The following is a 113,250-nucleotide window of genomic DNA, read 5'->3' on the forward strand; positions in this document are numbered from 1 at the left end:
TGGCGCGCACAATACCCGAGGGCCAAACGGGTATCGAGATGACTCTGCCGACGACGTTGGCTGGGGTAGTGACCTCCAAAATTGGAGTGCTCGATGACGGACTTCGCGAAATACTCCTTGCCGCAGCATGTCTGGCTGAACCGACGGTAGATGTCGTGTCGAAGGCGACGGGGTGGGCCGTCGATGAGTGCGTTCAGCGACTGCTCGTTGCAGAGGAGCGCGGCATCGTCACGATCGACCGTAACCGGCTGAGGTTCACGCACCCGCTGCTCACCGCCGCGGTTTACACCGCTGCCCCGCCCGCGCAACGGCGCGACATGCACAGGCGCCTGGCGGCGCTGGTTGACCACCCGGAATTGCGCGCTCGCCACCTGGCACTGGCCGCCACCCACGGTGACGCGGCGACGTTGGAGGCCCTCGATGCGGCGGCTGAGTTGGCGAGCCGGCGTGGGGCGCCAGCGGCCGCCGCCGAGTTCATGGAATTAGCCAATGAGCTCGGTGCCGGCAGCCCAGAACGTCAGATCCGGTGCGGCGAATTTCATTTCAGTGCTGGCGATGCCGCGCGCGCACGCGAAGTCCTCGATGAAGTGCTCAGGAATTCAGCACCGGTGGAGGTGCATGCTGAGGCCCTCAGCTTGCTGGGATTGTGGGCGTTGCTTGACGGCAGTTCCCGGGACGCCGCCAGGTTGCTGCAGCGAGCGGCGGACGCGGCCGCCGGGGATAACGGGTTGCTTGGTCGGATACTCGTGTCGTTGTCCTTCGCACGGATCAACATCTACGAGTTCGACGCCGCAGTTCATGCGGCCAACGAGGCGGTCAACAGAGCGGTCCGTCTAGACGACCGCCAGGTGCTCAGCCAAGCGCTGAGCATGCAAGTGCTGGTGCACTTCTTGGTCGGTGAGGGGTTCGACGAGACAACTTTGCGAACCGCGATGCTGCTCGACGACGGCCAAGAGCCGTCGTCAGCCATGTTGTGGCCCACGCTCCAGCGCGCCGCACTGCTCGTCGGGACGGGAAAACTTGACGATGGGCGGCGAGAACTCAGGGTCATCAGACAGCGCTACATCGAACGTGGTGCGGACAGCGAAATGATGGTCGATGCTTTCCACGGCGCACTCAACGAGATATGGCGCGGCAACTTCGCGGAAGCATCGCTCATCGGTGAAGATGCCCTGCAGCGTGCGCGTCTTCTCGATGAGGACCTCCCGTTGGCGGTGGCACTGATGATCCAGGCCATGGTGGCCGCCTATGCGGGCGACGAGCCCATCGCTCGCCGTGACGCCACCGACGCGCTGATGGCGGCTCGGCGGTGCGACTCACCTGCACTAGTTACCGTGTGGCCGACGACCACACTTGGCTTTCTTGAAGTTTCCCTCGGCAACTACGAGGCTGCGCTGCAGGTACTGTCACCGCTGGTAGCCGCATTCGAGGAGCACCCGCGGGCCACGGAGATCTTCGTCACCCCTTTCCTGCCCGACGCCGCTGAAGCCCTCATTCACCTCGGCCGGTTTGACGAGGCCGACAGCCTGATCGAGGTCCTGGAGGCGAACGGCCGCCGGTTGGATCGGCCCTGGATGCTGGCGTCGGGTGCGCGTTGTCGGGCGATGCTCCTGGCCGGGAGACGAGATCTGGGAGCGGCGCTGGTGGCTGCTCAAGGTGCCATGGCCGAGCATGAGCGGCTACCGATGCCGTTCGAGCGGGCCCGGACGCAATTGCTGCTCGGTGAAATCTTGCGGAGACAGCGTAGCCGCGAGAAGGCCGCCGCGGCGATGCGCGCGGCCGCGGCGACATTCGAAGAACTCGGCACACCCCTTTGGGAGCGACGTGCGCGAACCTCTCTGGAACGCATCAACTTCGGTCGAGCTGATTCGAAGGTGCTGACGTCAGCGGAGCAGCGGATCGCCGACTTAGCGGCAGCCGGGAAGACGAACCACGACATCGCCGCTGCACTGTTCATCAGCCCCAAGACCGTCGAGGTGCACCTCTCGAGGATTTATCGCAAGCTCGGCATCCGGTCCCGCGCAGAGCTCGGCCGTCGCCTGGACCGACTGGAAAGCGACGCGTGAACAACGGCTCTGGTTCACCAAATATGTCCTGACAGTGTATGTTTGGCGCGACATATAAAGTTCGGCCGCCAGCCGCTGCCCGGTGCGTTACCCGCACATCGCTAAGACGGACTTAGGGAATTTGGTAGGCACAGCGTCCCGGTTTGTGCTCCGTGAGGTGAACGGCTTGGCCGTCTACCAGGATCGCGCAGTCGTGAGTACCGTTGTGGTCCGTGTAATTCAAGGCCAGAAACTTGGTTCCGGTAACCCGCACCGTCTGCGACCACGGCGTCGACACCCATGTCGTGGTGCTGGCTGGATACACCGGCGTGCCGGGATCGGGAATGGCCGAGAAGACATCACCCGCTCCCAGGACCTGGTAGGTCACCGTGTGCTCCCCGGACGCGGTCGAGTTCGTCTGTGGCTTCAGTCCGCCAGTGGCACCGATACCGGCGTTGGCGTTCTCCTGCCAGGTTTCGGCGCGCCTCTGCGGGCTGACACACACCGCATCGCCGTCGTACGCTTCCCGCCAGACCAAGCCGGAAACGCATGTCTTCGGCCCGCTTGCGCCTCCACCTGCGTAGCCTTGGCCGGCGGCTGCGGCCGCATTCTCGGTTTGGACTTCCGAGGCGACCGCTGGTGATACGCAAACGTTGTCACCGGGTCGTGCTTGACGTGGAACCTGTCCGTTGGCGTCACCGGGAATGCATCCGCCATTCGCAGAAGCGACGGGGATCGTGAAGCCGAAAAGGACAACGGCCGCAGCGAGCAACGGCACGGATATTCCGACCGCGCGCCGGTCCTTACGTCGTGCGGCTCGCTCCGGCCCGCGGCCGGGTTCGTCTACGGACTTGGTCTCTGGTGCCGAATCACAAGACATCAGAACAACTCCTGTCGCCGCCTACGCTCTGTTCGCGCCTCAAAGCTAAAGCCGGCGGGGTCCGCGATGGAATACGGAGTTTCCCTATAAGTTCGATGGCCGAACGCCGAAGTGATAGTGCTTTCCCTGATGTGTGGCCGGCCAGTGCACCGCTAGCGTGGGATGGTCTCCTTCAAATTTTCAAGCGACAGGAGTTCCATGCGAAGCAGAGCCTGCGCCAAGGCAAACCGGATGTCGACCGTCGCGGCGATCATGGTTCTCGCTAGCGTCCCGACGACGCCGGTCGCCACGACGTCAACAACGGGACTTGTGGTGCCGCGGACGTACCGGTTGATCTCGACCTCGACGCCGCCGACACCACCCACTCCGTTGATCGCCAACGACCAGGGCTATGTGCGTGTGATCACGGTCTCGCAGGCGATCGGTTGTTCGATCAGCCCCGAACTGGTCGCTTGCGAGACCTCCTCAGACGATTGGCCTCCTCGCGGCAACGGTCGCCCCTTTCATACCGTGAGTGTCAGCGCGGACGGCAATTTCCAATTCGTCGACGCGGACCTCGGCGCGCTTGCCGGCAAGGTTGAGCTGAAACCCGGGACATACGAGGCGCAAGGGTGGTCCGTCGTGGCGACCGGGGACAGCTTCGTCTTCACCAATGACCGCACTGGCCACGGCATGCAGGTGAGTACCCAAGTCGCGCGACCTCTCTAGGGCCCGCCTTTCCGCTGGGCGCCGAAAATCATAGGGAAATTACCGATACCGCCCTGTTTCTCGTCGCACCTAGCGTGAGAGACGCGTTTGCAACCCGCGAGTAGTCGAAAGGAACGCGATGTCAACAAGATCCATGCGGCGGGCAGCGATGTGCGCGGTTCCTCTTGCGGCTGCGGCCGCCCTCGCAGGTGCACCGGCCGCAATTTCCGACCCGCCCGCCCCGGCGTGCAAATCTGGATTCGTCTGGCGCGCTGCTCGTCCAGGGGACGCCGTCTGCGTCACCCCAGAGACCAGGGACAAGACCGCACAGCAGAACGCCGCTGCCGCGAACAACGTGCAACCCGGCGACGGCAACGTCTGTAAACCGGGTTTCGTTTGGCGCAATGCCTATTCCGGCGATGCGGTCTGCGTGACCCCGGATGTCCGCGATCAGGCGGCTGCTGACAACGCGGCTGCTGCCTCCCGCACGGTCACCGCTGGGGGACCGTGCCAGAAGTGGCGTGGCGTGACGGACGAACTGATCCTGGCCGAAGACAACGGTTACAAGGTGTTCGCCTACCCGTCGCTGACGGGCCAGGCCAGTTTCGAGGGCCACGGAGGACCAGAGGTCAAAGGAAACATCATCACGCCCGGCGGCATGAAGGGCGACTCATTCGGTTTCACTGTCAACTGGAGCAACGGTTGGCAGAGCATGTATACGGGCCATATCTACCCCGATGGCAGCGCCCGCGGAAGTTACGAGGACTTCGGTCCCCCAGACGCGGGTGTCCACCGTGGCAATTGGGACTCGGTCGGCAAGTTCGTCTGCGACCAGTGAGCGGCTGAAACGCAACTTGTGCAGCCCGCAATCCGCGCGATGGCCACCGGGTCCGGCTCAAATGAACTGTAGGTGACTTTGCTCGACGAACCCATAGCCACGCTGGATCTGATTTGAGTTGACTTGGCACCAGCCGTCTTTGCATGGCACGCCTATGTAGACCTGGGACCCGTTCGTCAACTTGCCGACCTTGGCCGCGACCACGCCAGTCTTGGGATCGGGGACGTCGTTGTGTGCGATGTCGAACACATCGGCATCCCCGCCGATCACCTTGGCAAATTGCTGGTACGGCACAGGTGCCGGAGCCGGTGCGGCTTTCGGGGGCGCCGGCTTACCCAGGACGACGGCGACAATGCTCTTGTCCGCACCCCCGTCCCGAAACATGCCAACGCCAAAATCCTTGTTGGCGCAGTCATGGATGGGAATCCGTTCCTGTGCAACTAGTTCGGATGTAGCCCTGGCAGTGGGATCATCGCGCACGAGATTGCCGCTGGTGGCGCCCTGGTAGCCGTGAGGGTTGATGCGCTCATAGGCGTCGTTCGGGAGTCTGGCGAGTTCCTGTGCCGCGGCTTCGAGTTGACCGGAGTACGCCAGGGGCGGGCAGGTCGATTCGGCGCGGGCGCCATTAACAGCGCCCCGAATTGCGTCGAGAGAATCGGCGTGCGCGAGTGGAGTCGCGGCGATGCCCGCCAAGGCGACCAAGCTGGCTGTCGTGGCGGAGAGGACAACCCCTACGTCTGGTCGTGTCTTGGTCATGACGCCTCCTCGCTACGTCACTCCGGTGCAGTTCCCGCCACGCTATGCCGAGCGTGGCTCGGCACCAATAGGGCGTTTCCCTATGACTCTGGCTCTCAGACGAGTGATGCGGTGCGGCGGATGGTCACCGGCACCGTTTGATCGCGTTCGACGCGGGTGTAGGGGAACTCCCTATTGATACCCGCAATCTGGCGCTCCTAATGTCGAAAGTCGTTGGGCTGTCGAATCACCGGCGCGTCGGAGGTACCTGTTCATGAGCTCGCTAGGCAATAGTGGTGTCGCGCCCCGACGGCGACGTCGCCCGCAAGTGTTGACCATCGTTGCGTTGTGCTGCGTAGCAGCCGGTTGCGGATCGCACGGCCCGACGGCCGGCGGCGGTGGGGCGACGGCGCCACAATCCGCGGTCGCTTCGAAGCCATCCGCTGCCGCACGCATCGATGCCTGCGCCATGATCGCGCCGGAAGAGATTTCGTCGTTGCTCGGCGTCTCGGTGGCAGGTGTGTCGACGGGCAAGGATCCCGAACAGGGTGATTGCACATGGCAGAACACAGCGACCGAGGAATCGCTGTCGCTCACCATCAGCAATCCCGGCACTGCCCTCAACAATAAGTTGCCCGCCCCCGGCTTCCCCGACGTCACCAAGCCGGGGCCGGACGGCATGCGTTACATGGGTGGCGGCGAGGTGGAATTCGCCGCCGGCAACCGCGTCAATACGGTGCAGGTGGCCGTCTTGCGACTGTCGCCCGACGAGGCGAATGCCGCCGCAGTGAAACTGGCTCGCGAAATCGCACCGCAAGTGCCCCGTTAGCCCTGGATGGCGGCTGCGGAAGTGGATGACGTGACGCGTGACGATGTCGGCCCGTCATCGTGCTATCTGGCGGAGTGGTACACCCGTCAAAACAACGATCGACCAATTACGGACATTGCACAGTGCTTACGCGGATCATTGGCGGCCATCGCCTCCGAAGCCGATCCACCTCAGCTGCTCTACGCGGTCGCGGTCCCGCAGGACGCCTACATGTTCGGCGTATTCGCCGCCAACTCCGCCGAGCTTGTTGTCCTCGCATGCCTGCGGGCGGGACTTCCGGCGGACCGGGTGTCCGCGGCCACCCAGGTGCCACCGATCGGTCCCAGGCGGGGATAGTGGTCGGCCACAACGTATGGCGCAGTAGCACGACGGAGCGTAAGCAACCCCAGATGTGTATGGGTGCCGGCTTTCTCGCCCATTCGACGCCGGAGTTGGCATCGTCACCACGTCTGCGACAGTTTCACCGTTCCGATCGGCTCCTTTTGTTGGCCGCTCGCATCCGGGCCGGCCTGCTCCGTTGAGGGTAATGAGCCGCAGCCCAAAGACTTTTGGGCGCGAGCAACCCGCCGCATGTTGGTGGCAGGTCGGATGACACAGCTACGTGTCGAGCGGTCCGATAGCTGCACGCGCATGCTCAATGCTTCGCCAGCACAACCGTGACGACGTCGACGCTGCGATCTTCATGCCGGATGAAGCCCACTCCGTACACAGTGTTGCTGCAATCGGCAATGGCGCCATGCGCCTTGGAGGTCAGGATGTCGATGGCTCTTGCCGCCGGATCGCCGGATGCCAGAAATCCGACTTGCCCAGACGCGAACGCGGGAGTCTCAGTCCTGGCGTACTGCTGAGCCACGCCCTCGAGTGCAGTTTGATAAGCCAAGCCGGGGCAGCCGGTGTCGCTGCGGGCCTGAACTACCGCACTCGCCTCCAGGTCGAGTCCCGGGCCGTGCGCCTGGTTGACGGGTGGAGGGGTCGTGGGCGTCGTGGAGGACTGGCCGAGCACGATGGTGACGACATCGACGCTGCGATCTTCATGTCGGATGAAGCCCACGCCGAAGTCGTTGTACTTGCAATCGTGGACCGCGCCTTTTGCTTTTCCCATCGCGCTGTCAGCAGCCTTGGCATAGGGGTCACCGGAGCCCAGGAAGGCGACGACGCTACCCGCGTATCCGGCCAGCTGCACCGGGGCCTTTTCCGTGGTGGCGTACTGCTGAGCGGCATTGTCGAGGTCGCCACGCTCGGTCAGCGGGGGACATGCGGTGGAGCGGCGTTCGTTGTTGACGTATTGCTTTGTGTCCTGTTGGTCGGCATGAGCGAGCACGGCCGGCCCCGCACCGGAGAACAGGGCGACACCCGTCGCGGCTGTCATCGCGAAGGCGAGCGTTGAATTCATCCTTCGTGCCATGCCGTTCTCCTCTTTCCCTATCAGGTCACCAATGCCGCGGACGACGCGCACGGCCAGTGGTTCACTTCATTCCCTCGACTCTCACCCGTCGGGAGGTGGGAAAAAATAAGGAGTTTCCCTATCGATCGACTGCGGTCGGCTACCGGATGAACTGCGTCGGGCGTAATGCGAGCGGCGCCCCGCGCTGCATAGCGGTTCGGCGGACCAACAGGCGCTCACTTATGCGGCGGCTTCGGTAACTTAGCGGGGCGCCGACATCGCGGTACGGGTTGGCGTCGGCCACCGGAAGCATGCTCGGCCCGCACACGCAATTGCTGCCGTTGATGGGCCAGCGACCAACGCGTAGTCCGGCTGACACCAAGCCGGCGGTCGTGTTGCGACGCGTCGCTTCCGACACCATCCTCGGCTGAAGATGCGCTGCGGCACAGATCTCATCCGGCAGTGTCCGCGCGCCGAACCCGGGATGCATCGCCACGAAGGGCGGCGCACTCGGCGTCCTCGTCTACCGGGTCGGCGAGGGAGTGCTCCATCGCGCGCTGTTGCGCACCGGCGCCTGGTTGGTGGCGTCGGCGTGGGTGGGGGAGCACCGTCGGGGCGATGACGCCGGTGACCGCGCCGGCGTCATCGCGCAACGGGGCTACGGGCCGGGAGGGGTGCCGACGCAGACGCCACCGGCGCAGGCGCCCGCTCCGCCGGGGCCGGCGGAGGCTCCCGCGCCCGGCACGCCCGCACTGGCCCCGCCGGGTCCGGCGCCGGCGCCGGAGCCACCCGGTCCGGCGGTCGTGGCACCTCCGGGTCCGGTCGCGGGACCGCCACCACCGGGGGCGGCAGGGGTGGTCGCGGCCGGGGCGGTCGTGGTGACGCTGACGCTGGCCGGCGTCGTGACCGTGGTGGTGACGCTCGACGTCGTCGGGTTCTTGTTGTTGTTGCTCGAGCCGCATCCCGCTGTCAGCGAGCTCAGGGCGATCGCCGCGGCGATGCCCGCGGCGACGGAAACACGGCGGGCAGTTGCACTACCGGTCATGTCAACACCAATCTCTTGAGGGGCGATATCCCTAGTTCCGTTACCCACTCGGCTCGGAAATCAATCGCGTCACGCGGGCGAGTCGGCGGGCGAAGCCAGCCGGGTGGGGCGCTCGTGTCCGCGCAGGGTCACGGTCTCGCCCAAACGCCAACGGGCGCGTTCGTTCTCGCTCGCGCCGCCCAGCGCCCCGGCCGTCGCAAGCAGCTTGCCCGGGTACGACTTGGCCAGCTCGCAGAGGCGGGCCGCCTCGTTGACCGGCCCGCCGATGACGGTGTATTCGAAGCGTTCCCTGGCGCCGACGTTGCCGGCGACCACTTGCCCCGCCGCCACGCCGATACCGGCCTGGCACGCCGGCATCTCGTCGTCGAGCCGCTCGGCGATGGCGCGCGCGGTGGCCAGCGCCTCGTCTTCCGGACGGTCCAGATGATTGGGGGCCCCGAAGATGGCCAGCGTCGCGTCGCCCTCGAACTTGTTGACCAGGCCGCAGTGTCGGTCCACTTCCTCGACGACGATGCCGAAGAATTGATTGAGCACCGAGACGACTTCGGCCGGAGGCCGGCTGGTCACCAATTGGGTAGACCCGACTATGTCGATGAATACGACTGCGACATGGCGTTCTTCGCCGCCCAGCTTCGGCCGTTCGCGTTCCGCGGCGAGGGCGACTTCGCGCCCGACGTGCCGGCCGAAGAGGTCGCGAACGCGTTCGCGCTCGCGCAGCCCGTCGACCATCGCGTTGAAACCCCGTTGCAGTTCGCCGAGTTCGGTGCCGTCGAAGACCACGAGGTCGCCCCGCAGATCGCCCCGCTCGACGCGCCGCAGCGCCGTGCGGACCACGCGGACCGGAGTTGCGGTGAGCCAGGCGAGGATCCACATCAACAGGCACCCGAAGATCACCGTGGCGATCGACACGATCAGCACACCGACCGCGAACTGGGTTTCGGTCAAATTCCGCATCAGGGCCTGAAATCCCGCCAGAAAACCGATGCCGAGAACGGGCAGCCCCGAACCGAGGAACCAGACCACCATGGTCCGGCCCATGATGCCCGAGGCGAATCGCCGCGGCGGTGGCCCGGCTTCGAGCGCCTGAGCCGCCGCCGGGCGCAGCGCGAACTCGGCGAGCAGATAACTGCCGGTGGCCACCAGGATGCCGCAGATGCCCACCGCGATGAGGAAGCGCGGGATGAACAGCGTGTTGACCAGGCCGTAGAGCGTCGTCAACACCACCGCTCCGATTCCCCACAGGATGAGGTCGAAGCGGGCGATGCGCCATGGGGCGAGGAAGGTGTTGCGCTCGTCTTCCCGGTTCGGCGCCCGCTCCTCGATCGCCCAGCGCAGCGACATGACGGTCCTGCGGGTGATCCAGTAGGTGCCCACCGCCAGCGCCAGCGCGATATAGGCCGGTGATGCCGCGAAGGTCATCCACCACGGCGCGTCGTCGAACACGCTCGGCTGCGGGATGGCGACGGTGACCAGGAGCAGCGCGACCGCGATGCCGATCAGGTTGGCGCCCAGGACCAGCACGGTCAGGATGACCTGGATGCGGACGCGGCGGCGTTGCTGGCTCTCGGTGACCCGTCCCAACAGCAGGGAGCCGTACGCCGGGGTCTCCGGTAGCCGGCCGCTCTGACGGGTGACCGCCTCGAGCACCCGGCCGATGCGTTTTGCCAAGCTCTGGTTGGCCGACATGGTGGCGTCAGCCTAATTAGTCGGCCACGCTCTAAGGTGAGTCGGGTGCGTCTAGTGATCGCCCAGTGCACTGTGGACTACGTCGGCCGGCTCACCGCGCATCTTCCGTCGGCGCGCCGGTTGCTGTTGTTCAAGGCCGACGGCTCGGTCAGCGTGCATGCCGACGACCGCGCCTACAAGCCGCTCAACTGGATGAGTCCGCCGTGCTGGCTGACCGAGGAGCCCGGTGACCAGGCGCCCGTATGGGTCGTGCAGAACAAGACCGGCGAGCAGTTGCGCATCACCGTCGAGGCGGTCGAACACGACTCCAGCCACGATCTCGGCGTGGACCCCGGCTTGGTCAAGGACGGCGTCGAAGCCCACCTGCAGGCGTTGCTCGCCGAGCACGTGCAACTGCTCGGCGAGGGCTACACGCTGGTTCGCCGCGAATACATGACCGCGATCGGGCCGGTCGACCTGCTCTGCCGTGACGAGCAAGGCGGTTCCGTCGCGGTGGAGATCAAGCGGCGGGGGGAGATCGACGGCGTCGAGCAGCTCACCCGCTACCTCGAGTTGCTCAACCGCGACAGCGTGCTGGCACCGGTGCGGGGGGTGTTCGCGGCCCAGCAGATCAAGCCGCAAGCGCGCACGCTCGCCACCGACCGCGGAATCCGTTGCATCACGCTGGACTACGACAAGATGCGTGGGATGGACAGCGACGAGTACCGGCTTTTCTAAGCCTCGTGACTAGGCTGGCGGTATGGTCCGGCGTCGTACACCGCCACGTCGGCCGTCGCCGCCGCCACCGATGCTGCGCCGAGTGGAGACCGGGCCCGACGGCCACGAGTACGAGGTCCGTCCCGTCGCGGGGTCCCGAGCGGTCAAGACCTATCGCTGTCCCGGTTGCGATCACGAAATACGCGCGGGCACAGCACATCTGGTGGCGTGGACGACGGATCCGACCCTCGGCGGCGCCGACGATCGACGGCATTGGCATGCAACTTGCTGGACGCACCGCGCCACGCGCGGCCCTACCCGGAAGTGGTCCTGATCGCCGAGCCTCAGGCGGCCGGTTCGACAAGCTCGATGAGAACGCCGCCGGCGTCCTTGGGGTGGATGAAATTGATCCGTGAGTTTGCCGTACCGCGGCGGGGCACCTCGTAGAGGAGCCGGATGTCCTGAGAGCGCAGGTGCTCGACCACGCTGTCGAGGTCGCTCACCCGGACCGCCATCTGTTGGATGCCGGGCCCCCGTTTGTCGATGAACTTGGCGATGGTCGAGGAGTCGTCGATCGGGGCCATCAGCTGGATCTGCGTGGTACCGGTTGGGGCACCCCGCACGGCCAGCATGGCCTCGCGGATTCCCTGCTCCTCGTTGACTTCCTCGTGCACCAGGATCATGCCGAGGTGGTCGCGATACCACGCGATGGCCGCATCCAGGTCGGCGACTGCGATGCCGACGTGATCGATCGCCGTCACCAGCGCGGTGGCCAGGATCTGACGGGCGTCAACTTGATCGGTCGTCATCACATAAAGGTAACCTGGCGGCAAAGATCGCGCTTCTCCGGGAGGCCAAATCGGCCGTCCAGGGGCGCCTTAGTAGGCCTTAGGAGATAGTCATGACGACGTCGGTGATCGTTGCTGGAGCGCGTACGCCGATCGGTAAGTTGATGGGTTCGCTGAAGGATTTCTCGGCCAGCGATCTGGGTGCCATCGCGATCGCCGGCGCGCTGGAGAAGGCCAACGTGCCCGCCTCGGCGGTCGAGTACGTCATCATGGGCCAGGTGCTGACGGCCGGGGCGGGGCAGATGCCCGCGCGCCAGGCGGCCGTCGCGGCCGGCATCGGATGGGACGTTCCGGCGCTGACCATCAACAAGATGTGCCTGTCGGGCATCGACGCCATCGCGCTCGCCGACCAGCTCATTCGTGCCGGGGAGTTCGATGTGGTGGTGGCCGGCGGGCAGGAGTCCATGACCAAGGCGCCCCATTTGCTGATGGACAGCCGCGCCGGCTACAAGTACGGCGATGTCACGGTCCTCGACCACATGGCCTACGACGGCCTGCACGACGTCTTCACCGACCAGCCGATGGGCGCCCTGACCGAGCAGCGCAACGACGCGGACAAGTTCACCCGCGAGGAGCAGGACGAGTTCGCTTCGCGTTCGCATCAGAAGGCGGCCGCGGCGTGGAAGGACGGCGTGTTCGCCGACGAAGTCGTGCCCGTCAACATCCCGCAGCGCAAGGGCGATCCGCTGCAGTTCACCGAGGACGAGGGGATCCGCGCCAACACCACCGTCGAGTCCCTGTCCGGGCTCAAGCCGGCATTCCGGCGCGACGGGACCATCACCGCCGGTTCGGCGTCCCAGATCTCCGACGGGGCGGCGGCCGTGGTGGTGATGAACAAGGCCAAGGCGGAGGATCTCGGGCTGACCTGGCTGGTGGAAATCGGCGCGCACGGCGTTGTGGCCGGACCGGACTCCACCCTGCAGTCGCAACCCGCCAACGCGATCAAGAAGGCGCTCAGCCGTGAGGGCATCTCCGTGGACCAGCTCGACGTGGTGGAGATCAACGAGGCGTTCGCGGCGGTCGCGTTGGCTTCGACCCGCGAACTCGGCCTGGATCCCGACATCGTCAACGTCAACGGCGGGGCGATCGCCGTCGGGCATCCCATCGGCATGTCGGGCGCGCGGATCACGCTGCACGTGGCGCTGGAGCTGGCCCGCCGCGGCTCCGGCTACGGTGTCGCCGCGCTGTGCGGCGCGGGCGGTCAGGGCGACGCCCTGATCCTGCGGGCAAACGCAAAGTAGCGGCCTCGTCGGCGTGGGCCGGCGCAGGTCGATGTTGCTGACACGAGGCGCACGGGAAGCGGTGTGATTTTCGTCATAGTTCCCGGTGCAGGGTCGCTCCGGCGCGATTTCCGGTGCGGCCAGGCCGCGCCGAGCGCCCGCGCCACCGGGTGGATCGGTCGCCGATGCGCATGACAAACTTGACGTCGTGACGCGTCCGCGACCCTCGATTGGCCCCGCGCTTGCCGGTGCGGTCGACTTGTCCGGCCTCAAGCAGCGGGCCCAGCAGCCGCCGCCGCCCGGCGGCGCGACGGCGCCCGGCGATGGCGGCCCTGGAGTCGCCGCGATCACGGAGGCCAATTTCGAGAGCGAAGTCCTGCTGCGGTCCGAGGAAGTGCCCGTTGTGGTGGTGTTGTGGTCACCGCGCAGCGACGCGTGCGTCCAACTGGTCGACATCCTGTCCGGGCTGGCCGCCGAGGACCGCGGCAAATGGTCGCTGGCGACGGTGAACGTCGACGTGGCGCCCAGGGTGGCGCAGATATTCGGCGTCGACGCGGTGCCGACCGTCGTGGCGCTGGCCGCCGGGCAGCCGCTGTCCAGTTTTCAGGGCATGCAGCCACCCGACCAGCTGCGGGGGTGGCTCGACTCGCTTCTCTCGGCGACGGCCGGGAAGCTCAGGGGCCCAAGCGACTCCGCGGCTTCCGACGAGGTTGATCCCGAGCTGGCCGCGGCGCGGGAACAACTCGAGGCCGGAAATTTCGAGGCGGCCCGCGGCTTGTATCAGGCGCTGTTGGATGCCAATCCGGGCAGCGCCGAAGCCAAGGGCGCGATCCGTCAGATCGACTTTCTGATGCGTGCGACCGCACACCCGCCGGACGCCCTCGCCACGGCCGATGCGGCACCGGGCGACATCGACGCGGCCTTCGCGGCCGCCGACGTCCAGATCCTCAACCAGGACGTCGGCGCGGCGTTCGAGCGGCTGATCGCGTTGGTGCGCAGCACATCCGGAGACGAGCGCACCCGTGTCCGCACCCGGCTGATCGAGCTCTTCGAACTCTTCGATCCCGCCGACCCCGAGGTCGTCGCCGGCCGTCGCAACCTCGCGAACGCGCTCTACTGAGCTTCGGGTCGAAGCCGTTTACGCGGGCTCGAACCACAGGGCCGAGTTCGGCGGCAGCACCAGCACCGCCGAGGCCGGCCGGCCATGCCAGGGATCCTCGGTGGCGTCCACCCCGCCCATGTTGCCGATCCCGGAGCCGTTGTAGTCGGTGGCGTCGGTGTTGAGCACCTCGCGCCAGCGGCCGGCGGACGGCAGGCCCAGCCGGTAGCCGCTGTGCTCGCTGCCGGCGAAGTTGAACACACAGGCCATGACCGAGCCGTCGCTGCCATACCGCAAGAAGCTCAACACGTTGTTGGCCGAGTCGTTGGCGTCGATCCAGGAGTAGCCGTCGGGGATGGTGTCCTGGCTCCACAGGGCCGGATGGCTCCGGTAGATGTCGTTGATGTCGCGCACCATCCGCAGGATGCCGTTCGAGAACCCTTGCTCGTCGAGTTGCCACCAGTCCAGGCCGCGTTCCTCGGACCACTCGGCGTGCTGGCCGAATTCCTGTCCCATGAACAGCAGCTGCTTGCCGGGATGCGCCCACTGGTAGGCGAGCAGGCTGCGCAGCCCGGCAGCCTTGACGTGGTTGTTGCCCGGCATCCGCCCCCACAGTGTGCCCTTGCCGTGCACCACCTCGTCGTGGCTGATCGGCAGCACGTAGTTCTCGCTGAATGCGTAGAGCATCGAGAACGTCATCTCGTGGTGGTGGTAATTGCGGTAGATCGGGTCGCGGCTGATGTAGTCGAGCGTGTCGTGCATCCAGCCCATGTTCCACTTCATCGAAAAGCCCAGGCCACCAAGGTTTGTCGGGCGCGTGACGCCCGGCCACGACGTCGACTCCTCGGCGATGGTGACGATTCCTGGGGCCGACTTGTGCACCGTGGCGTTCATCTCCTGCAGGAATTGCACGGCCTCCAGGTTTTCCCGGCCGCCGTAGATGTTCGGCGTCCAGCCGCCCTCGGGGCGCGAGTAGTCCAGATACAGCATGGAGGCGACCGCGTCCACACGTAAGCCGTCGACGTGGTACTCCTCAAGCCAATACAGGGCGTTGGCCACGAGGAAGTTACGCACCTCGGCCCGGCCAAAGTCGAAAACGTAAGTGCCCCAGTCCAATTGCTCGCCGCGCTTGGGATCGGCGTGCTCGTAGAGCGGTGTGCCGTCGAACCGTCCCAGCGCCCAGGCGTCCTTCGGGAAGTGTGCCGGCACCCAGTCGACGATGACGCCGATGCCGGCCTGGTGCAGGGAGTCGACCAGCAGCCGGAAATCGTCGGGCGTGCCGAACCGCGACGTCGGCGCGTAGTACGACGTCACCTGGTAGCCCCACGATCCGGCGAACGGGTGCTCGGCGACGGGCAGCAGCTCGACGTGGGTGAACCCGTGCTCGAGAACGTACGCCGTGAGCTGGTGGGCCAGCTCGCGGTAGCTCAGACCGGGCCGCCACGAGCCCAGGTGCACCTCATAGGTGCTCATCGGCTCGAACACCGGGTTGCGCTGGGCGCGCTGTTCCATCCATCCGGCGTCCCGCCAGGTGTATTCGCTGCGCGTCACGCGGGAGGCGGTATGCGGCGGCACCTCGGTGGCGAAGGCCATGGGATCGGCCCGCTCGGTCACCACCCCGTCGGCGCCGTGCAGGCGGAACTTGTACAGGCCCTCCGCGGGAAAGTCCGGCCAGAACAGCTCCCATACCCCCGACGAACCCAGCGACCGCATCGGCGCATCACTGCCCGTCCAGCCGTTGAACTCGCCGATCAGGTTGACACCCTTGGCGTTGGGCGCCCACACCGCGAACGAAACCCCGTTGACGACACCGTCGGCCGTGGTGAAGGAGCGCGGATGAGCGCCGAGCACTTCCCAGAGTCGTTCGTGGCGGCCCTCGCCGAACAGGAAGAGGTCGACCTCGCCCAGGGTGGGCAGAAAGCGGTAGGCGTCGGCGACCGTGTACGGGTCCGACCCCTCGTATTTGATTTCCAGCCGGTAGTCGATCAGGTTGACGAAGGGCAAAGCCACGGCGAACAGGCCAGACTCGATGTGCTCCAACGGAAATCGGTCGTCTCCGATGAGCGCGACCACCTCGACCGCGTGCGGACGGAACGCCCGGATGACGGTGTGGTCGCTGTATTCGTGGGCGCCCAGGATGCCGTGCGGGTTGTGATGGGTGCCGGCCAGCAGGCGCGACAGGTCCGCGGGGTCGGGCGCCAGGTGCGTCCTGGCGAGTTGGTCGGCTTGGCTCATGTCACAGTCCCTCCGGTCCGTTTGGTGGCCTACGGAGCAGCTTCATCCGGGACTCCTGCGGAATGAGTGGCATGTTGATGACATGCGCCACCGCTCGCGCAGGGTCGATGCGAACGTAGTTTGCCTGACCCCATTGGAATTCCTGGCCGGTGATTTCGTCGCGCACCCAAAACCGCTCGTAGGGCTCCATACCCAATGCCGCCATATCCAAAAACAGGGTGGCTTCTTCGGCGCCGAACGCGTTGAGCGTCACCACCACCAACACACAGTCGCCGGTCGCAGGGTCGAACTTGCTGTAGGCCAGCAGCGCGTCGTTGTCCACGCTGTGGAAGTGGATGGTGCGCAGCTGCTGCAGCGCGGGATGCAGGCGGCGAATCTCGTTGAGCCGGGCGATGAACGGCTCCAGCGAGCGTCCCTCGGCGAGCGCGCCGGCGAAATCGCGGGGCCGCAGTTCGTATTTCTCCGAGTCCAGGTACTCCTCGCTGCCCTCCCGCACCGCGCGGTGTTCGAACAGCTCGTAACCCGAATACACGCCCCACGCCGGACCCATGGTCGCGGCCAGCACCGCCCGGATCGCGAACATGCCGGGCCCGTTGTGCTGCAGGATGGCGTGCAGGATGTCGGGGGTGTTCACGAACAGGTTCGGCCGCCGGAAGTCCGCGGAGGCGGCGATGGCGTCGCCGAACTCGGTGAGTTCCTGCTTGGCCGTGCGCCAGGTGAAGTAGCTGTAGGACTGTGTGAACCCGAGCTTGGCCAGACCGTATTGCCGGGCCGGCGGCGTGAAAGCCTCGGACAGGAAAAGGACGTCGGGGTCGATGCTCTTCGCCTGGGCGATCAGCCACGCCCAGAAGTTCGGCGGCTTGGTGTGCGGGTTGTCCACCCGAAAGAACTTGACGCCGTGGTCCATCCAGTGCCGAACGACGCGCAGGACCTCGTCGTAGAGACCCGCCGGGTCCTTGTCGAAGTTGAGCGGATAGATGTCCTGGTACTTCTTGGGCGGGTTCTCCGCGTAGGCGATGGTGCCGTCGGGCAGTTCGGTGAACCACTCGCGGTGATCGCGTGCCCACGGATGGTCCGGCGCGCACTGCAACGCCAGGTCGAGCGCCACCTCCATGCCCAGTTCGCGGGCCGCGGCGACGAAGGCGTCGAAGTCCTCGATGGTGCCCAGGTCGGGGTGGACGGCGTCATGGCCGCCCTCGTCACTGCCAATCGCCCACGGGGAACCGACATCTCCGGGGGCGGCGGTGGGAGAGTTGTTGCGTCCCTTACGGTGCACCTTGCCGATCGGGTGGATGGGCGGCAGGTACACCACGTCGAAGCCCATCGCCGCGATCCGCGGGAGCTGGGCCGCCGCCGTCGCGAAGGTGCCGTGTACGGGTTTGCCGTCGGCGTCCCACCCACCGGTCGAGCGGGGGAACATCTCATACCACGAGCCGAAGCGGGCCAGCGGACGATCCACCCAGACGCCGTACTGTTCGCCGCGGGTGACCAGATCGCGCAGCGGATACTCGGCCAGAATCTCCTCGGTCTCCGGCGCCAGGGCCAGCGCCGAACGGGTGACCGGGTCCCCGGGGTCGCGCAGCGCCGCGGCGGCCGCCATGAGCGGCTCGCGCCGCGCGCGGGGTACCCCCGTCGCGGCGCGCTCGAACAGCGCGGCCCCGACGAGGAGGTCGTTGGACAGTTCCGTCTCGCCCTGGCCGGCCTCCAGCTTGGCCACCACGCCGTGCCGCCAGGAGTCGATGGGATCACCCCAGCCGTCCACCCGGAACGTCCACAAGCCGACCCGGTCGGGCGTGAATTGCCCGTGGAAGACGTAGGGCTCGAGGCCGATCGTCATCGGCAGCTGTAGCGGTTTGACCCGCTGCTGGTCCACCCCGCCGTCGACTTCGGTCGGGGGCTTGACGGGCGCCTCAACCGCTTTGATCCGGCGGGTTTCCGTCACCTGCGGATAGCGCGGCCCGAGGTAGCGCACCACCAGGGTGGCGGCGACGGCCTCGTGGCCTTCCCGCCACACCGCCGCGCTGACCGGGACGGTCTCGCCGACCACCGCCTTGGCGGGATACGCGCCGCAGGAAACGACGGGTTGGACGTCATCGATCTCGACACGACCAGGCACCACAGCTCCGTTCCGAATGTGTGCGGCCAAACCGCGGTGTGCTCGTCGCGGAATGCCTCTCGTCTGGCGAAACTTCCTGTCGTGGGGAACTTCCTCTGCGGGGAAGCGCCGTTGCGGCCCCAATAACTACCCGATACCCACCCTAGTGTCCGGTCACACCCTCGGTGGGAAAAGCGGTCGCTGCCGCCGTGCGCGGGGCGAAATCCTCAGTAAGGTAAGGACGCGTGAAAGCCCTCCGCCGCTTTACCGTCCGTGCCCACCTTCCCGAACGGCTGGCCGCGCTGAACCAGCTGTCGACCAACTTGCGATGGTCGTGGGACAAGCCGACCCAGGACCTGTTCGCGACCGTCGACGTCGACCTGTGGCAGCGGTGCGGCTCCGACCCGGTGGCGTTGTTGGGCGCGGTGAATCCGGCACGGCTCGACGAGCTGGCGCTCGACGAGGCGTTCCTGGGCCGGCTCGATCAGCTGGCCGCCGACCTGAACGACTATCTGAGCCGTCCGCTGTGGTACCAGCAGCAGCAGGCCGACGGTGTGGCGATGCCGGCGGCCATCGCCTATTTCTCGATGGAGTTCGGCGTCGCCGAGGTGCTGCCCAATTACTCGGGCGGCCTGGGCATCCTCGCCGGGGACCATCTGAAGTCGGCCTCCGACCTCGGGGTGCCGCTGGTGGCGGTGGGCCTGTACTACCGGTCCGGGTATTTCCGCCAGTCGCTGACCGCGGACGGCTGGCAGAACGAGACCTACCCCGCACTGGACCCGCAAGGGCTGCCGTTGCGGCTCCTCACCGATGCCGTCGGCGATCCCGTCCTGGTCGAGCTGACGCTTCCCGATTCCGTCCAGCTGCGCGCGCGGATCTGGGTCGCGCAGGTGGGCCGGGTCCCGCTGCTGCTGCTCGATTCCGACGTCCCCGAGAACGAGCACGAGCTGCGCGGCATCACCGACCGGCTGTACGGCGGTGACCAGGAACACCGGATGCGTCAAGAACTGCTGGCCGGCATCGGCGGCGTGCGGGCGATCCGCGCGTTCACCGCCATCGAGGGCCGGCCCGCACCCGAGGTGTTCCACATGAACGAGGGGCACGCCGGGTTCCTCGGGGCCGAACGCATCCGCGAGCTGATGACCGACGCCGGGCTGGACTTCGACACGGCGCTGGCCGTCGTGCGATCCAGCACCGTGTTCACCACCCACACCCCGGTCCCCGCCGGCATCGACCGCTTCCCGATCGACATGGTGCGGCTTTATTTCGACGGGCATGCCGGAGACGGCCCCGATGGCAAGGCCGAGAAAGCCGGCGGTAAGGGTGCGCCCACGTTGTTGCCGGGCGTGCCGACGGCCCGCATCCTCGCGCTGGGCGCCGAGGACGATCCGACCAAATTCAACATGGCGCACATGGGTCTGCGGCTGGCGCAGCGGGCCAACGGCGTCTCGCTGCTGCACGGCGAGGTGAGCCGCGCCATGTTCAACGAGCTGTGGCCCGGCTTCGACGCGGACGAGGTGCCGATCGGCTCGATCACCAACGGGGTTCACGCGCGCACCTGGGCGGCGCCGCAATGGTTGCAGTTGGGGCGCGAGCTGGCCGGGTCGGATTCGTTCGGCGATCCCGGCGTGTGGCTGCGACTGAACCAGGTCGACGCCGGTCATCTCTGGTGGATCCGCTCGCAACTGCGCGCGTTGCTGGTCGAGGACGTCAGGCGCCGGCTGCGCAAATCCTGGCTCGAACGCGGCGCCTCCGACGCTGAATTGGGTTGGATAGCAACTGCTTTCGATCCGAACGTGCTCACCATCGGTTTCGCCCGGCGGGTGCCCACGTACAAGCGGCTGACGCTGATGCTGCGCGACCCGGAGCGGCTCGAACGCCTGCTGCTCGATGAGGACAGGCCGATCCAGCTGATCGTCGCGGGCAAGTCGCACCCGGCCGACGACGGAGGCAAGGCGCTGATCCAGCAGGTCGTGCGCTTCGCCGACCGGCCGGAGGTGCGCGACCGCATCGCCTTCCTGCCCGACTACGACATGTCCATGGCGCGGCTGTTGTACTGGGGTTGCGACGTCTGGTTGAACAACCCGCTGCGGCCGCTGGAGGCCTGTGGCACCTCGGGGATGAAGAGCGCGCTCAACGGCGGGCTGAACCTGTCCATCCGCGATGGCTGGTGGGACGAATGGTACGACGGCGAAAACGGTTGGGAGATACCGTCCGCCGACGGCCTGGCCGACGAGGCCCGCCGCGACGACCTGGAGGCCAGCGCGCTCTATGACCTGCTGGAGCAGGCGGTGGCGCCGAAGTTCTACGAGCGTGACGAACACGGTGTGCCGCCGCGGTGGATCGAGATGGTGCGGCACACACTGCAGACGCTCGGGCCCAAGGTGCTCGCCTCGCGCATGGTGCGCGACTACGTCGAGCAGTACTACACGCACGCGGCGCAGTCCCTGCGCAGGACGGTGGGGCCTGCCGAAGACGGCGAGGACGCCGGCCAGTTCGGCGCCGCCCGCGAGCTGGCCGCGTACCGTCGGCGCGCCCAGGAGGCATGGCCCAAGATCACCATCACCGACGTCGACAGCACCGGCCTGCCGGACACCCCGGTGCTCGGGTCCAAGCTGACCCTGACCGCGACCGTGGCGCTGGACGGGCTCGCCCCCGACGAGGTCACGGTCCAGGCGGTGGTGGGCCGGGTGGACGCCAGCGACGCGCTCCTGGACCCGATCACCGTCGAGATGTCGTACACCGGCACCGCCGAGGGCGGCAACCAGGTGTTTTCGACGACGCTGTCCTTACCGCTGGCGGGGGCCGTCGGGTACACGGTGCGCGTGCTGCCCCATCACCCGATGCTCGCCGGCAGCACCGAGCTCGGTCTGGTCACCCTGGCCCGCTGAGCTCAAGCGGGCAGGCCCTCCGACGCCGTGCGCAGCCGCTCCAGCGCGGCGCGGACCTGCGCGGGGTCGGTGGTCGGCCAGAACGGCGGCAGCGAGGCGCGCAGGTAGCCGCCGTAGCCGGCGGTGACCATCCGCGAGTCCAGCACCGCAACCACTCCACGGTCGGTGACCCGGCGCAACAGCCGGCCCGAACCCTGGGCCAGCAGCAGTGCGGCATGGCTGGCGGCGACCGCCATGAACCCGTTGCCGCCGTGCGCCGCGACCGCGCGCTGCCGCGCGCCCAGCAGCGGGTCGTCGGGGCGCGGGAACGGGATGCGGTCGATGAGCACCAGGGACAGTGACGGCCCCGGCACATCGACGCCCTGCCACAGCGACAAGGTCCCGAACAGCGACGTCTGCGGGTCGGCGCTGAACTGCTCGACCAGCGCGGACGTGCTGTCGTCGCCTTGGCACAGGACCGGCGTCGACAACCGTTGGCGCATGGCCTCCGCGGCGGCCCGGGCTGCCCGCATCGACGAGAACAATCCCAGGGTGCGTCCGCCCGCCGCGGTGATGAGCTCGGCGATCTCGGTCAGCTGCTCGGCCGACCCGGTGGCGTCCCGGCCCGGTGGGGGCAGATGAGCGGCGACGTAGAGGATTCCCGCCTTGGCGTGCTGGAACGGCGAGCCCACGTCGACGCCGCGCCAGCGGGCATCCTCAGTGTCCGCGGCGGTCAGTCCCCACGCCGCGGCCATCGCGTCGAAGGACCCGCCGATGGTCAATGTCGCCGACGTCAGCACCGTCGTGGAACGGGAGAACACCCGGCCGCGCAGCAGGCCCGCGACCGACAGTGGCGCCACCCGCAACACCGGGCGCATCGAGCCCCTGTTGTCCTCGTGGTCGACCCAGACCACCTCGGTGCGATCGGGAATCGCCGGACCGAACGACGTGAGGGCCCGCGACGCGGTGTCCGAGATCTCGCTCAGCGCCGCGACCGCTTCGGCACGGGCCGCGGCCGCCTTCGCGTCGCTCGTGGTGTCGATCGCCGAGCGCGCGGCGGTCGCCGCGTCGCGCAGCGCGGTCAGGTAGGTCGCCAGCTCTTCGTCGAGGCGGTCGATGCGGCCCGGCGTAGCCTCGTGGATCGCCGCCGCGAAGTTGGCCGTCGCCGCCTCCAGGCGTTGCGTCAGTTCGGGATTCACCAACCGGGCGATGCGGCGGGCCGCGACGCCCAGGGCGGCCGGGGTCAGCTCCGCGGTGGCCACCGAGGTCACCCGGTCGACCAGCTCGTGGGCCTCGTCGACGACCAGCAGCGCGTGTTCGGGCAGCACCGCGGAGTCGGCGACGGCGTCGATGGCCAGCAGCGCGTGGTTGGTGACCACGATGTCGGCGCCGCCGGCCCGGCCGCGCGCCCGTTCGGAGAAGCACTCCGAGCCGAACGGGCACCGGGCCACGCCCAGGCACTCCCGCGCCGAAACGCTGACCTGGGACCAGGACCGATCTGGCACACCGGGTTTCAGGTCGTCGCGGTCACCGGACTCGGTCGTCGACGCCCAGGCGGTGAGCCGTTGGACGTCGCGCCCCAGTGCGGTGGCCGCCATGGGATCGAAAAGCTCCTCCTGCGGCCGGTCGCCCGCATCCTCCTCGGCTTCGGCACCGCCGTTGTGAACCTTGTTCAGGCACAGATAGTTTCGGCGGCCCTTGAGGAGCGCGAACTGCGGGCGGCGGGGGAGCGCGTCGGTGATCGAATCGATCAGCCTGGGCAGGTCGCGGTCGACGAGCTGGCGTTGCAGCGCGATGGTGGCCGTGGAGACGACGACCGGCGAGTCGTCGTCGATGGCGCGGACGATCGCGGGTACCAGGTAGGCCAGTGACTTTCCGGTGCCCGTGCCCGCCTGCACGACGAGATGCTCGCCGGTTTCGAACGCCCGTGCCACCGCGTTGGCCATCTCGAGTTGGCCGCTGCGCTCACTGCCGCCGAGGGCGGCCACGGCGATGGCCAGCAACTCGGGCACGGACACCTCGGACGTGGTCAGCCTCTTCTGCTCTGCGGTGTTACCGAGCCGGCGGGGATCAGCGTCGTGGGGATCGCGGGCTCCCCGGGCGACAGGTTCAGACCCTCCCACGGCAGACTGCGCAGTCCGGAAGCTACCAGCTCGCGCGCCGCGGCCATATTCGGTTCGGACACCGCGGCGCCGCCGCGGACCAGCGGCACCGTCAACACCCGATACGGCTCGGTCACCGGGGGCCGATGGCCCGCCGGATACACCACCTCCTCGGTGACGGTGCCGGACGAGCGCGTCAGGCGCAGCGCCTCTTTGCGGCCGCCCCGGGATTCCTTGTGGCTGCTGCGCTTTTGCACCGGCATCCCGTCGACTTCGACGAGTTTGTAGACCATGTTCGCCGTCGGTGCGCCCGAACCCGTCACCAGGGAGGTACCGACGCCGTAACTGTCGACCGGCTCGGCGCCCAGGGCGGCGATGGAGAACTCGTCGAGGTCACCGGAGACCACGATGCGGGTCCGGGTGGCCCCCAACCGGTCGAGCTGCTCGCGGACCTGGCGCGCCAGCACACCCAGTTCGCCCGAGTCGATGCGGACCGCGCCGAGCGACTCCCCGGCGGCGGCGACGGCATTGGCCACACCGGTCGTCACGTCGTACGTGTCCACCAGCAGCGTGGTGCCGACACCCAGCGCATCGACCTGGGCGCGGAACGCCGCGAGTTCGGTGACTTCGGCGGGTTCCCCGCTCGCGTGCAGCATGGTGAACGCGTGCGCCGAGGTGCCCACTGCGGGGATCCCGTATCGGCGCTGAGCCTCCAGGTTGGAGGACGCGGCGAAGCCGGCGATATAGGCGGCCCGCGCCGCGGCGACCGCGGCGTGTTCGTGGGTTCTCCGCGATCCCATCTCGATCAGCGGACGGTCCCTGCCCGCACTCACCATTCGCGCCGCCGCCGACGCGACCGCCGAGTCGTGGTTGAAGATCGACAACGCCAGCGTCTCGAGCACGACGCATTCGGCGAACGTGCCGGTCACCGACAGCACGGGAGAGCCGGGGAAATACAGCTCGCCTTCGGCATAGCCGTCGATGTCGCCGGTGAACCGGAAATCGCGCAAGTACCGCAACGTGTCCGGATCGAGAAATCGCGCCAGCAGCTGGCACGCCTCGTCGTCGAAGCCGAACCGCGGCAACGCTTCGAGGAGGCGGCCCGTCCCGCAGACCACGCCGTAGCGGCGGCCTTCCGGGAGTCGGCGGGCGAACAATTCGAAGGTCGTCAGGCGAGCGGCGGTGCCGTCGCGCAATGCGGCGTCCAGCATCGTCAACTCGTATTTGTCGGTAAGCAGCCCAGTTACGACCGGGTCGTTCATTCCATAACGGTATCGGCTGGCGTCGGGGGCTCGGAAACGTCACCGGTCGCTCGCTATCCTGTAAGCCATGGTTGTAATGTCAGCGCCCGCTAAGCCGGGCACTACAGGACAACGAGAGTCCGCTCCGGTAGACGTCACGGCGAGCCCGTGGGTCACGATCGTGTGGGATGACCCGGTCAACCTGATGACCTACGTGACGTATGTGTTCCAGAAGTTGTTCGGCTACAGCGAGCCGCACGCCACCAAGCTGATGTTGCAGGTGCACAACGAAGGCAAGGCGGTGGTGTCTGCGGGCAGCCGGGAGTCCATGGAAGTCGACGTGTCCAAGCTGCATGCCGCCGGGTTGTGGGCGACACTGCAGCAGGACCGGTGATCCTCGAGGGCTTCGGCGATTACCCGTGCGCAAGTGGAAGCGCGTCGAGACCGCAGACGGTCCCCGTTTTCGGTCCGCCCTGGCGTCTCACGAGGCGGCCCTGCTGAAAAACCTGGCCACGGCCATGGTCGGGTTGCTCGACGAGCGTGAATCTTCGGCGCCCGCAGACGAACTCGAGGAGATCACCGGCATAAAGACCGGCAACAGCGATCCGCCGAAGGATCCGACTCTGCGCCGGCTGCTGCCCGATTTCTTCCGTCAAGACGACGATGACCCGCTGGCTCCCGACGAAGCCGACAGCCTCAACGCCGCGCTGCGCAGTCTGCACGAGCCTGAGATCATCCACGCCAAACGCCTTGCCGCACAACGGTTGCTGGACACCATTCCGAACGACGGCGGCCGCTTCGACCTCACCGAGGAGGACGCGAACGCCTGGATCGCGGCGGTCAACGACATTCGGCTGACGCTGGGCGTCATGCTCGAGGTCGGCCCGGAGGGGCCCGAGCGCCTGCCCGACGACCACCCGCTGGCAGTGCACTTCGACGTTTACCAGTGGTTGACCGTTCTACAGGAATACCTCGTCCTGGTGCTCATGGGGAACAGATGACCCCGCTGGGCGCCGGATGACCGCCATCACCGACGTCGGGGGCATCCGCGTCGGCCACCATCACCGGCTCGACCCCGACGCGTCCCTCGGCGAAGGGTGGGCCCGCGGCGTCACCGTCGTGCTGACCCCGCCCGGGACCGTGGGCGCGGTCGACTGCCGCGGCGGTGCGCCCGGCACCCGGGAGACCGACCTGCTGGACCCGGCCAACACCGTCCGGTACGTCGACGCGGTGTTGCTCGCCGGCGGCAGCGCCTACGGTCTGGCCGCCGCCGACGGCGTCATGCGCTGGCTGGAGGAACGAGAACGCGGCGTGGCGATGGACGGCGGGGTGGTGCCCATCGTGCCCGGCGCGGTGATCTTCGACCTGCCCGTCGGTGGCTGGGGTCGACGCCCGACGGCCGAGTTCGGCTACCTGGCCTGTGAAGCCGCCGTGGGCCCCGAGGATGCGCTGGCCGTGGGCAGCGTCGGCGCCGGCGTCGGGGCGCGCGCCGGGGTGCTCAAGGGCGGCGTCGGGACGGCCTCGACGACGCTGCCGTGCGGTGTGACCGTCGGCGCGGTGGTCGTGGTGAACTCCGCCGGCGACGTCGCCGACCGCGCCACCGGCCTGCCGTGGATGGCGGACCTGATCCGGGAGTTCGCCCTGCGTCCACCGCCGGCCGAGCAGGTCGACGCCTTCGCCCAACTGCCGACCGCGTCCGGCCCGCTGGAGAACCCGCTCAACACCGTCATCGGGGTGGTGGCGACCGACGCGTCGCTGAGCCCGGCCGCGTGCCGGCGGGTCGCCGTCGCCGCCCAGGACGGGCTGGCCCGCACCGTTCGGCCCGCACACACCCCATACGACGGCGACACGGTGTTCGCACTGGCCACCGGGGCGGTGGAAGTGCCGGCCCCGCCCGACGCGCCCGCGGCCTTCTCGCCGGAGATGCGGCTGGCCGCGGAAGTGGGTGCCGCTGCGGCCGACTGCGTCGCGCGTGCGGTGCTGTCCGGCGTCTTCGCCGCCGATTCGGTCGCGGGCATACCGACCTACCGCGACACCTTGCCCGGGGCGTTCGCCCCATGAGGGGTTCACCGCCGCCCGCGCCGGTAACCTGCAGCTATGGGTAAGACCACCCGCAAGGGGCGCGCCGGCGCACCGGCGACCCAGCCGAAGCGGCCGGCGTGGGTGGTGGGCGGGACGACGATCCTCACCTTCGTCGCGCTGCTCTACCTGATCGAGCTCGTCGACCAGCTGACGGGGCATTCCCTGGACGAGAACGGCATCCGGCCGCTGGAAGCCGACGGCCTGTGGGGAATCGTCTTCGCCCCGGTCCTGCACGCCAACTGGCAGCATCTGATGGCCAACACCATCCCGCTCTTGGTGCTGGGTTTCCTGATGACGCTGGCCGGTCTGAGCCGGTTCGTCTGGGCCACCGCGATCGTGTGGATCGTGGGCGGGTTCGGCACCTGGCTCATCGGCAACGTGGGCAGCTCCTGCGGGCCGACCGACCACATCGGGGCCTCCGGCCTGATCTTCGGCTGGCTGGCCTTCCTGCTCGTGTTCGGCATCTTCGTGCGCAGGTTCGCCGACATCGCGATCGGGCTGGTGGTGTTGTTCGCCTACGGCGGTGTGCTGTTGGGTGCCATGCCGGTGCTGGGCAGATGCGGCGGGGTGTCGTGGCAGGGGCACCTGTGCGGCGCTTTGGCCGGCGTCGTCGCCGCGTACTGGTTGTCCGCACCGGAACGTAAGGCGCGCGCGAAGAGAAAAGCCGGCAGCGCGGTGCCGCGCCCCAAGACATGAGCTCGCCGATGGCACCCGTCGGGATCTTCGATTCCGGCGTCGGGGGGCTGACCGTCGCACGGGCGATCATCGACCAATTGCCCGACGAGGACATCGTCTACGTCGGCGACACCGGCCACGGGCCGTACGGTCCGCTCACCATCCCCGAGGTCCGCGCGCACGCGCTGGCCATCGGGGACGACCTCGTCGAGCGCGGGGTCAAGGCGTTGGTGATCGCCTGCAACACGGCGTCGGCGGCCTGCCTGCGGGACGCTCGCGAGCGTTACGACGTGCCGGTCGTCGAGGTGATCCTGCCGGCGGTGCGCCGCGCGGTCGCCACCACCCGGAACGGGCGCATCGGCGTCATCGGCACGTGCGCGACGATCAACTCGCACGCCTACCAGGACGCGTTTGCCGCCGCCCGCGACACCGAGATCACCGCGGTGGCCTGCCCGCGGTTCGTCGACTTCGTGGAGCGGGGCGTGACCAGTGGGCGTCAGGTGCTCGGGCTGGCCGAGGGTTACCTCGAACCGCTACAGCGCGCGCAGGTGGACACGCTGGTGCTCGGCTGCACGCACTATCCGCTGCTGTCGGGGCTGATTCAGCTGGCGATGGGCGACCACGTGACGCTGGTGTCCAGCGCCGAGGAAACCGCCAAGGAGGTCCTTCGGGTGCTCACCGAACGTGAGCTGCTGCGTCCTCACGACGCGCCACCCGCGACCCGGGTCTTCGAGGCCACCGGCGACCCCGAGGCATTCACCGCGTTGGCGGCGCGGTTCCTGGGCCCGGCGGTCACCGGTGTGCAGCCCGTCCACCACGTGCGAATCGACTAGTGCTGATGACGAGATTCTCATCACACGAATGCGGCGATGTTTTCGTCACGGTCCTATCGGGCATGGCACAGTAGTGTCCGTGCGAATAACCGTGCTCGGCTGCTCGGGCAGCGTGGTGGGGCCGGATTCGCCCGCGTCGGGTTATCTGCTCCGGGCACCGGACACCCCGCCATTGGTCCTCGACTTCGGCGGCGGCGTGTTGGGCGCGCTCCAGCGCTACGCCGATCCCGCCTCCGTGCACGTGCTCCTGACTCACCTGCATGCCGACCACTGCCTGGATCTGCCCGGATTGTTCGTGTGGCGCCGCTACCACCCGTCGCGCCCGGGCGGCAAGGCGCTGTTGTACGGCCCCGGCGACACCTGGTCGCGGTTGGGTGCGGCGTCGTCGCCGTACGGCGGCGAAATCGACGACTGCTCAGACATTTTCGACGTTCGGCACTGGGTCGACGGCGAACCGGTGACGTTCGGATCGCTCACGGTGACGCCCCGCGTGGTGGCCCACCCGACGGAGTCCTACGGCATGCGGATCACCGACTCCACCGGCGCCTCGCTCGTCTACAGCGGTGACACCGGCGTGTGTGACCAACTGGTCGAGCTGGCCCGGGACGCCGACGTCTTCCTGTGCGAGGCCTCCTGGACGCATTCGCCGGACCGCCCGCCCGCTCTGCATCTGTCGGGCACCGAGGCCGGCCGGACGGCGGCGGAGGCCGGCGTCCGCGAACTGTTGCTGACGCACATCCCGCCGTGGACGTCGCGGGAGGACGTGATCAGCGAGGCCAAGGCGGAGTTCGACGGCCCCGTGCATGCGGTGGTGTGCGGCGAAACGTTCGACATCCGCCGCTCCGAAAGGGTCTGAGCACCCCGGGTTAGGGTTGGCGTCGTGACGAGACGAGAAGACGGCCGCCTTGACGACGAGCTGCGCCCCGTAGTCATCACTCGCGGATTCACCGATCACCCCGCGGGGTCGGTGCTGATCGAGTTCGGGCACACCAAGGTGATGTGCACCGCCAGCGTCACCGAGGGAGTGCCCCGCTGGCGTAAGGGATCGGGTCTCGGCTGGCTGACCGCCGAGTACGCGATGCTGCCGTCGGCCACCCACTCGCGCTCCGACCGCGAATCCGTGAAGGGACGCCTGTCCGGGCGCACCCAGGAGATCAGCAGGCTGATCGGCCGGTCGCTGCGGGCCTGCATCGATTTGGCGGCGTTGGGGGAGAACACGATCGCCGTCGACTGCGATGTGCTGCAGGCCGACGGCGGCACCAGGACCGCCGCCATCACGGGTGCCTTCGTGGCGCTGGCCGACGCCGTGACCTACCTGGCGGCGGCGGGCAAGCTGTCCGATCCCCGACCGTTGTCGTGCGCCATCGCGGCCGTCAGCGTCGGGGTGGTCGACGGCAGGATCCGGGTGGACCTGCCCTACGAGGAGGACGCGCGGGCCGAGGTCGACATGAATGTCGTCGCCACCGACACCGGCACACTCGTCGAGGTGCAGGGGACCGGCGAGGGGGCGACCTTCCCGCGCTCGACACTGGACAAGCTGCTCGACGTGGCGCTCGCCGCCTGCGACAAGTTGTTCGCCGCCCAGCGCGAGGCGCTGGCCCTGCCTTACCCGGGTGAACTGCCCGAGGGGGCCTCGGCGCCGAAGGCGTTCGGCAGCTGACCGCCCCGCCCCCGCGGCGGAGCCGTGTGGGGGCCTCGCGGAAAGGGTCGAACCATTCGACTCCGCCGGCCTGTCGCCTTGGTCACAGGGTGGCCTGCGGCCGGTCGTAGCGTTGCCTTTGTCGTCGAATGAAAGCTTCCGGCCGGGGCTGCCCACAATAGCGTCATGGTAAACTGGCCGACGTCTAATTGAATTTAGGCAAGCCAATGTTTCCCCCGTTTTTAGGATCAATTGATGGGCAGTCGGCCAGTCCCACTTGAACATGCTTTTCTCAATACGCCCTGGTGGGCCATGGGGCAGATGACGCATGAACATGCGGAACCGCGGATCAATGAAGTGGCGACCCGCGCAAGGGCGGGTTTGCTGAACATCATCTCGGCAATCACGATCGCGTTATTGCTCATGCGACCGGAAACCGATCCGGTGATCATCGTTGGTCCGCTGGTGCTTTTCGACATGCTGGTCGCGGCGTTTACCGGGCTAACTCCGTTCAGCCCCACGGGAATTCTCGGCACGGCGTTGACAATGGGCATTCGTCCGGTGTGGAAGCCAACGCGGCCGAAACGGTTCGCATGGTTGCTCGGTGCCGGTTTGGCAGCGACGTGCCTCGGCATGCGCCTGTTGGGGGCGTCGCCCGTGGCGATGGCGGCTGTTGTTGCGGTCTGTTTTGTCCTCACGTGGTCGGAGGCCACGCTGGGATTTTGTGTCGGCTGTTACATGCACAAAATGTTTTGGGGTTGTCAGGACTGCGAAGTCCCTTACGTCAGGGGAATAGCAACCCAACCCGCAATAAACCAGGAACGTCCCGCAATCAACTTGGAAAGTCGCGCGTAGGCCCGAGGCGAAATGCGGGCGGCTCAGGATCGCCCGATCGTCAAACCGGACTGGATCAGCTCGCGCCCGCCGCGATCACCTGGTCCACCTCGAGGGCCCGGTCGGCCATTTCGGCGTGTGCCTTGTCCAGAGCTTCGGCTTGGTCTTCGTCGGCCTTCATCAGCGCCTCGATGTCGAAGCCGGCCATGTCGTGGACGCCCATGTCCCGGAAAGCCTTCTGCACCTTGTCGCCCCACAGGCCGATGTCCTTGACGATCGGCACGATGCGGCTGAACAGGTGCGAGCGGAACTGGATCATCAGCGGTGACGTGTCGACCCACTCTGCGCACGCTTTGACGTCCAGGCCCAGGGTCTCGAAGACCTCCTCGCCGCGGAACCGGTCGCGCATCAGGTAGCAGGCGTCCACGACGAACTCTTCACGCTCGTCCCGCTCCGCCTCGGTCAGCGCGGAGTAGTAGTCCTTCAGCGAGATTCGGCCGAAGGCGACGTGCCGGGCCTCGTCCTGCATGACGTAAGCCAGCACCTGCTTGGCCAGCGAGTCGGGCGCCGCCATGTCGCGCAGCACACCGAAGGCGGCGAGTGCGAGACCTTCGATCAGGACCTGCATGCCGAGGTAGGGCATGTCCCAGCGCGAGTCGCGCAGGGTGTCGTCCAGCAGTGCGGTCAGGTGCTTGTTGATCGGGTAGACCAAGCCGGCCTTCTCCTGCAGGAGCCGGGAGAACGCCTCGACGTGCCGGGCCTCGTCCATGGTCTGGGTGGCCGCGTAGAACTTCGCGTCCAGGTCCGGGACGACCTCGACGATCTTGGCCGCGCACACCATCGCACCCTGCTCGCCGTGCAGGAACTGCGAGAGCTGCCAGGCCTGGAAGTGCTGGCGCATCTCGGCGCGGCGCGCGTCGTCGGCGGCGTCCCACATCGGGCTGCCGAACAGCGGGTGGAATTCGTCGGGCAGTCCGACCGGGTTCATCGGGTCGACGTCTTGTGCCCAGTCGATGCGCAACTGCGCATCCCACTGCTTGTCCTTGCCCTTTTGGTACAGCGAGAGAAGTCGCGCGCGCCCCTCGTCGTATTCCCAGGTGAAGCGCGCGTTGCCGGCGCTGGGGACCTCCCACGAGTACGGGGAGGGCACGTCCGTGTACTTGTCCCTGGTGGTCATCGGCTGCCCCTCTCTACCTGGTATGACCAGTGGTCATATGACGAGTATCACAGTGCGCGCCTCGGGCGGGGCTGTCAAGCCTTTCGAGGTTGGGGTCCTCGTCGGGCCGGACGGCAGCGCGGGCATTCCGGCTAATTTGTTGTCGTACGCGCGGGTAGCTCTTGCGGAGGTGATGGCATGGATGGGATCAACCGTTGACCGAGTTGCTGGTCGCCAGCCGCAACCCCAAGAAGCTGGCCGAATTGCGCCGGGTGCTCGACGCGGCCGGCTTGACGGGGCTGAAGTTGGTGTCTCTGCGCGACGTACCCCCCTTCGACGAAGCGCCCGAAGACGGCGCGACCTTCGAGCAGAACGCGTTGGCCAAGGCGCGGGATGCCTTCGCGGCGACGGGCCTTGCTTCAGTGGCCGACGACTCCGGCCTCGAGGTGGCCGCGCTGAACGGCATGCCCGGCGTGCTGTCGGCACGCTGGTCGGGTAAGCACGGCGACGACGCGGCGAACACCGCGCTGCTGCTGGCGCAGTTGCGTGACGTGCCCGACGAACGGCGCGGTGCCGCGTTCGTGTCCGCGTGCGCCCTGGCCGGGCCGTCCGGCGAGGTCGTCGTCCGCGGCGAGTGGCCCGGCAGCATCGCCCGAGAACCACGGGGCGGGGGCGGTTTCGGATACGACCCGGTCTTCGTCCCGGACGGCTCCGACCGCACCGCGGCGGAGCTCACCCCCGAGGAGAAGGACGCGGTTTCCCATCGCGGTCGCGCGCTCGCGCTCCTGGTACCGGCGTTGCGTGAGCTGGCCTAGGTGTATGGACGAGTGTGAAGCTGGCCGCACGTTCGGCCCCTCGAGTGTGCAGCTAGGCGTGCACTCGGGGGCTTTACAGGCCGAAGCGCGCCTTGACGTCCCTGGTCTGGAAGTGCTCGACGATGATGCCCAGCAGCGGGATGGTCCCGGCGAGCAGCACACCGATCGTCTTGGCGATCGGCCACCGCACCTTGACCGCCAGGTTGAACGCGGTCAGGACATAGATGAAGTACACCCAGCCGTGGACCACCTCGATCCAGCGGATCTCGTGGTGCATGACAAGGTGCGAGACGATCTCGTAGCACAGCGCGATCAGCCACAGACCCGTCGCCCACGCCATGACCCGGTAGGCGAGCAGCGCGGTGCGGATCTTCTCGACGGGAAATGCCGAAGCCGACGCCTCGGGCGTCTCCGGTGTGGTCATGCGGTGGTCCTGTTCTCTTTCTCGGTGTCTTGTTTGGCAAGCTCGGCCAGGTAGGCGTTGTACTCCGCCAGCGCGGGATCGTCGGACGGCGGTTGCATCGGCCCGGGGCGCTCGGGCAGCAGGCCGGCGGGTATCTCGGTGAGCTCGGGGCCGCGCCGGGGTTCCGGCGGCATCTCTTCGTAGCGCACATATTTGCGGTATGCGTAGACGCAGAACCAGGCGAACAGCGGCCACTGCAGCGCGTAGCCGAGGTTTTGGAACGTGCCCGAAACCGACTGGAACCGGGTCCACTGCCACCAGCCCAGCGCCAGGCAGCCGCAGGCCGCGACGATCACCAAGGCGATCAGCGCGGGCCTGCGACGACGGGTAGTGGACACCCCTTGACGGTACCGCTCACGATTTGGGTCCGACGAATTCGTCGAGGCGTGCCACCGCCGCCTTGCGGTACACGGCGATGACGTACTTGCTCGGCCGGGTCCACGGGATGTCGAGGTGGTCGAGCGCCGCCGTGAACAAGCCGCGGATGTCGTCCGACCGGTTCGAAAAGTGGTAACGGACGCTGCGGACCCCTCGGTCGTTCGCCACCACCCGGCACCCGTCGCTGTCGATGAGGCCGCGGATGAACTCTTCGGTGGCCTGGGTGACGAGCACCTCCTGCCACGGCTGCAGTCGAATTGGCCGCAGGTGCTTCTTGCCGGGCCCGTGTTGGGGCAGCAGGCACGGCCAGTGCTTGGAGTACAGCGAGACTTCGGTGCAGTTGCTGGCACGGCGCAGAACTGCGGCGCGCTGTCGCGGCATCAGCACGTCGATCGCTCTTCGGCAGCGATCGATGATCTGTGGATATCTGTCGTCAAGGGTGATTCTCAACCGCCAGACGCGACGGCTCTTCGAGATGCACCCGTCGCCGAGGTACAGCCCCAACACATAGCAGTACGCGGCCGGGGGAAGGGCGGCGAACTCGTGCTGAACGTTGCAAGGGGAAGATCCGCTCGGACTCCGTAACCGGATTGGTGACTCGCAATACCGCCAACCCCATATAGTCCGTCGCGGTACTCCTGTCTGACGCGCGATCGCGCAATCGTTCAGGCCCTGTGCGACCAGCTTTCGCACGGCTTCGAACTCTTCAGCGGACCGCATCTCCGCGCCTCCTTTGCCGCCGTGTTGAACTCACGTTAGGAGCGAACGCCGACAGGTCCGTCCGTGCACCGAGCGGTAGGATCAGCACGCTGCGGGCGTGATGAAATTGGCAAACATGCCGGCTTTAGGTGCCGGTGCTCGTGAGAGCTTGAGGGTTCGAGTCCCTCCGCCCGCACCTCCGCCCGCACTGTGTCTGGCGATCGCGAGGCGTTAAACGCTCTGTGCCGGGTACCTGTGACTGCACGGGATACGAGGAGACACCATGGGCACCGGAAACAAGACAGGCGAGCAAGCGTTTACCGCGGAGGATGCGGAACTTGCCGAGCGCAGGGCCGCGGCGGCCCGCGAACGGGCGGCGCATGCCGGCCTCTCGGCCGCGCGCAGCCTCGAAGAATCGGCCCTCAAGCACGAAGAAGTGGCGCGGGTGCAAGACCAGGCCGTCGAACAGGGCGTGTCGCATGTGGGCGTGCACCGCGAATCGGCGGCGCACCATCGCGAATTCGCGGCCGAGGACCGCAAGCTGGCCGAGCTGAAGCGCAAGGAGTCCGAGGCCGACCTCGCCGTGGACTAAGCCTCCAGGAAGCGCGCGCGAACCTCCGGTGGCGGCAACGGGCAGGTGTCGTGCTTGCCGAAGATGCGATAGCGGACGCGGGCGAACTTGTCGTAGAGCCAGTCGCGCAGGGGGGTGGGGATGACGCGGGCCACGTCGAGGAGCTTCCACGGGCCGCCAAGGTAGTCGACCACGCGCAACGCGGCGGCGGACCGGATGGCGACGCGCTCGGTGGGCTGGCCGGGCTCGTCGACGAACACCATCGAGTCCACCTGCCCGATAGCCGGATGCCGAGCGAAGACACCCCGGGCGAAGTCGCTGTCGAGCGCCGCGAACCGCAGCGGTCCGTTCGGATCGAACCGAAGGATCGTCTGCACCGCCGAGTTGCAGACACCGCAGACTCCGTCGTAGAGCAAGACGGGCGACGCCGGTTCACCGCTCACACCACCAGGCTACTTGCCGCTCGGCGACCACCACGGTTTGACCTTTGGTAAGGCAACCCTTAGTTTTGCGGTAACTTATCGAGCGGAAGGTCCGCCGGGCCGTTCTTTCGGTGAAGTCGTCGCGGCCCTGCGCGCCGCGGGGAAGGACCGCTGATGGCACGCGGGTTCCAGGGCGTGATGTTGCGGAGCTTCGGCGCCCGCGACCATATCGCGACGGTGCTCGAAACCGTCCGCATCGCACCACATTTCGTGCGGGTGCGGATGACGTCACCGACGTTGTTCGAAGACGTCGACGCCGAACCCGCCGCGTGGCTGCGGTTCTGGTTCCCGGACCCGGACGGATCCAACACCGAGTTCCAGCGCGCGTACACCATCTCCGAGGCGGACGTCCCCAGCGGCCGCTTCGCCGTCGACATCGTGCTACACGAGCCCGCCGGCCCCGCGTCGAAGTGGGCGCGCACCGTCCAACCCGGCGCCACGATCGCCGTCATGGCGCTGATGGGATCGTCGCGCTTCGACGTGCCCGACGAGCAACCGGCAGGCTATCTCCTGATCGGCGATTCCGCGTCGATCCCGGGCATGAACGGGATCATCGGAGTCGTTCCCGACGACGTGCCGATCGAGATGTATCTCGAGCAGCACGACGAGAATGACCTCCTGATCCCGATCGCCCCGCATCCCCGGCTGCGAGTGCGCTGGATCGCCCGCCGTGACGAGACATCGCTTGCGGCGGCGATCGACAACCGGGACTGGTCCAACTGGTACGCCTGGGCCACGCCCGAGGCGACAGTCCTCAAGCACGTCCGGGCGCGGCTGCGCGACGAATTCGGCTTTCCCAAGTCCGAGATACACGCCCAGGCCTACTGGAGCGCCGGGCGTGCGATGGGCACCCGCCGCGGCGACGAGCCGGCGCCCGCGGATGACGTTGCACCGGAGCAGGTTTCGGCTCCAGAGCCCGCCGACCGGGCGCCCGCCCCGGCGGAGCGCGGCAGGTGGCGCGCCCAGGGCGCCGGCCGATTGCTCGCGCCGCTGCGTTGGCCGTTGATCCTGTCCGGCGTGCTGCAGGCCGTCGTCACGGTGGTACAGCTGGCGCCGTTCGTGCTGCTGGTCGAGCTGGCCCGGCTGCTGGTGGCCGGGGCGCCCGCGGCGCGCCTCCGGGATCTCGGGATCGCGGCCATCGTCCTGCTGGGAACGGGCTCGGTGCTCGGTGCGGCTCTCACGCTGTGGCTGCACGTCGTCGACGCGCGGTTCGCCGCGCACCTGCGTTCCCGGTTGCTGCGCAAGCTCTCTCGGCTGCCGCTGGGCTGGTTCACCGCGCGCGGATCGGGCTCGATCAAGCAGCTGCTGCACGACGACACGCTGTCGTTGCACTATCTGGTCACCCACGCCATCCCCGATGCCGTCGCGGCGATCATCGCGCCCGTGGCGGTGCTGATCTACCTGTTCGCCGTCGACTGGCGGGTGGCGCTGGTGCTCTTCCTGCCCGTCCTCGGGTACCTGGTGTTGACGTCGTCGCTCACGATCCAGTCGGGCCCGCGCATCCCGCAGTCGCAGCGCTGGGCCGAGAAGATGAGCGGCGAGGCCGGCGCCTACCTGGAGGGCCAGCCGGTGATCCGCGTCTTCGGTGGCGCGGCCGCATCCAGCTTCCGGCGCCAGCTGGACTCCTACGTCGAATTCCTGGTCTCGTGGCAGCGCCCCCTGGCCGGCAAGAAGACACTCATGGACCTGGTTACCCGACCCTCGACCTTTCTGTGGCTCATCGTGCTCACGGGTACGCTGCTCGCCGTCACCGGACGGATGAATCCGGTGAACCTCGTCCCATTCCTGTTGCTGGGCACCACCTTCGGTGCGCGGCTGCTCGGCATCGCCTACGGCGTAGGTGGCATCAGCGCGGGCATGCTGGCCGCCCGGCGCCTGCAGAACGCCCTCGACGAGCCCGAACTGGCCGTACGGCAGCCGGACCGGTCCGCGGATCCGTCGGCGACGGTGGTGTTCGACGACGTCAGCTTCGGCTATCGACCGGGTGTCCCGGTGATCCGGGGCGTGTCGCTGACGCTGCGCCCGGGCAGCGTGACCGCCCTCGTCGGCCCGTCCGGGTCCGGCAAGTCGACGCTGGCCGCCCTGCTCGCCCGGTTCCATGACGTCGACACTGGCGCGATACGCATTGGGGGACAGGACATCCGGTCGATGACCGCCGATGAGCTCTACGCGAAGGTGGGGTTCGTTCTGCAGGAAACCCAGTTGGTGCACGGCACCGTCGCGGACAACATCGCGCTGGCCGTCCCGGGCGCCACCGCCGCGCAAGTCGAGGAGGCCGCGCGCCAGGCGCAGGTCCACGACCGGATCATGCGGTTGCCGGACGGCTACGACACCGTGCTGGGCGCGGGAGCCGGCCTGTCGGGCGGTGAACGGCAGCGGCTCACCATTGCCCGTGCGATCCTGGCGGACACCCCGGTGCTGATCCTCGACGAGGCCACCGCGTTCGCCGACCCGGAGTCGGAATACCTTGTGCAGCAAGCGCTCAACCGGCTGACCCGGGACCGCACCGTGCTGGTGATCGCCCATCGTCTGCACACCATCACCGGCGCCGATCAGATCGTCGTGCTCGACCACGGCCGGGTCGCCGAAAGCGGCGACCATGACCAGCTGCTGGCCGCCGACGGCCGCTATCGACGGCTGTGGGAAAGCGGCCGGCGGGATCGGGTGGTCGCGACGGCGCAGGAGAGGGCGCAATGATTCGCACGTGGTTGGGCCTGGTTCCGGCGGATCGCCGCGGCCGGGTGATCGCCTACACCGTGCTCGCCTTGGCCTCCGTGGCGGTGCGGGCGGTGGCCACCGTATTGCTGGTGCCACTGGTGGGCGCCCTGTTCGGCGACACCCCGGAGCACGCATTGGTGTGGCTGGGGTGGCTCACCGCCGCCACCGCGATCGGCTGGGTCATCGACACCGCGACCGCGCGCATCGGCTTCGAACTGGGTTTTGCCGTGCTCGACCACAGCCAGCACCACGTGGCGGACCGGTTGCCCCGGGTGCGTCTGGAGTGGTTCACCGCCGAGCGCACCGCGACCGCGCGGCAGGCGATCGCCGCCACCGGGCCGGAACTGGTCGGTCTGGTCGTCAACCTGCTGACGCCGCTGACCTCCGCCATCCTGCTGCCCGCGGCCATCGGGCTGGCCCTACTCCCGATCTCGTGGCAGCTCGGGGTGGCCGCGCTGGGCGGTGTGCCGCTGCTGCTGGGTGCGCTGTGGGCGTCGGCGCGGCTGGCGCGGCGCGCGGATGCCGCGGCTGACGAGGCCAACAGCGCTCTCACCGAACGGATCATCGAATTCGCCCGCACCCAGCAGGCGTTGCGCGCCGCCCGACGGGTCGAGCCGGCGCGCAGTCTGGTCGGCGACGCGCTGGCCGCCCAGCACGGCGCGACCATGCGGTTGCTGTCCATGCAGGTTCCCGGCCAGCTGCTGTTCAGCCTCGCCAGCCAGCTGTCGCTGATCCTGCTCGCCGGGGCGACCGCGGTGATGACCGTCAACAAGACCGTCACCGTTCCCGAAGCCATCGCCTTCATCGTCGTGATCGTGCGGTACCTGGAGCCGTTCACCACGATCAGCGAGCTGGCGCCGGCGTTGGAGAGCACCCGCGCCACGCTCGACCGCATTCGCGCGGTCCTCACCGCGCCGCTGATGGACGCCGGCACCGCTACGTTGCCCGCCGCCACGGCCCCCCGCATCGAGTTCGACGACGTCATGTTCCGCTATGACGGCGCGACCGCACCGGTGCTCGACGGCGTGAGCTTCAGCTTGGAGCCCGGCAGCACGACGGCGATCGTCGGCCCGTCGGGATCGGGCAAGAGCACCATCCTGGGCCTGATCGCCGGCCTGCACGAACCCGGTCGCGGCCGCGTCCTGATCGACGGAGTCGACGCTGCGACGCTGGACGCCGACGCCCGGCGGGCGGCGAGCACCGTCGTCTTCCAGCACCCGTACCTGTTTCACGGGTCCGTCCGTGACAACGTGTTCGCCGGTGATCCCGGCGCCGGCGAGGAGCGGTTCGCCCGGGCCGTCGCGCTCGCCCGCGTCGATGAACTCATCGCGCGGCTGCCCGACGGCGCTGGCACGGTCGTCGGCGAGGCCGGCTCGGCGCTGTCCGGTGGCGAACGCCAGCGGGTCAGCATCGCGCGGGCACTGCTCAAGCCGGCGCCGATACTGTTGGTCGACGAGGCGACCAGCGCTTTGGACACCGAGAACGAGGCCGCGGTGGTCGACGCGCTGACGCTCGACCCGCGGTCGCGCACCCAGGTGATCGTCGCGCATCGCTTGGCCAGTATCGCCCACGCCGACCGCGTCCTGTTCCTCGACGAGGGCCGGGTGATCGAGGACGGAACTGTCGGCGAATTGCTGGCGGCGGGTGGGCGTTTCGACGAGTTCTGGCGCCAGCAGCACGAGGCCGCCGAATGGCGGATTCTCGCCGACTAGCTCACCATTGCCCACCGGCGCTCTTGCGGTATGCCTTACAGTTTGTCAGTCGGACGGGGCCGTCCGGGTACAGGAGGCGTGCTGTTCATGAGTGCTGTGGTGTCGATTCCGCGGTATCCCGGCGACGTGACACCGGAGTGGTTGTCCGCAGCGCTCAGTGGGCGCGGCACACCCGTCGCGGTCGCCGACGTCGACGTGGTCGCCATCGGAACCGGGCAGACCGGCGCAACCTACCGGGTGTCCGCGCGATACGCGACGGATCCCGGCGACCTGCCGCACACGTTCGTCATCAAGCTGCCGGCGCAGGACGACACGGTGCGCGACCGGGTGGTCATCGGATATCGCAGCGAATGCGCGTTCTATTCGTCGGTCGCGGACCGGGTGCAGGTGCCGACGCCACGGTGCTTCTACTCCGAGATCAGCGAGGATGCAATGGATTTCGCGTTGCTGCTCGCCGATCAGGCGCCCGCGGTGCAGGGCGATCAGCTCGCGGGGTGCGGGGAGACCGAAGCGCGTCTCGCGGTCACCGCCCTGGCCGGCCTGCACGCGCCGAGCTGGTGCGATCCGGTCTGGCTGGATTTCCCGGGCATCGCGTTCGGTAGGCCGGATGAAGCGGGCGCGGGCGGCATGGGTGAGGTGGCGAAGATGAGCGCCGACATCACCCTGGACAAGCTGGGCGATCGGATGAGCGCTCAAGACCGCGATACCTTCAGCGCGGCAATGGGTTTGATCACGCCGTGGTTGCTATCCGAGTATGAGAGGTTCGCCCTGCTGCATGGCGATTATCGCCTCGACAACCTGCTGTTCGATCCGGACCGAACCCGGGTCAGCGTCGTCGACTGGCAGACGCTCGGCGTCGGATTGCCGGCCAGGGACCTCGCCTACTTCACCGCGACCAGCCTCCATCCCGAGCTGCGCGCGCGAATCGAAGAACAGCTGGTCGCCGACTACCACCGGGCGCTGACGGCCGGTGGCGTCACCGGTTACGACGCCGAAACGTGTTGGCGCGACTACCGACTCGGGGTGCTGCAGGCACCGCTGATCTCGGCGCTGGGGTTTGCGTTCGCCGCGGCGACCGAACGCGGCGACGACATGGTGCTGGCCATGCTCAGCCGCGGCTGCCAAGCGATCCGCGAACTGGGGACGCTGGAGCTGATCGGCTGAGGCCTCAGAGGTCGCCGGTGAAGTCCGCGCTCATCCAGCGATCGGGGCGGATGGTGTACATCACCTCTTCGACGCCCTCCATGCTGCGAATGAACGCCCGCCCGCCCTCCTCGCCGAGATAGCGGATGGCGACGGCCTCCTGCACGTCGGTCGGGGCGGGGTTGGCGGTGTCGACGATGGTGCCTTCGACCACCACGTACTGGTAGGGGGGCTCCTCGCGCTGGACCACCAGCGTCACCTTGCCGGCCCGATCGATCAGCCGCGCCTTGCGGCTGGCCGCCCCGGTCATGATCCGGATGTTCCCGCCCGGGGTGTAGTCGTACCAGATGGGAACGCTGGCCGGCGGTCGGCCGTCGGCGGCGTCGACGGACAGCACCGCCACGTGCGTGTCGGCCAAGAACTCCTGACGTTCGCTCTCGGTGAAGGCTTTCATGTGGCCTGCAATCGCCGATCCCGCGAATCTATTCCCGGGCAGCGGGTCAGTACTGCGTCGACCCCTGATCGACCGGGATCCGGGCGGCGGTGACCTTACGTGACTCGTCGCTGGCCAGCCAGCACACGGTGTCGGCGATCTCCTCGGGCTCGGCGACCCAGTCCGGCAGGAACGGCGTGAGGACGTGCGACAGCTGCGGATTGGTCTCCATCGTCTTCGCCACCGCCGCGACCATGTCGCCCGTTCCCATCGGCGTGTTCACCGGCCCGGGGTGGACGCTGTTGACCCGGATCGAGTGCTTGCCCAGTTCGGCGGCGAAAGCCCGCGCCATCCCGGTGACGGCGTGCTTGCTGGCGGTGTAGTGAACCATGAACGGCTGCATCTTCATGCCGGCCGCGGAACTGATCAGGATGATGGAACCGCCGCGACCGCCCTCGATGATCTTGTCCGCGCCGGCCATGACGGTATTCCAGGTGCCGGTGACGTTGATGTCGATGACATCGCGGAAGTTCTCCGGCGTGATGTCGTTCCAGGCCTGCGGAGCCGCGACTCCGGCGTTGGCGACGATGATGTCCAGCCGCCCGAGCGCGGCGACGCCGTCCTCGACGGCCCGGCGAAGTCCCTCGAAGTCACGGGTGTCCACGACCGAGGCGACGATCCGGCGATTCGTCTGCTCGACGAGGCGAACGGTCTCGCTCAGGTCGTCGGGAGTCGCCGGGTCGTAGGGGACGCAGGACGGGAGCTTGCCGGCGATGTCGACGGCGATGATGTCGGCGCCCTCACGGGCCAGCCGAACCGCGTGCGCCCGACCCTGCCCGCGCGCCGCTCCGGTGATCAATGCGACTCTGCCTGCAAGCTTTCCGTTCATACCTGCTCCTCTACTGGGATTGGCCGCGCCGTCAGCGCTGCGCCGCCTTGACGAGATTGGACCCGATGATCAATCGCTGAATCTCGCTCGTGCCCTCGTACAGCCGCAGCAGCCGGACGTCGCGGTAGATGCGTTCGACCGGGACACCGTGCATGTAGCCGCTTCCGCCGTGGATCTGCACCGCGAGATCGGCGACCTTGCCGGCCATTTCGGTGCAGAACAGTTTGGCGGCCGAGGGCGCGACCCTGCGGTCTTCGCCCGAGACCCAGAGGCGTGCGGCGTCGCGGACGAGCGCGCGGCCGGCCAGCACCCCGGTCTGCTGGTCGGCGATCATCGCCTGCACCAGCTGAAAGTGCCCGATCGGCGTGCCGCCCTGCGTCGCGGTGGCGGCGTAGGAGACCGACTCGTCGAGCGCGCGCTGGGCGGCGCCCACCGCCAGGGCGGCGATGTGGACGCGGCCACGGGCCAGTGAGGTCATCGCCGCTCGGTAGCCGATGTCCTCGCTCCCGCCGATCAGAGCGCCGCCCTCGACGCGGACATCGTTGAAGCTGACGTCGGCGGTCCACGCGCCCTCCTGGCCCATCTTCGCGTCCTTGGCGGCGACTTCGACGCCCGGCGACCCTGCCGGAACCAGGAATACCGCGATCCCGGGCCCTTGGTCATCCGCGGGGCGGGTGCGCGCGAACACCACGAACAGATCGGCGACGGGCGCGTTGGTGATGAACCGCTTCTGCCCGGAGATCACCCAATCGGCTTCGTCACGAACGGCTTTGGTACGCAGGCCGGCCGGGTTCGATCCGGCGCCGGGCTCGGTCAGGGCGAAGGAGGCGACGACGTCGCCGGACGCCATCGACTCCAGCCAGCGGGCCTTCTGCTCGTCGGTGCCGAAGCCGACCAGAACCTGCCCGGCGATGCCGTTGTTGGTGCCGAACATCGAGCGCAGCGCCAGCGAGGTGTAGCCCAATTCCATTGCCAGCTCGACATCTTGCATCAAGTTCAGGCCGAGGCCGCCCCACCGCTGCGGGATCGCGTACCCGAACAGCCCCATCTTCTTGGCCTGGTCGCGCAGATCATCGGGCACCCGGTCCTCGGTCAGGATCTCCTGTTCGCGCGGGACCACGGCGGTGCGGACGAAGTGGCGGGTCTGGGCGAGGATCTCCCGAAAGTCATCCTCGGAGACCTCGGGTCGTTCGGCGGTGGTCATAGGCGGACGCTCCCTCTTCGGCACCTCATTGGTTGCGAGTCGCGCGGCCGCGGCGGGCCGGCCGGCTCAGCGGTCGGGTCGGAACCCGGCATCGGGGCAGATCCTATATGAAATATGATATTCGACTGCCGGGGGCGTCCCCCGGGGATCAAAAGCAGAGGGAGGCGGAATCAGGTGTCGATGTTGACGGGCCAGACCGCAGTAATCACCGGCGGTGCGCAAGGGCTGGGTCTGGCCATCGCGGAGCGCTTTGTCGCCGAGGGGGCGCGAGTTGTGCTCGGCGACGTCAATCTCGAGGAGACCCAGGTCGTGGCCAAGCAGTTGGGCGGCGATGACGTCGCGGTCGCGGTCCGGTGCGACGTCACGCAGGCGTCCGATGTCGAAACTCTGATCCAGACCGCCGTCGAGCGTTTCGGCGGCCTCGACATCATGGTCAACAATGCCGGGATCACCCGGGACGCGACCATGCGCAAGATGACCGAGGAGCAGTTCGATCAGGTCATCGCGGTGCATCTGAAGGGGACCTGGAACGGCACCCGGCTGGCCGCCGCCATCATGCGGGAGAACAAGCGGGGCGTCATCATCAACATGTCGTCCGTGTCGGGGAAGGTCGGTATGGTCGGCCAGACCAACTACTCGGCCGCCAAGGCCGGCATCGTCGGCATGACCAAGGCGGCCGCCAAAGAGTTGGCGTACCTGGGCGTGCGGGTGAACGCGATTGCCCCCGGATTGATTCGCTCCGCCATGACGGAGGCTATGCCGCAGCGCATCTGGGATTCAAAGGTTGCCGAGGTGCCGATGGGCCGGGCCGGCGAACCCAGCGAAGTCGCCAGCGTGGCGCTGTTCCTGGCTTCCGACCTGTCCTCGTACATGACCGGCACCGTCATGGAAATCACCGGCGGCCGGCATCTATGAGCGCGATGCGCGACACGGTCATTTGTGAGCCCGTACGGACCCCGATCGGGCGCTACGGCGGGATGTTCAAGTCGCTGACCGCCGTCGACCTGGGGGTCGCCGCGCTCAAGGGTCTCCTCGAGCGAACCGGACTCGCGCCCGAGGCGGTGCAGGACGTCATCCTCGGCCACTGCTATCCCAACAGCGAGGCCCCGGCGATCGGGCGGGTGGTGGCCCTGGATGCCGGCCTGCCGGTGACGGTTCCCGGGATGCAGGTGGACCGCCGCTGCGGGTCGGGCCTGCAGGCGGTGATCCAGGCGTGCCTGCAGGTGGGCAACGGCGATCACGATCTCGTCGTCGCCGGCGGCTGCGAGAGCATGAGCAACGTCGCGTTCTATTCCACCGACATGCGCTGGGGCGGTGCGCGGACCGGCGTCCGGGTGCATGACGGGCTGGCGCGGGGGCGCACCACCGCCGGCGGGCGCCACCACCCCGTACCCGGCGGCATGCTGGAGACGGCCGAGAACCTGCGCCGCCAGTACGGCATCTCCCGTCTGGAGCAGGACGAGCTGGCCGTGCGGTCGCACCAGCGGGCGGTGGCCGCGCAAAAGGACGGCGTCCTGGCCGAGGAGATCATCCCGGTGGCGGTGCGCACCCGCCAGGGCGAGGAGCTGATCGACACCGACGAGCATCCACGCGCCGACACCTCGGTCGAGTCGCTGAGCAAGCTCAAACCGGTGCTGGTTAGCGAGGATTCGGAGGCGACGGTCACCGCCGGCAATGCCAGCGGTCAGAACGACGCGGCGTCGATGTGCATCGTGACCACACCCGAGAAGGCCGACGAATACGGTCTGAGGCCGTTGGTCCGCCTGGTGTCATGGGGGCTGGCGGGGGTGGCGCCCCACCTCATGGGCATCGGACCGGTGCCGGCAACCGAGGCGGCGCTGGGCAAGGCGGGCCTGCGGCTGTCCGACATCGACCTCATCGAACTCAACGAAGCCTTCGCCGCACAAGCGCTCGCCGTCATGCGGGAATGGAACTTCGGCGTCGCCGACCACGAGCGGACCAACGTGCACGGATCGGGCATCTCCCTGGGGCACCCGGTCGGCGCGACGGGCGGGCGAATGCTGGCCACTCTGGCCCGCGAGCTCACCCGGCGCGAGGCCCGCTACGGGCTGGAGACCATGTGCATCGGCGGCGGCCAGGGCCTGGCGGCGGTGTTCGAGCGGGTCGCCCCGCGGTGACCGGACCCCTGCGCGGTCTCACCGTCGTCGAGGTGTCCAGCTTCGTCGCCGCCCCGCTGTGCGGCATGACGTTGAGTCAGCTTGGCGCGGAAGTGATTCGGGTCGATCCGATCGGTGGCGCGTCCGACGTGCAGCGGTGGCCGCTGGCGGCGGACGGCACGTCGATCTACTGGACCGGGCTGAACAAGGGAAAACGATCGGCCACCATCGACTTGCGGTCCCCGGAGGGGCAAGAGCTGGTCCAGCGGCTCATCGTCGAGGGCGACGGTGTGGTGGTGACCAACGCCGCCGGCTTGCCCTGGCTCGGCTACGACGTCCTGGCGAGCGGGCGTCCCGACGTCATCCACGTGCAGCTGCTCGGGCGCGGCGACGGGTCCACCGGGGTGGACTACACGGTCAACGCCGGCGTCGGGTTCCCGCTCGTCACCGGCCCGGCCGATCATGCCGGCCCGATCAACCACGTGTTGCCGGCCTGGGACGTCTGCTGCGGCCTGTACGCCGCGCTGGCCGTCGTCACCGCCCTCCGCCGCCGTGACGAGTCCGGCGCGGGCGCGCGGATCAGCCTGGCGCTCGAGGATGTCGCGCTCGCCACCGCCGGAAACCTGGGGCTGTTGACCGAGCCGCAAGTCACCGGCACCGAGCGCCAGCGACTGGGCAACGCCATCTACGGCCAGTACGGGCAGGACTTCGCCAGCCGCGACGGCGTCAGATTCATGGTTGTCACCCTGACCCGCAGGCACTTTCGCGACCTGGTCGACGTGACGGGCACCGGCGCCGCGGTCGGCGCGCTCGCCGACGCGCTGGGCGTCGACTTCGGGTCCGAGGGCGATCGCTATAAGTACCGCGACGTGCTGTCCGGGCTGTTCGCCAGCTGGTTCGCCGACCACACCGCCGAGGAGATCATCGCCGCCCTGTCGGGAACGACGGTCTTGTTCGAGCGGTATCGCACCTTCGCCGAGGTCGCGGCCGGCCCGCAGGTGACCGGGAACCCGCTGTTCTCCCGATTGCGCCAGGAGGGCCTGGGCGAGTACCTCGCCCCCGGCCTGCCGGTCGCGTTCGACGGCGCCCACCCCGCCGGCGCACCGGCGCCCGCGCTGGGGCAGGACACCGCCGACGTTCTGCAGCGGTGCCTGGGCCTGACGGCCGGCGACATCGAACGCCTGACGGACGCGAAGACAATCGCTTGCTGAGCAAGCCGAAACGGAAAGACGACGCATGACCAAACTCGCCCAGACCCTCGGCCTCACCGAGTTCCAGACCGAGATCATCGACACGGTACGGCAATTCGTCGAAAAGGAAGTCATCCCCAACGCCGCGGAGCTGGAACGCGGCGACACCTACCCGCAAAACATCGTCGACCGGATGCGCGACATGGGCCTGTTCGGGCTGATGATTCCCCAGGAGTATGGCGGCCTGGGGGAGTCGCTGCTGACGTACGCGCTGTGCGTCGAGGAGCTGGCGCGCGGCTGGATGAGCGTGTCGGGGGTGCTCAACACCCACTTCATCGTGGCGTACATGCTGCGCCAGCACGGCACCGACGCGCAGAAGCAGCGGTTCCTGCCGCGGATGGCGACCGGCGAGACGCGCGGCTCCTTCTCGATGTCGGAGCCTGAGCTGGGCTCCGATGTCGCCGCGATCCGGACGCGGGCCCGGCGCCAGCCCGATGGCGACTACGTCATCGACGGGCAAAAGATGTGGCTGACCAACGGGGGCAGCTCGACGCTGATCGCCGTGCTGGTCCGCACCGACGAAGGCGCCGACAAGCCGCACCGGAACCTGACCGCGTTCCTGGTCGAGAAGCCAACGGGTTTCGGCGAAGTCGTGCCCGGGCTGGTGATACCCGGCAAGATCGACAAGCTGGGTTACAAGGGGATCGACACCACCGAACTCATCTTCGACGGCTACCGGGCCGGCGCCGACGACGTTCTGGGCGGCACTCCCGGGCAGGGGTTCTTCCAGATGATGGACGGCATCGAAGTCGGCAGGGTCAACGTGTCGGCCCGGGCGTGTGGTGTCGGCATCCGCGCCTTCGAGCTCGCCGTGCGCTACGCCCAGCAGCGCCACACCTTCGGCAAGCCCATCGCCGAGCACCAGGCCATCGCGTTCCAGCTGGCCGAGATGGCCACCAAGATCGAAGCGGCACACCTGATGATGGTCAACGCGGCGCGGCTGAAGGATTCGGGAGAGCGCAACGATGTCGCCGCCGGGATGGCGAAGTACCTCGCCAGCGAATACTGCACCGAGGTCACGCAGCAGAGCTTCCGGATCCACGGTGGCTACGGCTATTCCAAGGAATACGAGATCGAGCGGCTGATGCGTGACGCGCCGTTCCTGCTCATCGGAGAGGGAACCAGCGAAATCCAGAAGTCCATCATCAGCAAGCGGCTGCTCGCCGAGTATCAGGTGTAGCGGTGACGGTTCCGGATTTCGCGGCGCGACCGCAGCTTTCCGACGACGTCGCGGGCTTGATCCGCCGGCGGATCTTCGATGGCACCTACCTCGCGGGGTCCTACGTCCGTTTGGACCAGGTGGCCGCCGAGCTGGGAATCAGCGTCACACCGGTGCGGGAAGCGCTCTTCGCCCTGCGTGCGGAGGGCCTGATCGCCCAGCAGCCGCGGCGGGGCTTCATGGTGTTGCCGGTGACCGGTCGCGACGTCACCGACGTGGCGAACGTGCAGGCTCATGTCGGTGGCGAACTCGCGGCGCGGGCCGCGAGCAACATCACCGACGACCAACTGCGCGAGCTGAAACAGATTCAGACGGAACTCGAAGACGCCTACGCCGGTGACGAGGACGAGCGCACGGTGCGCCTCAACCATCAATTCCATCGCGCCATCAACGTCGCGGCGGACTCGCCGAAGCTCGCGCAGCTGATGTCGCAGATCACCCGCTACGCACCGGAATCGGTGTTTCCCGCCATCCAAGGCTGGCCCGAACAGTCGATGAGGGACCACCGCCGCATCTTGTCCGCGCTCAAAAAGCGCGACGAGAAGCTCGCGCGCGCGGCGATGGAGCAACACCTCGCCGCGGGCGCCGTTCCGTTGATCGAGCACCTCACCGCGCGTGGCGTCGTCGTCGAGGGGAGCCCTGAGCGGTCCGGCTAACTGTTGTTTTGCGCGCCCGGGTCGGCATAGGCTGCCCTCCAAGGGGGCGACAACACAGAGCGAGGAAAAGTGCCCCGAAGGATTCGCGCATCGGCCTTGTTCGCGTCGGCTGTGACAGTCCTCGCCCTCGCGCCGCCGGCCGTCGCCGAGCCGCTCGACCCGATTCCCGGCAATGGCGTGTTCATCGTGGGGCCCGACATCGCCCCGGGCCTTTACCACACGGGTGGGTCGGCATCGGTCTTCGGTGTCTGGATAAACAATGTGCCCACCCAGGACTCGATGTGCTCGTGGTTCACCTACAGCACGCCCGATGCGAACAAGGACCATGTGCTGCAGACGAATACGTCGATCGGTCCGATGTACGCGAACATCAACACCTCGGTCAAGGCCTTCGAGTCGCAGAACTGTCAGCCTTGGACGCGGGTCTCCTGAGCCCGGTTCGCGTCGCTGAGGATCGCCCGCAGTCGAGCTAGATCGACCTTGCCGGTTCCTCCGCGCGGGATGTCGTCGTCGGATTCCAGCAGCAGCCAGACCGTGGGGACCTTGAAGGTGCTCAGCAGCTTTCGCGCGTCTCCGGTCAGCCGGTCGGCCGTCAGCGGTCCATCGCACACCACGGCCGCGCCCACCCTTTCGCCCACCGTTCCGGGAACGTTGGTGACGAAGGCGCTCTGGACGCCGTCGATGGTGCGCAGCGCACGTTCGACCTCGCCGGGATAGACGGTGGCGCCGCTGACCTTGAACATGTCGTCGCAGCGTCCGTGGTAGAACAGGAACCCCTCCCCGTCGAGGCGGCCCAGGTCGCCGGTGGGGTAGAAGCCGTCGGCGGTGAACACGTCCTCTCGGCCGCGCCCGCAGATGCCGCGCAGCGTGTGCGGTCCCCGAATCTGGATCATGCCCACCGTTTCGGCCGGGACGGGCTCGCCGCCGTCGGGGTCGACGATGCGAACCTCCATGCCGGGGAAGGGCTTTCCGCAGCTGCCCCACGCCGTCTCGGGCATGTCGGTGTCGGCCTGATAGCCGCAGTACGGTCCGAACGCCTCGGTCATGCCGAACAGCGTGGCGCGGGCGCCGGGCTGGGCCCGTTCGCCGGGCGGCAGCAGGGCCTGCAGGCTCCCGGGCCGCAGGGCCGACAGATCGGCGCCGACCGTGGCGGCGTGGCGCGCGAGCGTCTCGGCTTGGTCGGGCCAGCCGCGAAACAGCGTCACCCGCTCGGATTCCAGCAGTCGCAGCGTCGTCTCGGGCCGCGGGATCTGCTCGGTCACCAGGGTGGCGCCGGCCAACAGCGTGGACAGGATTCCACTGCCGAAGCCGCCCACCCAGAAGAACGGCATCGGAAGATACAGACGGGTGTCGGGGGTGATGCAGCGCGCGGCCAGGCCCGAGAAGACCGCGCCGAGCGCGCTGCCGTGAGAGTGCACGACTCCCTTCGGCGGCCCACTGCTGCCGGAGGTGAACATGATGACCAACGGGTCAGCGGCCCTGACCCTTTCCGTCAGGGCGTCGACGAGTCGGCGGGCCCGACCGCCGGCGGTCGCGCCGACGAGCCGGTCGGCCGTCCAGACCTGACGCAGGGCGGGAAGCTCGGTCCGCGGCGCGAGGTCGTCGAGGTAGCGGTGCCCGCGGAACTCCTCGACGCTGACCAGGAATTGCACCGCGGCGGCCCGCAGTTGGGCGCCCAGCTCCCGCGAAGTCAGGAGCGTGCTCAGCGGAACCAGCACGGCGCCCATCCGCGCGAGGGCGATGGCTACCTCCACCCAGCGAGCTCCGTTGGGCATGATCAGACCGACCCGCGTGCCCTTGCCGACGCCGGCGTCGACGAACACCGCGGCGAGTTCCTTTGTCACCGTGTCGAGTTGGCGGTAGCTGGTTCGCGACGTCGGGTCGACCACCATCGCTTTGTCCCCATGGCTGGCGGCGCGGGCACGCACGAGCTCGTCGACGGTGCCCGGGGCGGTCGGCTCAGGCATCGAGGAGATACCTCAGACGTCGCATGTCCACTTTGCCGCTGGACAGCAACGGGAGCTGGGAGCGCGGCACGGCGACGAGGCGCCGGGGGATCTTGTAGGAGGACAGTTCCGCCTTCAGCCGGTCGCGTAACGCCGCCGCGTCGAAGGCGGCGCCGTCCGGAACCACCACGGCCGCCGCGACGAGCTGGCCGCGCCGGGCATCGGGGACGCCCACGACGTGGGCCGTCAGCCCGCCGGTGACCCTGGCGATGGCCCGTTCGACTTCGGCCGCCGAGACGTTGGCGCCGGCCGTCTTGATCATCGTGCCGAGCCGGCCGAGGTAGTAGAAGAATCCGTCGGCGTCGACCCGCACCAAATCGCCGCTGTGGAACCAGCCGTCGGCATCGAAGCACTGCTCGCGGCTGCGTCCGTAGTAGCGCTGCATCAGATACGGTCCGCGGATGCACAGTTCGCCGGCGTCGCCTGCCGCCACCGGTTCCCCGGTTTCGGTGTCGATGACCTTGGTGTCGAAGCCGGGTGCCGGCTTGCCGAACGACCCGCGCCGAATCTCGGGTTGATCGGTTTCGTCGCCGCTGAGCAGGACGACGCTGCCGGCTTCGGTCATGCCCAGCATGTTGTGCCGCAGCTCCGGGTCGGCCGGTCGAACTCCGTGCGCCATGATCGGGTACAGGTTGCCCCGCCGCATCGATGACAGGTCGCGTTGCGGGAAGCTTCGGTGATCGGTCAGGTGAGCGATCCCGGCGCTGAACCCGTTGGTCATGGTGGGTCGTTCGGCTTCCAGCACGTCGAGCGTCTCACCGGCATCGCTCGCGTTGGAGCACACCAGCGTCGAACCGGCGACCAACGTGGCGAGCAGCCCGAACGCGAAGCCGCCGATCCAGAAGAAGGGGGAATTGCAGAACAGCTTGTCGTCCGGAGTGAGACCGCGAATCTCGTTGAGATTGCGCTGATGTCCCAGTAGCCCGGCGTGGGTGTGCACCGCACCCTTGGGGGAGCTGGTGGAGCCCGACGTGTAGACGATGGCCAGGGGATCGCAACCGCGGACGTCGTCCTGGGTCGCCGCCAGCAGCTCGCGGTCCACGGTGGCGGCCAGCCGGTAGAACCGGCCGATGTCGCGGACGCGCCGCACCGCATCGGGGCGGTAGCTGATGCCGACCTGCCGCAGTTGTGGTGTGGCCGGCGAGAACAACCGGCGGTCGGATTCGAAGTCGGGATCCGACAGCAGCTGCTCGAGCCGTTGCACGTAGTCATGCGTGCGGAAAGACGGCGCGCTCAGCAGGATTTCGACGTCGCTGTCGAGCAGTTGCTCGCGCAATTCGCGGGCGGTGACGAACGTGGAGAACGGGACCACCACGGCGCCGACCCGGGCCGCGGCCAGCATCGCGACAACGAACTCCGGGCCGTTGGGATAGAGCAGGCCCACGTGGGTGCCCTTACCCGCGCCGGCGGCGATCAGGCCGCGGGCCAGCTCGCCCGAGCGGGCCTCGGCGTCGCTGTAACTGATCCGGTCCTCGTCGCAGACGAGCAGAGGGTGGTCGCCCCGCGAACGGGCCTGATGTTTCAGGACCTCGCCGACGGTCGCGCTGTCACCGGGCATGATCGCCGTGGGATGCGCTGAAGAAACGCTGGACCGCGCCCAGGTCGGCTTTGCCCGACGGTGTCCGGGGGATGGCGTCGACGACAGCGATCTCGGTGGGAATCTCGTAGCGCGCCAGCCGCGTTCGCAGGTATTCCACGAGCGCCACGGGTTCGGTGGAGCCGGGCTCGCGCAGCTCCACCACGGCGACCGGCGTCGCGCCCAGGCGCTCGTCGGCTCGCCCGACGACGGCGGCGCCGGCCACCGCGGGGTGGCTCTCCAGGGCGGAGCGGACATCGTCGGGCATCACCTTGAACCCTCCGCGGATGATCGCCTGGTCGCCGCGCCCGACGATCCAGAGGAAGCCGTCCGCGTCGATGCGCGCCATATCCGTGGTCCGCATCCACCGGGCCGACGGCCCCAGCTGGCTCGGCTTGACTTCGAGCAGACCGACCTGGTCGGGTCCGAGCGGCGCGCCATCCTCAGTCACCACCCGCAGCTGTGCCCCGGGGTTGGCGCGACCGACGCTGCCCCGTTTGGCGGCCCAGTACCGCTCGTAATCGGGCAGGGTCCAGCCGGCGACCCCCCCGCCGAATTCCGTTGCCGCGTAGGAGGTCAGCACCGGAATGCCGTACTTGTCGGTGAAGGCGTCGGCGTCGTCGGCCGTCAGCGGGGCGGTACCGCAGGTGACGGCGCGGATGCTCGCCAGATCGGCCCGCGGCACGTCGGAGTGCAACACCGTCCGCAGGGCCGCCGGTACCAGCGAGACCGTGCGCGGCCGGTGCCTGCGTACCGCGTCGGCCCATGCATCCAGCTCGAATCGCTCGAGGAGTGCAAACGGCCTTGCCTCGGCGATGCACTGCAGCACGCGGAACACGCCGCCGATGTGCACCAGCGGCGAGCTGACGATCGCGACTCCACGCCGCAGTTCCGTGGGCGCCGGGGAGCGATCGGCCTCGGCGCCCATCACACTGCGCGCGAGCATGTCGTAGCCGAGGTCGATTCGTTTGGGCGGTCCCGTGGTACCGCTGGTGAGCATGCGCACCGCGACGCCGGGCCGCGGGTTGGCCGGCGCCACGAGCGGATTCGTCACGCGGTCACCCTCGGAATCGTCTAACGGGCCCGGGACCGGCACGGCGGTCATCCCCGTCGTCGGGGGCACCAGCGCCGTCAGGTCGTCGTGCTCCCCGATGATCAGCGGCATCCGCAACCCGGCGATGTCCGCGCGGGTGCGCTCATCACCACGGGCGGGGTTGATGACGACCACGGTGCCGCCGCCCAACAACACCCCGAGGAAGGCCGCCACCTGACCCGGGCGGTTGCGCAGCAGCATCCCGACCTCGGCGCCGGCGGTCAGGTCGGCGATGCGCCGTGCCGACGCGCTGACGCGAGCCCAGGGGATCCATTGCCGCTCATACTCGATGGCGTGCGCGTCTGGCCGCAGATCCAGGACATCGGCGATGCGTTGGCTGAGGGGGTGCGGGGCCATCAGCGCGTCTTCGGACCGCCCTCGGCGCCTTCGCCGCCGGAGTTCCTCTGGGCGGCGAGCTCCGCCGTGCCGAGCGGATTGCCCAGGCGGGTGTAGATCAGCCCTTGCTCCATGGCCGCGCGATACGGTTTGTCGAGCGATTCCCAAATCGCCTTCACCGTGCCTTGCGTTGCGGTCGGCGGCTTCGCGGCGATGGTCGCGGCGATTTCGTGCGCGCGATCCCAGAGCCGCTCGGCGGGGACGACCTCCGAAACCAATCCGATCCGTAGCGCGGTGCCGGCGCTGACCCGCTCGTCGTTGCCCATCAGGGCGATGCGCAGCGTCTCGCCCAGGCCGATGCGCCTCATCAGGCCGATCGGCTCCAATGCGCACACCAGGCCGGCGGAGACGTGTGAGTCGAAAAACGTCGCATCCTCCGAGCAGATGACGACATCGGATTCGTTGACGAAGTAGAACGCGCCCGCGGTGCACATACCCCGAACGGCGCACACGACCGGTTTCCACATCTTCTGCCACTTGGGGCTGAGCGCCTCGCCGGGATCCTCGTGGTTCCAGATGTTTTCGGGCTGCCCGTAGGCCGTCTTGACGTCCAGGCCGGCGCTGAACGCGCGGTCACCGGCCGCCCGCAATACCACCGCGTTGACCGAATCGTCGAGTTTGACCATGCGCCAGGCGCGGGCCATCTCCTCGCACATGGTGCGGTTGAACGCGTTGAGCTGTCTGGGCCGGTTCAGCGTGATGGTCGCGACCCGGTCGGTCTCGTCCACCTCGAGGATGATGGTTTCGAACGTCATCGGCATTGCCAATCCGGCTTGCGCTTCTCCACGAAGGCCTTCGGCCCCTCGGCCGCGTCCTCGGTGCGCAATACCCGCTCGCGGAACGTCTCGGCCATGATCTCGGCTTCGTGCAGCGGCACATTGAGGCCCTTGACGATGGCCAGCCGAGTTCCCCGAACCGCCAGCGGCGCATTGGAGTTGACGATGCCGGCTATCTCGTGCGCCCGCTCCAGGAGCCGGTCGTGCTCGACGATTTCGCTGATCAATCCGAGTTCGTAGGCGCGCTGTGCGCTCATCCGCTCGTGCTTGCCCATCAGCGCCATCCGCAGGGCAATGGACCGGGGCAGCACGCGCGACACCCGCACCATCTCCCGTCCCGCTACCAGGCCGATGCTCACGTGCGGATCGAAGAAAGTGGCTTGCTCCGAGGCGATCACGATGTCCGATGTGGTGACCCAGTCCATGCCGGCGCCACAGCACAGACCATTGACCGCGGTGAGTACGGGCTTGGCGGCCGTGCGAAACGGTGGAGTGCCCTCCTGCGGCGCCTCCCATTGGTCGTAGGTCGACAGGTACGGGCGCTCGTAGATCACCTTGCCGTCTTCGGGGATGGCCTTCACGTCGGCGCCCGTGCAGAACGCGCGTCCGGTGCCGGTCACGATGGTCAGCCACACCCGGTCGTCGTTCTCGGCCTCCTCATAGGCGGCCCGCAGTTCGGTGATCATGTGCGGGCTGAGCGCGTTGAGGGCGTCCGGGCGATTCAGGGTGATGGTGGCGGTATGCCCGTCGACGTCGTAGTCGATGGTGTCGAACGAGTCAGTAGGCATCCTGCTCCCTCACCGGCCCTGGAATTTCGGGCCGCGTCGTTGCCGGAAGGCTTCCAGACCTTCTTTGAAATCCGCTGTCCGGCAGGCCAGTTCCAGATTGAACAGCTCCTGGGTCATGGTCTGACTCAGCGTTGCGTCGTGGCCGAAGCCCAGTGCCTGCTTGGTCAGCCCGATCGCCACCGTCGGCCCGGAGGCGAGCCGCTCGAGTAAGTCCTCGGCCGCGTCGTCGAGCTGGGAGGGGCCGACCGCTTGGTGGATCAATCCCCAATCGGCCGCATCCTGCGCGCTGACCTTCTCGCCCAGCAGCAGCATTCGCCTGGCCCGCGCCAGTCCCACCAGCCGGGGCAGCAGCCAGGTGGCGCCCGAATCGGGGCTGAAGCCCCGGTCCACGAAGGGCTCCCAGAACACCGCGTCGGTGGCGGCCACGGTGAAGTCGGCTGCCAGCGCGAGGTTGCAGCCGAAGCCGGCGGCCCATCCCCGCACACTGCAGAGCACCGGCAACTGGATGCCGGCGACGAGCTCGATCACGCGATGAGCGGCATGGGGGATCCGCCGGACCAGGTCGCCGGCGCGGGGACGCTGCCGGTCGTTGGTGGCGACCCAGTCCACTCCGGCGCAGAAGTCCTCGCCGCCACGGATGTGCACGGCGCGCAGCGAATCATCGGCGGCGGCAGCGGCGAGCGCCTCGACCAACGCGCTGATCATGCTCTGGCTCAACGAGTTACGCCGGGATGGGCGATCGAGCGCTATCCGCAGCACCGCGCCGTCCCGGCGCACTGTCACCGAACCGTCGGCGCCGGCCGCGTCGGCCTCCTGACTCACCGTCGAATCCGGCCTTTCTGCCGTTACGGTTACCCATACAGTAGGCAATACGATTGATACGCTGTATAAGTTAGCAGGGTACGCCGCCGCCGGAAATAGCCGGGCCGGAACCCGATCGAAAAGGGAGATGCATGGCCGTGCAGGAGGGGCGAGCGGAGGGCTGGACCGGACCGGAGTCGACGCGCCAAGGTGCCGCCAGATTCGGCGAGCGGCCACTCTCCCAGACCATGGCCGCCGCCGGCGCCATGCGGCGGCTGAGCTCATTGCTGCTGGCGCTCGAAAATCCCCATCCCACGGTCGACACCATGGTGGCGAAGTTCGCGGAATGGGAGAGCGAACTGTCTGCCGCGGCCCCGGTGGACAACGCGCCGCGAATCGGCGACGTCCCCGACGATCCGCGGCGCGTCTATCTCGACCACGCCACCGACATCGGCGCCTACAACCCGTGCTTTCCGGAGTATCGGTTCGACCGCCTCGATGCCGACCGGGCAACCGGGCGAGTCAACTTCCCGCTGGTCTACGAGGGCCCGCCGGGATCGGTGCACGGCGGTTTCCTGGGCGTCTTCTTCGACTGCGTGATCCAGCACCACAATTGCGGGACGGGGCTTTCCGGCAAGACGCGGTCGCTGGTCGTGACGTTCCGCCGGCCGACACCGGTGTTGACCGAGCTACGGTTCGACATCAACCGCTCGCAGGTCGAACGCGGCATCGCATCGACGGCACGGCTGCTATCCGACGGTGAAGTGCTGTGCACCGGCGAGGTGAACACCCTGGCGTCACCGCCGGAAAGGCTGGCCGGATTCCAATTCGGCAGGCGGCGAAGGGAGTCCGACACATGACAGTCCCGAGCGCCTCGGACGATCGCGTGCTGTTCGAGGTGGACCCCGACCGCCGCATCGCCACGATCACGCTGAACAATCCGGCGCAACGCAACTCCTACGACGCCGCCATGCGCGACGCTATCGCCCGCTGTCTGGATCGGGTGGCCGAAGACGACGACCTCACGGTGGTGCTGTTGCGCGGCGCCGGCGGCGTCTTCTCCACCGGGGCCGACATGAACAACGCCTATGGCTGGTACGGCGACAAGACCACGCCCGGCGACGCGTCGGGCCGGCGCCGTCCCAGTCAGCGCCGGCGACTTACCGTCGACCGCAAATCTTTTGGCTTCTACCACAACTTCATGGGCTTTCCCAAGGTCACGGTGGGCGAGATCACCGGCTATGCGCTCGGCGGCGGCTTCGAGATGGCGCTGATGACCGACATCTCCGTGATCGCGCGCGACACGAAGGTCGGCATGCCGGCGACCCGCTTCCTCGGCCCCGCGCTCGGCAGCCTGCACATGTTCTTCCACCGGCTGGGTCCGGTGCTGGCGCGGCGCCTGCTGCTGACCGGCGACATCGTCGAGGCCGGCGAGCTCGAACACCTCGGAATCTTCACCGACACCTGCGATTCCGCCGCCGTCCCGGCGCGGGCGCGGTACTGGGCCGAGAAGGCAGCGAAGATGCCCGCCGACGGGGTGGTCATCGCCAAGGAGGCTTTCCGCCTCGTCGAACAGAACCAGGCATACCAGGGTGAGGAAGTCGCGAGCTATCTCTTCCACGCCTTTGGCACCAACCTGCAATTCGGGCCGGGGGAGTTCAACTTCGTCAAGACCCGCGCACAGCACGGGACCAAGGAGGCGTTCCGGCTCCGCGACGAATACTTCGACGTGCCGGAACCCGAGGCCTAGTAATCGGAGTCCGGCTAGCGTGCGGCCGGGGCCTTGGTGCGTGCGCGCGACGCGGGCGACTTGGCCGCCTTGCGTGGCCGGGACGGCGCTGTCTTGCCGCCTTTCGGTCCTTTGCCCTCCTCGATCAACCGGCTGGCGTGATCGAGGATGCAGCGAAGGCCGTACTCGAAGTTGGTTTCGTCGGGAGCGCCGATCCGGTGACCGATCCGGCTCACCTGGGCCAGCAGCGGGGTCTTCTCGGGGTCGATCGCGACGGCCTCCTCGATGGCACGCGCACCCACGTCGGAGGATTGGTTCTTCTCGTAAAGCCGCTGCAGCACCACGGAGCCGCGGACGTGCACAGAAACCGCCGAGTAGGTGTCGAAGGCGTCCTCCGGTGACAGGCCGGCCTCGACCAGGTTGGCGATGGCCTTCTCCATCTCCTCGGCGCCCAGCCGCGCCGCCTTCGGGCTGAGCGCGGCGCGAATCAAAATCAGGTCGCACAGAATTGGGTTGCCCATGAAGGTTTTACGCATCAGGCGCGCGTGGTTGGCCAACGTCTCGCGCCAGTCGCTGGCCTCGACGTAGGGGGTGGCGAACCGATACTTGCTCAATGCGCGGTCGGTCATCGCGTTGAGCAAGTCGTCCTTCTTGCGGAAGTACCAGTAAATGCTGGTGACACCGACGCCGAGATGTTTGCCCAGCAGCGGCATGCTCAAGTTGTCGATCGATACCTGTTCCGCGAGTTCAAATGCGCCACTGATGATGTCATCGGGGTTGATGGAACCGCGTTCGCGCCGTTGACGCTTGTCGGCGGTAGCTTGCTTTGCCACTACGGGCACCTCCATCACGATGTATCCTGTGCGTACGGTCGGAGAGTCGGGCGAACTCACCTGCGCATACCTAGGCTCGTCGCCGCTCGACGATGAACGTCAACCGGCAGTTCCGTGCGTTTTTCCTCTGCTACTGTAATACCTATCGTAGGCTTTTTGGTAACGACGGCTGGGCGGGCGAAGATGACCGGGCTGAAGCCATTGACCGAGTCAGCCGATGAGCCACGGGAATTGCCATGGATCTAGGCCTGGCGAATGCCGCGACGGTAGTAGTCGGCGGTAGCCGCGGGATGGGTTTGGCGGCGGCCCGCTGCCTTGCCGACGAGGGCGCCCGGGTCGCGGTGGTGGGCCGCAGTCGCGACGTCCTCGATTCCGCGGTGGCGGACCTGGCGGGACGCGGTAGCGCGGACGCCGTCGGCATCGTCGCGGACATCGCCGACCCCGGGCGGGTTGAGGAGGCATTCGCCGACCTCGGCCGGCGATGGGGCGGTGAACTCAATGTGCTTGTCAATACGGTCGGTCCGGGCGCGGCGGGCACGTTCGACGATCTGACCGACGAGCTGTGGCGCCAAGCCGTCGAAGACGGGGTGATGGGGATGGTGCGCTGCGTCCGCGCGGCGCTTCCGTTACTGCGCAAGGCGCACTGGGCGCGGATCGTCAACTTCTCGGCGCACTCGACCCAGCGACAGAGCGTCATGCTGCCCGCCTACACGGCGGCCAAGTCGATGCTGACCAGCGTCTCCAAGAACTTGTCCCTGTCCTTGGCCAAGGACGAAATCCTGGTCAACGTGGTCTCGCCCGGCAGCATCGCCTCCGAGTCGCTGGTCGGTTGGGCGGAATCCGTGGGTGTCGACGGTGGCGATCCTTACGCGCTAATGGACGCCATTGCCAAGCACTTCGGCCATCCGGCGCACATGCCGCGGGCGGGGCTGCCGGAGGAGATCGGGCCGGTGGTCGCCTTCCTCGCCTCACGGCGCAACTCCTACATGACGGGGGCCAACATCAACGTCGACGGCGGTTCGGACTTCACCTGACCGCCCGGAACTCAACGGCTCGGCCGGAAAGGAAGGAGTCGACTGTGGCGACGGCAAGCGAGGCCCGCGCGTGGGCGCGTGGCGCATTGCGGGGAATCGGTGACTCGCTCTATACCCCGTTCTGCGGGCCCGATGGCGACGACATCGACTGGGAGGCATACCGGACGCTGGTTCGTTACTGCGTAGGCGACCTCGGGCATCCGATGTTGTGGTGCACCAGCGGACTCTCGGAGTTCTGGGCGTTGACCATCGACGAGCGAAAACGCTTGCTGGAGGTCGCCATTGAGGAAGGGCGTGCCGCCAATCCCGAGGTCGTCGTGCAAGCCTGCACGGCGGCCATCACCGCGAAGGACTGTCTGGAGTTGACATTGCACGCCCAGCAAGCCGGCGCCGACATCGTCTATATCCAAACGCCGATGATGGAGGTGCACGGCGGCGAGGGGGTGCTGCGATTCTTCAACTACATTGCCTCGCGTACCGACATCGCGCTGGGCATGTTCAACTCACCGTCGTCCGGCTACGTGCTGACCGCGGCCGAAAGCGCGCGGATCTACGACGAGGTGCCCGCGGTGTGTGCCACCAAGGAGGGCGCTTTTCGGCCGGCGAACAGCCGGATGCTCCATCAGCTGGCCCCCGGCCTGGTGCTCTGGGAATGTGACAAGACGGTGTATCGCGCCGGTTGGCTGCGCGACGGGATCGTCTGTCCGGCGCAACTGGGCACGGCGGGCTATCTTTTCGAGACGCCGCAGCGGCGATTGTTCTCGCAGTACTGGGATTTGGTGCAAAACGACAAGCTGCTCGAGGCGATGGACTTCGGCCGCGAGTCGGGCCTCGACCAGTTCGACCTCGACGTCGGATCCTGGTGGACGTGCTACCCGGGCCGGCCGGATTATTTCACTCACTGGGGTGGCGCGTTCAAGTACGCCGCCTCGCTCCTCGGGTTGCCGATAGGTGCCTATCCGCATTCCCGGCCACCCCAGGCGGAGTTGCCGCCAGAGGCCAAGGCGCAGATCGAGAGCGCCTATCGCCGACTGGGGCTCATCGAGGCCTAGTGGGCGGCCAAAACGGCTGCGTCACAACTGCACACATGGAAATCGGAGGCCCGGCCACCGCGGTGACCGGGCCTCAACTCAGCGATTTACTGTTCGGCCCGCTCGCGCGCTTCAGCGGCCTTGGCCTTGCCGCGGGCCTTCTCGGCCGCGGCTTCCTTCTTCGCCGCGCTGCGTTGAGCGTCGGCCTTGTCTTGCTGCGCCTGGCCCTCGTTGACCAGATCGTTGCGGCCGATGATCGTGCCCACGATTTCCTTGGCCTTGCCGAAGACGGCTTCGACGACGCCCTGGATCAACTCGACCGGGCCGCTCTTGATGTCAACCATTGCGATTTCCCTCCCTGGTAGTGGGTATGTGTGTTGGCTTTCCCTGTTCGCCGGCACGAGGAAACGCGATCGGCCCGTGGTGCTCGCCACACGTGGGACACCGGGGCTGCGCGCGGGGCGACGAGTGGCGCCCCGATGGCGGTCATGCGTGCGGTTCAGCGAGCCGAAATCCGCTGTTCGGCCGGGGTGCGTGGGCGCGTGGAGCCGGTTGTGGAAAACGGTACCGATAGGTATACAGTATGCGTACAAAACACCCGGAATTGCGCGTGAGGAGGTAGCGGGGGAGATGTCCGGCAGGGACGACGCTTCCGGGGACGCGGTGCTCTACGAGGCGACCGGCAGCGGCGTCGCGATCCTGACCTTCAACCGTCCGGACCGCCTCAACGCCTGGGGGCCGGACCTGGCCGCCGGCTTTTACGCCGCGATCGACCGCGCCGAACAGGATCCGGCCATCCGCGTGGTCGTGCTGACCGGCCGGGGCAAAGGATTCTGCGCCGGTGCGTATCTGGGCACGCCGAATTCCGCACCGAGCTACGGCGACACGATGGAGAAGGCGAGTCAGACCAACCTCGCCGAGTTGGTGGGGGAACGCCCGCCGCATTTCGTGACCACCCTGCGCAAGCCCGTTGTCGTCGCCATCAACGGCGCCTGCGTCGGCATCGGCCTGACCCAGGCGCTGATGTGCGACGTACGGTTCGCGGCCGCCGGCGCCAAGTTCGCCGCGGTCTTCGCCCGCCGCGGACTGATCGCCGAGTTCGGCATCTCCTGGATCCTGCCGAGACTGACAACCTGGGGCGTGGCCCTGGATCTGCTGTTGAGTGGCCGGACCTTCCTCGCCGAGGAGGCGGCCGAGCTCGGCCTCGTCAAGGAAGTGGTCGCGCCCGAGGATCTGATGACGCGAGCGCTGGAGTACGCGGAGGACATCGCCCGCAACTGCTCACCGGCGTCGATGGAAGTGATCAAGAGGCAGGTATACGGCGACGCCACTCGAGACGTCATGGACGCCACGTCGCGCGCCGAGGTCCTGCTGCACGAGGCGATGCCACGGCCGGACGTCATCGAAGGCATCACCAGCTTCCTGGAGAAGCGCCCCCCGCAGTTCCCCTCGCTCAACCCGACCGACGCTTAGTGCTCGCCGGTAGCACCGGAAAGGATGATCATGGCCAGCTTGGGTTACCAGGCGATCGACGTCGACAACCACTACTACGAACCGCTGGACGCCTTCACCCGCCACCTGGACAAGAAGTTCAAGCGGCGGGGCGTGCAGATGCTCAACGACGGCAAGCGCACCTGGGCCGTGATCGGAGATCGGGTCAACCATTTCATCCCCAACCCGACCTTTGACCCGATCATCGTGCCGGGCTGCCTGGACCTGTTGTTCCGCGGCGAGATCCCCGAAGGGGTCGACCCCGCCTCGCTGATGAAGGTCGAGCGGCTGGCCGGCCACCCCGAGTACCAGAACCGCGACGCGCGCGTTGCGGTGATGGACACCCAGGACATCGAAACGGTGTTCATGCTGCCGACTTTCGCGTGCGGCGTCGAGGAGGCGCTCAAGCACGACATCGAGGCCACGATGGCTTCGGTGCACGCGTTCAACTTGTGGCTCGACGACGATTGGGGCTTCGACCGGCCCGATCACCGAATCATCGCCGCGCCCATCATCTCGCTGGCCGACCCGGCCAAGGCGGTCGAGGAGGTTGAGTTCGTGCTGGCGCGAGGCGCCAAGCTGGTGCTGGTGCGGCCCGCGCCGGTGCCCGGCGTGGTGAAGCCGAGATCGCTGGGCGATCCGAGTCACGACCCGGTGTGGGCCCGGCTTGCCGAGGCGGGTGTGCCGGTGGGCTTTCACCTCAGCGACAGCGGGTATCTGCACATCGCGGCGCAGTGGGGCGGCAAGGCGACCTTCGAAGGATTCGGGGAAAAGGATCCATTGGATCAGGTTCTCCTCGACGACCGTGCCATCCACGACACGATGGCCTCGATGATCGTGCACGGCGTGTTCACCCGCCACCCCAAGCTCAGGGCGGTCAGCATCGAAAACGGGTCCTACTTCGTGCATCGGCTGATCAAGCGGCTGAAGAAGGTCGCCAACAACTACCCGCGGCATTTCCCCGAGGACCCGGTGGAGCAATTACGCAACAACGTGTGGATCGCTCCCTACTACGAGGACGATCTGCCCGAACTGGCCAACGTCATCGGCATCGACAAGATCCTGTTCGGGTCGGACTGGCCGCACGGCGAAGGCCTCGAGACACCGGTCTCGTTCGTCGCGGAACTCAATGGCTTCAACGAAGCCGACGTCCGAAAAGTGATGCGCGACAATGCGCTCGACCTGCTTGGCGTCCCGATCCCGTCGGCCGCTTAGCAGCCCGCGCCATGAGTGAATGGACTGTGGGCGCGGTTCTGGACGCCATCGCCGACGCCGTGCCCGACAGGCTGATGACCGTGTGCGGCGACCGCAAGAGCACGTTCTCCGATTCCGCGGTCCGCACCAACCGATTGGCGAACTACCTCGAGGAGAAGGGTTTCGGCGTCTACGCGGCCCGCGAGGACTTGCGGCGCTGGGAGTGCGGCCAGGATCGTATCGCGCTGCTCATGTACAACGACCTGTACCCCGACATGGTCATCGGGTGCCTGAAGGCGCGCACCGTCCCGGTGAACGTGAACCACCACTACTCGGCCAGGGAGATCCGCGACCTGCTCGACTACGTCCGCCCCCGGGGCATCATCTACCACCGCTCGCTCGGCGCGCGGTTCGCCGACGTCTTGCCGCCGATCGGGACGGAGTTGCTGATCTCCATCGACGACGGCAGCGCGGTTCCCCAACTGCCGAAAGCGATCTCGCTCGACGACGCCCTGGCGTCCGTCAGCCCCCACCGCGAGGACACCGGGTCTCCCGACGACCTCATCATGATGTGCACCGGCGGGACGACGGGGCGCCCGAAGGGGGTGCTGTGGCGACAGAGCGACATGTACGTGTCGTCGATGGTGGGCGCCGATCATGCCAGCGTCACCGAGATCCACGATAAGGTCGCCGCGGGCGGGCAGCCGTGGTTCGCCGTCTCGCCGCTCATGCATGCCGCCGGCATGTGGACCGCCTTCTCCGCGCTGTGCGCCGGCCTGCCCGTGGTGCTCTACGACGACCGCAACAGGCTGGACGTGCGTTCGGTGTGGGAAACCGCGGAGCGCGAGCAGGTGGGCATGATGACCATGGTGGGCGACGCGTACGCCGGCCCGCTGATCGCCGAGCTGCGCGCGGGTTCCTACGACTTGTCCTCGCTGCACGCGATCGGCACCGGAGGCGCCGCGACGAACGCGAAACACAAACGCGCGCTGATGGAATGTCTGCCGCACATCACCATCATCGAGGGCTACGGGTCGTCGGAAAGCGGCAACATGGCGTTCGGGCACAGCCGCGAGGGAACCGCCAGCGAGACCTTTCAACCCAGGGCCGGGGCCACCGTGGTGTCGGCCGACCGCAGCCGGTTCCTGCAGCCCGGTGAGCGAGAAGTCGGCTGGGCCGCCAGGACCGGCCGCATTCCGCTCGGCTACTTCGGTGACGCCGAGGCCACGCAACGGACCTTCCCCGAGATCGAGGGCCGGCGGGTGGTGATACCCGGCGACCGGGCATCGCTCGAGAAGGACGGCACCATCCGCCTGCTGGGCCGTGATTCGCTGGTCGTCAACACCGGCGGCGAAAAGGTTTTCGTCGAAGAGGTCGAAGAAGTGCTGCGCGCGCAGCCGGGTGTCGTCGACGCCCTGGTCGTGGGGCGGCCAAGCGAGCGATGGGGCCAAGAGGTAGTCGCGCTGGTCGCGACGCAACCCGACGCGCGGCTCACCCAGGACACCCTCTACCGCGCGTGTACGGCACAACTGGCCCATTTCAAGGCGCCCAAGGCCGTCATCTTCGTCGAGCAGATCGAACGCCTCGGCAACGGCAAGCCCAACTACCGTTGGGCCAAAGAGCAAGCCACTCAACACGTTCCGGTGACCGTGCCGGTAGGGTCCGAACCCGAAGGAAGTCATGAACACCAAAGCGATTGACTGCCTGGTGAACGTCCACTTCGGGGAGGCCGAATCTCAGCCGACGTGGATGCTCAAAGTCAGGGACGACTACTTCAAGGGCCCCGAGTCGATGTTCGCCCCGGTCGACCTCTCCGAATTGCTCGCCGAGATGGACGAACAGGGCGTGCAGAAGGCGATCCTGATGGACTCGCTCGCCAACCCGTCCACGACCGCGCGCAAATTCGCCGAAGCCAAACCGGATCGGTTCGCGTTGGCCATGGGAGGGGTCAACCTGCTGCGCCCGGTGCCGTCGCTGCGCCTGCTCGCGGCGATCGTAGGTGACCTGCCCGTCGCGTATGCCGTAGTGGGGCCGAGCTTTTGGGGCGACGGCCAATACCCGCCCAGCGACGCCGTGTACTACCCGCTCTACGCCAAATGCGCGGAACTGGACCTTCCGCTCTGTATCAACACCGGGATCCCGGGACCGCCCATACCCGGCGAGGTCCAGCACCCCATGCATCTGGATCGGGTGTGCGTCCGATTCCCCGAACTGCGGCTGTGCATGATCCACGGCGCCGACCCGTGGTGGGACGTCGCGATCCGCTTGCTGCTGAAGTACGCGAATCTGCGCCTCATGACTTCGGCGTGGTCGCCCAAGCGGCTTCCGGAGAGCCTGCTGCATTACATGCGCACGCGCGGTCGCGACAAGGTGATCTACGCGTCCGACTGGCCGGTGCTGCCCATGCGGCGGGTCCTCCCCGAGGCCCGTGCCCTTGATCTGCCGGCCGACGTGCTGGATAACTACCTTTACAACAACGCGCAGGACTTTTTCTTCGGCGACCGCGCCTGACCGAGAACGGGAGCACTTGACGATGGACCGCTTCGAACTACGCCGACTGGACTACAGCCTGTCCGACGACCATGTGGCCCTGCAGAATGCCTACGGGCAGTTCTTCAAGGCGCACTGCTCCATCGAAACTGTCCGCGCCGCAGAGCCATCGGGTTTCGACAAGAACCTGTGGGAGAGGTTGTGTGCGATGGGCGCGACCACGATGGCATTGCCGGAGTCCTGCGGCGGTGACGGCGCGACCCTGGTCGACCTCACCCTGGTGGCCGAGGAGATCGGCCGGTCCCTGGCGCCGGTTCCGTGGATCGACCATGTCTGCACCGCGCGGTTGCTGGGGCGACTCGGCGCGCTGGGTGAGGGCGCAGCCGGGGTGGCCGACGGCGAACAGCTTGCCGCGCTGGACCCGCGCATCGACGCCGGGCGCGGCCCGCGGTTGATTCCCTCGGGGTCGATCGCCGACCACATCGTCGTCCGCGAGGGCGACGAAGTCGTGCGCCTCACCTTCGCCACCCGCCCGGCGAAGGTCGACAACATCGGCCGCCTGCCGATGGCCTGGGTCGATCCGGCGGCGGCCGACACCCGTGAGGTCGTCGCCTCAGGCCCCGATGCCCTGGCGAGTTACCGGCTGGCACTGGACGAATGGCGGCTGCTGACCGCGGCGGCGCTGGTCGGGCTGGTGGAGGAGACCATGACCATCGCGGCCGAATTCGCCAAGACGCGATACACGCTGGGCGTGCCGATCTCCACGCTGCAGGCCATCTCGCATCCGCTGGCGAATATGGCCATCACCGTCCAGGGCGGACGCAATCTGGCTCGCCGCGCCGCCTGGTTCCTGGACAACGAACCCGGCGAACGCCCCGAATTGGCGCCCTCCGCCTTCGTTTTCATGGCCGAGGAGGCAGCCAGGGCGGCGACCATGGCGGTCCACATCCAAGGCGGCCTCGGGGTCTCGGCCGAGGCCGCGGCGACGGCGTATCTGGTGCGTGCCCGAGGATGGCCACTGGCCGGAGGCGATCCGGGGGCCACGGCCCAGCGGGTGGGCGAGATCGTGGCCGCCCGCGAGAGCGCGGCGCAGCCGGCGTAGGAAGGGGCAACATCATGGATTTCTCTCGCGTCGAGCTGTCCGAAGCGGACGAGGCATTCCGCAACGAAGCGCGCAGCTTTCTGGCCGCGCACATGACCGAAGAGGTCAGGCGTCGGGACAGGGAAACCGGCGACAATTTCGACGAGAGCTTGCACCTGAAGCTCGGCGCCGCAGGTTATTTGGCGGCGGAGTGGAAGCCGGAATCAGACGGCGGTTTTCCCCGGGTGCGGCGCCGCATCTGGGAGCTGGAGAAGCGGCGAGCACACGTGCCATGGGTGACCTGGGGGACGACCGCGATGGTGGCCCGTTCGGTGGACAAGTTCGGGTCACCGCAACTGCGCGACGAAGTGCTACCGAAGGTCTTCAGCGGCGAGGTGCGGTTGTGCCTCGGCTACACCGAACCCGAAGGTGGCTCCGATGTCGCCACCTGCAAGACCCGCGCGGTACGGGAGGCGGACGGATCGAGCTGGGTCATCAATGGCTCCAAGATGTTCACCACCGGCGCCCATAACTGCCAATACGTCTTCCTGATCACCAACACCGCCCCGGATGCGCCGAAACACCAAAGCCTCACCATGTTCCTGGTACCGCTGGATTCGCCCGGCATCGAAATCCAGGGCATCCGCACGGTGGATGGCGATCGGACCAATATCGTCTACTACAGCGAAGTCCGTGTGGACGACAAGTATCGGCTGGGGGAGGTGAACGGCGGCTGGACCGTGCTGCGCGAACCGCTCAACGTCGAGCACGGCGCCGTCGCCGCCGCCCCGGACGGTCTGCAGGACACATCGATCATGATGCATCAGGCCGGCTTTCTGTCCGAGGCGGTGGACAAGGCGGCGGCAGGCATGGCGCGGGCCGACGGCGACGGGCGCCGCCTCATCGACGACGCGTCGGTCGCGTATCGGCTGGGCCGCTGCGTTGCCCGACTGGAGACGGCGTTGGCCACCCCGAGCATCTTCGGCCGGGTCGCCATCGCACAAACGATGCGCGACATCTCCCCGGACCTGATGGACATTCAAGGCGCCGCGTCCGCGCTGCCGTACGGAACCGAGGCGGCCGCCGACGACGGTAGCGCCGAATACGCATACCGGTTCGCCCCACTGGTGGGAATCTACGGCGGCACGCTGGAGGTCTTCCGCAACATGATCGCCCAATACATGCTCGGGCTCGGTAAGCCCGCGTACGCGCCGCCGGTCAAGAAGGTCTCCTGACCCGACGCCACCGGGTCGCTGCCTGGCGAACCCGGCCGGCCGTCAGCCGTGCCCGTAGATGATCCGCAGCATCTTGAGATTGATCCGGATGAAACGCCCGAACTGCACGAAGAGGTTCTGCCGCATCCGCAGTCTTGCCGGAGTCGGCAGCGGTGCGTCGGCGATGCGCTCGGCCGTCAGTGCGTTCACGTCCGCGTAGGAGGTTTCGTCGTCCATCGAAGTGCCTTTCACTCGGGGATCAGCCACCAGAATGGGCGGGCTTTCGCCTTGTAAATGAAGAGATGGTGCAGCAGCAGCTTGATCCAGTGGCCGGCCAGGCCGAGCTCACCGGAGGTGCCGGCGATGTCACGACCCGTTTGCGGGTACTTCACCGGATCGGGTACCACCGGGAACATCGTCATCGCGGCGGCCGAGCCTTCCCGCAGACCGGTGCCCGCCGAGGCGACGCACGCGGCGCCCATGGTCGACATCGAGGCGCGGTGCGCAGCCGCGGTCGTTCCCTTGGTGATTCGATCGCGGATGGTCTCGGCAACCGTCTTGGCCATGATGCCCGACGGCATGCCGGTGCGCGGCGGGCTGGGCGTGATGACGGTCCCGTTGGGACTCGTGCGCGGCCGGGAGATGGGATGCGGGGGCGCAAACGCGATGCCCGGGGCGAAGATGTTCGGATAGGCCGTCGACTCGTAGGTGTGGGGCCAGTCCGCCGCGGACCATTCGTCATACGGTTTGCCCGAGTAGTCCGCGTCCACCTTCATGAAGCCTGACGGCGCGAACAGGACGGAACTGATGTCGTTGCCGTCCTTGTCGTATGCCGTCAGCGCGGCTCCCTTGAACGGCGGTAGGAGCATGGCGAAGTCGAAGTCCAACTCGTGCTCTTTGCCGTCGAGTTGCTCGTAGCGCAGCTTGCCGTCCATCACCTCGTGGACGCCGGCTTGGGTGATGGCTTTGACGCCGCGCTCACGGAACAGCGACTCCGTCCACAACCGGCTGGACTGCACGAAGCCCTGATCGACGAAGCTCATGCCACCGACGCCGAAGTCGCCCAGTTCGTACTCGTTCGTGAGGTAGACGACCTCGGCCAGGTCTCGCACGCCGGCGGCGCGCAACGTGTGCTCGACGTTGAAGGCGTACTCGAAGGCCGCGCCCTCGCAGGTGCAGGTGCCGTGTCCGACGCCGATGACCAGGCGCTGCCTCTCGCCGGCCTTCAGCCTGGCGATGACCCGGTCGAGCGCCTCGGCCGCCTCGACGGCGTGGGCCGCGGTGCACACCGAGTATGAGTGGCCGCCGGGTCCGAGCCCGGGCGTGGCCGCGAAGTTCAGGCGCGGTCCGGTGGCATTGATGAGGTAGTCGTACGTCATGGTGCCGCTCTGACCGTCGTGTTCCTCGTCGGTGTAGGTGAAGTCCACCGATGGCGCCGGCTGATCTTTGGTGCCTTCCGGATGGATCGCGGTGGCAAACGCTTGATGAAATACGATGCCCTTGCGGCGATAGATGGGTCTGAGCGGGATGAGGACCTTGGCCGGATCCATGCGGCCCACCCCGACCCAGATGTTGGACGGGATCCAGTTCCAGTCGGCATTGGGGGAAATCACGACGACTTCGTGACTGCGGCCCAGCCATCGGCGAAGGTGTAGCGCGGCGGTATGCCCGGCGATGCCGGCGCCGAGGATGACGACTCGTGCCATGATGCTCCTCTGTTCCATACGCCGGCATCGACGCGCGGCGCGATTACCGCGCGTGGGAACGCCGGGCGCTCCGAGGCCAGATTGCGCGCCGCGGGGACGCGTTTCTAGGGCCGATGGACTCTATTGGCCGAGGTATATGCGCACCGAAGGAAAAATCAGCCGGACCGCGGGAATACCCCTACCCGTATAGGTATTGTACATGCCATGACTGAACACAACCACTACCAGCAGGTGCTGGACGACCTCAACCCCCAGCACCGTGCCCTGCGCAAGATGATCCCTGACGTGTACCGGGGTTTCGCCGAGATGAGCAACGGCGCACTGACCTCGGGCGCCTTGGACAAAAAGTTCAAGGAGCTGATCGCGGTGGCGATCGGGGTCGTCGCCGGGTGTGATGGCTGCATCGCATCCCACGCTCAGGGCGCGGCCCGTGCCGGCGCATCGAAGGAAGAGGCCGCCGAGGCGATCGGCGTCACCATCCTCATGCATGGTGGCCCGGCGACGATCTACGGTGCGCGCGCATACAGCGCATTTTGCGAATTCGCCGACAAGATCGCGGAGGACGCCGCGGGGCCTGCTCAATGAGCGGCCACCGCCGTGTCGATCCAATCCTCACCCTCAATTCCCGATAGGAGCAACCATGACCGTCAAGACGCTGACCGCCGAAGATTTCGAGTCGACGGTACTCACGAGCCCCATTGTGCTCGTTGACTTCTGGGCCACTTGGTGTGGGCCGTGCCGGGCTTTCGCGCCGGTCTTCGAACGGTCCTCGCAGAGCCACCCGGATATCGTGTACGCCAAGGTGGACACCGACGCCGAGCGCGAACTCGCCGCGGCCGTAGGCATCCGCTCGGTGCCGACGATCATGGCGTTCCGCGACGGCATCCTCGTTTACAGCCAGCCGGGAGCGATGTCACCGGCCGTGCTGGACGACTTGATCGACCAGGTCAAGGGTCTTGACATGGAGCAGGTGCGTGCCAAGATCGCCGAGCGCAAAGCCGCTGTGAAGGCATAGTGGCGCAATCGTTTCGCCCTGGACAGTAGGGAGCAACCATGTGTTACGCCGTGCGCTGCCGGCGCTGCGGAAAGGTCACCTGGGCGGGGTGTGGCGCACACGCCGACAGCGTGATGAAACGCGTGCCCAGCGATCAACGATGCACCTGCGGCCAGAGCGCCGGCAGGTAGGGCCGCGGGCCGCCCCACCGGTGCTGATCGGCTGCGCTCAGGTCGTCAGGATGGTCGCCGCGGCCGTGCCCGGCGCCCCGTAGAGTTGGGCGAACCCGACGCGCGGCTCACCGGCCACCTGGCGATCGCCGGCCTCACCGCGAAGTTGGCGCACCAGTTCGTGGATCTGCCGCAGACCCGACGCCCCGATCGGCTCGCCGTTCGCGATGAGCCCGCCGTCGGTGTTGATCGGCATGGAACCGCTTATTTCGGTGGCACCGTCGGCGAGCAGCTTTTCCTGCTCGCCGTCGGTGCAGAACCCGCACTCGGCCATGTGGATGATCTCCGCGCCGGCGTCGGTGTCCTGCAGCTGGATGACGTCGACGTCCTGCGGCGTCACACCTGCCTTCTCGAACGCGGCGCGGGAGGCGTACACGGTCGGGGAGAGGTCTTCGTCGACCGGCGCGAACGTCGTGTTGACCTCGTAGGCGCCATACCGGCGGGTGCGCACTTCGACCGCCCGCAAGAAGATCGGCGTGCGGGTGTAGCGGTGTGCGATGTCCGCCCGGCACATCACCACCGCGGCGGCCCCCTCGTCGGGCGCGCAGAACATGTACTGCGTGAGCGGGTAATTCAGCATCGCTGAATTTAGGATGTCGTCTTCGGACATCGGCTTGCGGCGGAAGGCATTGGGATTCATCGCGCCATTGCGAAAGTTCTTGGCGGCCACCTTGGCCAGCGTTCGGTGGGAGATGCCGTGATCGTGTAGGTACCGGTTGGCCTTCATCCCGAAGAACTTGGTCGTCAGGTACTGCCCGTTCTCGGCATACCAGCGCGGCATCCCCACCAGCGCCGGGTCCTCGGTGAATGCGCCGCGCGGGTGCTTGTCCAGCCCGATGGCGATCCCGAAGTCGTAGTCGCCCAACCGGATACCGTCGGCGCAGGCCTTGGCGGCACTGGCCGCGGTCGCGCAGGCGTTGAACACGTTGGTGAACGGGATGCCGGACAGCCCGACCATTGCGACGATGGCGTCGGGATTGGCCACCGTCCAGCTGCCGCCGGTGGCGGCCTGGATGTCTCGCCATTCGATGCCCGCGTCGGCGATCGCGAGTTGGATGGCGTCCGCGGCCATCGCCATGGCGGACTTGCCCTCGAAACGACCGAACGGGTGCAGGCCGACGCCGATGATCGCCACGTCATTCACGCAATGGCTCCCGAGTCCTTCAGTTCCTCGATGCGGTCCCAATCCATGCCCAGTTCCATCAGCACGATTTCCGTGTGTTCGGAGGCCTGGGGCGCTCGCGTGGTCACCAGGGGCTCGTGGTTGAACTGCACCGGGCCGCGCACGACCCGGAAAGGCTTCCCGCCGCCGGCGAGTTCGACCTCGCTGATCATGTCGTTGGCGAGGGCCTGTTCGTCGTCGATCAGGTCGAGCAGGCTTTGGAACGGCGCCCACTGACCCCTCATCGTCTTCAGGTGTTGCCGCCAATAGTCGAAGGGCTTGGCCGCGAAGGCCTTTGCGATCAATTGGGCGGCCGCGTCGGCATTCTGGATCAACGGGAGCACGTCGGAGAAGCGCGGATCGTCGGCCGCCTCGGGGATGCCGAGGTGCTCGAACGTGTCGCGGATCAAGCCGGTCGGGCTGATGATGCATAGGTTGATGGTGCCGCCGTCGGAGGTTTCGTAATTGCCCATGAACGGATTCACCGACGCTGCCGAACCCGGCATGGGCGTGCGCATGACTTCGCCGGTCTCCATGCCCTGCGTCACGCTCGCCCCGGCCGCCCACCAGGCCGTGCTCAACAACGACACATCGAGCTCGAGGGCTTCGCCGGTGCGTTCGCGATGCAGCAACGCGGCCGAGATCCCACCCGCGATGAACATGCCGCCGATAGAGTCACCGAACGCGGGGATGCCTTGTCCCAGTGCGCCGCCCAGCTCCTCGGGCGTCAGCGCGTACCCGATGCCGCTGCGCGTCCAGAACGCCGTCCCGTCATAGCCGCCCGTGTCGCGCTCGGCGCCCTTGTCGCCGTATGCCGAGCCGCGTGCGTAGACGATGTTCGGGTTCACCGCGCGAATGTGTTCCACGTCGAACTTGTGCTTCTGCCGTTGTGCCGGCATGTAATTGGTGAGGAAGACGTCGGCGGTCTTGGCCAGTTCGTAGATCACTTCCTGGCCGCCCGGCGTGGAGACGTCGACGCCGACGCTGCGCTTGCCCCGGTTGGGATGCTCCATCAGCGGGTGCCGCTCGGGGTCGACCTGGATGCCGCCCATGTTGACGAAGCCGCGCTGGGTGTCGCCGCGCAACGGGTGTTCGACCTTGATGACGTCGGCGCCCCAATCGGCCAGGATGGCACCCGCCGCCGGGACGAAGGTGAATTGCGCAAGTTCCAGGACCCGGAAGCCCGACATAACTTTGGTCATTTTCGGACCCTACTTCGCGTCGAACGTCACGGGAAGCGCCGTCGGTGAGCGGAAGGGCTGGCCGTGGATGTGCGGGTCGTCGTCGGTGAGCAACCGGACATTGGCCACCCGGTCCAGGAGGCATTCGACCGCGACGCGGGTCTCCAGCCGCGCCAGGTGCAGCCCGAGACATGTGTGCTCGCCGGCGGCGAAGGAGATGTGCGGCAGCGGCGTGCGGAAGATGTCGAATTCTTCGGAACGTTCCCAGCGCCGCTCGTCGCGGTTCGCCGACCCGATGCACACACCGACCACCGAACGCGCCGGGATCTCGACACCTTCCAGCTCGGTGTCCTCGGTGGTGAAGCGCTGGACCGTGGTCAGGGGCGTCTCGAAGCGCAACCCCTCCTCGATCGCCTGCGGCAACAGCCCGCGGTCGGCCTGGACCGCGGCGAACTGGTCCGGGTGGGTGAGCAGCAGGTACAGCAGGTTGCCCGATGACCGGTACGTGGTCTCCAAGCCGGCCGGCAGGAGCAGCCGCAGGAAGGAGTAAATCGCTTCCTCGCTTAGCTTTTCGCCGTCGATCTCCGCCGTGACCAGGTCGCCGATGATGTCTTCGGTGGGACGGGATCGGCGCAGTGCGATCTGCTCGAGGAAGTAGTCCTTGAGCGCGGCCGACGCCTCGAAGGCGTGCTCGTAGTCGACGTGGTAGCTGATCAGCTGCACCGCGCGCTTCCGGAACGTCGAGAGGTCGGCGGCGGGCAGCCCCAGCAGGCGGGCGATGACACGGGTGGGGAATTCGAACGTGAATTGCCGGACCAGGTCGGCTTCGCCGGCGCCCGCGAACTCGTCGATCAGGGCGTTGCAGATAGGCCGCACAATGGTGTTCTCCCAACGGGCCAACGCCTTGGACTTGAACGCCGCGGACACCAGGTTGCGGTGGTCGCGGTGCTTCTTTCCCTCCATCGCCAGGATGGTGGGCCCCATGAACAGGCCGATGGTCTTGTCGTACGGCGCGGAGCTGAACACCCGGCCGTCCCGGAATACCTTGTTCACCGCATCGAAGGACACCGCGGAGAATTCGCGCTTGGGGATCAGCGACTCGGGCGTTTTGGAATAGTTCATGACCGTCCCGCGGAACACCCCGGACGCGCGGCGTTTCCGGGCGAAGAACGGATAGGGGTCACGCAGGCTGACGGTCTGGCCATCGGCACCGGCTGCCGCGGGCAGGTTGGTCGTCACCCTAGATCTCCAGCATCGTCAGCGGGAACGGCAAGGCGCCGTGCGTAAGATCATACTGTAATACCTACAGTAGACAATATGGGCGCCCGGCCCGGTGTCAGCCGTTGGCCGCCTGTTCGCGCGCCCACCGGTAGTCGGCCTTGCCGGACGGGCTGCGCTCGATTGCCGCGCGGAACACGATCGCCTTGGGGAGCTTGTAGCGGGCCAGCGATTGCGAGGCGTGCGTGACCAGTTCCTCGGCGTCGGGGTGGGCGCCGTTGGCCAGCGCGACGACGGCCACCACCTCCTGGCCCCAGCGTTCGCTAGGCCGTCCGGCGACCACCACGTCGGCGACCGCCGGGTGCGACGCGATGGCGGTTTCGACCTCCTCGACGAAGATCTTCTCGCCGCCCGAGTTGACCGTCACCGAATCGCGCCCCAGCAATTCGACGCTGCCATCGGCGTGGTGGCGGGCCCGGTCACCGGGAATCGCGTATCGCACACCGTCGATGACGGGAAACGTCTTGGCCGTCTTGGCCGCGTCGCCCTTGTAGCCCAGCGGAACGTAACCGCGCTGCGCGAGCCAGCCCATGCCGTCGTGACCGGGTTCCAGGATGGCGGACAGGTCCTCGGCCGCCACGAACGTGTCCGGCCCCGCATTGAAGGTGCCGGTCGACACCGCGCCGGACGTCGACATGTGGTGCATCTGTGCGCCCGTTTCCGAGGAGCCGACGCCGTCGACGACGACGGCGTTGGGGAGCGCTTCGATCAATCGCTGCTTGACGTAGGGGGTGAGCAACGCGCCCCCGTTGGCGACGACCGCCAGCGACGACACGTCCGCGGTTCCCTTCTCGATGGCGGCGACCAACGGGCGGGCCATCGCGTCACCGACCACCGTCACGACCGTCACCCGTTCGCGTTCGATGGTGCGGACGACGTCGTCGGCGTCCATCCGGTCCACGATCGAAGGGAAGACGACGGATTGCCCGGTCGTGATCGCGGTCATCACGCTCCACTGGGCCGCGCCGTGCATCAGCGGCGGCAGGACCATCAACTTGGTGCCGGGGCCGGCGGCCACCCCGGCCGTGATCGCCTCGACGGATCCAAAGGGCTCGCCGGTCATCAGGTTGCGCCCGCCGAAGGACGTCATGAAGATGTCGTGTTGGCGCCACAGGACGCCTTTCGGCATCCCCGTCGTGCCGCCCGTGTACAGGACGTAGAGGTCGTCGGGTGAGTGTTGAACCGGGGGTGGCGTCGGCGCGCAGGAGGCCAGGGCGCTCTCGTAATCCACTGCGCCGTAGATCAACTCGTTGCCGGAGTCGTCGGCGATCTGAATCAGCACGCGCAGCTGGGGCAGATCCGGCAGGATTTCGGCCACCCGCGGCGCGAACGCGGCGTGGTAGATCAGCGCGGTCGCCCCCGAATCCGCCAGCAGATACTGCAGCTCGCTCTTGACGTAGCGGAAATTGACGTTGAACGGCGCGACGCGGGCCCCGAACGCGCCGAGCAGCCCCTCGACGAACTCGTTGCCGTTGTAGGCGTAGATGCCGAGAAGGTCCTGGCCGACCTCGTGACCGTCGAGCGTGGAGCGTTCGGTGTGGCAACCCAACCCGCGCGAGTGCAGGTATGCGGCCAGACGGGTGGAGCGTTCGATCACCTTCTCATAGGTATAGCGCCGGTCCCCTTGGACGATGAGCTCTCGATCGGGGATTGCCGCGGCCACGGCCCTCGCGACGGCCGGTACCGTGAATGTCGTTGGGGTGTCTGACATCATGCCTTTCACGGCTGGTGGGGTAGCAGGCGAACCATCAAGCCGTTGGCTTCGCTGAGCAAGGTTCCATCGGTAGCTGTCATAGTAGCGTCAATGAAAACTTTCCTGCCGTCGATGCCGGAGATTCGTCCCTGGGCGGTCAACGGCTCGTCGATCGGGGTGATCTTGCGGTAATCGACGTGCAGGTAGGCCGTGCGGGTGGGCCGGATGCCCGCGGTGGACACCACCATGCCGAGCAGCCAGTCGTAGAACAGCGGGATCATTCCACCGTGCACGGCCCGGTTTCCGCCGATGTGCGCGGTGGTGAAATGGCCGGCCATCGTCACGCCGTCGGGACCTGACTCGGTCACCATCCAGGGCGGCATCAGGGGATGGGCCAACCCGGGCAGGCTCAGCACCCGGCCGGCTACCGACTCGGTCTCCGGGACCTGGTGGTCGTTCAACAGCGCGCAGGCGTTCTCCAGGTGCGCGGTCGCGGCGGCCCAGAGCGCGGGGTCAGGCTTGGTGGACACGGTCAGGTCCTGCAGGCGGCGCAGAGCGGCGACGAACGGCCCCAGTTCCTCGGGAGCGTCCTCGACGGGCTGGACGTCGGGAAATCCGCCCCGAACCTCCGGCGCTGTTTCCGTCATCGCGCTGCTTCGCTCGGCTGCCACGCTTGAAGCAGTTCGTCCGTGGTGGTGATGGTCGCGAGCAGCGACAGGGTGTTGGTGATGATGGCTTCTCCATACTCGGTGGGGATGCCGGCGACGGCATCCCGGGGAACGACGACGCGGTAGGCGGCGTTGACGGCGTCCATGACGGCGTTGGGAATGGCGATGTTCAGCGATACCCCCACGACGACGATGGTGGAGACGCCAAGGTTCCGCAGTATGGCGTCCAGGTCGGTGCCCCCCATCGGCCCGACGCCGTGCCAGCGGCTGAGTACCAGATCGCTTGGTTCCGGCCCTAATTCGGGAAGGACGGCCGCCCCGGCGCTCCCCGGGGCAATGTCGAGTCCGGCCTTTCCGGGCCCCCGGCCCCGACTGAAGATCTTGGCGTTGTGGTTGGAACCGAGCCCGTCCGGCCGTCGCTGCACCACGCAGTGCACGACGCGTACCCCGGCCGCCCGGGCGGCCGGCAGCAGCCGCAAGATGTTGGGTAGCGCGACCCGACGGGCTTCCGTTGCCAGCATCGCCAGCCCGGCGTCCGGGCCGATGACGGCCCCCTGGCATTCCTGCGTGACGATCGCGGTGTGCTCGGGCGACGCGAGGTCGTTGAGTGGCGTCATGCCGGCACGTCGTAGAACTGGGTCGCCCATTTTCGCAGTGCCATATAGCCTTTCGCGTCGACCTTGGAGAGCGCCGGATGCTCCACGTACTTCTGGTAGCGCCAGATTCGCAGATCGTCGAAGACCGTGGACAGGAACTGTTTTTCGATGACGTCGCGCAGCTTGCCGTGCGGTACCTCGGAGGTGTCTCCGGGGACCCGCGGCCACCAGATCGAGTAGAACAGGTCCGAACACTCGTCGTCGACCGGCGTGCAGGTGAAGATCAGCCGGTGGTTCTGCGCCCCCTCGAAGACGCTGATGGCCCCGCCGAGGCCGAACAGGTGGCTGTGGAACCGCAACGCGAGATCCTCGGGGTTGTCGCTGCGCGCGTCCGGCCATCCCGCGACGAACTGCCACTCGTGGTCGACGATCTTCCAGTCCAGCACCCGTGGCGTCACCGTGGCGTGGTGCACGTACTCGAAATGGGCGCTGTCGGGTGCGTTCTCCGCCACGATCTGCGGATGAACCGGCTCGCGCTCCGCGCGCCGGGAGAACTCCGGATACGCGCGGTAATAGGCCGCCGGGTCGGTCTCGAATTGGGGGAACTTCCCGAAGATGTCCGGCATCTCCCAGTGCGGGTCCTCGCCGTCTGGCTGGTGCCAGATGAACACGCAGTCGTACTGCTCGCGCACCGGGTACACCCGCAGCCGCAGCGCGCGGTTGGGGCGGTCCGGTTGGTAGGGGATGTAGCGGTTCGTGCCATCCGGTCCCCAGCGCCAGCCGTGGAACGGGCACTCGACACAGTCGCCGAGCACCTTGCCGCCGTGGCCGATGTGTGCGCCCAGGTGCTTGCAGTGCGCCTCGAGGACGTGCAATTCGCCGGACTCGTCGCGGTAGGCCACCAGGTCCTCGCCGAAGTAGTGCAGCGGCCGCGCCTCGCCCACCGGGAACTCCGGCGACCACCCCACCATGAACCACCCGGTGACCTTCCAGGTGAACGGCACTTTCACGCCGGCGCCTCCGATTGCCTGATACTAAGCCGGTTACAGTATAGATTTCAGCAGTCCGGCCCGTGCACGGCAAGGAGCGAAATGACACAGCCACCGCGCTCGTGGCGCCGACGGTGCTGTTCCATCCGTCGTGCAACCCGTGGTACAACGGCGGCAATGCACCCGGCCATGAGCGGATGTACATGGGCTACGCCTGCGGAATGCCCGAATACCGGCGTCGCTGCTAGGGAGTCGCGGCCGCCGGCTGCACCTGTTTCAAGCCGGCCCAGGTGGACGGCATGTCGAACGTGACGCGCGGTCTGGGGTTGGCCCGGGAGGCGACCCGCGAGCTCGGCATGTTGCTGCCCCGCACGGTGTCCGGCCTGAACGAATCGACGGGGTGGGCTCCGGTGTCACCGCGCGGCCTGCGACAGTTCGGTGAGGTCATGCTGGACGAACTTGTGCTGAGCGGCTTTTCGCTGCTCGGGGGGAGCCCGGCGGCGACGCGTTCCCTGGATGGCTGCACGGCGGCGGCAGAGGAGTTGTCCGCTTTGGGTCTCGACCGCGCGCACCGGGACCCGCCGCCGCTGCGCGCAACCTCGTTGCGGCGGCGTCGGATCGGCAATCTCGCATACGAGCGGATGGCGTTCGAGCACGATCCGGCGTTGCCGAAGACGCTGGAAGCCGAGGGCCTGGGTGGCCCGGCGAGGGCCGTGGTGCACCTGTGCCGGCACCGCGACGGCCCGAGGCCGTGGCTGATCTGGGTGCATGGCGCCGGTCAGGGCGGTACCGAGGACCTGTTGCTGAGCCGGATCGGCCGGATACATCACCAGCTGGGATTCAACGTCGCGATGCCGGTGCAGCCCGGTCACGGCTGCCGGCGCCGCGAATGGCCCGCCTACCCCGACATGGACCCGCTGGGCAACGTCGCCGGAATGATGCGGGCGGTGTCCGAGATCCGCGCGGTGGTGCGATGGGCGAAGCCGCAGGCCACTGCGGTTGCGGTAGCCGGGATTTCGATGGGAAGCCCGGTCGCGGCGCTGGTTTCCCACCTGGAGAGGCAGATCGATGCCGTCGCGCTGTATACGCCGATCCTGGGGCTCAACGCGATGATCGCGCGGCACCTGGGGCGTCGGGGATCGTCCCGCGCCGAATTCCGGGACTTGTTGGCGTCCCCGGAGGTGGCGCAGCTGACCTCGGTGATCGATCCCCTGCGGGTGGATCCGGCGCCGCCGCCGGACCGCCGGCTGATCGTCGGCGCGTGGCACGACCGGATGGCGATGCGCGAGCCCGCGGAAGCGTTGCAGGAGCGCTGGGGAGGCCAGCTGTACTGGTACGACGGCAGCCACGTCGGACACGTCTTCTCCCGGCGGGTCCAGAAGGTGACCGACCGATTCCTGCGCGGCGTGGCGGGCTGATGGCGGCGACGCGCACCGCCCGTGAGGTGGTCGAGCTCTACAACCTCGTCGTCTGGAACGAGCAGAACCTGACCCTGGCGGGCGAGTTGTTCGCCGACACCGTGATCCGGCACGAGGTGGGGGAGTCGCACACGCTCACCCGCGAACAGGCCGTCAATCGCGTCAAGGACGTCTGGGCGATGTTCGACACGTTGCGCTTCGATCTGAAGATCGTCGCCGCAGGCGACGACGGCCAGCACGTCGCGATCGTCTACGACTCGTCGATGACCACCAAGGACGGCGCCGAAGCCAACGTCGGCAGCATCGAGGTGTTCCGGGTCGTCGACGGAAAGATCACCGAGGTCTGGAACTGTGGCTACCGGCAAGGAGTGTGGAGTTGACCGATCGCACGCTTGATGAATTGGGCTACTACCTGCTGGCCGGTGCCGGCGGCGAGGGCCCGGCAACACTGATCGACGAGGCGCGCCGCGGCGAGGAGCTGGGCATGGGCACCGCGTTCATCTCCGAGCGCTGGAACGTCAAGGAGGCGTCGTCTCTCACCGGGGCCGCCTGCGCCGTGACCACCAGGATGCAGATCGCCACCGCCGCAACCAATCACAACACCCGCCACCCGCTGATCACCGGATCGTGGGCGACCACCATGCACCGGCTCTCCGGTGGGCGCTTCACGCTGGGCATCGGCCGCGGCATCGCGGCGATCTACGGGGCGTTCGGCATACCGGCGGTCACCACCGCGCAGATGGAGGACTGGGCCCGGGTCATGCGCCGCCTGTGGCACGGGGAACTGATCGTCAACCACGACGGCCCGATGGGCAAATACCCCGTCTTGTTCCTCGACCCGGACTTCGACGAGGACATCCGGTTGGCGCTGGTGGCGTTCGGGCCCAAGACACTCGAGTTGGGCGGGCGCGTGTTCGACGACGTCATCCTGCACACCTACTTCACTCCGGAGACGCTGCAGCGCTGCGTCAAAACCGTCAAGTCCGCGGCCGAAAAGGCCGGCCGCGACCCCGACGGCGTGCGGGTGTGGTCCTGCTTCGCGACGGTGGGTGACCACCTTCCCGAGGAGCTCCGGCTGAAGAAGACGGTCGCACGCCTGGCCACCTACCTGCAGGGCTATGGCGACCTGATGGTGCGGACCAACAACTGGGATCCGGCCGTGCTGCAACGCTTTCGGGAGGACTCGGTGGTGACGTCGATCGCGGGTGGCATCGACCACAAGGCCACGGCCGGCCAGATCGAGCACATTGCGACGTTGATCCCGGACGAGTGGCTGGAGCCATCGGCCACCGGATCGGCCCGGCAATGCGCGGACCGGGTCCGCAAGGAGTTCGACTACGGGGCCGACGCGGTGATCATGCACGGGGCGACACCGGACGAACTGGAGCCCGTAATCGCGGCGTATCGGGCAGGGCAGTAGCGCCCGTCAGGGCATGATCACGGTCCGGCTGACCGGTTCGGCGGCAGCCTGCCTGCTGGACAGGCCGCGTCGCAAGGCGGCGAGTAGCGCGTCGCGCGTCTCTCGGGGATCGATGAGCTCGTCGAAACCCATGTGTTCGGCCGAGCGGTAGGACGCTTGCAGTTCGGCGTCGCGCAGCTTCGCCGTCAGGTCCTCGCCCGCGTGGGACGCGCGACTCAGCGCCGCCGCGCTCATCGCGCCCATCGTCGCCCCCGGGTACGCGAACGTCGCAACCTGGTGGTCGAAGCCCAACAGCGACATGACCATTGAGCCGAAACCGTACGCTTTGCGCAGCGTGACGTGCAGCTTCAAGGTGGTGGCCGCGGTCTGGGCGGCGAACATCCGCCCGCCGGCGCGCAGCACCCCGCTGCGCTCCGAGCGGCTGCCGGGCAGCATCCCGGGGTTGTCGGCGAGGAAGACGATCGGCAAGTGAAACGAGTCGGCCACCATGATGAAGTGCGCCGCCTTGTCCGCCGCGTCCGCGTCGATCGAGCCGGCAATCACCTTGGGCTGGTTGGCCACCACCGCGACCGGATGCCCCCCGAGATGGGCCAGCGCGCAGATGATCGCCTTGCCGAATTGCGGCTGCACCTCGAACCAGTCCGGGCGGTCGAAGATCACGTCGAGCACGGCGCGCATGTCGTACACGCGGCGGTTGTCCCGGGACACGATGTCGAGCAGTTCCGGTGTGTGCCGCGGCTCGCCGGCCCGGTCGGCGGGCAGCGGCGACGGGTACGACCAGGCGCTGGGCGGGAAGTAGGACAGGTAGCGGCGGATGTCGTCGAGCACGTCTTCGTCGTCCTCGGCGACGTTGTGAATCACCCCGCTGGGCAGCGCGACATCGGGGCCCCCGAGGTCCTCTTTCGAAATATCTTCGCCCGTGGACTCTTTGACGACCGGCGGGCCGGCGGTGAAGATGGCGCCCTGCCTGCTCATGATGCGAAAGTCGCACACCGGCGCGACGAGCGCGCCATGCCCGGCCGAGGGGCCGAGCACGGCGGCCACGGTCGGAACGCGCCCCGAGCACTGCGCCTGGGCGAGCAGGTCGGTGGGGGTGCGCCCGTAGTGACCGCCGGTTGGCCGAAACCCGGCGCCCTCGAGCAGCATCACCAACGGAATCTTGTCGCGCAGTGCGAGTTCTGCGATGCGGTAGCGCTTCGAGTTGCCGCCGGGTCCGATGCTGCCGGCCATGGTGGTGAAGTCCTCGGCGCCGAGCATCACCGGCGAGCCGTTGATCAACCCGGAGCCGACCACGATCCCGTCGGCGGCGACCTGGCCCCCGACCAGGGTGCCGATCTCGCGGAACGACCCCGGGTCGAGCAGGCGGTCGATGCGCGCGCGGGCGTCGAGCTTGCCCTTGCCGCGGTGCTTGTCGAGCCGCTCCGACCCACCCATCTCCCGCGCGTGCTGACGGCGCCGCCCGAGATCGTCGAGCGTTTCTCCCCAGTCCTGGGTGTTCGGCATGCCTATGTCCTACCTCATGGGGTTTCGTCGCGCGACTGGTTCGATGGTGGCGACCCGCCGCGCCCGGCTGCGCCGCGCTTGCGATCTCCACCTGGTTCGATGGTGGCGACCCGCCGCGCCCGGCTGCGCCGCGCTTGCGATCACCACACCTGCAGGGTCACATACTGGATTGCTTACTGTAAAGTTACCCGCATGGCCGATGCCGCCCGCCTCAAGGTCGACGGGGGCATCCCCAATGAACTGGCACGGGCGACCGATGCCGCGGTCGCCCTGGAGCGCGGGGGATATGACGGCGGCTGGACGGCGGAGACCAGTCATGACCCGTTTCTGCCGCTGCTGCTGGCGGCCGAACACACGTCGCGGCTCGAACTAGGCACGAACATCGCGGTGGCGTTCGCCCGCAATCCGATGATCGTCGCCAACATCGGTTGGGACCTACAGGCGTACTCGCAGGGCCGGTTCATCCTCGGCCTGGGCACCCAGATTCAGCCCCACATCGAGAAACGCTTCAGCATGCCGTGGAGCCATCCCGCCCGCCGGATGCGCGAATTCGTCTCCGCCCTGCACGCCATCTGGTCCGCGTGGAAAGACGGCGGCACGTTGCGCTTCGAGGGCGATTTCTACACGCACAAGATCATGACCCCGATGTTCACGCCGGAACCCCAGCCCTATCCGGCGCCCAAGGTGTTCCTCGCCGCGGTGGGCGAAGCGATGACCGAGATGTGCGGTGAGGTGGCCGACGGGCACCTCGGTCACCCGATGGTGTCCAGGCGCTACCTCGACGAGGTGACGATGCCGGCGCTGCAGCGGGGCATGCAGCGCGGCGGCCGCGACCGTGCCGACTTCCAGGTGTCGTCCGAGGTGATGGTGGCGACCGGCGAGAACGAAGCAGAGCTGGCGGCGGCGATGGCGGCCACCCGAAAACAGATCGCCTTCTACGGATCCACGCCTGCCTACCGGAAAGTGCTTGGGCTGCATGGCTGGGGCGACCTGCACACCGAGTTGAACCTGCTGTCCAAGCAAGGTCAATGGGACGCGATGGGATCGCTGATCGACGACGAAATGCTCGCGACCTTCGCGGTCGTGGGCCCCGTCGACGCAATCGGCGCCGCGCTGAAACGCCGGTGTGCGGGCGCGGTGGACCGCGTGCTGCCGATCTTTTACGACGCCTCTCCGGCCTGTATCGCCGCCGCAATGAAGGAGTTTCGCCAGTGAGCACAACGACGATGGATGACGCCGGACGGTTATTGGCTGATCCGCTGGCGTACACCGACGAGCGGCGACTGCACGCGGCGCTGACCCATCTGCGCGCCACCGCCCCGGTGTCGTGGGTCGAGGTGCCGGATTACCGGCCGTTCTGGGCGATCACCAAACACGCCGACATCATGGACATCGAACGCGAGAACACACTGTTCACCAACTGGCCCCGTCCCGTCCTGACGACGGCCGCGGGCGACGAGATGCAGGCGGCCGCGGGTGTGCGCACGCTGATCCACCTCGACGATCCGCAGCATCGGGTGGTGCGTGCGATCGGCTCCGATTGGTTCCGCCCAAAGGCGATGCGGGCGTTGAAGGTCCGCGTCGACGAGCTCGCCAAGATCTACGTCGACAAGATGATGGCCGCAGGTCCCGAGTGTGACTTCGTCCAGGAAGTCGCGGTCAACTACCCGCTTTACGTGATCATGTCGCTGCTGGGCCTGCCCGAAGCCGACTTTCCGCGCATGCTCAAGCTGACCCAGGAATTGTTCGGCAGCGACGATTCGGAATTCAAACGCGGCACCACCAACGAGGATCAGCTCCCCGCGCTGTTCGACATGTTCGGTTACTTCAACGGGGTGACGGCGTCGCGCCGGGAGCACCCGACCGAGGACCTGGCGTCGGCGATCGCCAACGCCCGCGTCGACGGCGAACCGCTGTCGGACATCGACACCGTGTCGTACTACCTCATCGTCGCCACCGCCGGCCACGACACCACCAGCGCAACCATCTCGGGCGGCCTGCACGCGCTCATCGAAAACCCGGACCAGCATGCGCGACTGCGCGACAACCTCGACTTGATGCCGCTGGCCACCGAGGAGATGATCCGCTGGGTGACCCCGGTCAAGGAGTTCATGCGCACCGCCACCGAGGACACCACCGTCCGCGGGGTGCCCATCGCGGCGGGGGACTCGGTGCTGCTGTCCTACGTGTCGGCCAACCGTGACGAGGATGTCTTCGCCGACCCGTTCCGCTTCGACGTCGGGCGCGACCCCAACAAGCACCTCGCCTTCGGCTACGGGGTGCACTTCTGCATGGGCGCGGCACTGGCCCGCATGGAGGTCAACAGCTTCTTCACCGAGCTGCTGCCCAGGCTCAAATCCATTGAGCTGACGGGGGAGCCCGAACTGGTGGCCACCACCTTCGTGGGCGGTCTCAAACACCTGCCGGTTCGCTACACGCCCGCGTGAGCACCACCCGGGGTGAGCGACCCGCTTAGGCGGCGCGTGCGACGATCGCGGTCGTTAGGCTCCCCGCGGAGGACGAGGCAATGACCCGTAAGACGATCGTCATCACCGGTGCCAGCGACGGCATCGGCGCCGCGGCGGCACGCCGGTTGCGCCGCACGGGGGCGAATCTCGCTGTGGTCGGACGGACCGAAAGCAAGGCCGCCGCCATCGCCGCCGAACTGGACGCGGCCTATTTCGTGGCCGACTTCGCCGATTTGAACCAGGTGCGGGCCCTGGCGGACAAGATCCGCTCGGAGTGCCCGCGCATCGACGTGCTGGGCAACAACGCCGGTGGGGTCTTCAGCAGGCTGCACCGGACGGCGGACGGACATGAGATCACCTTTCAGGTGAACTACCTGGCGCCGTTTCTGCTCACCACACTGTTGCTCGACGTGCTCGTGGTCTCGCGCGCCACCATCATCAACACGTCGAGCTCGTCGCAGCGGCTGCTGCGCAACGTCACCCTCACCGATTTCGACACGACGGGCCGGCGCCGTCCGAGCACCGCCTACGCCCTGGCAAAACTCGCAAATGTCTTGTTCACCAAGGAATTGCATCGGCGCTACCACGCCGACGGGCTCTCGGTCGCGGTGGTGCATCCGGGTTTTGTCAACACCAACATCGGTCATTCGTCGGGATCCCGGTTCCTGACCACGATGCAACGCACCCCGGTGAGCCGGCTCATCAAGACCCCGGATCGAGGTGCCGACCAACTGGTGTGGCTGGCCTCGAGCACGCCCGGCATCGACTGGTCCTCCGGCGAGTACTACTCGAACGGCAACATCGCGCGTGCCAATCGCGCGGGCGACGATCCCGTGCTCGCGCGCGAGCTGTGGGATCGGACCTTGGCCAAACTCGCGTAGGCGATCACCGGAGCCAGCAAGAGGGCGGCCCGCCCCGCGCATAATTCGATACCGACTGGTATCCACTCGATACTGAGGAGTATGCTACGGGCTATGTCGCCAGTCAAGCCGCGCCGAACCCGCCCCACCCGCGACGAGGTTCGTGACCGGATCCTGGACGCGGCGTCGAAGGTGTTCGCCGCCGAAGGGTTCGCCGGTGCCACCATCGACGCGATCGGGCAGGCCGCGGGCTTCACCAAGGGCGCGGTCTATTCGAATTTCGAATCCAAGGACGAACTGTTCCTGGCTCTCGTCGACCGCCAGTTCGAGCTTCGCGGCGAGCAGATTGCGACAGCGCTGGACCGCAGCGGCGGCGACACGGGCGCAGCCGCACGCGAATTGAGCAGATCGGTGCTCGACACAGTTCGCGACCATTCCGACTATTACGTGTTGTTCGTCGAATACTGGTTGCGCGCCCAGCGCGACCCCCAGCTGCGCGAGCGCCTCATCCGGCGTCGCCGCGCCGCTGCCGCCGACCAAGCGCTGCACATCGTCGGATCGACCACCTCCGTGGCGTCCGATCGGGAGCTCGCCGACCTCGCCCAGCTCGTCGTCACGATCAACCTCGGCATCGCGATGGAAGAGGTCCTGCGTCCGGGGGCCATGAACCCCGACCTGCTCACGCAGCTGATCACCGCAGCGCTGGAATCGGTCCTGGTTTCCACCGATCAGGGAGAGCGTCACGATGGATACAAATGACATGCAGGACGCTGCGGCGCCGGTGATCATTGCCCGCGGTTTAGGCGTCGACGGCGAGCACGGCCCCCTGTTCTCGGATATCGATCTCGCGCTCACACCGGGTTTTCACGCGATTCAGATGCCCGGCGGACCTGGCCAGACCACGTTGCTGCTGACGCTCGCGGGACGTTTCAAGCCGAGCCACGGCACGCTGACCGTCCTCGGTGAAACAACCGCGCGCGCGATCCGCCGACACTGCTCGATCGCGGCCTTCGAAGACATCGACGACCTGGAGGAATCGGTGACCGTGGAGACCGTGCTCGCCGAGCAATCCCGTTGGCTGGCGCCGTGGTACTCATCGGTGCCGGTACAGTCGGGTCCGGCCGAGCTGGCCGAGGTCTTCGGCGAGATACCCCCGCCGTCTCACCACACCTACATCGTCGAATTGTCAGACCTGGAACTGTTCTTGCTGCGAATCACGCTGGCGTTGCTGTCGAATCGTCCGATCCTGGTGGTCGGCGACCTCGAACAGGTTCGTGACAATTCCCGGCGAGCGATCGCGGCCGACCGACTCGGCGTGATCGCGAAGCGGCGCACCGTCGTCGTCGGGGTGACCAACCCGCTCGGCACGGATGCGCCCGACCATGAACTACACGATCACCGCATCCTGACCGGAGAGGACTGAAGATGCTGGCTGGACTCGCCTTCGGCTCGGAGATCAAACGTTTCGGCCGCAGCCGATTGACGCGCGTGGCCATCGTCGTGCTGATGCTGTTGCCCCTGGTTTATGGGGCGCTGTACCTGTGGGCATTCTGGGATCCCTTCGGCCACACCAACAAGATGCCGGTCGCGCTGGTCAATTCCGACCGCGGCGCCGTCGTGTCCGGGCAGCAGTTCAACGCCGGCGCGGAGATCGCCAAGAGCCTCACCGCGGACGGCGGTTTGGACTGGCACGTCGTGGACTCGCCCGAGGCACGCAACGGAGTCGACCACGGCAAGTACTACTTCATGGTCGAGTTGCCGCCGGACTTCAGCGCGGCGATCGCATCACCGGTGACCGGACAACCCAAGAAGGCCAACCTGATCGCCGTCTACAACGATGCCAACAACTACATCTCGACGAGCATCGGTCGCACCGCCATCAGCCAGGTACTCAACGCCGTGTCCAGCCGCATCTCGGGACAAGCCGTCAATCAGGTTCTGTCGATAGTGGTTTCGTCGGGATCGGGCATCAAGCAGGCCGCCGACGGGGCGGCTCGACTCGATGACGGCGCCGGCCAGCTGGTGGCCGGTCTGGATACCGCCCGTTCCGGCTCGGCAACGCTTGCCGCTGGGGCCAAGCAACTGTCAGACGGAATCAACCAGGCCACCGATCCCCTGCTCGCGGTGACCAAGGCGTTGTCGCAAATCGGCGGCAGCACTGAGCAACTGCAACAGGGCGCAACCGCGCTTCAGCAGGCCAACGACCAGATCGGTGCCATCGCCACGGCGCAGGATGCCGCCGCAAACTCGCTTTCGCCGGTGATCGATCAGCTCTCCGCACGACAGGATCCGCTGGCAAACAACCTGCGCGCCATTCAAGATCAGCTTCGGGGTCACCAGTTCACGCCCCAGATCCGCCAGCAGCTCACCGATGCGCAGAACGCGGCGATTTCCTTGACGTCGGGGTTGCGCACCCCGGGCAGTCCGCTCGCGTCGACTCTCGACCAGGTCGGCAGCAAGGGACAGGACCTGACGAACAAGCTCACCCAGCTGCGCGACGGAGCTCAGCAGGTTGCCACCGGCAACGCCGAATTGGCCGGCGGCATCGTCAAACTCGACGACGGCGCACGACAACTCAAGACCGGATCGGCCGAGCTGGCGACCAAACTCGCCGACGGCGCCAAGCAGGTGCCCAACTGGACCACCCAGCAAAAGGATGCGGTCGCCGACACCATCGGTGGTCCGGTGCAACTGAAGGCTTCACATGAGAACGCCGCGCCCAACTTCGGCACCGGGATGGCTCCGTTCTTCCTCACGCTGGCCTTGTTCTTCGGTGCCTTGGTGCTGTGGATGGTACTGCGGCCGTTGCAGAGCCGCGCGATCGCCGCGGAGGTGCTCGCGATCCGTGTGGTGCTCGCCAGCTACCTGCCCGCCGCCGCGATCGCGGTATGCCAAGCCATCATTCTCTACTGCGTGGTCCGGTTCGCCCTCGGGGTGCACGCGGTGCACCCGGCGGCGATGCTGTGGTTCATGATGTTGATTTCCGGCGCATTCGTGGCCGCGACGCAGGCGATCAACGCGCTTGTCGGTCCGGCGGTGGGTCGGGTGCTGATCATGGCCCTGCTCATGTTGCAGCTCGTCAGCGCGGGCGGCATGTATCCCGTGGAGACCACGTCACGGCCTTTCCAGGTCTTGCACCGATTCGACCCGATGACCTATGGCGTCAACGGACTCCGGCAGCTCATACTCGGCGGCATCGACGCCCGACTATGGCAGGCGATCATCGTGTTGGCTGGGATAACGGCTGTCGCACTGGCGATCTCCTGCCTGTGTGCGCGAAGAGACCGCGTCTGGAATCTCAGCAGGCTGATCCCCGCGATCAAGATGTAGGCGAACGCCCGCGTCAACTATCGACGTTGCATGATGGTGGACAGGCTGCGCAATCGAGAGGAAGCCGATGTTGGGTGTTCACCATGCCGCGATCTGTACCGCTGACGTAGAGCGCTCGAAGCAGTTCTGGCGCGACGGCCTCGGACTCGCCGAACTGTTCGACCACACTTTCACCGGGGATTGGCCAGAACTGTTCGGCGCCAAGACCGACCGGTTGCAGTCGATATTCCTGGGCGATCCCCAGGCACCCGAAGCCGGCATCGTCGAACTGGTGGTCCTCGCCGGCGCCGACGAGGCGTTGGTGCCGCCCCAGCGTCCGCGGCACGGCTTCTTTCTGCTCTCCCTGCAGCGTGACGTCGACGAAACGCTCGCCACGCTCGCCGAATTGGGATTCGCCGACGGTGTTCATCGAATCACCATGCCGGCGCCCGGCGGAAAGACGGTGCCGATGGCCGTCGTCACGGCGCCCGATGGCGTACTGGTTGAGCTGATCGGACCTGCGCAATGACGGCCCTGGTGACCGGAGGCGCGTCCGGGATCGGGCGCGAAGTCGCCGCGCGACTGCGCGAAGCGGGGCATGACGTGGTGGTGTGGGACCTCGCCGGCGCCGACATCGCATGCGACGTCAGCGATCCCGAGGCGGTGTCGGCCGCCATGGCGCAAACCGTGCGTGACCACGGCGCGCCCACCCGGATCGTCACCTGCGCCGGCGTCGGTGCCTCGGGCCTGCTGCTCGAGCAGGCGCCCGCGGAATGGAACCGGGTGTTGGCGGTCAACCTCACGGGCACCTGGCTGACGATCCGCGCCGCGGCGCAGGCCATGATCGACGCCGGGGTGGGCGGTTCGATCGTCGCCGTCTCCAGCATCAGCGGCACCCTCGCCGACCGCGATATGGGCGCCTACTGCGTGTCCAAGGCCGGGGTGGACATGTTGGTGAAGGTGGCCGCGGCGGAGTGGGGCGAGCGCGGCATCCGGGTGAACGCCGTCGGCCCGGGTGTCACACGCACGCCGATGCTGGCAAAACCCGAGCAACTGCCCGGCTGGGTGGAGGCCCTGTCCGAACGGACCGCGCTCGGCGGCCTCGGGAACGCCGTCGACGTCGCCGGCGCGATCGTGGGCGTCCTCGAATTGCCCTGGGTGACCGGCCAAGTCGTGCATGCCGACGGCGGTCTGGCGCTGCACAGCCCCATCGATGCATACGGCCAATTGCAGCGGGTGATGGGCCGAAGGGGACTCAGCTGATCCCGAAATCGATGATGCCGCGGACGATCTTGCCGTTGCGAAGGTCGTCGTAGGCGTCGTTGATCTCCTCGAGCTGATAACGCCGGGTGATCATCTCGTCGAGCTGGAGCTGCCCGGTTTGATAGAGCCTGGCCAGCCGCGAGATGTCCGCCCTCGGGTTGCACGAGCCGAATATCGTTCCCGCCAGCGTCTTGTTCATCAGGATGAAGTCCTGCAGATCGACCTTCACCGACCGGGTCAGTTGTGAGGTCATCCCGGTGAGCACGCACGTCCCGCCCTTGCGGGTCAACTTCAGCGCATCACGCACATCCTCGGCAGTGATCAGCGAAGGCGAGACCACCACGGCGTCCGCCATGACGCCGTATGTCAACTCCCGCACCATGTCTTGCGCCTCGGCTGCCGTGGCGGCGGTGTGGGTCGCGCCGAACCGCAACGCCGATTTCTGCTTGAATTCCACGGGGTCCACCGCGACGATCTGCGCGGCGCCGCTGATCCGCGCGCCCTGGATCGCGCCGGTGCCGATCCCGCCCGCGCCGATGACGACGACGGTGTCACCGCCCCGCACCCCGGCGCGATTGGCGGCCGAACCGTAACCGGTCGGAATGGCGCACGACAGCAGCGCGCATGGCGCCAACGGCAGCTGCGGCTCGATCTTCACGAGTGAATTCGTCGACACCACAGTGTGTTCGGCGAACGCACCGACCTTGGACAGGTGCCCCAGCGGCCGGCCGTCGGCGGTGTGGTGACGGAACGTGCCGTCGGTGGGCATGCCCGGCGTCAGGGTGAAAGCGCCGACGTCACAGATGTACTCCATGCCCGTCGCGCACCAGCGGCACTGGCCGCACACCGCGACGAACGACATCACCACGTGGTCACCGGGGGCGAAATCGCGCACGCCATCGCCGACTTGGCGCACGATGCCCGAGCCCTCATGTCCGCCGATCGTCGGGAACATGGCCGGCAGGCCGAGGGATCGCATCACCTCGTTGGGTGCCGACATGTCGCCGTTGAGGATGTGGTCGTCGGAGTGGCACAGACCGGCCGCCGCCATCTCGACCAGGACTTCGCCGGCGCGGGGCGGATCGAGCTCGAATTCCTCGACGGACCAGGGCCCGCCGACGTCGTGCAGGACGGCCGCGCGGCTTCTCATGCGGCCGGGGAGAACGTGACCGGAAGCTTGTTGGGGGAGCGGAACGTCAGCCCGACGATCCTGGACTCCTGGCCGGTGCCGTCGTCGGCCACGAAGGCGAGGTCCTTGACGCGGTCGAACAGGCTGTTCAGCATGACCCGCGTCTCGAGCCGGGCCAAGTGCATGCCGAGACACATGTGGATGCCGCCGGCGAACGCGATGTGTGCTTGTCGCGGCCGGCGGATGTCGAAGGTGTTCGGGTCGGTCCAGCGGGTGTCGTCCCGGTTGGCCGAGCCCATGCACATGTCGATCTGCGCGTCGGGCGGGATTGTCTTGCCGCCGATTTCGACCTCTTCGGTCGTGGTCCGCATGACCATCGTCAGAGGGGTCTCGAAGCGCAGGCCCTCTTCGATCGCCATCGGTATCAGCGAGCGGTCCTGGTAGACGAGCGCCAGCTGCTCGGGGTGGGTCAGCAACAGGTACAACAGGTTGCCCGACGACCGATAGGTGGTCTCCAGCCCGGCGGGCAGCAACAGCCGCAGAAAGGCGATGATCGCCTCGTCACTGAGCTTTTCGCCGTCGATCTCGGCCGTGACCAGGTCGCCGATGATGTCGTTCGTGGGTTTGCGGCGCCGCTGCTCGACCTGCTCGAGGAAGTAGCCGTGCAACTCCGCCGCCGCGTTGAGGCCGGCGACGATGTCGGTCGGGATCGAGATGAGGTCGAGGGACAACCGCCGGAAGAGGTCGAGATCTTCGGGGGGCAAACCGAGCAGGGTGGAGATGATCCGGGTGGGGAATTCGAACGTCACCGCCTTGACCAGGTCGGCGTGGCCGTCGTTTTTGATCTCGTCCACCAATTGATCGCACACCGGTCCGATGACCGACGGCTCCCAGCGTTCCAGCGCCGTGGCGCGGAAGGCCTTGGCCACGAGGTTGCGGTGGTCGTGGTGTTCCCTGCCGCCCATCGCCAGGATGGTGTGTCCCATCACCAAACCGATGGTCTCGTCGTACTTGTGGGAGCTGAAGATGCGGTCGTCGCGGAACGCCTGGAACACCGGGTCGTAGCCGAACAGCACCCACTCGTCGTTGGGCCGCAGCTCTTCGGGCATCTGCGAGTGGTCCGCCAGTGCGCCGTGCCAAACCGGGTCCGTGCGCCTCATGTATTCGAAGAACGGGTACGGGCTGGTTTCGCCGGTGAGGTCGAGCGCGACGGGCTGGTTGGCGGGGTCGGTGCTGAGCGTCATCAGCGCTCCTCCTGAACAGCCGGTAAGCGGATTGGATACGCGGGGAATATCGCTATCATAGTATAAATAGCAACTAAGCCCAACGGCTTGTCGTGGTTACCGTAACGGGCACAGTATTGATGCTGCGTGGCGTCGTGAGGCGGTGGGGTAAGTGCCCGAGCGGCGATTTGTGTGTTCGCTGGACGACCTGCCGCCCGGCGGGATGAAACTGGTCGACGTCGGGAAGTTCGGCGTGGGCGTGTACAACGTGCGCGGCGAGTTGTATGCGATCGTGAACTACTGCTCGCACGAGGGCGCTCCGCTGTGCCTCGGCCTGCTCGGTGGCACCACCGAATTCGCCCCCGACGAACCCGGCGGCTTGCGGCGCGTCCGCGACGGGCAGATCGTTCGATGCCCTTGGCACAACTGGGAATTCGACATCACCACCGGGCAGAGCGTCGCCGATCCGACCCGGCGTATCCGCACCTATCCGGTCGACATCACCGACGGGGAGGTGTACCTGACCGCATGAGCCCGTCGATCATCGATGCCAACGTGCAGCCGCATTTCCGCTCCAACGCCGAAATCCGGCGCTACCTGCCGGCCGCCCACAAACTGCGATCGATCCCCGACGTCGAACAGCAGTGGTATCAGGCACCCGGCGGCGATTACCGGCAAGACCTCTACGGGGAGCACTACCCGGGATCGGACCCGGACACCGTCCGCCGGCACCTGTTCACACGGGGCGTCGAATACGCCATCCTCAACCCGCTGACCCGCGGAAACATCGCCGACTACCTGCTCAACAGCAGGATCTGCGCGGCGGTCAACGACTGGCTGCTCGACCGCTGGCTGGACCCCGATTCCACGGACAGATTCCGGGGCACCATCCGCGTCAATCCCGAAGACCCGAAAGGAGCCGTCGCCGAGATCGAGCGCCTGGCCGGCCACCCGAAACTGGTACAGGTCGGCGTCCCGATGCAGTCCCGCGAGCCCTACGGCAAACCGATGTTCGAGCCGATCTGGGAGGCCGCCGCCGCCCACGGACTGCCGGTGGCGGTGCACATCAACGGCGGCAACGGCGTCGACTATCCACCCACCTTCGCCGGGCACGCCCACACCTATCCGGGATACGCGGCGTTCATGCCGCTGAACTACTTCGTGCACCTGGCCACCCTCATCGTCGAGGGGACGTTCGCCAGGCACCCCGGCCTGAAGTTCGTCTTCGCCGACGGCGGCTACGACATCCTCACCCCGTTGATCTGGCGGCTGGACACCTTCTGGGTGTCGATGCGCGATCAGACGCCGTGGGTCGACCGCTACCCGAGCGAATACCTGCCCGGCCACGTCAGGTTCTGCTCCTCGGCGTTCGACGGACCGACCGACGCCGGCGACGCGCAGCGCTGGATGGAGTTCACCAACAAGTCCGACCTGCTGATGTACGGCTCGGCGTATCCGCATTGGTCAACCTCGGCGCCGGGGAGCGTCGCCGAGGGCCTCGATGCCGCGCAACGCGAAAAAGTGCTGTGGCGAAACGCCAGTGAGCTGTACGGGCTGAAGGAGCGTGTCCGATGACCACGATCGAACGGGTCGGAGCGGCTGACCCGTCTAAGAGCCACGGCGACGAAATCGCCGTCACCATCGTCGACACCGATGTGCACCCGTTGCCCGTCTCGACCGACGTGCTGAAGTCCTACGCGGCGCCCGAATGGGTGGACAGGATATGGCCGACCGGCAACGCGGTCGCGCCGGTGCCGCATTTCTATGACACACCTGATTCGTACAAGACCATGTCGTTGCGGATGGACGCCGCCCCGCCGGGTGGCGGGTTCGCGGGCAGCGACCCCGAGTTCGCCGCCAAGCAACTGCTGCTCGATGCCGGCGTCAGCATCGCAACGCTGGAGCCGATGTGCGACGCCCAACTGCCACAGGCCGAACACGTTCTGAAATCCGCCTATAACGACTGGCTCGCCGATGTCTGGCTAGACAAGAACAACGGGCACGGCCGCTGGCGCGGATCCATCAGCGTCAGCGCCCAGACCCCCGAGCAGGCGGCCCGCGAGGTGGAACGATGGGCGGGACATCCGTACATGGCCCAGGTGCTGATGACACCGCAGACCCGTGGGATTCCCTTCGGCAACCCACATTTCGACCCGCTCTACGAGGCCGCGGCGCGCAACGGATTCCCGGTGGCTACCCACCTGATGGGGCAGACGCCGTTCGAGCTGATCCCGCTGTATCCGGTCGGCAATCCCGCGCACTGGCACGACTTCTTCGCCTCCTGGCCCCTGCTGTACGTCTCGCACCTGATGAGCCTGGTGTTCGACGGCGCGTTCGACCGCCACCCCGAGCTGCGGGTCGTGTTCGTCGAAGGCGGATTCACCTGGGCGATGCCCGTGATGTCGCGGATGGATCGCATCTGGGAAGCCCGCCGCGGCGACCTGCCCCACGTGCGGCGCCGCCCGTCGGAGTATGTGCGAGAACACGTTCGGTTCACCACCCAGCCGCTGGAAGACGCCGACACCGTGCAATTCCGCGAGTACCTGGAAATGATGGATCTGGGCGACAACCTGATGTTCTCGACGGACTACCCGCATTGGAGCTACGACTCGCCGACCTACGCGATCAACCGGTTCCCGCCCGACCAACGGGAGCGGATCATGCGCGGCAATGCGACCGCTCTGTATGGGCTACCGGCGACGGTCAAGGCGCTCCCCGGAGAACGGTGAATCCGGCCAGCGCTCAAGGGTGAAACACCGCGTCTTTTGCCGCACGGAATCGCGGGTCTACCTTGAAGAGGGTTTCCGGCGCCCCTCGCGCCGGGACCGGACGAAACCGCAATCCATGAGCCCGGAAGACGAGAAGGCATGACACAGACGAATCTGTCGCGGCCGCAGGGCCTTACCCGCATCGACCCGGTGCTCCGGGAGGCCGCCACCGCGCTCGGCGTCGTCGAATTCCGTGCCGAAACGCTGCCCGCCGAACGCGAACACGCCAACCGGCGCGCCGCCGAGCGCGCCGCGGCGGCCGACACCGAGGGTGTGGCCATCGAAACGCGCAGCATCACCGGCCCGGGCGGCCACCAGCTGAACCTTCGTCTCTACCGCGGTCCCGACCTGGATCGAGGGGGATCGGGTTCCCCCCTTGTCCTGTACGCCCACGGGGGCGGCTTCGTGACCGGCAACCTCGACACCGACCACGCGCAATGCGCAGAGCTCGCCAGGGAGGGCGGCTGCCTGCTGATATCCGTCGACTACCGGCTCGCGCCCGAGCATCCCTGCCCGGCGGCATTGGACGACGTCGAGGCGGGCTTCTATTACGCCATCCGCAATTGCGCAGCGCTGAACGTGGACGTCAACCGCATCGCGGTGATGGGCCGCGACGCGGGTGCGGCTCTGGTCGCGGGCCTGGGTCAGCGCATGTTCGACGACGAAGGCCCGCAGATCCTGGTGCAGATCCTGCACCAGCCGATGCTCGACTCCGATGCCACCCAGTCGCGGCGCGAGTTCCAGCGCACGCCCGGGCTCAACGGGCCGGCGGTGAGCCGGGCGTGGGGTCATTACCTCGGGCACGCGGGCGCCACCGGTCAACACGTCCCCGCGCACCGGGCGAACCTCGAGGGCTTGCCGCCCACGTTCATCAGCTGCGCGGAGATCGATCCGTGCCGCGACGAAGCCATCGACTATGCGAACAGGCTGTTGCACGCCTACGTGCACACCGAATTGCACGTCATCGCAGCGGCATTCAACGGATTCGACTCGCTGGTTCCCGATTGGGTTGTTTCTCGGGAGAACCGGGCCTTGCACGCGCGCACGCTGCGGCGCGTGTTCGCCATATAGCGGCGAGCGGCGCTATCGACGGAACTCCGGTATCTCTTACCGTAGCGCCCATTGCTACGATCGGAGACGCCGGCGAATTCTCTCCACGAGAGGCAGCATGACGACACTCGACTCTCCCGAAAGGACGCTGTTCACCTCGACGACTCAAGCCTTTCTGGAAAAGGAAGCGCCGCTGAGCCGTGTGCGGGAGTTGCACGCCGCGGGGGTGTCGTTTGATCCTGCCTGGTGGCGGCGCGCCGCGGAGCTGGGCTGGACCGGGCTGTTGGTGCCCGAGGAACTGGGCGGCGGCAGCGTCTCGGACAGCGGTCTTGCGGACCTGGCCATGGTTGCCGAACAGCTCGGAAAGACGGTGGCGCCCGGGCCCTTGTATCCGGTCAGCGTCGTGCTGGCCGCACTCGTCGAGTGCGGGGACCGGCAACCGCACGCCGGCATCATCGAGGCGCTGATGTCCGGTGAAACCGTGGCGTCGTGGGCCGTTTCGGAACCGGGCCGGGGCTGGGCGCCGCTGAGCCCGTCGGTGACGGCCACCGCCGTCGATTCGGGTTTCCGCATCGACGGCACCAAGGACCGGGTCGAGGCCGCCGCGCAGAGCGAGATGCTGCTGGTGGTGGCGCGCTGCGGTGACGGTCTCCGCCAGATTCTGGTCCCCGCGGACGCGCCGGGAGTCACCATCGAGCCCCAGCAGTCGGTCGATCTGGTCAAGCACTACGCCCGGGTGCGTTTCGACGGTGTCGTGGTGGGGCCCTCGGCGGCCGTCGGCGCGCCCGCCGAGACCGCTGCGCTGGTCGACCGTCTGGGCCACATCGCCCTGACCCTGCAGTGCGCCGAGGTGGTCGGCATCCTGCAGACGGTGTTCGACCTGACCGTCCGGTGGGCCCTGGACCGGCACACCTTCGGACGGCCGCTCGCGTCCTACCAGGCCCTCAAGCACAGATTCGCCGACATGAAACTGTGGCTCGAGGCCTGCCGCGCGACCACGGCCGCGGCGGTCGCCGACGTCGCCGCCAACGCACCCGCGGCGGGACTGTCGGCCAGTGTCGCCAAGTCCTACGTGGGTGAGATGGCCGGCCGGATCGTGCAGGACTGCGTGCAGATGCACGGGGGAATCGGCGTCACCTGGGAGCACGACCTGCACCTGTACCTGCGCCGAATCACGTTGTACCGCTCCATGTTCGGGACGCCCGAGGAACACAACCTGCGCGTGTACGAATACGAGAAGGCGGGACGTTCGAACAGATGACGTCCACCGAATCCGTCGCCGAGTTCGCGGCCCGCGCCAGGGCGTGGCTCGCGGACAACATGCCCCCCATCGACCCCGAGTCGCCGCCGCCCGCGCCGCGTGACGACGAACGATCCTGGCGGCGGGCCCGAGAACTGCAAAAGCGGCTCTACGAAGGCGGATTCGCCGGGATCTGCTTCCCGCGCGAGTACGGCGGCCTCGGCCTGGACTACGAGTACCAGAAGGCATTCGACGCCGAATCCCTGGCCTACGAGATGCCGCTGATCCTCAACACCCCCACCTTCACCATCTGCTGCGCCACCCTGCTCGACACCGGCAGCGAGGAGCAGAAGAGGCGGCATATCGGCGCGGCGCTGCGCGGCGACGAGGTGCTGGTGCAGTTGTTGTCGGAGCCCAGCGGGGGATCCGATTTGGCCGGCGTCATCACGCGGGCCGAGCGGCGCGGCGATCGCTGGGTGCTCAACGGCGCCAAGACGTGGAGCACCAGCGCCTTCGCCGCCGACTACGGGCTGTGTCTGGCCCGCACCGACTGGGATGTGCCCAAGCATGAGGGCCTGACCATGTTCCTGGTGCCCATCGCCCACCCCGGAATCACCTTGCGGCGCATCACCATGTTGAGCGGTTCCACGGAGTTCTGCGAGGAGTTTCTGGACGGGGTGGACGTCGGCGACGACGCCGTCGTGGGTGAGGTGAACGACGGCTGGGCGGTGGCGTCTCGACAGCTCTACCACGAGCGGCGGGCGGTGGGGCAGGGGTCCGAGTTCGCCAGCGGGAGCGGTAGCGAGGGCGGCAACGCCAACCCCGTCGACTATGTAAGCCTGATCGAGAAGACGGGCCAGGCGGGTAATGAACGCCTGCAGGAAATGGCGGGCCGCGTCCTGGTACAGCGCGCGGTGGCCGAGCAACTGATCGGTCACGTGTACCGCAGCGTCCGGGACGGCGCGCTGCCCCCGGCCGCCGGCACGCTGATCCGGTTGTTCCACGCCGAGACCGTGACCCTCGATGTCGACACCGCCATGGCGGTCGCCGGAAGCGCGGGCGTGGTCGGGGAACCCGGCGACGGGCTGGAAACGGGGCTGCGCTACCTGTCCCGCCAGACCGTCGCGATGGGAGGCGGCACAACGGAGATGGCGCGCAACGTCATCGGTGAGCGGGTGCTGGGCTTCCCGCGGGAATACGCGGCCGACCGCGGCGTGCCGTTCAAGCAGGTGCGGCACGGCCAGCGGTCCGACCGTCCCTAGCCCTCCGCGACCAGATTCTCGGTGAGACCGCCCACGACCGGGAGTTGCACCAGCGACAGAACGTGGTGCGCCGGACTCCCGGGCGGGGCCAACAGCACGTACTCGCTGCCCTGACGGTGGGCTCGGTCCCGGCCGGCGGCCAGCGCGCTGACGCCGGCCGAGCCGAGCTGGGTGACGGCGCTGAGGTCGATCGTCAACGGCGCCACACCGGAACGGCTTTCGACGGCGATCTGCCGATCCAGCGTGGATGCGCTGATGGAGTCGACGTCGCCGCTGACGACGATGCGGCCGGGTTCGGCGACCACCGAGACGAATTCGGAATTGACCGAGCGGTGCTGATCCGATCGGTTGACAAGCGTGTCGGTGACGAAATTGGCCGGCCGAGACAGGCAATGCGTCAGGGTGGCGGTCGTCCCGTCGGGCCCGTGTGTGACGTGCGCGCTGGAAACCAGGGCCTCGGCCATGGCAAGGCCGCGGCCGCGACCCTGCTCGCCCTCGCGGTGATCCTTCCACTGGCCGTGATCGATGACCGAAGCGTAAAGTTTGCCGTCGCCGGCCAGTGCCGCCTCGACGACGATGCCGTCGGAAACCTCTGTGCCGTAACCGTGTTCGACGGCGTTCTCGACGAATTCCGAGATCGCGTGCACGATGTCGGAAATGTCGTCGGAGTCGGCGCCGACGTCGGAGAGCCATTGCCGCAGGCGGCCGCGCACGGCGCGCGCGGCCTGAATGGTTGCATCCACTGTCATGTGAAGCGGTGGCGGCGGGGTGCGCCGCTGCGCCGCCAGGAGCGTGATGTCGTCGTTGTAACCGGTCGGCCGCAGCAGCAATTCCAGGGTCTCCGCGCAGATGCGGTCGATCGGACGCGCCGAGGACTCGATGACGAAGCCGCCCTGGCCGCCGGCGATGGTCGCGGCCAGGTCGGCGAATTCGGCGGTGCTGGCGGCCAGCGGCCGGCCCGGACGTTCGATGAGGCCGTCGGTGTACAGCATGACCGCGTCACCCACGTCCAGTAATTCGGTGCGCACCGGAAAACCCGTGCCGCTGCCCAAGGGGCCGGCGCCGGACGGCACGAGGTACCGCGCGTCGGCGTCCGCCCCGACGAGCAGTGGCGGTGGGTGTCCTGCGGTGCAGTACTGGAATTCGCCCGTGGTGAAGTCGAGCGAGCCCACGCACACGGTGGCCGACCTCGACCCCGGCACATGTTCGTGGAAGCGGTCGACCGCGGCGAGCGCCTCGGCGAGCGGGTAGCCCGCCAGGATCTGCATCCGCAGCGCGGTGCGCAGTTGCGACATCACCGCGGCGGCCTCGACGCCATGGCCGACGACGTCACCGACGATGAGAACCAGTCTGTCCCCGAGGGGGATCGCATCGAACCAGTCGCCGCCCGCGGCCGTGTCCTCGGCGGCGACGAGGTATTCGGCCGCGACATCGGCGCCGGGAACGACCGGTACCGACGGCGCCAGCAATGCCTGCTGCATGACGGTGGCCGAATCGCGGACGTTGCGGTACCGCTCGGACAACTCCTGCATCCGGGACTCGGCGGCCACCCGTGCCCGCACCCGGTCGGTCACATCGATGAAGGCGAGTTGCACACCCTCGATCGAGCCGTCGTCGTCGCGCCGCGCCGTGACGATGAAATCGAAAAAGTGTTCTTGCGCCGTTCCCGAGCCCTCGAAGTCGGCCTGCACCCGCCACTCGGTCCCCGACTGTGGCTCGCCCGTCTCGTACACGCGGTCGAACATTTGTATGATCCGCTGGCTCTCCAGCTCGGGATAGACCTCGCGCACGAGAAGGCCGATGGTGTCGATCGGCGGACTGAGTGTGCGGTAAGCGGCGTTGGCCGCGATGAAGCGGTGGTCGGGCCCCTCGAGGCCAACCAACAGGGCGGGAACGTGATCGAAAACGCGGCGGACGTCGTCGCCCGCACCCACGGTCTTGTCCCAGTTTCTCTCGCCCGCCATTTTGGCCGTTCCTCCTACGGACCCTTTCTCGGACGGAGTCCCGCAAGCTGGTCATAAAGCGCCGGACACGCGCCACGCGCAGGCATTAAGAGTATCAATGGCGCCCGGTTGCTCACTGCAGCAGTTTCCTCGCGTGGCGCGCGCAAAAGCAGCTCGCAGATTCCGTCCGGTGATTAAACCAGTGCGGTTTGTAGTTACTCGGCGCGGGTATCACGCGCTCATGGTCGATGTCGTCCCGCGGCGGTTGATCTCGGCGTGGCGAAGCGTCATGTCTGCACCGGTTTTCACCCTGAACGGCTGGGTCGCCTTCAACCTGCCGCGAACGGTGACCGCATTGGGCGCGTCGCTGTTGGCGGGTCTGGTGGCAGTCCATGCCTATGTCTTCCTCACGGAATCGGGTGTGCCCGGGTACTTCGTGGCCTACGCGGCTGTGCTGGCCATCTGTTGCCTGGCGGCCGGGGCGGCGATGATGTTCGCCCTCAAACCGCACGTTCCCGAGGCGGGCTGGTACTTCGGCAGCATGGTCTGCCTCGCCTTCGTCGCGGTCTACCTGGCCAGCCGGTGGGTCACCCTCCCCGGCCTGGAAGCGCTGACCGGCCGATGGGACGTGGCACCGGGAACGTTCGCTTTCGTGTTCGCCGCGGGCTTCATCGCGGTGCATACGACGGTGCTGTCCGGCATCAATGTGGCCTATCCCCAACGGCAGCACTGGTACGACTGACTGGAGTCCCGCCATGACGACGCTTGACTACCCGGTGTGGCTGCGGGTGGACCACTGGCTCAATGTCCTGTTTCTGACGCTGCTCCTTCGCAGTGGAATGGAAATCCTCGCCACCCATCCGAAGCTGTATGGGCACGACGACAGCAAACCCGGCACTGAATGGGCGCGCTTCACCCGCAAAGTCATGCCACGTGATCGGCTATACGACACCCTCGACGAAGAAGAGGACTATCACCCGGTCATCGCGCTACCCGGCCATGCCCAACTGGGCATCGGACGGCACTGGCACTTCATCTCCGTCATCGGCTGGATCCTGCTGGGGCTGTCGTACTACATCCTGCTTTTCGCGACCGGCCAATGGCACCGGTATTGGCCGTATTCCTGGTCCATCTTCTCCGAGGCATGGAACGACATCGTCACCTATATGTCATTCAACCTGCCGCCGCTGCTGCCCGGTGAGCCCCTGGACGCCATTCAAAAGCTGACCTACGCCGGCGTCGTTTTCATTCTCGCGCCATTCCAGATCCTGACGGGGGCGGCACAGTCACCGGCGATCGAGGCGCGGTTTCCGTGGTACGTGCAAATGTGGGGTGGCCGCCAGAAAGCGCGCAGTCTGCATTTCCTCGGGCTGGTCGCTTTCATCGTCTTCATCGCAATCCATCTGTCGATGATCTTCTTCTGGGGCTGGGGCCGGCTCACCGCCTTGATGATCTTCGGTTCCGTGCGCAACGCCTATTGGGCGACGGCGCTGTCGTTCGGGATCATCGGTGCCATCATCGCCATCCACTGGGCCGCCACCAGCTGGAGTCATCACAGTCCGCGGTCGGTGCAGCGCGTACTCGGGGCAGTGACCACCGGTGCCCGGCTGCTGCTGCTGCGCCCGCTGAACTCCCGGCAGAATTACCCGCAGAGCAAAATCTCCGAACAACACCGAGTCAACGGCAAGCCACCGACGAGCATCGGCTTCAAAGTGATGGCCGCGCACAACTTCGTCGACTGGCGACTGCGGGTGGGTGGGCTCGTCGAGAACCCGGTGACTTTGGATCTGGCCGCGCTGCGGTCCCTGGCCGAGCCCGAGACGCAGTGCGTCATGCACAACTGCGTGCAGGGCTGGACCAGCATCGCCGAATGGAAGGGCCTGCACCTGGGCCGACTCGTGGAGTTGGTGCGGCCCCTGCCCCAGGCAAAGTACATCTGCTTCCTCAGCATGCAAGACAACAGCACCGACGAACCGGCCTCGCACGGGGGCGGCCAGTTCTACGAGGTCATCGATCTGGAGTTCGCGCGCAAGCCGCAGACACTACTGGCATACGAAATGAACGGGGTGCCGTTACCGATCAAGCATGGCGCGCCGTTGCGGCTACGGGTCGAGACACAGGTGGGCTTCAAGATGACCAAATGGATCAACCAGATCGAGTTCGTCGAGGACTTCGCCGGCATCGGCTTTGGCACTGGAGGCTGGCGCGAGGATCGCGTCTTCTACGACAAGGACGTGGAGATCTGAGATGACCGACATGACCGAGGCGGCTGGAAAGCAGGCTCAGTCGCGGCCCGAGCTGATCGATTTGGACCCCGCGGCGCGTCAGCGGGTGCTGGAACTGATCGCCGTCAAAGGGGGGCATTGTGAGGCCTGCGGCGCCACCGACTTCACCGTCGGCGATGCGATGATCATGGGCTTTCTGTTTTTGGACGAGGACGCCGACGCCTACCTGGTGGCACTGACCTGCCGCAACCCCGAGTGCCCTAAACCCAGGACCGCGATCCGCTTGTCCGGCAAGGATTTTCTGTCCGAGGAGCAGCAGGCTTGCGCGATGTCACTGAGGTCCTCGATCGCCTGACACAAGCTATGCGCGACCGAGACGCCGCCATCTCGTCGCGCGCCGCTGCCGACCATCGGCGCGGCCGTTCTCCCAAACCGTGAGATCGGGACGCGCCAGCTTGAATCTTTCGATCAGGGGCGAGACCGCTCGCAACTCGTCACACAGCGATTGGAATCGGCGTTCGTCGGCGTCGTCCAGCAGGCCACTGGACATGTAGTGCGCCATGCGTGGCAACCGCCCGGCGAGTGCGGTTCCCCACCGGACGCTCAGGTCGTAGATGTCTTCGTCTCCGAACACGTCGTCCGCCAGCTTCTGGTCGCCGAGTTCCCTGAGCCTGCGGAGTTGCTCCGTGAGGAACTCGAGGTCGTCGTCGATGCTCACCCGCAGAGGACTTTCCGGTGCCGCGCTCATGGGGCCCTCCTTTTCCGCCGTACCACGTCTGGGACCGCTCTCGCCGGTGAATACCCTGCGCCGGCTTCCCTACAACATGCGGCGCGGCGACGAAAGATGCATCATGCAACAGTTGCATACGCTGATTGTTTACAGGGTATCTACAGGAGGCGATACGCGCATTCCCAGCGTATGAGGTGCGAACCCGGGAACCCCTGAATGACGAGTAGCATGCACCGCTTCTCGGTGGGCTGCGATCGGTTCCAGGCCAGGTGGGAGGTGTTGCATGGCAATGGATTTCGGCATGCTCCCACCGGAGATCAATTCGACTCGGATGTATATCGGCCCGGGCTCGGGGCCGATGTTGGCGGCGGCCGCCGCCTGGGACGACCTAGCGGCTCAACTGAACGCCACGGCGGCGAGCCAATCCTCGGTCGTCTCGGGATTGACGGCGGAGTGGCGCGGTTCCACCTCGGAGACCATGGTGGCCGCTACGGCGCCTTACACGGCGTGGATGAGTGGCGCGGCAAGCCGGGCCGAGCTGACGGCCGGCCAGGCCAGAGCCGCGGCCGCCGCTTACGAGGCCGCATTTGCGGCAACGGTGCCGCCGGCGTCGGTTGCGGCGAACCGTGCTCGGCTGCTGGCGCTGATCGCGACGAACTTCTTCGGTCAGAACACCCCGGCGATCATGGCCACCCAGGCCGAGTACCTGGAGATGTGGGCGCAGGATGCTGCCGCCATGTACGGGTATGCGGGGTCCTCGGCGGCCGCCGCGCTCGTTACCTCATTCGATCCGCCGCCCCAGACAACCAACCAGGCCGGTGCCGCGGGCCAGGCCGCGGCGGTCAGTCAGGCCACGAGCGCGGCGGCCGGCGCGCAGGCGACGCACCTGCCGCAGCTGATAGCGGCGACGCCGCAGGCCCTGCAAACCCTCGCCGCACCCATGCAGTCCGCGGCGCCGGCAGCGGCAGCCGATCCGCCATCACTGTTTTCGGCGCTCGACGGTTTCATCACGGGCCCGTTGTCCCCGGCGTCGCTGTTCACGATTCCCGGCGTTCCTTACCTTCTGGGCATACAGAGTTATCTGACGCCCCAGGCCGCCGCGAACTTGACCAGCGCGTCAGAGAATTACTCCAAAGCCCTGGCCAAGGCGGGTACCGCGGGAGTTCGCTTGGTCAGCGCACCGGTATCGGCGGGAGTCGGCCGCGCGGGCTTGATCGGCGGATTATCCGTGCCGCAGGGGTGGGCCTCGGCCGCGCCCGAGATCCGGACGATTGCCGCGACATTGCCCCAGAGCAGCCTCAGCGCCGCTCCAGCGGCTCTCGCGTCCGACGGCCAGGGCAGCCTGGTCGGCAACATGGCCTTGTCCGGGTTGGCCGGCCGTGCAATTGGTGGAACCGGCGGGGCCGCGGCCCGTTCCGCTGGCATGGGCGGCGCCACCCCCGCCCCCGCGGAGGCCACCACAGCCAACATTTTCGTGATCCACGAGGCGGCCGAATGATGACGACCTGTGCGACGTCACTGCCGGCGGCCGATGCCGCCAGGTCCCTCCAAGCGAATTGAGGAGGCCAGCAATGGATTACGGGGTGTTACCACCGGAGATCAATTCCGAGCGCATGTACGCGGGCCCCGGATCGGGATCGATGTTGACCGCGGCTGCGGCGTGGGATGAGCTTGCCGCGGAACTGCGTTCGATCGCGGCCTCCTATTCCTCAGTGATCTCGGGACTGACCACTGCGTGGCTGGGTCCTTCGTCGGCGAGGATGGCCGCCGCTGCCGCGCCGTACGCGGCATGGTTGAACGCGACGGCAGCGCAAGCCGAACAGAGCGGAATCCAAGCCAGGGCGGCGGCGGGGGCCTACGAGGCCGCCTTCGCGGCCACCGTACCGCCGCCCGTGATCGAAACGAACCGCGCTGAGCTCGAGTCGCTAATCACCACAAACACTTTCGGTCAGAACACCGCGGCGATCGCGGCGAACGAAGCCCGATACGCCCGCATGTGGGCCCAGGATGCGGCAGCGATGTACGGCTATGCCGGTCAATCGGCAGCGGCCGCCGCACTGACGCCGTTCGATCCGCCCGCGCAAAATACCAACCCGGCCGGCACCGCGGGGCAGACCGCCGCCGTGAGCCAGGTTGCCGGCACCTCGGCCGGAACGAATAGCCAGGCCGTTTTGTCCCAGCTGACGTCCGCCACACCGAGCGCGCTGCGAAGTCTTGCGGCCCCCGCCGCGGTGAATCCGCCGTCGGCGTCCTCCCTGGCAAGTTTGCTCAGCAGCCTGGATTCCTCTCCGTTGGCGAAACTGGCAGGCAACGTCGAGCTGATACCGAAGGCAGTCCTGCCGGCCAACGACGTGCTGATCAGTACCATCATGGGATTAGTGATCGGCGCGCGGCATCTGGGCGATCTGACGGTCGCGGTGAAGGCCGCCACACCAGGTCTAGCGGCCGGACTGGGCTCAGCCGCACCGGCATTGGGATCGACGGTGTCGGCCACCGTCGGCCAAGCCGGCTTGGTGGGCGGATTGGCCGTTCCGCCGAGTTGGGCCGTCGCAACCCCGGCGATCAGGACAGTCGCCGCAGTGTTGTCGGGTACGTCCGAGGGCGCCGTCGCGGCGGCCACCGTGAGCGAGGGAAGCTTTTTCAGCGGTCTGGCGGTGGCGGGCATGGCCGGGGGTGCGCTCGGTGCCGCCCTTCCCCGCGCCCTACCTGGCGTCGGCGTCAAAGGGCGCAATCAGCCTGTCCAGGACGGGGCAAGCCTCAAAGACAGTGACTCGCCGGAGAACCTGCAACGGGTGGTGGCCGACATGGCCGAAAATCCGGGCAGTGTCCAGCACTGGCATACCGATCCCGACCACCTCGACGGCTTGCTGGACGAACTGCGAAAGAAACCGGGCACGCACGCGGTACACGTGAAGAATGGCAAGCCCCGAATTGCGCTACCCCACCAGTAAACGGCGCCATCCCGCAATTACCGCGCGGATGCGACGGCACTTCTTCTTCCCCGTCGATCAGTGGGTTCGTCATCGGACAACCAGTTGCCGACCGAGGCGCAGGCAATCATTCGGCGGCAGGAGTTGGGGAGGTATGGGCTGGTCCGCGATAAAGTTCGGCGCGCCTGGGGTATTCGGACCAAGCAGGAATGTGTGGGCCACTAGCGAAACCGGGTGATGCGATGAGCGACCTCTTACAACAGCTATACGACGGGTGGCACCCAGCGCTCTACGCGGCCATCAAGGCGCTGGCGCTGTTCCTCACCGCTGCAGCGGCTTTCCGACTGACGCTGCGGCGCACCATCGCTGAATTCACGCCGTTCGATTGGGTCACGGCTGTCGCAGTGGGCGCCATCGTGGGACGAACCGCGACGTCAGCCGGGACCGCATGGCTGACTGGGGCCGCCGCACTGCTGACATTGATCGCCGCACATGACACTGTCGCGCGTCTGCGGTTCATTCCGTGGGTGCGCAGACTTGTTGATCCACCGATACGGGTGCTCATCCGCGACGGACAACTCGATGAGCGGAACCTATTCCGTTGCAGACTAACTCGCGAGGACATGGATGCCATCTTGCGCCAGCACGGGCATCGAACGCCCGCCGACGTCCACCTCGCGCTGTTCGAGACCAAGGGAGTGGTCTCGGTCTTCGAACATCCCGGCACATCACAACCGTCGGCGTAGTGTCGGTATCTTGCGATCGGCCCGATGCGCGGGTTGAGCTTCGGAAGGGCATGGTGGCAGCGGCTAAGGCAGACGTCTTGTCCCTCACCGCATTCGAAGTCGGTCTGTTCGGCTGGATGGCCGACGGACTGGCCGGCGAATGTCTGGCTGATCCGGCGAGGCATCAAGGAGGCGATGTAGCCGGCTTCCGGCCAGCGGCCGTCGCCGATACCCGATGACGGGTCAGGCCGAGACGGGCTTCTTCGCAGGCGCGGAAACCTTCATCAGCTTCATCAGGTTGCCGCCCATGATCTTGGCGATGTCCGCCTCGTCGAAGTCGGTGAGCTCGTCGACGAAGGAGATCGGGTCCTTCAGGCCCTCGGGGTGCGGCCAGTCGGAACCGAAGAGCACCCGGTCGGTGCCGACCATCTTGACGATCTCGGTGAACCGGTCCTCCCAGAACGGGGTGATGTAGACACAGCGCTTGAACGCCTCGACCGGGTCTTCGCTGAAGGACTGGGGCATCTTCTTGTAGACGCCCTTGAGGCCCTTGAACAGGTCGGGCACCCAGTCCGCGCCGTTCTCGATCGACAGGATCCGCAGCTCGGGGTTGCGGGACAACGCGCCATGGCACACCAGCGCGCCCATCGCGTCCAGGATCGGGCGGTGGCCCATCGCGAAGCTGCGGAACGCGGTCGGCTTGAACGGCAGGAACTCGTCGCCGGGTTCCCACACGTTCGCGAATTCGGAGTAGCCGCTGTCCGAGGCGTGCATCGAGACCGGGATCTCGGCCTTGATGCAGGCCTGCCAGAACGGATCGAACTCCTCGAGACCGAACGACCGGCTGCCCTTGAAGCCCGGCACGGGCGCGGGGCGGACCAGCACGGTGCGGGCGCCGCGCTCCAGGCACCATTCGAGTTCCTCGAGCGCGCGCTCGACGATGGGAAGCGTGATGACCGGGGTGGCGAAGATGCGGTCCTGGTAGTTGAACGACCACTGCTCGTGCATCCATTGGTTGAGCGCGTGGATGACGTCGTGGGTCATCTCAGGGTCGTCCTTCATGCGCTCCTCGACCAGGCTGGCCAGGGTCGGGAACATCAGGGCGTAGTCGATGCCGAGCTCGTCCATCACCTCCAGCCGCGCGCCCGGTTCGCGGAAGGCGGGGATGGCCTTCATCGGCTCGCCGAGGATTTCGCGGTAGGTCTTGCCCTGCGCGCCGTTGCGGAAGTAGTCCTCCTGGGCGCCGGGGCGCGCCACCACCTCGAACGTCGGGTTGGGGATGTACTCGCTGATGTGGCCCCGCACCACGATCTTGGTGCGACCGCGGACCTGCACGTAGTCGATGACGTGCTTGCGGTTGTCCGGCAGGAACTTGGTCAGCGCCTCCTGCGGTTCGTACATGTGGTTGTCCGCGTCGAACACGGGGAAGGAAAGTTCGCGAGACGGCATGGCGATCTCCTCGGGAGAAGTCTTGGATTCTCTGCACGTGGTAATGACGTTACCACTTTCGCCTACCAAGGTGTACCGGCGTCTCAGGGGGTCGCGCGCAGGCCGGCCGTCGGCGTCTCTCCGTTGATGACGGCGAAATTGACGGTCGCCGTCGCGACGAGTTCGTCGTCGCCGTCGCCGTAGATGTCCACCTGCATCACCATCGCCCGCCGTCCGGACCGCAGCATTCGGGGCACCGCATACGCGCAGCCCTGCCGGATGGGGCGCAGGTAACGGATGAACAGGTCGGCGGTCGTCATCGTGGTGCCCGGCTGCAAGTGCTCCAGACCGAACTGCCCTCCCGCCACGTCGACGAGCGTCGCGATCAAGCCGCCCTGCAGCGCGCCGGACGTGTTGACGACGGCCGGACTGACGGGCATCGTCATCGCGAACTCGCCAGCGCGGGTGCCCGGCCGCATGCCGATCTGGGCGAACAGGTCGGTCAGCGAGGGGGTGGACGATTCCTCATCGGTCTCGCGGATGCCGAGGGCGCGGCTGCAGAAGTCGTACAGTTGGCCCGCGTCGACGGGCGCTCCGTTCAATTCCGTTCCCAGCCAATGCAATCGCTGTGCGCCCATCACCGTCTGCATGACGATCGCGGCCGCCGCGCCGACGTCGACCCCCGGGTTGAAGACCCCCTCGGTGATGCCCTGCCCGACGATGTCGCGGATGAGCTGATGCAACGGGGAGAGCACGCGGGCGTAGTCGCGGGGGCGGGTCTCGGCCAGGTGCTGGTTGTAGAGCGTCAATGCGCGATTGAGGCTGTCCTGGGTGCTCGATTCCGGCTGCTGGCTGATGCGGTCGATGACGAGTTTCAACGCCGCGGTGCTGTCCAGCCCCTGGGTTTCGGCACGCCAGGCCTCCACCGAGTGGGCGATGGTCCGGTCGAACAGCGCCAGCAGCAATTCGTCCTTGCTGCTGAAATGCTGGTAGAAGGCGCGCAGCGACGTCTTCGAGCGGGCGACGACCTCCTGCACCGTGAAATCGGTGCGCCCGGTTTCGCCCAGGATCTCGACGGCTGTCTTGATGAACCGGTCGCCGCGCGTCACTTCGGCGTCGTCGCCAAGGTCGGTCATGAGCGCGTGGTCCTTCCTGGGCGCGGTATGCGGTTGAGAACGAGGTTACCGCGCGGTGCTGAAGGCGTTCATGCCTCGGGGCAGAAGATGCCGAGTATCTGTCGGTGTCTCCGCGACGATTACGGCGAGACCGCGATGGACTTGGTTTCCAGGTAGCTGTCGATGCCCTCGGGCCCCAACTCGCGACCGTAGCCGCTGCCCTTGACGCCGCCGAAGGGAGCGAACGGGTCCATGGTGTAGCCCTGGTTGATTCCGAGGGTTCCGCTGCGCACCCGCGCTGCGATCGACAGAGCCCGGTCGGTGTCCGCTGTCCAGACGGAACCGGCAAGGCCGTAGTCGGAGTCGTTGGCGATGGCCACCGCGTCGTCCTCGTCGCGGTAAGGGATGACGGTGATCACCGGGCCGAAGATCTCTTCGCGCGCGATGCGCATGCTGTTGGCGGTGGAGGCGAACAGGGTGGGCGCGACATACCAGCCGCGGTCGAGCCCGTCCGGCATTGCGGTCCCGCCGGTGACGAGTTGTGCGCCTTCGTCCCGGCCGATCTGGATGTAGTCGCGCACGCGCTGCTGTTGGCGGCGGGACACCAGCGGGCCCAGCTGGGTGTCCGGATCGCTGGGATCGCCCACCCGCAGGGTGGTCATCTCCGCGGCCAGAGCTTCGACATACTCGTCGTGGCGGTGATGGGGGACCAGTACGCGGGTCAACGCGTTGCAGATTTGGCCACTGTTGGACAGGCTCGCCGAGCGCACGCCGGCCGCGACCGCCTCGGGTGCCGCGTCATCGAGGACGATCGCGGCCGATTTCCCGCCGAGCTCGAGACTGACCTTGGTGAGGTTCGCCGCGCAGGCGGCCGCGACGGCCCGACCCGCCACCGTCGAGCCGGTGAACGACACCTTGTCCACGCCGGGGTGGGACACCAGGAGTTCACCGACCGCACTGTCACCGGGTAGGACGCTGACCACGCCCCGGGGCAGGTCGGCCTGGTCGAGCATCTCAGCCAAAAGTAATGCGTTCAAAGGGGATTCGGGAGCGGGCTTGAGCACGACGGAGCAGCCGGCGAGCAGCGCGGGCACCAATTTGGTGGTGATGAGGAACTGGGGCATGTTCCACGGCACGATCGCGGCGACCACGCCGACCGGTTCCTTGTGCACGTGGACGTCGGCGCCGAAGAAGCCGCGGCGGGTCTCCCGCCAGGAGTGCCGCTCGGCGAGGTCGCAAAATGCGCGCATCATCATCGCCGGCAAGCCGACTTGGGCGCGCTGGGCGAAGGTGATCGGGGCGCCGATCTCGGCCGAGATGACGCCGGCCATCTCCGCACGCCGACCGTCGTAGACGTCGACGAGTCGACGAACCGACGCGATCCGTTCGGCGGGATCGGTTCGGCCCCAGGGCCCCGCATCCAGCGCTGCGTGTGCGGCCCCGACCGCAGCTTCGACGTCGGCCGGACCGGCGGCGGCCACTTCGGCGATGGGTTCCTCGGTGTGCGGGGAGATGACCTCGAATGGTTCTGCGTGCGCCAGCACGGAAGGGCTCGACGCAATTCGCGACCCATGGTCCTGCTCCATCGAAGACTCCCGTCGGCAATATCAACTACTTGTGATTATGCGGTCGAGCATATACCGTCGGCCTCGACGCAGTACCACGGAATCGCTGAAACACCGCCGCCGCGTGGCCATTCGGAGGAACCGCCCGTCGGACGGCCCGGTGAGATCGGACAGGAGCGCTCATGGCTCGATTCCCCAAGCCGCCGGAGGGCAGCTGGACGCAGCACTACCCCGAGTTGGGAACCGGGCCGGTCTCGTACGAGGATTCCATCAGCCCGGAGATCCACGAGCTGGAGCGCGAGGCCATCTTCAAGCGCGCCTGGCTCAATGTTGGTCGCGTCGAACAACTCTCGCGTACGGGCAGCTACTTCACCAAGGAGCTCAAGGCCGTCAACACCTCGATCATCCTGGTGCGCACGAAATCCGGGGAGTTCAAGGCGTACCACAACGTGTGCCGCCACCGGGGCAACAAGCTGGTATGGAACGACATGCCGCTCGAGGAGACCAGCGGTGTGTGCCGCCAGTTCACCTGCAAGTACCACGCGTGGCGGTACGACCTGGACGGCAACTTGACGTTCATACAGCAGGAGGAGGAGTTCTTCGACCTCGACAAGAGTCGCTACGGATTGGTACCGGTGCATTGCGACATCTGGGAAGGCTTCATCTTCGTCAACTTCGCCAGGGAACCCGAACAGCCGCTGCGGGAATTCCTCGGACCGATGGTCACCGCGCTGGAGGGATATCCGTTCGACAAGATGACGTCGCGCTGGTGTTACCGCTCGGAGGTGAAGGCGAACTGGAAGCTCTACATGGACGCGTTCCAGGAGTTCTATCACGCGCCGGTGCTGCACGCGAACCAGTCGCCGACCGCGTACTCAAAGGCGGCCGCCGAGGCCGGATTTGAGGCCCCGCACTACCGATTGGAAGGCCCGCACCGGTTGGTGAGCACCTCCGGGGTGCGGGCGTGGGAGATGTCGGCGGAGATGCGCAAGCCGATCGAGGACATCTGCCAGAGCGGCCTCTTCGGTCCCTGGGGCAAACCGGACCTGGGGGAGATGCCCGCCGGGCTGAACCCGGCGAAATGCGATCCATGGGGGCTGGACTCCTTCCAGCTGTTCCCCAACTTCGTGATGCTGTTCTGGG

Annotated in this window: 110 protein-coding genes and 1 tRNA gene (2 of these 111 cut by a window edge); 68 read left to right on the forward strand and 43 right to left on the reverse strand. The window is 67.3% G+C overall.

The genetic code is table 11. From position 1 onward, the window contains the following. On the forward strand, positions 1 to 2,066 hold the 3' portion of the coding sequence (locus tag U8D42_RS04155; RefSeq protein WP_322859131.1) for an ATP-binding protein. The gene continues 706 nt to the left of window position 1, outside the view; only the last 2,066 of its 2,772 coding nucleotides appear in the window; its start codon lies off the left edge, out of view; the stop codon is at positions 2,064 to 2,066. Between the two features lie 112 nt (positions 2,067 to 2,178). Here U8D42_RS04155 and U8D42_RS04160 read toward each other — a convergent pair whose 3' ends face one another. Together U8D42_RS04160 and U8D42_RS04165 are read right to left on the reverse strand one after the other, a co-directional pair. Further along, entirely contained in the window at positions 2,179 to 2,583 is a 405-nt protein-coding gene (locus U8D42_RS04160; protein WP_085242778.1) for a hypothetical protein, read from the reverse strand. A gap of 494 nt (positions 2,584 to 3,077) precedes the next feature. Next, positions 3,078 to 3,305, reverse strand: a complete 228-nt coding sequence (locus tag U8D42_RS04165) for a hypothetical protein (RefSeq protein WP_322859130.1) — start codon at positions 3,303 to 3,305, stop codon at positions 3,078 to 3,080. Here U8D42_RS04165 and U8D42_RS04170 point away from each other — a divergent pair. Beyond that, the gene (locus U8D42_RS04170; RefSeq protein ID WP_085239224.1) at positions 3,295 to 3,633 is read left to right on the forward strand and encodes a hypothetical protein; all 339 of its coding nucleotides are present in this window, start codon (positions 3,295 to 3,297) and stop codon (positions 3,631 to 3,633) included. The two genes, U8D42_RS04165 and U8D42_RS04170, sit on opposite strands and share 11 nt — an antisense overlap. 334 nt (positions 3,634 to 3,967) lie before the next feature. Then, complete coding sequence (locus U8D42_RS04175; RefSeq protein WP_085239223.1) at positions 3,968 to 4,450, forward strand: hypothetical protein; 483 nt, start codon at positions 3,968 to 3,970, stop codon at positions 4,448 to 4,450. Between the two features lie 57 nt (positions 4,451 to 4,507). Here U8D42_RS04175 and U8D42_RS04180 read toward each other — a convergent pair whose 3' ends face one another. Then, on the reverse strand, positions 4,508 to 5,206 hold the full coding sequence (locus U8D42_RS04180; protein WP_141659196.1) for a CAP domain-containing protein: 699 nt from the start codon (positions 5,204 to 5,206) through the stop codon (positions 4,508 to 4,510). A 448-nt stretch (positions 5,207 to 5,654) separates the two neighbouring features. On the opposite strand from U8D42_RS04180, the gene U8D42_RS04185 reads away from it, so the two are divergent. Both U8D42_RS04185 and U8D42_RS04190 read left to right on the forward strand, forming a co-directional pair. Then, positions 5,655 to 6,014: a hypothetical protein gene (locus U8D42_RS04185; RefSeq protein ID WP_068061172.1), complete on the forward strand. Its 360-nt coding sequence runs from the start codon at positions 5,655 to 5,657 to the stop codon at positions 6,012 to 6,014. 138 nt (positions 6,015 to 6,152) lie between these two features. Next, positions 6,153 to 6,350: a hypothetical protein gene (locus U8D42_RS04190; RefSeq protein WP_085239221.1), complete on the forward strand. Its 198-nt coding sequence runs from the start codon at positions 6,153 to 6,155 to the stop codon at positions 6,348 to 6,350. Positions 6,351 to 6,648: 298 nt separating this feature from the next. Here the strand turns inward: U8D42_RS04190 and U8D42_RS04195 are convergent, their stop codons facing one another. Continuing rightward, positions 6,649 to 7,470: a hypothetical protein gene (locus U8D42_RS04195; RefSeq protein ID WP_142278315.1), complete on the reverse strand. Its 822-nt coding sequence runs from the start codon at positions 7,468 to 7,470 to the stop codon at positions 6,649 to 6,651. A gap of 470 nt (positions 7,471 to 7,940) precedes the next feature. Between U8D42_RS04195 and U8D42_RS04200 the strand changes: the two genes are divergently transcribed. Continuing rightward, a complete protein-coding gene (locus U8D42_RS04200) occupies positions 7,941 to 8,462 on the forward strand; it encodes a hypothetical protein (RefSeq protein WP_322859129.1) in 522 nt (173 codons plus the stop codon). A 50-nt stretch (positions 8,463 to 8,512) separates the two neighbouring features. Here the strand turns inward: U8D42_RS04200 and U8D42_RS04205 are convergent, their stop codons facing one another. Beyond that, entirely contained in the window at positions 8,513 to 10,129 is a 1,617-nt protein-coding gene (locus U8D42_RS04205) for an adenylate/guanylate cyclase domain-containing protein (protein ID WP_322859128.1), read from the reverse strand. Between the two features lie 45 nt (positions 10,130 to 10,174). Here U8D42_RS04205 and nucS point away from each other — a divergent pair, with 45 nt between their 5' ends. Further along, the gene (nucS, locus tag U8D42_RS04210; RefSeq protein ID WP_322859127.1) at positions 10,175 to 10,846 is read left to right on the forward strand and encodes an endonuclease NucS; all 672 of its coding nucleotides are present in this window, start codon (positions 10,175 to 10,177) and stop codon (positions 10,844 to 10,846) included. Between the two features lie 22 nt (positions 10,847 to 10,868). Next, complete coding sequence (locus U8D42_RS04215) at positions 10,869 to 11,159, forward strand: hypothetical protein (RefSeq protein ID WP_322859126.1); 291 nt, start codon at positions 10,869 to 10,871, stop codon at positions 11,157 to 11,159. A 10-nt stretch (positions 11,160 to 11,169) separates the two neighbouring features. Here U8D42_RS04215 and mce read toward each other — a convergent pair whose 3' ends face one another. After that, positions 11,170 to 11,637, reverse strand: a complete 468-nt coding sequence (gene mce, locus U8D42_RS04220) for a methylmalonyl-CoA epimerase (protein ID WP_322859125.1) — start codon at positions 11,635 to 11,637, stop codon at positions 11,170 to 11,172. A gap of 89 nt (positions 11,638 to 11,726) precedes the next feature. On the opposite strand from mce, the gene U8D42_RS04225 reads away from it, so the two are divergent. Both U8D42_RS04225 and U8D42_RS04230 read left to right on the forward strand, forming a co-directional pair. Beyond that, positions 11,727 to 12,914 carry an acetyl-CoA C-acetyltransferase gene (locus tag U8D42_RS04225; protein ID WP_322859124.1) on the forward strand — a complete coding sequence of 396 codons (1,188 nt, stop codon included), beginning with the start codon at positions 11,727 to 11,729 and terminating at the stop codon, positions 12,912 to 12,914. A 187-nt stretch (positions 12,915 to 13,101) separates the two neighbouring features. Beyond that, positions 13,102 to 14,013: a tetratricopeptide repeat protein gene (locus U8D42_RS04230; protein WP_322859123.1), complete on the forward strand. Its 912-nt coding sequence runs from the start codon at positions 13,102 to 13,104 to the stop codon at positions 14,011 to 14,013. Positions 14,014 to 14,031: 18 nt separating this feature from the next. On the opposite strand, the gene glgB is transcribed toward U8D42_RS04230, so the two are convergent. Continuing rightward, the gene (gene glgB / locus U8D42_RS04235) at positions 14,032 to 16,227 is read right to left on the reverse strand and encodes a 1,4-alpha-glucan branching protein GlgB (protein WP_322859122.1); all 2,196 of its coding nucleotides are present in this window, start codon (positions 16,225 to 16,227) and stop codon (positions 14,032 to 14,034) included. A 1-nt stretch (position 16,228) separates the two neighbouring features. After that, a complete protein-coding gene (locus tag U8D42_RS04240; protein ID WP_322859121.1) occupies positions 16,229 to 18,343 on the reverse strand; it encodes an alpha-1,4-glucan--maltose-1-phosphate maltosyltransferase in 2,115 nt (704 codons plus the stop codon). Positions 18,344 to 18,567: 224 nt separating this feature from the next. Between U8D42_RS04240 and glgP the strand changes: the two genes are divergently transcribed. Further along, positions 18,568 to 21,213, forward strand: a complete 2,646-nt coding sequence (gene glgP / locus U8D42_RS04245) for an alpha-glucan family phosphorylase (protein WP_322859120.1) — start codon at positions 18,568 to 18,570, stop codon at positions 21,211 to 21,213. A 2-nt stretch (positions 21,214 to 21,215) separates the two neighbouring features. Here glgP and U8D42_RS04250 read toward each other — a convergent pair whose 3' ends face one another. Both U8D42_RS04250 and U8D42_RS04255 read right to left on the reverse strand, forming a co-directional pair. After that, entirely contained in the window at positions 21,216 to 23,225 is a 2,010-nt protein-coding gene (locus tag U8D42_RS04250; protein WP_322859475.1) for an ATP-dependent DNA helicase, read from the reverse strand. Next, positions 23,222 to 24,556, reverse strand: coding sequence for a nicotinate phosphoribosyltransferase (locus tag U8D42_RS04255; protein WP_322859119.1), 1,335 nt, complete (start codon positions 24,554 to 24,556; stop codon positions 23,222 to 23,224). Before U8D42_RS04255 ends, U8D42_RS04250 begins: the two co-directional genes overlap by 4 nt. Before the next feature lie 67 nt (positions 24,557 to 24,623). Between U8D42_RS04255 and clpS the strand changes: the two genes are divergently transcribed. The 8 genes from clpS (at position 24,624) to U8D42_RS04295 (ending at position 30,619) form a co-directional block, all read left to right on the forward strand. Then, on the forward strand, positions 24,624 to 24,929 hold the full coding sequence (gene clpS, locus U8D42_RS04260) for an ATP-dependent Clp protease adapter ClpS (RefSeq protein ID WP_085239209.1): 306 nt from the start codon (positions 24,624 to 24,626) through the stop codon (positions 24,927 to 24,929). Positions 24,930 to 24,954: 25 nt separating this feature from the next. Beyond that, the gene (locus U8D42_RS04265) at positions 24,955 to 25,536 is read left to right on the forward strand and encodes a DUF2017 domain-containing protein (RefSeq protein WP_322859118.1); all 582 of its coding nucleotides are present in this window, start codon (positions 24,955 to 24,957) and stop codon (positions 25,534 to 25,536) included. Positions 25,537 to 25,552: 16 nt separating this feature from the next. After that, the gene (locus tag U8D42_RS04270) at positions 25,553 to 26,596 is read left to right on the forward strand and encodes a P1 family peptidase (RefSeq protein WP_322859117.1); all 1,044 of its coding nucleotides are present in this window, start codon (positions 25,553 to 25,555) and stop codon (positions 26,594 to 26,596) included. Between the two features lie 36 nt (positions 26,597 to 26,632). Then, positions 26,633 to 27,313: a rhomboid family intramembrane serine protease gene (locus U8D42_RS04275; RefSeq protein ID WP_322859116.1), complete on the forward strand. Its 681-nt coding sequence runs from the start codon at positions 26,633 to 26,635 to the stop codon at positions 27,311 to 27,313. Further along, the gene (murI, locus tag U8D42_RS04280) at positions 27,310 to 28,125 is read left to right on the forward strand and encodes a glutamate racemase (protein ID WP_322859115.1); all 816 of its coding nucleotides are present in this window, start codon (positions 27,310 to 27,312) and stop codon (positions 28,123 to 28,125) included. Before U8D42_RS04275 ends, murI begins: the two co-directional genes overlap by 4 nt. A 73-nt stretch (positions 28,126 to 28,198) precedes the next feature. Beyond that, positions 28,199 to 28,981, forward strand: coding sequence for a cyclic nucleotide-degrading phosphodiesterase (locus U8D42_RS04285; RefSeq protein WP_085239204.1), 783 nt, complete (start codon positions 28,199 to 28,201; stop codon positions 28,979 to 28,981). A 24-nt stretch (positions 28,982 to 29,005) separates the two neighbouring features. Next, positions 29,006 to 29,785 (forward strand): ribonuclease PH, encoded by a 780-nt coding sequence (rph, locus tag U8D42_RS04290; RefSeq protein WP_085239203.1) that lies wholly within the window; start codon positions 29,006 to 29,008, stop codon positions 29,783 to 29,785. Positions 29,786 to 30,019: 234 nt separating this feature from the next. After that, the gene (locus tag U8D42_RS04295; protein ID WP_244275206.1) at positions 30,020 to 30,619 is read left to right on the forward strand and encodes a DUF4395 domain-containing protein; all 600 of its coding nucleotides are present in this window, start codon (positions 30,020 to 30,022) and stop codon (positions 30,617 to 30,619) included. Positions 30,620 to 30,674: 55 nt separating this feature from the next. Here U8D42_RS04295 and U8D42_RS04300 read toward each other — a convergent pair whose 3' ends face one another. After that, positions 30,675 to 31,775: a ferritin-like domain-containing protein gene (locus U8D42_RS04300; RefSeq protein WP_322859114.1), complete on the reverse strand. Its 1,101-nt coding sequence runs from the start codon at positions 31,773 to 31,775 to the stop codon at positions 30,675 to 30,677. Positions 31,776 to 31,969: 194 nt separating this feature from the next. Here U8D42_RS04300 and rdgB point away from each other — a divergent pair, with 194 nt between their 5' ends. Next, complete coding sequence (gene rdgB, locus U8D42_RS04305) at positions 31,970 to 32,569, forward strand: RdgB/HAM1 family non-canonical purine NTP pyrophosphatase (protein WP_322859113.1); 600 nt, start codon at positions 31,970 to 31,972, stop codon at positions 32,567 to 32,569. 73 nt (positions 32,570 to 32,642) lie between these two features. Here the strand turns inward: rdgB and U8D42_RS04310 are convergent, their stop codons facing one another. From U8D42_RS04310 to U8D42_RS04320, 3 genes are read right to left on the reverse strand one after another with little or no spacing between them, the layout of a single operon-like run. Beyond that, positions 32,643 to 32,993 carry a DUF3817 domain-containing protein gene (locus U8D42_RS04310; RefSeq protein WP_322859112.1) on the reverse strand — a complete coding sequence of 117 codons (351 nt, stop codon included), beginning with the start codon at positions 32,991 to 32,993 and terminating at the stop codon, positions 32,643 to 32,645. Beyond that, positions 32,990 to 33,370 carry a hypothetical protein gene (locus U8D42_RS04315; protein WP_085239199.1) on the reverse strand — a complete coding sequence of 127 codons (381 nt, stop codon included), beginning with the start codon at positions 33,368 to 33,370 and terminating at the stop codon, positions 32,990 to 32,992. Before U8D42_RS04315 ends, U8D42_RS04310 begins: the two co-directional genes overlap by 4 nt. 16 nt (positions 33,371 to 33,386) lie before the next feature. Further along, on the reverse strand, positions 33,387 to 33,791 hold the full coding sequence (locus tag U8D42_RS04320) for a hypothetical protein (protein WP_322859474.1): 405 nt from the start codon (positions 33,789 to 33,791) through the stop codon (positions 33,387 to 33,389). 430 nt (positions 33,792 to 34,221) lie between these two features. Here U8D42_RS04320 and U8D42_RS04325 point away from each other — a divergent pair. Both U8D42_RS04325 and U8D42_RS04330 read left to right on the forward strand, forming a co-directional pair. After that, positions 34,222 to 34,305: transfer RNA gene (locus U8D42_RS04325), tRNA-Leu, on the forward strand. Between the two features lie 87 nt (positions 34,306 to 34,392). After that, complete coding sequence (locus tag U8D42_RS04330) at positions 34,393 to 34,701, forward strand: hypothetical protein (protein ID WP_322859111.1); 309 nt, start codon at positions 34,393 to 34,395, stop codon at positions 34,699 to 34,701. On the opposite strand, the gene U8D42_RS04335 is transcribed toward U8D42_RS04330, so the two are convergent. Beyond that, complete coding sequence (locus U8D42_RS04335) at positions 34,698 to 35,123, reverse strand: thiol-disulfide oxidoreductase DCC family protein (protein ID WP_322859110.1); 426 nt, start codon at positions 35,121 to 35,123, stop codon at positions 34,698 to 34,700. The two genes, U8D42_RS04330 and U8D42_RS04335, sit on opposite strands and share 4 nt — an antisense overlap. A gap of 153 nt (positions 35,124 to 35,276) precedes the next feature. Here U8D42_RS04335 and U8D42_RS04340 point away from each other — a divergent pair, with 153 nt between their 5' ends. The 3 genes from U8D42_RS04340 (at position 35,277) to U8D42_RS04350 (ending at position 40,756) form a co-directional block, all read left to right on the forward strand. Further along, positions 35,277 to 37,859 carry an ABC transporter ATP-binding protein/permease gene (locus U8D42_RS04340; RefSeq protein WP_322859109.1) on the forward strand — a complete coding sequence of 861 codons (2,583 nt, stop codon included), beginning with the start codon at positions 35,277 to 35,279 and terminating at the stop codon, positions 37,857 to 37,859. Next, entirely contained in the window at positions 37,856 to 39,592 is a 1,737-nt protein-coding gene (locus tag U8D42_RS04345; protein ID WP_322859108.1) for an ABC transporter ATP-binding protein, read from the forward strand. Before U8D42_RS04340 ends, U8D42_RS04345 begins: the two co-directional genes overlap by 4 nt. Positions 39,593 to 39,679: 87 nt before the next feature. Next, positions 39,680 to 40,756 (forward strand): phosphotransferase family protein, encoded by a 1,077-nt coding sequence (locus U8D42_RS04350; protein ID WP_322859107.1) that lies wholly within the window; start codon positions 39,680 to 39,682, stop codon positions 40,754 to 40,756. A gap of 4 nt (positions 40,757 to 40,760) precedes the next feature. On the opposite strand, the gene U8D42_RS04355 is transcribed toward U8D42_RS04350, so the two are convergent. From U8D42_RS04355 to U8D42_RS04365, 3 genes are read right to left on the reverse strand one after another with little or no spacing between them, the layout of a single operon-like run. Beyond that, positions 40,761 to 41,189, reverse strand: a complete 429-nt coding sequence (locus U8D42_RS04355; RefSeq protein WP_322859106.1) for a pyridoxamine 5'-phosphate oxidase family protein — start codon at positions 41,187 to 41,189, stop codon at positions 40,761 to 40,763. A 46-nt stretch (positions 41,190 to 41,235) separates the two neighbouring features. Beyond that, positions 41,236 to 42,057 carry a mycofactocin-coupled SDR family oxidoreductase gene (locus tag U8D42_RS04360; RefSeq protein ID WP_322859105.1) on the reverse strand — a complete coding sequence of 274 codons (822 nt, stop codon included), beginning with the start codon at positions 42,055 to 42,057 and terminating at the stop codon, positions 41,236 to 41,238. A gap of 31 nt (positions 42,058 to 42,088) precedes the next feature. Continuing rightward, entirely contained in the window at positions 42,089 to 43,261 is a 1,173-nt protein-coding gene (locus U8D42_RS04365; protein WP_322859104.1) for an acyl-CoA dehydrogenase family protein, read from the reverse strand. 180 nt (positions 43,262 to 43,441) lie between these two features. Here U8D42_RS04365 and fabG point away from each other — a divergent pair, with 180 nt between their 5' ends. From fabG to U8D42_RS04395, 6 genes are all read left to right on the forward strand, one after another. Next, positions 43,442 to 44,176 (forward strand): 3-oxoacyl-ACP reductase FabG, encoded by a 735-nt coding sequence (gene fabG, locus U8D42_RS04370; protein WP_085239191.1) that lies wholly within the window; start codon positions 43,442 to 43,444, stop codon positions 44,174 to 44,176. Further along, complete coding sequence (locus U8D42_RS04375; protein ID WP_322859103.1) at positions 44,173 to 45,399, forward strand: acetyl-CoA C-acetyltransferase; 1,227 nt, start codon at positions 44,173 to 44,175, stop codon at positions 45,397 to 45,399. The genes fabG and U8D42_RS04375 overlap by 4 nt, the downstream gene beginning before the upstream one ends. A 65-nt stretch (positions 45,400 to 45,464) precedes the next feature. Next, positions 45,465 to 46,589 (forward strand): CoA transferase, encoded by a 1,125-nt coding sequence (locus tag U8D42_RS04380; RefSeq protein ID WP_348636958.1) that lies wholly within the window; start codon positions 45,465 to 45,467, stop codon positions 46,587 to 46,589. Between the two features lie 25 nt (positions 46,590 to 46,614). Further along, a complete protein-coding gene (locus tag U8D42_RS04385) occupies positions 46,615 to 47,808 on the forward strand; it encodes an acyl-CoA dehydrogenase family protein (RefSeq protein WP_322859101.1) in 1,194 nt (397 codons plus the stop codon). A 2-nt stretch (positions 47,809 to 47,810) separates the two neighbouring features. Continuing rightward, entirely contained in the window at positions 47,811 to 48,503 is a 693-nt protein-coding gene (locus tag U8D42_RS04390; protein WP_322859100.1) for a GntR family transcriptional regulator, read from the forward strand. 69 nt (positions 48,504 to 48,572) lie between these two features. Then, a complete protein-coding gene (locus U8D42_RS04395; RefSeq protein WP_085239186.1) occupies positions 48,573 to 48,935 on the forward strand; it encodes a hypothetical protein in 363 nt (120 codons plus the stop codon). On the opposite strand, the gene U8D42_RS04400 is transcribed toward U8D42_RS04395, so the two are convergent. From U8D42_RS04400 to U8D42_RS04425, 6 genes are read right to left on the reverse strand one after another with little or no spacing between them, the layout of a single operon-like run. Further along, entirely contained in the window at positions 48,911 to 50,470 is a 1,560-nt protein-coding gene (locus U8D42_RS04400; RefSeq protein ID WP_322859099.1) for a class I adenylate-forming enzyme family protein, read from the reverse strand. The genes U8D42_RS04395 and U8D42_RS04400 overlap by 25 nt on opposite strands. After that, positions 50,463 to 52,067: a class I adenylate-forming enzyme family protein gene (locus U8D42_RS04405; RefSeq protein WP_322859098.1), complete on the reverse strand. Its 1,605-nt coding sequence runs from the start codon at positions 52,065 to 52,067 to the stop codon at positions 50,463 to 50,465. Before U8D42_RS04405 ends, U8D42_RS04400 begins: the two co-directional genes overlap by 8 nt. Beyond that, entirely contained in the window at positions 52,057 to 53,535 is a 1,479-nt protein-coding gene (locus U8D42_RS04410; protein ID WP_322859097.1) for a class I adenylate-forming enzyme family protein, read from the reverse strand. Before U8D42_RS04410 ends, U8D42_RS04405 begins: the two co-directional genes overlap by 11 nt. Then, positions 53,535 to 54,335, reverse strand: a complete 801-nt coding sequence (locus tag U8D42_RS04415; protein ID WP_322859096.1) for an enoyl-CoA hydratase/isomerase family protein — start codon at positions 54,333 to 54,335, stop codon at positions 53,535 to 53,537. Before U8D42_RS04415 ends, U8D42_RS04410 begins: the two co-directional genes overlap by 1 nt. Beyond that, positions 54,326 to 55,138 (reverse strand): enoyl-CoA hydratase/isomerase family protein, encoded by an 813-nt coding sequence (locus U8D42_RS04420; RefSeq protein ID WP_322859095.1) that lies wholly within the window; start codon positions 55,136 to 55,138, stop codon positions 54,326 to 54,328. Before U8D42_RS04420 ends, U8D42_RS04415 begins: the two co-directional genes overlap by 10 nt. Before the next feature lie 9 nt (positions 55,139 to 55,147). Then, complete coding sequence (locus tag U8D42_RS04425) at positions 55,148 to 55,960, reverse strand: enoyl-CoA hydratase/isomerase family protein (protein WP_322859094.1); 813 nt, start codon at positions 55,958 to 55,960, stop codon at positions 55,148 to 55,150. Positions 55,961 to 56,091: 131 nt separating this feature from the next. Between U8D42_RS04425 and U8D42_RS04430 the strand changes: the two genes are divergently transcribed. After that, positions 56,092 to 56,799 carry a hypothetical protein gene (locus tag U8D42_RS04430; protein ID WP_085239179.1) on the forward strand — a complete coding sequence of 236 codons (708 nt, stop codon included), beginning with the start codon at positions 56,092 to 56,094 and terminating at the stop codon, positions 56,797 to 56,799. Further along, positions 56,796 to 57,689 (forward strand): enoyl-CoA hydratase/isomerase family protein, encoded by an 894-nt coding sequence (locus tag U8D42_RS04435; RefSeq protein ID WP_085239178.1) that lies wholly within the window; start codon positions 56,796 to 56,798, stop codon positions 57,687 to 57,689. Before U8D42_RS04430 ends, U8D42_RS04435 begins: the two co-directional genes overlap by 4 nt. A gap of 14 nt (positions 57,690 to 57,703) precedes the next feature. On the opposite strand, the gene U8D42_RS04440 is transcribed toward U8D42_RS04435, so the two are convergent. After that, positions 57,704 to 58,516, reverse strand: coding sequence for a TetR/AcrR family transcriptional regulator (locus U8D42_RS04440; protein WP_085239177.1), 813 nt, complete (start codon positions 58,514 to 58,516; stop codon positions 57,704 to 57,706). A 221-nt stretch (positions 58,517 to 58,737) separates the two neighbouring features. On the opposite strand from U8D42_RS04440, the gene U8D42_RS04445 reads away from it, so the two are divergent. Both U8D42_RS04445 and U8D42_RS04450 read left to right on the forward strand, forming a co-directional pair. Then, positions 58,738 to 59,535, forward strand: a complete 798-nt coding sequence (locus U8D42_RS04445; protein ID WP_322859093.1) for an SDR family NAD(P)-dependent oxidoreductase — start codon at positions 58,738 to 58,740, stop codon at positions 59,533 to 59,535. A gap of 44 nt (positions 59,536 to 59,579) precedes the next feature. Further along, positions 59,580 to 60,587, forward strand: a complete 1,008-nt coding sequence (locus U8D42_RS04450) for a dihydrodipicolinate synthase family protein (RefSeq protein ID WP_322859092.1) — start codon at positions 59,580 to 59,582, stop codon at positions 60,585 to 60,587. 86 nt (positions 60,588 to 60,673) lie between these two features. On the opposite strand, the gene mbp1 is transcribed toward U8D42_RS04450, so the two are convergent. After that, positions 60,674 to 60,910, reverse strand: coding sequence for a microaggregate-binding protein 1 (gene mbp1, locus U8D42_RS04455; protein WP_322859091.1), 237 nt, complete (start codon positions 60,908 to 60,910; stop codon positions 60,674 to 60,676). 286 nt (positions 60,911 to 61,196) lie between these two features. Here mbp1 and U8D42_RS04460 point away from each other — a divergent pair, with 286 nt between their 5' ends. From U8D42_RS04460 to U8D42_RS04485, 6 genes are read left to right on the forward strand one after another with little or no spacing between them, the layout of a single operon-like run. Next, complete coding sequence (locus U8D42_RS04460; RefSeq protein ID WP_322859090.1) at positions 61,197 to 62,039, forward strand: enoyl-CoA hydratase; 843 nt, start codon at positions 61,197 to 61,199, stop codon at positions 62,037 to 62,039. Positions 62,040 to 62,069: 30 nt separating this feature from the next. Next, on the forward strand, positions 62,070 to 63,272 hold the full coding sequence (locus tag U8D42_RS04465) for an amidohydrolase family protein (protein ID WP_322859089.1): 1,203 nt from the start codon (positions 62,070 to 62,072) through the stop codon (positions 63,270 to 63,272). Between the two features lie 11 nt (positions 63,273 to 63,283). Further along, on the forward strand, positions 63,284 to 64,951 hold the full coding sequence (locus U8D42_RS04470; protein WP_322859088.1) for an acyl-CoA synthetase: 1,668 nt from the start codon (positions 63,284 to 63,286) through the stop codon (positions 64,949 to 64,951). Then, a complete protein-coding gene (locus U8D42_RS04475; RefSeq protein ID WP_322859087.1) occupies positions 64,932 to 65,762 on the forward strand; it encodes an amidohydrolase family protein in 831 nt (276 codons plus the stop codon). The genes U8D42_RS04470 and U8D42_RS04475 overlap by 20 nt, the downstream gene beginning before the upstream one ends. Before the next feature lie 22 nt (positions 65,763 to 65,784). Next, a complete protein-coding gene (locus tag U8D42_RS04480) occupies positions 65,785 to 66,843 on the forward strand; it encodes an acyl-CoA dehydrogenase family protein (RefSeq protein WP_322859086.1) in 1,059 nt (352 codons plus the stop codon). 14 nt (positions 66,844 to 66,857) lie between these two features. Continuing rightward, positions 66,858 to 68,057 (forward strand): acyl-CoA dehydrogenase family protein, encoded by a 1,200-nt coding sequence (locus tag U8D42_RS04485; RefSeq protein WP_322859085.1) that lies wholly within the window; start codon positions 66,858 to 66,860, stop codon positions 68,055 to 68,057. Positions 68,058 to 68,099: 42 nt separating this feature from the next. Here U8D42_RS04485 and U8D42_RS04490 read toward each other — a convergent pair whose 3' ends face one another. Both U8D42_RS04490 and U8D42_RS04495 read right to left on the reverse strand, forming a co-directional pair. Continuing rightward, positions 68,100 to 68,273: a hypothetical protein gene (locus U8D42_RS04490; protein ID WP_158089947.1), complete on the reverse strand. Its 174-nt coding sequence runs from the start codon at positions 68,271 to 68,273 to the stop codon at positions 68,100 to 68,102. 11 nt (positions 68,274 to 68,284) lie between these two features. After that, a complete protein-coding gene (locus U8D42_RS04495; RefSeq protein ID WP_322859084.1) occupies positions 68,285 to 69,742 on the reverse strand; it encodes an NAD(P)/FAD-dependent oxidoreductase in 1,458 nt (485 codons plus the stop codon). Between the two features lie 204 nt (positions 69,743 to 69,946). Here U8D42_RS04495 and U8D42_RS04500 point away from each other — a divergent pair, with 204 nt between their 5' ends. Further along, a complete protein-coding gene (locus tag U8D42_RS04500; RefSeq protein WP_085239168.1) occupies positions 69,947 to 70,327 on the forward strand; it encodes a carboxymuconolactone decarboxylase family protein in 381 nt (126 codons plus the stop codon). Between the two features lie 55 nt (positions 70,328 to 70,382). Continuing rightward, a complete protein-coding gene (gene trxA / locus U8D42_RS04505) occupies positions 70,383 to 70,757 on the forward strand; it encodes a thioredoxin (RefSeq protein WP_085239167.1) in 375 nt (124 codons plus the stop codon). Between the two features lie 207 nt (positions 70,758 to 70,964). On the opposite strand, the gene U8D42_RS04510 is transcribed toward trxA, so the two are convergent. From U8D42_RS04510 to U8D42_RS04540, 7 genes are all read right to left on the reverse strand, one after another. Next, positions 70,965 to 72,110 (reverse strand): thiolase family protein, encoded by a 1,146-nt coding sequence (locus U8D42_RS04510; protein WP_322859083.1) that lies wholly within the window; start codon positions 72,108 to 72,110, stop codon positions 70,965 to 70,967. Then, positions 72,107 to 73,318 (reverse strand): CaiB/BaiF CoA transferase family protein, encoded by a 1,212-nt coding sequence (locus U8D42_RS04515; protein ID WP_085239243.1) that lies wholly within the window; start codon positions 73,316 to 73,318, stop codon positions 72,107 to 72,109. Before U8D42_RS04515 ends, U8D42_RS04510 begins: the two co-directional genes overlap by 4 nt. A 21-nt stretch (positions 73,319 to 73,339) precedes the next feature. Next, the gene (locus U8D42_RS04520; RefSeq protein WP_322859082.1) at positions 73,340 to 74,548 is read right to left on the reverse strand and encodes a cytochrome P450; all 1,209 of its coding nucleotides are present in this window, start codon (positions 74,546 to 74,548) and stop codon (positions 73,340 to 73,342) included. Between the two features lie 97 nt (positions 74,549 to 74,645). After that, entirely contained in the window at positions 74,646 to 76,298 is a 1,653-nt protein-coding gene (locus tag U8D42_RS04525; RefSeq protein WP_322859081.1) for an acyl-CoA synthetase, read from the reverse strand. An 8-nt stretch (positions 76,299 to 76,306) separates the two neighbouring features. Further along, a complete protein-coding gene (locus U8D42_RS04530; protein ID WP_322859080.1) occupies positions 76,307 to 76,927 on the reverse strand; it encodes a PaaI family thioesterase in 621 nt (206 codons plus the stop codon). After that, positions 76,924 to 77,565: a cysteine hydrolase gene (locus tag U8D42_RS04535; RefSeq protein WP_322859079.1), complete on the reverse strand. Its 642-nt coding sequence runs from the start codon at positions 77,563 to 77,565 to the stop codon at positions 76,924 to 76,926. The genes U8D42_RS04530 and U8D42_RS04535 overlap by 4 nt, the downstream gene beginning before the upstream one ends. Further along, positions 77,562 to 78,554, reverse strand: a complete 993-nt coding sequence (locus U8D42_RS04540; protein WP_322859078.1) for a Rieske 2Fe-2S domain-containing protein — start codon at positions 78,552 to 78,554, stop codon at positions 77,562 to 77,564. The genes U8D42_RS04535 and U8D42_RS04540 overlap by 4 nt, the downstream gene beginning before the upstream one ends. A 62-nt stretch (positions 78,555 to 78,616) precedes the next feature. On the opposite strand from U8D42_RS04540, the gene U8D42_RS04545 reads away from it, so the two are divergent. Genes U8D42_RS04545 through U8D42_RS04560 form a run of 4 tightly spaced genes read left to right on the forward strand, consistent with a single transcriptional unit; the run spans position 78,617 to position 81,371 of the window. After that, on the forward strand, positions 78,617 to 78,781 hold the full coding sequence (locus tag U8D42_RS04545) for a hypothetical protein (protein WP_322859503.1): 165 nt from the start codon (positions 78,617 to 78,619) through the stop codon (positions 78,779 to 78,781). Positions 78,782 to 78,832: 51 nt separating this feature from the next. Further along, a complete protein-coding gene (locus U8D42_RS04550; RefSeq protein WP_322859077.1) occupies positions 78,833 to 79,951 on the forward strand; it encodes a PHB depolymerase family esterase in 1,119 nt (372 codons plus the stop codon). After that, complete coding sequence (locus U8D42_RS04555) at positions 79,951 to 80,331, forward strand: nuclear transport factor 2 family protein (RefSeq protein WP_322859076.1); 381 nt, start codon at positions 79,951 to 79,953, stop codon at positions 80,329 to 80,331. The genes U8D42_RS04550 and U8D42_RS04555 overlap by 1 nt, the downstream gene beginning before the upstream one ends. Further along, complete coding sequence (locus U8D42_RS04560; RefSeq protein ID WP_322859075.1) at positions 80,328 to 81,371, forward strand: TIGR03857 family LLM class F420-dependent oxidoreductase; 1,044 nt, start codon at positions 80,328 to 80,330, stop codon at positions 81,369 to 81,371. The genes U8D42_RS04555 and U8D42_RS04560 overlap by 4 nt, the downstream gene beginning before the upstream one ends. A 6-nt stretch (positions 81,372 to 81,377) precedes the next feature. On the opposite strand, the gene U8D42_RS04565 is transcribed toward U8D42_RS04560, so the two are convergent. Beyond that, a complete protein-coding gene (locus U8D42_RS04565; protein ID WP_085239160.1) occupies positions 81,378 to 82,874 on the reverse strand; it encodes an acyl-CoA carboxylase subunit beta in 1,497 nt (498 codons plus the stop codon). A gap of 192 nt (positions 82,875 to 83,066) precedes the next feature. On the opposite strand from U8D42_RS04565, the gene U8D42_RS04570 reads away from it, so the two are divergent. The 8 genes from U8D42_RS04570 (at position 83,067) to U8D42_RS04605 (ending at position 90,774) form a co-directional block, all read left to right on the forward strand. Next, positions 83,067 to 84,089 (forward strand): LLM class F420-dependent oxidoreductase, encoded by a 1,023-nt coding sequence (locus U8D42_RS04570; RefSeq protein ID WP_090420889.1) that lies wholly within the window; start codon positions 83,067 to 83,069, stop codon positions 84,087 to 84,089. Between the two features lie 11 nt (positions 84,090 to 84,100). Then, positions 84,101 to 85,321 carry a cytochrome P450 gene (locus tag U8D42_RS04575; protein WP_322859473.1) on the forward strand — a complete coding sequence of 407 codons (1,221 nt, stop codon included), beginning with the start codon at positions 84,101 to 84,103 and terminating at the stop codon, positions 85,319 to 85,321. Positions 85,322 to 85,401: 80 nt separating this feature from the next. Further along, a complete protein-coding gene (locus U8D42_RS04580) occupies positions 85,402 to 86,223 on the forward strand; it encodes an SDR family NAD(P)-dependent oxidoreductase (RefSeq protein ID WP_322859074.1) in 822 nt (273 codons plus the stop codon). Positions 86,224 to 86,304: 81 nt separating this feature from the next. Further along, entirely contained in the window at positions 86,305 to 86,961 is a 657-nt protein-coding gene (locus tag U8D42_RS04585) for a TetR/AcrR family transcriptional regulator (RefSeq protein ID WP_322859073.1), read from the forward strand. Next, on the forward strand, positions 86,948 to 87,625 hold the full coding sequence (locus tag U8D42_RS04590) for a hypothetical protein (protein WP_322859072.1): 678 nt from the start codon (positions 86,948 to 86,950) through the stop codon (positions 87,623 to 87,625). The genes U8D42_RS04585 and U8D42_RS04590 overlap by 14 nt, the downstream gene beginning before the upstream one ends. 2 nt (positions 87,626 to 87,627) lie before the next feature. Next, a complete protein-coding gene (locus U8D42_RS04595) occupies positions 87,628 to 89,532 on the forward strand; it encodes a YhgE/Pip domain-containing protein (RefSeq protein WP_322859071.1) in 1,905 nt (634 codons plus the stop codon). Positions 89,533 to 89,599: 67 nt separating this feature from the next. Beyond that, entirely contained in the window at positions 89,600 to 90,040 is a 441-nt protein-coding gene (locus tag U8D42_RS04600) for a VOC family protein (RefSeq protein ID WP_090420874.1), read from the forward strand. Continuing rightward, positions 90,037 to 90,774 carry an SDR family NAD(P)-dependent oxidoreductase gene (locus U8D42_RS04605; protein ID WP_322859070.1) on the forward strand — a complete coding sequence of 246 codons (738 nt, stop codon included), beginning with the start codon at positions 90,037 to 90,039 and terminating at the stop codon, positions 90,772 to 90,774. Before U8D42_RS04600 ends, U8D42_RS04605 begins: the two co-directional genes overlap by 4 nt. On the opposite strand, the gene U8D42_RS04610 is transcribed toward U8D42_RS04605, so the two are convergent. Together U8D42_RS04610 and U8D42_RS04615 are read right to left on the reverse strand one after the other, a co-directional pair. After that, entirely contained in the window at positions 90,767 to 91,924 is a 1,158-nt protein-coding gene (locus U8D42_RS04610) for a Zn-dependent alcohol dehydrogenase (RefSeq protein ID WP_090420867.1), read from the reverse strand. The genes U8D42_RS04605 and U8D42_RS04610 overlap by 8 nt on opposite strands. Continuing rightward, positions 91,921 to 93,147 (reverse strand): cytochrome P450, encoded by a 1,227-nt coding sequence (locus tag U8D42_RS04615; protein WP_322859069.1) that lies wholly within the window; start codon positions 93,145 to 93,147, stop codon positions 91,921 to 91,923. The genes U8D42_RS04610 and U8D42_RS04615 overlap by 4 nt, the downstream gene beginning before the upstream one ends. Positions 93,148 to 93,298: 151 nt before the next feature. On the opposite strand from U8D42_RS04615, the gene U8D42_RS04620 reads away from it, so the two are divergent. The 6 genes from U8D42_RS04620 to U8D42_RS04645 all read left to right on the forward strand — a co-directional run bounded on the left by U8D42_RS04620 (position 93,299) and on the right by U8D42_RS04645 (position 99,446). Next, complete coding sequence (locus U8D42_RS04620; RefSeq protein ID WP_085239149.1) at positions 93,299 to 93,658, forward strand: Rieske (2Fe-2S) protein; 360 nt, start codon at positions 93,299 to 93,301, stop codon at positions 93,656 to 93,658. Continuing rightward, positions 93,655 to 94,701 carry an amidohydrolase family protein gene (locus U8D42_RS04625; protein ID WP_085239148.1) on the forward strand — a complete coding sequence of 349 codons (1,047 nt, stop codon included), beginning with the start codon at positions 93,655 to 93,657 and terminating at the stop codon, positions 94,699 to 94,701. Before U8D42_RS04620 ends, U8D42_RS04625 begins: the two co-directional genes overlap by 4 nt. Next, positions 94,698 to 95,855, forward strand: coding sequence for an amidohydrolase family protein (locus tag U8D42_RS04630; protein ID WP_085239147.1), 1,158 nt, complete (start codon positions 94,698 to 94,700; stop codon positions 95,853 to 95,855). The genes U8D42_RS04625 and U8D42_RS04630 overlap by 4 nt, the downstream gene beginning before the upstream one ends. A gap of 138 nt (positions 95,856 to 95,993) precedes the next feature. Continuing rightward, positions 95,994 to 96,965, forward strand: a complete 972-nt coding sequence (locus U8D42_RS04635) for an alpha/beta hydrolase (protein ID WP_322859068.1) — start codon at positions 95,994 to 95,996, stop codon at positions 96,963 to 96,965. Positions 96,966 to 97,062: 97 nt separating this feature from the next. Continuing rightward, positions 97,063 to 98,205, forward strand: a complete 1,143-nt coding sequence (locus U8D42_RS04640) for an acyl-CoA dehydrogenase family protein (protein ID WP_322859067.1) — start codon at positions 97,063 to 97,065, stop codon at positions 98,203 to 98,205. After that, complete coding sequence (locus U8D42_RS04645) at positions 98,202 to 99,446, forward strand: acyl-CoA dehydrogenase family protein (protein WP_322859066.1); 1,245 nt, start codon at positions 98,202 to 98,204, stop codon at positions 99,444 to 99,446. Before U8D42_RS04640 ends, U8D42_RS04645 begins: the two co-directional genes overlap by 4 nt. Here the strand turns inward: U8D42_RS04645 and U8D42_RS04650 are convergent. Further along, on the reverse strand, positions 99,443 to 101,410 hold the full coding sequence (locus U8D42_RS04650; protein ID WP_322859065.1) for a SpoIIE family protein phosphatase: 1,968 nt from the start codon (positions 101,408 to 101,410) through the stop codon (positions 99,443 to 99,445). The two genes, U8D42_RS04645 and U8D42_RS04650, sit on opposite strands and share 4 nt — an antisense overlap. A gap of 220 nt (positions 101,411 to 101,630) precedes the next feature. Here U8D42_RS04650 and U8D42_RS04655 point away from each other — a divergent pair, with 220 nt between their 5' ends. Genes U8D42_RS04655 through U8D42_RS04665 form a run of 3 tightly spaced genes read left to right on the forward strand, consistent with a single transcriptional unit; the run spans position 101,631 to position 103,969 of the window. Continuing rightward, positions 101,631 to 102,131 (forward strand): oxidoreductase, encoded by a 501-nt coding sequence (locus tag U8D42_RS04655; protein ID WP_322859064.1) that lies wholly within the window; start codon positions 101,631 to 101,633, stop codon positions 102,129 to 102,131. 13 nt (positions 102,132 to 102,144) lie between these two features. After that, complete coding sequence (locus tag U8D42_RS04660) at positions 102,145 to 103,635, forward strand: molybdopterin-dependent oxidoreductase (protein ID WP_085239141.1); 1,491 nt, start codon at positions 102,145 to 102,147, stop codon at positions 103,633 to 103,635. Positions 103,636 to 103,645: 10 nt separating this feature from the next. Next, positions 103,646 to 103,969 carry a hypothetical protein gene (locus U8D42_RS04665; protein WP_322859472.1) on the forward strand — a complete coding sequence of 108 codons (324 nt, stop codon included), beginning with the start codon at positions 103,646 to 103,648 and terminating at the stop codon, positions 103,967 to 103,969. Positions 103,970 to 103,975: 6 nt separating this feature from the next. On the opposite strand, the gene U8D42_RS04670 is transcribed toward U8D42_RS04665, so the two are convergent. Next, positions 103,976 to 104,362 (reverse strand): hypothetical protein, encoded by a 387-nt coding sequence (locus U8D42_RS04670; RefSeq protein WP_322859063.1) that lies wholly within the window; start codon positions 104,360 to 104,362, stop codon positions 103,976 to 103,978. Positions 104,363 to 104,633: 271 nt separating this feature from the next. On the opposite strand from U8D42_RS04670, the gene U8D42_RS04675 reads away from it, so the two are divergent. The 3 genes from U8D42_RS04675 (at position 104,634) to U8D42_RS04685 (ending at position 108,020) form a co-directional block, all read left to right on the forward strand. Then, entirely contained in the window at positions 104,634 to 105,842 is a 1,209-nt protein-coding gene (locus U8D42_RS04675; protein WP_322859471.1) for a PPE family protein, read from the forward strand. A 73-nt stretch (positions 105,843 to 105,915) separates the two neighbouring features. Then, positions 105,916 to 107,295: a PPE family protein gene (locus U8D42_RS04680; RefSeq protein ID WP_322859062.1), complete on the forward strand. Its 1,380-nt coding sequence runs from the start codon at positions 105,916 to 105,918 to the stop codon at positions 107,293 to 107,295. A 221-nt stretch (positions 107,296 to 107,516) separates the two neighbouring features. Next, a complete protein-coding gene (locus tag U8D42_RS04685) occupies positions 107,517 to 108,020 on the forward strand; it encodes a DUF421 domain-containing protein (protein ID WP_085239137.1) in 504 nt (167 codons plus the stop codon). Positions 108,021 to 108,242: 222 nt separating this feature from the next. Here U8D42_RS04685 and U8D42_RS04690 read toward each other — a convergent pair whose 3' ends face one another. The 3 genes from U8D42_RS04690 to U8D42_RS04700 form a co-directional block, all read right to left on the reverse strand. Then, positions 108,243 to 109,448, reverse strand: a complete 1,206-nt coding sequence (locus tag U8D42_RS04690) for an amidohydrolase family protein (RefSeq protein ID WP_085239136.1) — start codon at positions 109,446 to 109,448, stop codon at positions 108,243 to 108,245. An 83-nt stretch (positions 109,449 to 109,531) separates the two neighbouring features. Then, complete coding sequence (locus U8D42_RS04695) at positions 109,532 to 110,563, reverse strand: hotdog fold thioesterase (RefSeq protein ID WP_322859061.1); 1,032 nt, start codon at positions 110,561 to 110,563, stop codon at positions 109,532 to 109,534. A 119-nt stretch (positions 110,564 to 110,682) separates the two neighbouring features. After that, positions 110,683 to 112,128: an aldehyde dehydrogenase gene (locus U8D42_RS04700; RefSeq protein ID WP_322859060.1), complete on the reverse strand. Its 1,446-nt coding sequence runs from the start codon at positions 112,126 to 112,128 to the stop codon at positions 110,683 to 110,685. 161 nt (positions 112,129 to 112,289) lie between these two features. Between U8D42_RS04700 and U8D42_RS04705 the strand changes: the two genes are divergently transcribed. Continuing rightward, positions 112,290 to 113,250, forward strand: the 5' portion of a protein-coding gene (locus tag U8D42_RS04705; RefSeq protein WP_322859059.1) for an aromatic ring-hydroxylating oxygenase subunit alpha. The gene runs 308 nt beyond the window's last position; the window shows 961 of its 1,269 coding nt (coding positions 1-961); it begins with the start codon at positions 112,290 to 112,292; its stop codon lies off the right edge, out of view.

This window comes from Mycobacterium europaeum (assembly GCF_034555895.2).
Lineage (GTDB): Bacteria > Actinomycetota > Actinomycetes > Mycobacteriales > Mycobacteriaceae > Mycobacterium > Mycobacterium europaeum.

Coding starts and splice junctions, on each gene's coding strand:
- U8D42_RS04180 (WP_141659196.1), bottom strand. CDS start 5,206: ATGACCAAGACACGACCAGACGTAGGGGTTGTCCTCTCCGCCACGACA.
- U8D42_RS04185 (WP_068061172.1), top strand. CDS start 5,655: ATGATCGCGCCGGAAGAGATTTCGTCGTTGCTCGGCGTCTCGGTGGCA.
- U8D42_RS04205 (WP_322859128.1), bottom strand. CDS start 10,129: ATGTCGGCCAACCAGAGCTTGGCAAAACGCATCGGCCGGGTGCTCGAG.
- U8D42_RS04215 (WP_322859126.1), top strand. CDS start 10,869: ATGGTCCGGCGTCGTACACCGCCACGTCGGCCGTCGCCGCCGCCACCG.
- U8D42_RS04225 (WP_322859124.1), top strand. CDS start 11,727: ATGACGACGTCGGTGATCGTTGCTGGAGCGCGTACGCCGATCGGTAAG.
- glgB (WP_322859122.1), bottom strand. CDS start 16,227: ATGAGCCAAGCCGACCAACTCGCCAGGACGCACCTGGCGCCCGACCCC.
- U8D42_RS04255 (WP_322859119.1), bottom strand. CDS start 24,556: ATGAACGACCCGGTCGTAACTGGGCTGCTTACCGACAAATACGAGTTG.
- clpS (WP_085239209.1), top strand. CDS start 24,624: ATGGTTGTAATGTCAGCGCCCGCTAAGCCGGGCACTACAGGACAACGA.
- U8D42_RS04270 (WP_322859117.1), top strand. CDS start 25,553: ATGACCGCCATCACCGACGTCGGGGGCATCCGCGTCGGCCACCATCAC.
- U8D42_RS04275 (WP_322859116.1), top strand. CDS start 26,633: ATGGGTAAGACCACCCGCAAGGGGCGCGCCGGCGCACCGGCGACCCAG.
- murI (WP_322859115.1), top strand. CDS start 27,310: ATGAGCTCGCCGATGGCACCCGTCGGGATCTTCGATTCCGGCGTCGGG.
- U8D42_RS04295 (WP_244275206.1), top strand. CDS start 30,020: ATGGGCAGTCGGCCAGTCCCACTTGAACATGCTTTTCTCAATACGCCC.
- U8D42_RS04300 (WP_322859114.1), bottom strand. CDS start 31,775: ATGACCACCAGGGACAAGTACACGGACGTGCCCTCCCCGTACTCGTGG.
- U8D42_RS04310 (WP_322859112.1), bottom strand. CDS start 32,993: ATGACCACACCGGAGACGCCCGAGGCGTCGGCTTCGGCATTTCCCGTC.
- U8D42_RS04320 (WP_322859474.1), bottom strand. CDS start 33,791: ATGCCGCGACAGCGCGCCGCAGTTCTGCGCCGTGCCAGCAACTGCACC.
- U8D42_RS04330 (WP_322859111.1), top strand. CDS start 34,393: ATGGGCACCGGAAACAAGACAGGCGAGCAAGCGTTTACCGCGGAGGAT.
- U8D42_RS04340 (WP_322859109.1), top strand. CDS start 35,277: ATGGCACGCGGGTTCCAGGGCGTGATGTTGCGGAGCTTCGGCGCCCGC.
- U8D42_RS04345 (WP_322859108.1), top strand. CDS start 37,856: ATGATTCGCACGTGGTTGGGCCTGGTTCCGGCGGATCGCCGCGGCCGG.
- U8D42_RS04350 (WP_322859107.1), top strand. CDS start 39,680: ATGAGTGCTGTGGTGTCGATTCCGCGGTATCCCGGCGACGTGACACCG.
- U8D42_RS04355 (WP_322859106.1), bottom strand. CDS start 41,189: ATGAAAGCCTTCACCGAGAGCGAACGTCAGGAGTTCTTGGCCGACACG.
- U8D42_RS04360 (WP_322859105.1), bottom strand. CDS start 42,057: ATGAACGGAAAGCTTGCAGGCAGAGTCGCATTGATCACCGGAGCGGCG.
- U8D42_RS04365 (WP_322859104.1), bottom strand. CDS start 43,261: ATGACCACCGCCGAACGACCCGAGGTCTCCGAGGATGACTTTCGGGAG.
- fabG (WP_085239191.1), top strand. CDS start 43,442: ATGTTGACGGGCCAGACCGCAGTAATCACCGGCGGTGCGCAAGGGCTG.
- U8D42_RS04375 (WP_322859103.1), top strand. CDS start 44,173: ATGAGCGCGATGCGCGACACGGTCATTTGTGAGCCCGTACGGACCCCG.
- U8D42_RS04380 (WP_348636958.1), top strand. CDS start 45,465: ATGACGTTGAGTCAGCTTGGCGCGGAAGTGATTCGGGTCGATCCGATC.
- U8D42_RS04385 (WP_322859101.1), top strand. CDS start 46,615: ATGACCAAACTCGCCCAGACCCTCGGCCTCACCGAGTTCCAGACCGAG.
- U8D42_RS04400 (WP_322859099.1), bottom strand. CDS start 50,470: ATGCCTGAGCCGACCGCCCCGGGCACCGTCGACGAGCTCGTGCGTGCC.
- U8D42_RS04405 (WP_322859098.1), bottom strand. CDS start 52,067: ATGCCCGGTGACAGCGCGACCGTCGGCGAGGTCCTGAAACATCAGGCC.
- U8D42_RS04410 (WP_322859097.1), bottom strand. CDS start 53,535: ATGGCCCCGCACCCCCTCAGCCAACGCATCGCCGATGTCCTGGATCTG.
- U8D42_RS04415 (WP_322859096.1), bottom strand. CDS start 54,335: ATGCCGATGACGTTCGAAACCATCATCCTCGAGGTGGACGAGACCGAC.
- U8D42_RS04420 (WP_322859095.1), bottom strand. CDS start 55,138: ATGCCTACTGACTCGTTCGACACCATCGACTACGACGTCGACGGGCAT.
- U8D42_RS04430 (WP_085239179.1), top strand. CDS start 56,092: ATGGCCGTGCAGGAGGGGCGAGCGGAGGGCTGGACCGGACCGGAGTCG.
- U8D42_RS04435 (WP_085239178.1), top strand. CDS start 56,796: ATGACAGTCCCGAGCGCCTCGGACGATCGCGTGCTGTTCGAGGTGGAC.
- U8D42_RS04440 (WP_085239177.1), bottom strand. CDS start 58,516: ATGGAGGTGCCCGTAGTGGCAAAGCAAGCTACCGCCGACAAGCGTCAA.
- U8D42_RS04445 (WP_322859093.1), top strand. CDS start 58,738: ATGGATCTAGGCCTGGCGAATGCCGCGACGGTAGTAGTCGGCGGTAGC.
- mbp1 (WP_322859091.1), bottom strand. CDS start 60,910: ATGGTTGACATCAAGAGCGGCCCGGTCGAGTTGATCCAGGGCGTCGTC.
- U8D42_RS04460 (WP_322859090.1), top strand. CDS start 61,197: ATGTCCGGCAGGGACGACGCTTCCGGGGACGCGGTGCTCTACGAGGCG.
- U8D42_RS04465 (WP_322859089.1), top strand. CDS start 62,070: ATGGCCAGCTTGGGTTACCAGGCGATCGACGTCGACAACCACTACTAC.
- U8D42_RS04470 (WP_322859088.1), top strand. CDS start 63,284: ATGAGTGAATGGACTGTGGGCGCGGTTCTGGACGCCATCGCCGACGCC.
- U8D42_RS04475 (WP_322859087.1), top strand. CDS start 64,932: ATGAACACCAAAGCGATTGACTGCCTGGTGAACGTCCACTTCGGGGAG.
- U8D42_RS04480 (WP_322859086.1), top strand. CDS start 65,785: ATGGACCGCTTCGAACTACGCCGACTGGACTACAGCCTGTCCGACGAC.
- U8D42_RS04485 (WP_322859085.1), top strand. CDS start 66,858: ATGGATTTCTCTCGCGTCGAGCTGTCCGAAGCGGACGAGGCATTCCGC.
- U8D42_RS04490 (WP_158089947.1), bottom strand. CDS start 68,273: ATGGACGACGAAACCTCCTACGCGGACGTGAACGCACTGACGGCCGAG.
- U8D42_RS04495 (WP_322859084.1), bottom strand. CDS start 69,742: ATGGCACGAGTCGTCATCCTCGGCGCCGGCATCGCCGGGCATACCGCC.
- U8D42_RS04500 (WP_085239168.1), top strand. CDS start 69,947: ATGACTGAACACAACCACTACCAGCAGGTGCTGGACGACCTCAACCCC.
- trxA (WP_085239167.1), top strand. CDS start 70,383: ATGACCGTCAAGACGCTGACCGCCGAAGATTTCGAGTCGACGGTACTC.
- U8D42_RS04515 (WP_085239243.1), bottom strand. CDS start 73,318: ATGTCGGGCTTCCGGGTCCTGGAACTTGCGCAATTCACCTTCGTCCCG.
- U8D42_RS04525 (WP_322859081.1), bottom strand. CDS start 76,298: ATGTCAGACACCCCAACGACATTCACGGTACCGGCCGTCGCGAGGGCC.
- U8D42_RS04530 (WP_322859080.1), bottom strand. CDS start 76,927: ATGACGGAAACAGCGCCGGAGGTTCGGGGCGGATTTCCCGACGTCCAG.
- U8D42_RS04535 (WP_322859079.1), bottom strand. CDS start 77,565: ATGACGCCACTCAACGACCTCGCGTCGCCCGAGCACACCGCGATCGTC.
- U8D42_RS04550 (WP_322859077.1), top strand. CDS start 78,833: ATGTCGAACGTGACGCGCGGTCTGGGGTTGGCCCGGGAGGCGACCCGC.
- U8D42_RS04555 (WP_322859076.1), top strand. CDS start 79,951: ATGGCGGCGACGCGCACCGCCCGTGAGGTGGTCGAGCTCTACAACCTC.
- U8D42_RS04565 (WP_085239160.1), bottom strand. CDS start 82,874: ATGCCGAACACCCAGGACTGGGGAGAAACGCTCGACGATCTCGGGCGG.
- U8D42_RS04570 (WP_090420889.1), top strand. CDS start 83,067: ATGGCCGATGCCGCCCGCCTCAAGGTCGACGGGGGCATCCCCAATGAA.
- U8D42_RS04575 (WP_322859473.1), top strand. CDS start 84,101: ATGGATGACGCCGGACGGTTATTGGCTGATCCGCTGGCGTACACCGAC.
- U8D42_RS04580 (WP_322859074.1), top strand. CDS start 85,402: ATGACCCGTAAGACGATCGTCATCACCGGTGCCAGCGACGGCATCGGC.
- U8D42_RS04585 (WP_322859073.1), top strand. CDS start 86,305: ATGCTACGGGCTATGTCGCCAGTCAAGCCGCGCCGAACCCGCCCCACC.
- U8D42_RS04590 (WP_322859072.1), top strand. CDS start 86,948: ATGGATACAAATGACATGCAGGACGCTGCGGCGCCGGTGATCATTGCC.
- U8D42_RS04595 (WP_322859071.1), top strand. CDS start 87,628: ATGCTGGCTGGACTCGCCTTCGGCTCGGAGATCAAACGTTTCGGCCGC.
- U8D42_RS04600 (WP_090420874.1), top strand. CDS start 89,600: ATGTTGGGTGTTCACCATGCCGCGATCTGTACCGCTGACGTAGAGCGC.
- U8D42_RS04605 (WP_322859070.1), top strand. CDS start 90,037: ATGACGGCCCTGGTGACCGGAGGCGCGTCCGGGATCGGGCGCGAAGTC.
- U8D42_RS04610 (WP_090420867.1), bottom strand. CDS start 91,924: ATGAGAAGCCGCGCGGCCGTCCTGCACGACGTCGGCGGGCCCTGGTCC.
- U8D42_RS04615 (WP_322859069.1), bottom strand. CDS start 93,147: ATGACGCTCAGCACCGACCCCGCCAACCAGCCCGTCGCGCTCGACCTC.
- U8D42_RS04625 (WP_085239148.1), top strand. CDS start 93,655: ATGAGCCCGTCGATCATCGATGCCAACGTGCAGCCGCATTTCCGCTCC.
- U8D42_RS04630 (WP_085239147.1), top strand. CDS start 94,698: ATGACCACGATCGAACGGGTCGGAGCGGCTGACCCGTCTAAGAGCCAC.
- U8D42_RS04635 (WP_322859068.1), top strand. CDS start 95,994: ATGACACAGACGAATCTGTCGCGGCCGCAGGGCCTTACCCGCATCGAC.
- U8D42_RS04640 (WP_322859067.1), top strand. CDS start 97,063: ATGACGACACTCGACTCTCCCGAAAGGACGCTGTTCACCTCGACGACT.
- U8D42_RS04645 (WP_322859066.1), top strand. CDS start 98,202: ATGACGTCCACCGAATCCGTCGCCGAGTTCGCGGCCCGCGCCAGGGCG.
- U8D42_RS04650 (WP_322859065.1), bottom strand. CDS start 101,410: ATGGCGGGCGAGAGAAACTGGGACAAGACCGTGGGTGCGGGCGACGAC.
- U8D42_RS04655 (WP_322859064.1), top strand. CDS start 101,631: ATGGTCGATGTCGTCCCGCGGCGGTTGATCTCGGCGTGGCGAAGCGTC.
- U8D42_RS04660 (WP_085239141.1), top strand. CDS start 102,145: ATGACGACGCTTGACTACCCGGTGTGGCTGCGGGTGGACCACTGGCTC.
- U8D42_RS04665 (WP_322859472.1), top strand. CDS start 103,646: ATGACCGAGGCGGCTGGAAAGCAGGCTCAGTCGCGGCCCGAGCTGATC.
- U8D42_RS04670 (WP_322859063.1), bottom strand. CDS start 104,362: ATGAGCGCGGCACCGGAAAGTCCTCTGCGGGTGAGCATCGACGACGAC.
- U8D42_RS04675 (WP_322859471.1), top strand. CDS start 104,634: ATGGATTTCGGCATGCTCCCACCGGAGATCAATTCGACTCGGATGTAT.
- U8D42_RS04680 (WP_322859062.1), top strand. CDS start 105,916: ATGGATTACGGGGTGTTACCACCGGAGATCAATTCCGAGCGCATGTAC.
- U8D42_RS04685 (WP_085239137.1), top strand. CDS start 107,517: ATGAGCGACCTCTTACAACAGCTATACGACGGGTGGCACCCAGCGCTC.
- U8D42_RS04690 (WP_085239136.1), bottom strand. CDS start 109,448: ATGCCGTCTCGCGAACTTTCCTTCCCCGTGTTCGACGCGGACAACCAC.
- U8D42_RS04695 (WP_322859061.1), bottom strand. CDS start 110,563: ATGACCGACCTTGGCGACGACGCCGAAGTGACGCGCGGCGACCGGTTC.
- U8D42_RS04700 (WP_322859060.1), bottom strand. CDS start 112,128: ATGGAGCAGGACCATGGGTCGCGAATTGCGTCGAGCCCTTCCGTGCTG.